Consider the following 115,343-nt stretch of genomic DNA (forward strand, 5'->3'; position numbering starts at 1 on the left):
ACGGGTTCTTATGCCTCAGTTGTAAGTGTCTACCATGTCCCCGAACAAGTGTTCACTATGTCCCCGGACCGTACATGGGAGAGGGATGGGGTGAGGGCATCAGACCGCACGAAATTACACACGAACCGGCGCCGTCGCCGCCTCCAGCCACGAACGCGCCTCGCTATTCACCCGCGGCGTCAGCGCCTCACGTACCTGCTGGTGATACGCATCCAGCCACTGCTTTTCCTGCTCGCTCAACAGCTGCAATTCCACTTGGCTTAGATCGATCGGGATCAGCGTCAGCGAGGCAAACTTGCAGAACCCCGGTCGGCTCTCCACAATTTCTACCTGGTTTTCAATACGGATACCGTGGCTATCGCCCAGATAGTATCCCGGCTCAATGGTCATGATATTGCCTGCCACCAGCGGCCACGGGTTCACCTTTTTGGCGATGCGATGCGGGTTTTCGTGGATCAGAAGCTGGTGGCCCACGCCGTGCCCGGTACCGTGATCGTAATCCAGCCCCATCTCCCACAGCGGACGACGCGCGAAAGCATCCAGCTGGTGCCCCTGCGTACCGGAAGGGAACTGCAGGGTAATCAGCGACAGAAAACCTCTCAGCACGGCGGTGTAGTGCAGACGCTGCTGCGAGGGGACATTACCCCACGCCAGCGTGCGCGTGGCATCGGTGGTGCCGTTAGCGTACTGACCGCCCGAATCGTTCAGGTAAAAATGGTTATGGCCGATGGGCTTGTTGCTGGCCTCGCTTGAATGATAGTGGCACATCGCCGCATTGCTCGAAGAGGCGGAAATGGTCGCGAAACTCTGCTCGATAAAACCGGGCTGCTGTTTGCGAAATGCCAGCTGCTGCGCCTGCACTTCCAGCTCCGTTAGCGGTTGTCCCGCCGCCGCACGCAGCGGCACTTCGCGGCTCAGCCATGCCAGGAAGTTGACCCACGCGGCGCCGTCCTGGAGATGGCACTCGCGATACCCTGCCAGCTCGACCGGGTTTTTGGTAGCCTTAATGAGGGTAATGGGATCGGTTCGCCAGACAATTTCACCGCGCGGTTCAATGGCAAAGCGCAGGGCCACCGGCGCGGAGTCGGCATCAACAATCACCCGCTTCCCTTCAGCAAGTTGCTGACAGCGCTCAATAAAGGTGTCCTGTGGCGCAATCGTGAAGGCGTTCAGAACTGCATCAGGGAGTTCTGCGAGCTTATTGTCGCTAACAAACCACTCAACGCGGCCGTCGCGACCGAGCAGGGCAAATGAGAGCGGTACCGGACTGGTGGGGATATCTGAGCCGCGCACGTTGAGCAGCCACGCAATGTTATCCGGCAGCGTAACGGCCAGGTAGTCAGCGTTGTTCGCGGCCAGCACGGCGGCAACGCGCTGACGTTTGTCTTCGCTGCTTTCACCGCTTATCGCAACCGGCATCTCACGGATAAGCCCCGCCGGTGCGGCAGGGCGATCGGTCCATAAGGCGTCAAACGGTGACGCGTTCAGCGGCACGAGCGCGCACGGTGTGGCAGACAGCTGCGTAAACTCGGTATTCGTCATCAGCATTGGGTCAAAACCAATGCGCGTGCCCGCCGCGACGTTGGCCGTCAGCCAGTCTGCCAGCGGCTCGTTGTGCAGATGGTGGATCTCAACCTCATCCATATTCACCTGAACGCGGGCCTGCACCTGATAGCGTCCGTCGACGAACAGCAGCGCTTTATTCCTCAGTACCAGCGCGACGCCAGCAGAGCCGTTAAAGCCTGTCAGCCAGGCCAGCTTTTCGTCGTTCGACGCGCAATTCTCGCTTTGCCAGGCATCGGTGCGCGGAACGATCATCCCGTCGAGGCTGTTTTCCTGAAGCCACTGACGCAGGGCAGAGAGCGGAGTAGGGGTGTGCATGGTTTTTCCTTATTGTTATTAGCGGAACGGCGGCTCGTTGAAGGTGCGCAGCTTGCGCGAATGCAGTCGGTCGCCTTCCGCCCGCAGCAGGTCGATGGCGCGAATGCCGATCTGCAAATGTTCGGAAATCGCCCCTTCATAGAAACGGTTGGCCTGACCCGGCAGCTTAATTTCGCCGTGCAGCGGCTTATCGGACACGCACAGCAGCGTGCCGTAAGGAACGCGGAAGCGATACCCCTGGGCGGCGATGGTGGCGCTCTCCATATCAATCGCCACCGCTCGGCTCAGGTTGAAGCGCAGCGCGGAGGCGGAGTAACGCAGCTCCCAGTTGCGGTCATCCGTCGTCACTACCGTACCGGTACGCAGGCGCTGTTTGACCTCTTCACCCGGCATGCCGCTGACCTCTTTGGTGGCGTCGTAGAGCGCGCGCTGTACTTCGGCGATACTCGGGATTGGGATATCCGGCGGCAGTACCGCATCCAGCACGTGGTCGTCGCGCAGATAGGCGTGGGCCAGCACGTAATCGCCAATCAGCTGGCTTTCGCGCAGGCCGCCGCAGTGGCCAATCATCAGCCACACGTCGGGGCGCAGCACCGCCAGATGGTCACAGATGGTTTTGGCGTTCGACGGGCCGACGCCGATGTTGATCAGGGTGATCCCCTGACCGTCGGCGGTGATCAGGTGCCAGGCGGGCATCTGGTGTTTTTTCCACGCCAGATCGGAGATGGCCTGCTCGGGCGCTTCGGTCTCGGCGGTGATCCAGATCCCGCCCGCGCAGGAGAGGGCGATATATGGACTGTCCGGATCAAGGATCTGGCTACAGCCCCAGCGAACGAACTCGTCCACGTAGCGGGTGTAGTTGGTAAACAGCACAAACGGCTGGAAATGCTCGGCGGGCGTGCCGGTGTAGTGGCGCAGGCGCGCCAGGGAGAAATCCACCCGACGGGCGTCAAAATGCGACAGGGGGGAAAACTCTGCCGGGTGATAAATCCCGTCAGCCGTCTCATCGCCAATCTGCGACAGCTCGGTCGTTGGGAAGTGGCGTGTCAGTCCCGCGCTCATGGAGCGGTCAAGAGTTAGCGCCGAACCGTCAATCACGTACGGGTACGGGATCTCATGCTGTGAAGGCTCCACGGCAATGTGCGCGCCGTAATCCTGGTACAGCAGCGTGAGCTGCTCTTCCAGATAGGGGCGGAACAGCGCAGGGCGGGTGACGGTGGTGCTGTAGCAGCCTGAGTGGGTAAAACGGGCGTAGGCGCGGGTTTTCGGCGTCGTGCTGGCGCTGCCGTCCCAGGTTACAGAGAGCGATGGATAAACAAAAAGGCCTTCGTTTCTGGCCTTTTGATCGGGAAGTTTCCCTGTTTCGATGTATTCGCTGATGGCGCTGCGCAGCGCGTTGACGGACTGTTCATACAGCGCGTCGAGTTTTTCCAGCGCCTGAGCCGGGGTCAGGCTGGAGCCCTTATTATTCATCTCTGTCTCCTTGTTCCACAGGTGTGCGACTCTACCCGATAGTATGTCACACGCCTGTGAAACAAAAGGGAGATCAGCGGTGGCTCGTCTCTTTCATGAACAGCGCCGTTGCCGCCGACAGCAGGCAGCCTGCCAGCAGATAAATCGCCACGCTGTGCCAGTTACCGCCGGAGAAGGTCACCAGCGCGGCGGCAATAAACGGCGTAAACCCGCCGCCGACCACGCTTGCCACCTGGTAACCCACGCCCGCGCCGCTGTAGCGGTAGCTGGCGCCGAACAGTTCAGTAAACATCGGCTGCTGCACGCAGACCACCATATCGTGAGCGATGTTGGCGAGCATAATGGCGAAGAAGACAATCCAGAACACAGACTGCGCCTCCAGCGCCATAAAGAACGGCCAGGCGCTGAGGGTGCCAATCAGCGCGCCGGTGATGTAGACGCGGCGGCGACCAAACCGGTCCGCCAGCCAGGCGAAGCAGGGGATGGTCAGGCAGCTGATCCCGCCAACCACCAGGCTGATATTCAGGAACAGTTCGCGCGGCAGGCCGAGATTCTGCGTCGAGTAGTTCAGCGCAAAGGCGGTGACGATATACATCGTCAGCAGCTCGCACAGGCGCAGGGCGATAATTTTCAGAAAAGCGCCAGGGTGCCGAATCAGGGCTTCCATCACCGGCAGCCGCTTTTTGACGGACGGCTCCTCACGCTGTTGCTGTTCGAACTCTGCCGACTCATCCATCCCGTTGCGGATCCACAGCGCGGCAATGACCAGCACGATGCTGAAGATAAAAGGGATGCGCCAGCCCCAGCTCAGAAACTGCGCGTCGGTGGTGAGCTGGCTGATTAACGATACCAGCCCGGTGGAAAGCAACAGCCCGACGCCGTACCCGACCTGCACGCCGCTGCTGTAAAACGCTTTCTTGTTTTTTGGCGCGCTCTCAACGGATAACAGCGCCGCGCCGCCCCATTCGCCGCCCACGGCGAAGCCCTGAATGGCGCGTAATGTCACCAGCAACACCGGCGCCCACCAGCCGATGGCGGAAAACGACGGGAGAATGCCAATCAGCGCGGTGGCGATCCCCATCATCCAGACGGTAAGCATCAGCATGCGCTTGCGGCCAAGCCGGTCGCCGAAGTGGCCGAAAATCACCCCGCCCAGCGGGCGAAACAGAAAGCCGACGCCGAAGGTGGCAAACGCGGCGAGCGTGCCCATCGCAGGGCTGACCTGGGGAAAAAACTCGCGGTTAAACACCAGCGCGGCGGTAATGCCGTAAAGCAGAAAATCATACCAGTCGACGACGGCACCTGCGAAGCTGCCGAGTGCAGCGCGGCGGGCGCGATTGAGCGAAGGTGTCTCCTCGTTGGGACGATCGGAGATGAGGGTGGAGTCCATAGTTATCCTGTCCGTACTGTTTTTTATTATTGGTATAAGAAAAGGTCACTCACATAGCAGCCGTCATATAAACGGAACCTATGAGACTACCGCGACAAAACGCCTGAGAAAACGTTTTTATCTTTCCGGAAGGCGCTGAATAAATAAATTTCATCTTCCCCTGCCTCGAGATAAATCAGTCTGTTTGGCTCCGGTTCGTGCTGAATGGATTACAGTAATAGATACCGCTGCGTGACTAAAGCTGAGGGAAAAACGATGCAACGTAACTTTTCGGCATTCTGGATGGTCCTGTTTTTATTCGCCGCACCGCTTCATGCCGAGCCGAAAGTCTATGGCGAACAGCGTATTAGCGGCTGGTGGAATGCGCTGACGGATGATATATCCCAGACCTGGGAACAGCCGCAACGTTACGATCTGTACCTGCCGTTTCTGAGCTGGCACGCCCGCTTTATGTACGATAAAGAAAAAACCGACAAGTACAACGAAATGCCGTGGGGCGGCGGCCTGGGCGTGTCCCGCTATAACGAAGAGGGCAACTGGAGCGCGCTTTTCGCAATGATGTTCAAGGACTCGCACAACGAATGGCAGCCCGCGATGGGCTATGGCTGGGAGAAGGGCTGGTATCTGGATAATGCCAAAGATTTCCGCCTTGGGCTCGGTGCCGCCGCAGGCATCACGGCGCGAGATGATTTTGCAAACTATGTGCCTCTGCCGTTCATCTTCCCGCTGTTTTCAGCTGGCTATAAGCGCGTTACCGTCCAGTTCACCTATATTCCTGGAACGTATAACAACGGCAACGTGCTCTTTGCCTGGCTGCGCTTAGGCTTTTAAAGGGTGATCACCTTTTTTGCCACGGCGTTAGACAATACCAGCATGGAGAAGAGAACAGAGGTGACGAACGTAAGCACAATCAGCGCCAGCTTCATGCCGAGAGAGGTCACCGGTATCAGCGCCGTCAGCAGATGAAACACCGAGTAATGCACAATATATACGCCGGTCATCGTTTTGCTGATGGCGGCCAGAATGGACTCCTTTAATTCAGCATTGCGGCGAAAGCGAACGCCGTTCGCCGCAATCACCAGGGCAATAATCAGGATGTAGATCTGCGAGCCGGTGAGAATAAAGGCGTTTCTGTCGGCCTTAAACAGGGCAAAAAAGAAGTGGCGCTCGTAAAACCAGGTGAAGAGATAGATAAACGGGATGGCGACAACCGCCGCCCGAACCACGTTTTTGCGGCTTATCCACTCGGCGACTTTTGGGTCGCAGAAGAGCTGCCCGGTCAGATAAAACAGCAGCCATGTCCACAGCCGATACTGCGGCGAAAGCGAAAGGACGTGCGTTTCAGGATAAAGCGCCGATAACAGATCGTATCCGTAGGAAAAGCACAGCAGAGCAGCAATCGCGCCGCAGAACAGCGATCTCCGCTGGCTAAGCCACTCCACCGCCGGGTGGAAGGTGTAAATCACGACAAATGCGAACACGAACCAGGGCTGAATTAAATACCCGCGCTGATAAGGCTCCCAGAGGTAGTAGATCGTTATCCAGAACAGAAAAACAATCACCAGACTTTTTATTTTCCCCAGCTGCCAGCGCGTGCCGTGCCGTGATTGCCCGTCGAGATAGCCCGACACCACAAAAAACAGCGGCGTGGCGATGGTCGAGATAAAGGTTAAAAAGCCCAGGATCCAGTGATAGTCATAGTCATAATGATCCCAGGTATTGTAGATGGTGAAGAAGGTGACCGCCGTCATACAGCCCAGCGTCTTGATAATGTTCAGCCCTGTCGCATTCATTGTTGTTTGGCTTCGTCCTTACGATGGAAACACGCATAGATCACGGGGAGTACCAGTAGCGTCAGGATTGTAGCAAACCCCAGTCCAAACATAATCACAACGGCCATGCTCTGGAAGAAAACATCCAGCAGCAGCGGTGCCAGGCCAAGTACGGTCGTGAACGCGGTGAGCAGGATAGGGCGCAGGCGCGAGGTGGCGGCATAAACGATCGCGCTGTGCTGATCCTTGTGCGTTTTCTGCTGTTCGATCTCTTCCACCAGCACGATGCCGTTGCGGATGAGCATTCCGCTCAGGCTCAGCAGCCCAATCAGCGCCATAAAGCCAAAGGGAATGCCGGTAATTAAAAATCCTGGCGTGACGCCAATCAACGCCAGCGGTACGGTTAGCCAGATCGCGACGGCATTTTTTACCGAGCTGAACATCAGCACCGTAATAACAAACATCACCAGATACCCGAGAGGTAGCGTAGTGAACAGCCCTTGCTGCGCTTCGCTGGAGTTTTCCGCGTCGCCCCCCCACTCGATGCTGTAGCCGTGTGGCAGGGGAAGGGCATCCACCAGCGGCTTCACGCGGGCGAGAATATCACCGGAGGTTTGCTGGCTCAGCGGGTCCGGATCCGTCTGAACCGTCAGTACCCGCGAGCGGTCGCGTCGAAGGATGAGCGGATCTTCCCACTCCAGCGTGAAGCGGCTAACGACGTTACTCAGCGGGATATACTGCTGTCGCGCATGGCTCCATACCAGCACGTTGTTCAGGTGGCTGGCGTCCAGCCTTTCGCTTTCCGGAGGCCTCACCACCACGGGCAGCAGGTCACTGCCTTCCCGATACAACCCCGCCCGGCTGCCGGAGAAATTCATCTCCAGCGCGTTGTCGACGTCCTGCTTATCCACGCCAAGCTCGCGTCCCAGCGCGGCGACGTACTGTGGACGGATCACTTTGCTGCGGTTTTGCCAGTCGTTTCGGACGCTCCCCGTGGCTGGGTCGCGCGCCAGGATATCGTCCACCTGGCTGGCAATCAGACGCAGCCTGTCAGGATCCGGGCCTTTAATGCGCACTTCAATGGCGCTGTCGCCGGAGGGCCCAAACATCACCCGTTTCGTGCTGGCGTTGACCTGCGGGTAGTTACGCGCGATGTACTCATCCACGTAGCGCGTCAGCGCGGAGATGCTGCGCTGGTCATCCATACGCACCATGATCTGCGCGTAGTTGCTGTATTGCCGCTGTCCGCTGTAGGTCAGAATAAAGCGCATGCTCCCCTGACCGATGGTCGAGACGGTGGTTTCCACGCCGGGCCGTCCCTTGATGGTTTTCTCAATATCGCCGGTCATTTTCTCGGTCCATTTGATATCGGTGCCGTAGGGTAACCAGAGGTCGACAAAGAAAATCGGCGTATTGGACGACGGGAAAAAGTTTTGCCGCACCGCGCCAAACCCCCAGACAGACGCGGCCAGCAGGGCGGCCATCACTACCAGCGTAGGCGCTTTATGGTGCAGCAGTGCGTTCAGCAGGTGCTGGTAGAGGCGGTAGAGACGTTTGTCGTAAGGATCTGACTCGTCAGTGGCATCCGGCGCGCTGTCGTTTTTAAACAACCACCACTTAATCAGCACCGGGGTGAGGGTGAGCGCCGAGAACCAGCTCAGCATCAGGGAAATCAGCAGCACCTGGAACAGAGATTTACAGTATTCCCCGGTGGAATCCTGCGATAGCCCGATAGGGGCAAACGCAAGGATGGCGATCACCGTCGCCCCCAGCAGCGGCAGGGCGGAGCGGCGGATGATGTTGTTTACGGCGGTTAACAGCGGGGAGCCCTGCTGCCGGGCAATCAACACCCCTTCGACAATCACGATGGCGTTATCCACCAGCATGCTGAGGGCGATAATCAGCGCCCCGAGCGAGATGCGCTGTAGCTCAATGCCACACAGATACATAATCAGCAGCGTGCCCAGCACGTTAAGGGCGAGAGAAACCGCGATGATGATCCCGCTGCGTACCCCCATAAAGATCAGCAGCACGCCGATGACAATCGCCAGCGCCATCAGGAAGTTAATAATAAAACCGTTAACAGAATGGCCCACTTCGGCTGCCTGATCGTAAAACAGATCTATCTGTATGCCTGCCGGTTTTTCCGCCGACATCTGGTTTAGCTTCGCCTCCAGCGCGTGGCCCACGTCGATCACGTTCACGCCGGGAATAAACGAGACGCCCATGGTGACGGCTTTTTTGCCGTTGGCATGGTAGATACTGGCGGGCGATTCGTTCAGCCCGCGCGACAGCGTGGCGATATCCCGCAGGCGCGTCGCCGCCCCGGTGCCGGAAGGCGTGATGATGAGATCCGCCAGTTCATTGAGATTCTCGAACTCACCGGTCGGGTGCAGACGAATGGATTCGCTGCCGGAGGTGATTTCTCCGGCGCTGGAAACGACGTTGAGCCTGCTGAGCAGGGCGGAAAGCTGGTTCAGCGTAATGCCGCGCGCGGCCATTTTGGTCAGGGAAATATCGATGTTGACCTGTTGGCTAATGGCCCCGCCGATGGCGACCTTCGCGACGCCGGGAACGAGAATCAACGCGCGGCGCAGCTGCTCTGCATATCTCACCAGTTCAGGATTACTGAATTCATCCCCGGAAATGGCGAAGAAGAAGCCGAACACGTCGCCGAAATCGTCATTCACAAAGGGCGTGACGACGCCGGGCGGGAACTGACGCGAGGCATCGCCCACTCGGCGGCGCAGCTCATCCCAAATCTGCGGCAGTTCGTTCGAGTGATAGCGTGAAGCGATGTTAACGGTGATTTGCGACAGCCCGTTTGATGAGATGGAGCTCACGTTGTCCAGATAAGGCAGCTGCTGAAGGGCATTCTCCAGCGGCAGCGTCACCTCTTCTTCAACCTGCTGAGCGGATGCGCCGGGGTAGTGGGTAACCACCACAGCGGTTTTGATGGTAAAGGCGGGATCTTCCAGCCTGCCGATATTCAACAGGGCGAAAATCCCCCCAATGCCCAGCAGCAGAATCGTTAGCCAGACGCGAACCGGGTTATTAATAAATTGACGAGTGATATCCATTACAGTCCCCGCTCACGCGTCCAGATACGCACCGGCTGGTTAGCATGGAGCTCTCCCACGCCTGCGGCCACCACGCGCTCGCCCGCCTTAAGCCCGCTGGTGATCGTCACGCCTTCGGTTATCACTTGCCCCACGCTGACCTTGCGGTCTTCAAGATGGAGCGTGTCGCCTTCTCCCGCCACAACCCAGACGTGCGGCTCATTGCGTGGGCTGTTGTCCGGGTTAAAGACGGCCTCAACCGGTACAACCAGCGTCTGAGCGCCCGCGCCAGCCGGGAGGTTGGTTAAATTGATGGTCACCGTACCGCTTACGCCACCGACGGCGGGAAAATCATCTGGTCGCGGCATGGTCAGTATCACCTGCCAGGTCAGGGTATTACTGTCGCTGCTGCCCGAGTGCTCTTTGTAGACGGCGGTAAATTCCCGATCCGGAATGGCGTTAATTCTCACTACCGGACGATACTGCGCGTTGCGGATATCAAAGGTCTTAAACAGGTTTTCAGGGATGCTGAACACCACGTCAAGCAGATCGGTGCGGGTTAACGTCGCGATGGGCTGACCGGCAGACACCACCTGATGGTTTCGGACATGTACGCTGGCCGCCGTCCCGCTGAAGGGGGCGACGAGCGTCATCTGATTCAACTCTTCTCGGGCAATCTGCAGCGCCGCATTCGCCGAATCGCGGTTCGCACGCTGCACGTCCATTTCGGCTTTCGAAATCGCCTGGCGGCCCGCCAGCGTCTGGAAGCGATCGAACTGCCTCTGGGCCAGCGTCGCCGCCGTCTGCCTGTCGTTAACCCGCTGCTGGGCTTCACGGGCGTTCAATCTTGCAAGCTGTTGGCCCTGCTTGATGGCTGCGCCCTGACGCACATCGAGCGCTTCAATTTGACCAGCGCGCTTGAAGGAAAGGTCTGTGGCATCGCCCGATTCAATGCGGGCGGGAAAAACGCGCTGCTGGGCATGACCGGGGACCGTCACCTCCGCCACTTTAACCATTCTGGGCAGGGGGGAGGCTTGTTCAGGTTTAGGATCGCACGCCGTGAGCGTTAACAAAACGAACGGTAAAAGAGAGAGGTAGCGGTTCACTGTATTCCCCTAATAAATAACTGTTTTATTTATTCCATAACCTGGACAGGGGTGACACTATTCTGCCAGAACAGTGACGACCATATAGGTAAATAAACCAATCGCCGTGCTGGCGATAATGGCAAGCGCAATAAACATACCCAGTCGGATCAGGCTTATGCCATACATACATTCCTCCATGAGCCGGAAGCGGTAACTCACTATGAGCATAGTCGGCGAAAAGATAAATGTTAAATAACCATTAGCAGTGGGGACGCGCTAAACCTGAAATTCCTGTGCTACGTTTAATATTATTCATCTCTTTTACCGTAACTGGCATTAAGGGCAACCCCCTGCATTTAATGCGTTTTTTGCTTCATTCACTCTCATGTTGGTTATAAAAAGGATGCTCGATATGTATAAAAACATTCTCGTTCCGGTGGATGTCTACGAGACAAGCCTGGCGGATAAAGCGTTGCAGCATGCACAGTTTCTGGCGCAAAGCGCATTGGGTGACATTCATTTGCTGCACGTCATGCCAAAATTTTCAGCCGAGCTGACGCGCGGTTTTATTTCAGATGCGCGAAAGATGGATGAATATATGATTAATAATTCAAAAGAAAAACTGTCTGACCTGGTCAAAAAATTGAATTTGCCAGAAGAGCGCGTTCACCTCCATGTTCGCAGCGGAAATGTTCGTGATGAGGTTATTAAGCTGGCGGATGAACTTGCTGCTGGCGCGATTATCGTCGGCTCCCGCAATCCAAATATTCAAACCCATTTGTTAGGATCGGAGGCGGCAAGTATTGTCCGTTACGCCCATGTTCCTGTTTTCGTTATTCGTTAATTTCATGAAAGCAAGGTGATTTCTGAATAGAACCTGAGGAAGTAACAATGAAAACAGGAAAACCTGAACGTCCGTATTATCAACAAACCGTTGATGAAACCCTGTCGAATATCCACTCCACTCTGGAAGGACTTAGCGGCACTGAGGCATCAGCCCGACTTCAGCAGCATGGTGAGAATGCGTTACCGCAAAAAAAGGGTAAACCCGCCTGGCTGCGCTTCCTGGCGCATTTTAACGATGTACTGATTTACGTTCTGCTGGTGGCCGCGTTGCTTAAGCTCTTTATGGGCCACTGGGTAGACATGTTTGTGATCCTCGGGGTTGCCATCATTAACGCGCTGATCGGCCATATCCAGGAGAGCAATGCTGAAAAATCGTTGCAGAGTATTCGCAATATGCTCTCCAGCGAGGCCGTGGTGGTACGACAGGGGAATCATGAAACGATACCCACTACGGCGCTGGTCCCGGGCGATATCGTGGTGATCCGCGCCGGGGATCGTATCCCTGCGGACCTGCGCGTGATTGAGGCGCATAACCTTCGCGTGGAGGAGGCCATCCTGACTGGCGAATCCACCGTTGTTGAGAAAAACAGCGATGCGTTAAGCGGGGAACTGCCCTTAGGCGATCGCTATAATCTGCTCTACTCAGGCACCACCGTCAGCTCCGGCGGCGGTAAAGGCGTGGTGGTGGCAACCGGGGGCGAGACCGAGCTTGGCCACATCAATCAGATGATGTCCGACATTGAAAAGCACCGCACGCCGCTGATGGTGCAGATGGACAAGCTCGGTAAGACCATCTTCATCACTATCCTGGTGATGATGGTAGCGCTGTTCGTCTTTAGCCTCCTGTTCCGGGATATGCCGGTTTCTGAACTGGTGCTGTCGCTTATCAGCCTCGCCGTTGCCGCCGTGCCGGAAGGCCTGCCAGCCATCATTTCCATCATCCTTTCGCTTGGCGTACAGGCCATGGCGCGTCGCAAGGCCATTATTCGCAAGTTGCCCACGGTGGAAACCCTGGGCGCAATGACGGTCATCTGCTCGGATAAAACCGGCACCCTGACGATGAATGAAATGACGGTCAAAGCGGTGATTACCGCTGACACGACCTATCGCGTGGAGGGCGACAGCTACGAACCGGTGGGGAATATTCACCCCGTAGATGACCCGACGCCCGTCAGCGTGACGCAGGGTTCCCTGCTGGAACGCTACCTGCGCACCATTGACCTCTGCAATGACAGCCAGCTGATCAAAGACGAGCAGGGGCTGTGGAAAATCACCGGAGGACCAACCGAGGGCGCCCTGAAGGTGCTGGCGGCGAAAATCCCGCTCCCACCGCTTGATACGGAAATGCGCAGTAAAATCCCGTTTGATTCGCAGTATAAATACATGTCCACGCTCTACCGACTGGGTGAAGAAGAGGCGATTTTAATCACCGGCGCGCCGGACGTCCTGTTCCGCCTCTGCCAGTACCAGCAGACGAATGACGGACTGCAGCCGTTCGATCAACCTTACTGGGAAGGGAAAATTGAAGAGTATGCCCGGGAAGGGCTGCGCATGGTGGCGGCGGCCTGGAAACCTGCCCGCGAGGGACAGCGCGAGCTGGATCACCCGGACCTCCATGATGGCGTGATCCTGCTGGGTATTGCAGGAATGATGGATCCGCCGCGTCCGGAGGCCATTACCGCGATTGCCGACTGTCTGCAGGCCGGGATTCGCGTGAAAATGATCACCGGCGACCACCCGCAAACGGCCATGAGCATCGGGCAAATGCTGGGGATTGGTAACGCCGCAAGCGCGATCACCGGACGCGAGCTGGAGGCGATGGACGACCGTCAGCTGAGCGACGCCGCGCAGCAGTACGATATTTTCGCCCGAACCAGCCCGGAGGATAAGTTCCGCCTCGTGCAGGCCCTGCAAAGTAAACAGGAAGTGGTGGGCATGACCGGGGATGGCGTAAACGATGCCCCGGCGCTCAAGCGGGCGGATGTGGGTATCGCCATGGGGATTAAGGGGACTGAGGTCACCAAGGAAGCCGCCGACATGGTGTTAACGGATGACAACTTTGCCACCATTGCCAGTGCGGTCCACGAGGGACGGCGGGTTTACGATAACCTGAAAAAAACGATTCTGTTCGTTATCCCGAGCAACATTGCGCAGGCCCTGCTGATCATCATCGCGCTGCTGGCGGGGAACCTGATTCCGCTGACGCCGGTCCTGATCCTGTGGATGAACATGGCGACGTCAGCAACCCTGTCGTTTGGCCTGGCGTTTGAAGCGGGTGAGAAGGACATCATGAATCGGCCACCGCGCAAGGCGAATCTGCATGTGATGGACGGCTACGCTATCTGGCGCGTGGTGTTTGTCGGTCTGATGATTGCCATTAGCGCCTTCGTGCTGGAAGCCTGGCTACAGCCGCGCGGCTACTCGGCGGAATTCATTCGCACCGTGCTGCTGCAAACCCTGGTGACCGCGCAGTGGTTCTACATGCTCAACTGTCGCGTTAATGACGGCTTCTCACTGAGCAAAGGTCTGCTGGCGAATAAAGGGATTTGGATCGTGAGCGGCGTACTGCTTGCGCTACAGCTTCTTATCATTTACGCCCCGTTCATGCAGATGCTGTTTGGCACCGAAGCGCTGCCGTTCCGCTACTGGGTCATTACCTTCCTGATTGGTTTTGTGATGTTCCTTATTGTCGAGGCGGAAAAAGTGCTGACGCGCAGATGGCGTAAAATCGAAGCGTAATAGCGTAAACTGAGAAAGCCTGCCTGAGTCCAGGCTTTCTCTTTTGTGAGCACAGGAAATTATGATGCGACTTACCTGGTTCGTCCTTACGCTGTGTGCCGCTGTTCCCAGTGCGTTTGCCGTAACCTATACCCTGCCGCCGGAAGGCAGTCGGCTGGTGGGAACCCCGATTACCATCACCGTTCCCGAGCGCAATACGTTACCGCTTGAGGCCTTTGCTGCACAGCACGGGCTGGGGCTCAGCAATATGCTGGAAGCGAACCCGGGCGTGGATCCTTTTTTGCCCAAATCCGGCACCCGGCTGGTCATTCCTCAGCAGCTGATTTTGCCCGACACCGTGCGCGAGGGGATTGTAGTTAACGTGGCGGAAATGCGTCTCTACTATTACCCGCCGGGCAGCAATACCGTCGAAGTATTGCCCATCGGCATTGGTCAGGCCGGTCGCGAAACTCCGCGTAACTGGGTCACGGCGGTTGAGCGCAAGCAGGAGGGCCCCACCTGGTCACCTACGCCGAACACGCGTCGTGCCTATGCGGCAGAGGGGAAAACGCTGCCCGCCTTCGTGCCCGCCGGGCCGGATAATCCGATGGGGTTGTATGCGATTTATATCGGCCGGCTATATGCCATACACGGCACAAACTCCAATTTCGGCATTGGGCTGCGGGTGAGCCAGGGTTGTATTCGTCTGCGTAACAACGACATTAAATACCTATTTGATAATGTCCCCGTTGGTACCCGCGTACAGCTTATCGATCGCCCCGTTAAGGTGACCACGGAGCCGGACGGCAGCCGGTGGGTGGAGGTTCATGAACCGCTGTCACGTAACCGGGCGGAATTTGAATCGAGCCGGAAAGTGCCTCTGCCCATCTCCGCCGCACAGCAGACACAGTTGATAAACGAGGGGGCGGGCGCTGAACTGGAACGGCGGTCGGGGATGCCGGTTAAAATCGGCATGTGAAGGCATAGTGCGGGCTGGTGCCCTCACCCAAACCCTCTCCCACGGGAGAGGGGGAACACACTAAAAACGGCAACCCAGTTGCCGTTTTGCATTTACCTTGCGCAGAAAAGCAAAAAGCCTGCTTTAAAAGCAGGCTTTTCAAATTTGGCTCCTCTGACTGGACTCGAACCAGTGACATACGGATTAACAGTCCGCCGTTCTACCGACTGAACTACAGAGGAATCGTGTGAACGGGGCGCATATTATCGACCTGCGTTCGCCTTGTCAAAGGGTGGATCAACGCCTTTTGATCGTTTGCTGACAAAATCGGCAAAATGATGTTTTTGACAGCGGAATGCACCGTAATGGTGCGGATATACCTCTAATGGGGCAGATCGTAAACTGCTGTTTCAGTAATAAATCCCCCCTCCATGATTAGGTTTCCTTATTTTCAGGCGGTTAGCGAACAATTCAGACCGCACGGTAAAAGTGGCATTCATATTGCAAAACCTGTTCAACAACGACAGCCGGTTCCGGCAATGCATTTCGAACAGGGGGCAAAATGAACTTAAGACGACTGAAATACTTCGTAAAAATCGTCGATATCGGCAGCCTGACTCAAGCGGCAGAAGTGCTGCACATCGCGCAGCCTGCGCTGAGCCAGCAGGTGGCTACTCTGGAAGGCGAGATGGATCAGCAGTTACTGATCCGCACCAAACGCGGCGTCACGCCAACGGAAGCAGGCAAGATCCTGTATACCCACGCCCGCACTATCCTGCGTCAGTGTGAACAGGCGCAGCTGGCGGTGAACAATGTGGGCCAGACCCTGAGCGGGCACGTTTCTATCGGGCTGGCGCCGGGAACGGCGGCGTCCTCTATCACTATGCCGCTTCTGCAGGCCGTGCGCGCTGAGCTTCCGGAAGTGCTGGTCTATCTGCATGAAAACAGTGGTTCTGTACTGAATGACAAGCTGCTCAACGGCCAGCTGGACATGGCGGTCCTTTACGATCGCTCCCCGGTTGCCGGGATCACCAGCCAGCCGCTGCTCAAGGAAGATCTCTACCTCGTGGGCACCCGCGACTGTCCGGGCCAGAGCGTCGATCTTACCGCCGTGGCAGAGATGAACCTCTATCTGCCGCGCGACTACAGCGCCGTGCGCGTGCGAGTGGACGAAGCGTTCTCCCTGCGCCGTCTGACGGCCAAAATCATCGGCGAAATCGACTCAATCTCCACGCTGACCGCGGCCATTGCAAGCGGAATGGGTGTCACCGTACTGCCGGAATCCGCCGCGCGCTCGCTGTGCGGTGCGGCAAACGGCTGGATGGCGCGGATCACCACGCCTTCGATGAGCCTGCCGCTGTCGCTGAACATGTCCGCTCGCGGCTCGCTGTCGCCTCAGGCGCAGGCAGTAAAAGAGATTTTGATGTCGCTGGTCAGCAAGCCATCGCTTGAGAACCGTGAACTCCAGCTCGTGAGCTGATATTCCATAAAAGCATAAGATGCTGGTTTTTATTATTTGTTCTGCAGCTCGGCTGACTCTAACAATAGAGCTATGTCAGATGCGCCGGAGTGAATCGTGAATTTCCAGCAACTTAAAATTATCCGTGAGGCGGCCAGGCGGGACTACAACCTGACCGAGGTCGCCAATATGCTTTATACCTCTCAGTCCGGCGTCAGCCGCCATATCCGCGAGCTGGAAGAGGAGCTGGGCATAGAGATCTTTATCCGCCGCGGCAAGCGGCTGCTCGGCATGACGGAGCCGGGTAAAGCATTGCTCACCATCGCGGAGCGGATCCTCAACGAGGCCAGCAACGTGCGTCGCCTGGCGGATCTTTTCACCAACGATGCCTCCGGCGTGCTCACCATCGCCACCACCCACACCCAGGCGCGCTACAGCCTGCCGCCGGTGATCAAAGCCTTCCGCGAACTTTTCCCTGACGTCCGTCTGGAGCTTATCCAGGGCACGCCGCAGGAAATTGAAGTGCTGCTGCAAAACGGTGGGGCAGATATCGGCATTGCCAGCGAGCGGTTGAGCAACGACCCGCTGCTGGTGGCCTTTCCCTGGTTCCGCTGGTACCACAGCTTATTGCTTCCGGTCGATCATCCGCTGAATCAGGTTTCACCACTGACGCTGGAAGCGATCGCGAAATGGCCGCTGATTACGTATCGCCAGGGCATAACCGGACGCTCGCGCATAGACGAGGCCTTCAACCGTAAAGGATTAACGCCGGACATCGTGCTGAGCGCGCAGGACTCTGACGTGATCAAAACCTACGTCGAGCTGGGTCTGGGCATTGGCCTGGTGGCGGAACAGTCCAGCGGAGAACGCGAAGACGGGAACCTGGTGCGCCTGGATACGCGGCATCTGTTTGACGCCAATACCGTATGGCTGGGCCTGAAGCGCGGGCAGCTGCAGCGCAACTATGTGTGGCGCTTTATCGAGCTGTGCAATGCCGGGCTGTCGGTGGACGAGATCAAACGCCAGGTAATGGAGCCGGAAGAAGTAGCGATTGATTATCAGATTTAGGTTCGGGCTTGCCAGGTAGCGCTGCCGAATCAGGGGGCAGGGATGTCGTCACTTATTGTAAGTTGTGGGGACATGCCGCTGCATCAACTCAACGATCCAGTCAATAAAAACGCGCAGTTTAGCGTTGACATGGCGGTTAGGCGGGAATGCCAGGTACAGGGGCATTGGAGCGATACGCCAGCGTTCAAATAGCGGAATCAAGGCACCGCGAGCCTGATGTGCTGCCGCCATATAGACCGGCAGCGCAATCACGCCCAATCCCGCTAGCCCAGCTTCGAGGTAAGCATTGCCATCATCCACTGCAAGCACATAGCTGCCCGTTATTTCAATGCGTTCACTCTCACAGCGCAGTACCAGAGGATCAATCTTACCGGTGCGTGAGGACAAGAATCCCACGATGCGATGGTCCGTGTTTTCCAGCTCTCGCGGATGCGCGGGGGCACCGAGGCGTTCCACATAACTCGGTGCGACGTAAACACCGATTTGCAAATCGCCGACATGGCGCGCGATCAGTGACTGGTCATTGATTTCGCCACCCCGCAGGACGCAATCCACGTTGTCGCCGATCAGATCCACCACCCGGTCACTTACGCCCATGTCAAACTGGATATCAGGGTAGCGCGCGTGAAAAGCCGGTAGCGCGGGCACCAGCACAAGGCGGGCGAGAGGAGTGGGCACATCCACCCTTAGGCGTCCCCTGGGCGTCATCGCCGCACTGGACAGGCTGTTTTCAGCATCCTCCATGTCCGCCAGCAGGCGGATAACGCGCTCGTAGTAGACCGCGCCATCGGGAGTGACGCCGAGCCTGCGGGTGGTGCGATGGAGCAGCTTGACGCGCAGGCGCGCTTCCAGCTGCTGAATAAGCTGCGTCACCGTGGTTTTGCTCATATGGAGCGTTTGGGCAGCCTTTGTGAAGCTGCCTGCCTCCACCACGCGAGCAAAGGCGCGCATCGCATCGAAACGATCCATCCCATGTCCTCTCTTTTCACCGATTGTTTGGATATTACAAACAATGATGGACAAAGTCGCTTGTTTATCCGCCCGATCTGGCGCCTGTAAAGTGTCTGTATGTTCAACGGGCAGAGTTCGCCCCATTACAAAGGTACACATATGACAATACGCGAAGCCGTTTTTCCCTTCGGGCGCCAGGCGCTCTATGAGCGCAATCGCTATTCACCCGCCATCAAATCTGATGGCTTCTTGTTTGTTTCGGGGCAGGTGGGTAGCCGGGAAGATGGTTCGCCTGAAGAGGATATAAAAGCGCAGATCCGTCTGGCGTTTGATAACCTTAATGCTGTTCTCACGGCTGCGGACTGCACGTTCGATGACGTGGTTGACGTTACCCTTTTTGTTGTCGATCCCGAGTCAAACCTCGACGCTATCTGGAGTGTCCTGCCAGAATACTGGGGGGAAGCACCTTACCCAACCTTGACCGGGATCGGCGTGACGTGGCTGTACGGATTCCAGTTTGAGATAAAGGTGATTGCCAGGCTACCCTGAGCGTTACGGATCTTTCTGACGGTCAAAAGACGAGACAGAGGAAAATTTATGAAGGCAGCGGTTTATGACGAGGAAGGCGCTCCCGGCGTCCTGCAATATGTCGATGTTCCGGATCCGGTCGCAGGGGCTGACGATGTGCTGATTTCAGTCGAGGCTATCTCAATTGAAGGGGGAGATCTGATCAACCGACGTTCAACTCCGCCGCCTTTTCCTTCATGGATCGTTGGCTACGCGGCCGCGGGGACGGTGGTTGCCGTCGGGTCGAAAGTCCGTAGCCGCAAGGTTGGAGACAGAGTGACTGCTTTTAGCATGCAGGGATCGCATGCGGAACGTTGGGCTGTGCCTGCGGAACGAACCTGGCTTATACCAGACGGAGTGGATGCAGCAGAAGCGGCGGTGGTGCCGATCTCCTTTGGAACCGCATATCACTGCCTCTTCACACGAGGCATGCTCCGGCACGGAGAAACCGTTCTGATTCAGGCAGCAGCGGGTGGCGTGGGGCTCGCGGCCGTTCAGCTTGCCTCACAAGCTGGCGCGACGGTCATCGCCGTGGCAAGCGGAACGCAGCGACAAAACCGGTTGCTGGAACTGGGGGCCGATCATGTTGTGGATCGTGTAGAGAATAACGTCGTGGAGAGTGTCCGACAGGTCACTCCTGGCACCGGTGTTAACCTCGTCATCGATCCGGTAGGGACGACGTTGCCTGCGTCGCTTTCTGCACTCGCGCCGGAAGGGCGTCTCGTTTTCGTCGGTAATGCGGGCGGTGGCAGCCTGACAGCCGACTTATGGCCGGCAATGCAGTCTAACCAGACGCTCATGGGGGTATTCATGGGCCCCCTTTTTGAAAGGCCTGAGGTTCGGGCAAGCGTGGACGAGATGTTGCAGGCTGTAGCGGCAGGGCGCATCAGGGTTGTCATTGACCGCATCTTCCCCCTGGCTAACGCCGCCGCCGCCCATGAATACGCCGAGACAGCGAAACCGCTTGGCCGTATTGTTATGAAGCCATGATGGGGGTTGACCTTAGCCTGGCCCCCACAATGCTCCCGATGCGGAAGCCGCCTCGCATTTCGTTTATCCGATCCGCCATAATTCTTTTAACCGTAAAAACAGTTTTTTATTATCAGCCTTCTTAGTGACGCAATTCGTTCCCACCAGCGCTGCCCTTCGATGGATAACGGCTCTCTGCCCACTTAATTACGAAAAGGAAATCACCATGAATCTGATGAATAACTGCACATCTCCTGGCATAAATGTTATATTAAAATATAATATTAGGAGGTGCGCTATGTATAAAACTCGCCTGAAAAAGGTCGGCGGATCCATCATGTTGGCGGTTCCTCCCGCCGTGTTGAAAACGCTGGAGCTGTCGACGGACAGCGAAGTCGGCATGACCATTAACAATGGCTGCCTGATCATTGAACCCCAAAAACGGCCTCATTATTCGCTTGAGGAGCTGCTGGCGCAGTGCGATCCGCACGCTGAAATGAGTTAAGAGGATCGAGAATGGATTGATGCGCCTGCGGTGGGAGAGGAGATTCTGTAAATGGACAGAGGGGAAATAAAAAGTTTTCACAGAAGAAACTTTGGTTTCCACAGAAGAAACTTAAATTTCCGTACAGAAAACTTTCTTCGTGAAATCTCTTTTAAATATAAAAGATTATGCCTCCTTAATACTATAATATGTTTAATAATCTTAACGGGGAGTGTGCCGGTGAAATGGCACCGTCTATTTTTCTGCTTTGTTTTTACTTGATGTTATGGACAGCAAGTGATTGTTTTATACAATCACGAAGCGCTGCTGATTTTTTAGTAAATATACAATTGTTTTTCCTCTACGTTATAGCGGCTACGCCGCAATCCTTTATGGATAAATCCATCATTAACAGGGATGAACCCTGTTTCAGCAATGTGATTGTTTTGGACAATCACGAAGTGCTGCTGCGGATATTTTTTTTCTGTAAACTTAAGAGTAAATGTTATATATCGAAAAAGGAACTGATCTTCAGTAAAAGGATTCTTTCCATATGCAATTAAATAATGGAAAATATGTTAGCCATTAAATCCCATTGGATATCAGCGTCAGGGCGTAGCCGTGCGGCAGCACATGAGCGTTAGCTCATAAGATAAATATCTTTTCAAAAAGTGAGTAATAAACAGGCAGTAAACCTGTTCTGAAGGGTAAGTTAAATTGGATTTTCTTCAACAGGAAATGGTATTTTTTATATAAGATAAGGAGGAGCATAAAATGAAAGCTATAAAAATAATAAACATCTTTAAAGCGAAAGAAAACTTTCCCTTTATGACCTGTTTGATCACCAGCATGGAGGAAAATGAAAAAGGAATAAACCTCACGCTGGAAAGTGGTGAAAGCATCTGCATTAAAGATTACGGTTATTACTTACTGCCAGAAGCTGACGGTGATTTGTACAGAGAACAAATGATAAACAGCTACAGAAGGCTATTTTCTGAACTCTGCGAGATAAGTAAAGGGACCGTAATTCATTAATGCCCTGATCTGAATACGTCATCATTGTTGGTTTTATCGTTGGTTTTTTATAACCTCATGACAAACATCGCTTTTAAGTCAAATTTCAAATCGGTTAGTATTGCATCAACTTAACCACAAATATGACAGGGAAAATGGAATGGAGCGTCAATACGACAATGAACTGACCCCGGAACTGCTGGCAAGACTGAATCACTCCTCGTTTACAGCGGAAGAGCTGGCAGAGTTGGATGATGAAGTCCGTGCGCTGGTTGCAGAGCAGGAAGCATCCCGTCGCCAGCATCCGATTATTGCCATTTACCGACCGGCTGTAGCAGGATGTCTGACCCGGAACGGTGGAACGGGTGATGAGTTTAATCCTGATTCAGAGAAAGGACGCAAAATCCGTCTGAAAAATGGAGTCTGGGCGAGTGTTCTGACTGAAAGCTGTACGGTTTCTTATCCTGACGGTAGCCACGCCCGCATTGTCAGCAGTGCGGGAAATCGTAACAGACTGAATCGGCAAGGTGTGGCTGTGGTTGGCAGCATACTAGATAATGGTGATGAAATTATCAGCACTCCACAGGGAAGTAATATAATGATCGTCCGGGAAGGTGCGATGCTGCCGGACGATTTTTTGGTTACCCCTGGAGTGTAACCAATGGGATATCGCACAGAAAATTATGGACGCGGGCAGGCTTTTGAAAATGATAAAACGACGACCGGGGCAAGATGTATTGCCTCCATTAATGACAGCGAGTTTGATCGCCGGATAGTCCGGGTGGGAGATATGACTACGCCCTGTCCAAAATGTGGAGAACCGGGACGGATTATTAATGGCGAATCGCGGGTTGAATTCTTCGGAAAAGCTGTTGCAATGGACGGCTCTGAAGTCAGTTGTGGCTGTCCTCGTGGCACAAATCGTGTAATAGCCCCGGCGGGCCAATGGATGGGGAGGGGCAGAGATCCCGTTGATATCGCAAGGGAAGAACACGCAGCCAGAGTAGTTGCAGAGAGACAAGCAGAAGAAAAGCGACTGGCTGAAGAACGTGACCGCAATCGGGTATTCGCTAAATCCTGCCTTCGGGGTGAAGGTTGTAATGATGCCGGAGTAGATCAGGAGCCTCATACCAATTTCGCTGCGATGGCATTTTATCAGGCTGTACCACCTGCCGACCCTGCATCAGATAATGATGTTGTCCAGCACGCCCAGACTGCCAAGAAGAAGAAGCCTGCTGAAGATATTCCAGAGCCAAAGAAACGAAGCGCCCTGTATAAATGGTGGTTCGGTAATCATGAGGAAGTCGAATACCAGAGGGCAATAGCCGCAGCTACGAGTGCTGCCAATGTTCAAACGGCTGTTGAAGGTGCCAGTGTCCTTGGGTTGGTAGGTGGAAGTGCTATTACGTCAGGAACATGGGCTGTTCGTGGTGCAACGGCGGTAGGTGAAATAGCGGCAGCAGGTCACGGAGCGCCATTAGCTGCATTACTGGTAGGAATGTATCCCGGTAAGCTCAATGAGGGTGAGCAGGATTTTATTGATCGCATGAGACTTGAGCAAATGCGTGAAGCACCAAGCCGTGTGCGTTACACATGGGAACAGGATGATAAAGGTAATCCTGTTCCTCATGGCTGGCACACTCCACCCGGTAAAGATATGGTGCGTGTGCGCAAAATGGAGTGGGACAGCAGTCGAAAAGTGTATACGTTCACCACAGAGGAAGATCCGCGTATCACCATTATCTGGACGCCCGACAGTTCAGGTGTCAATGTTCCTTCAAATACAGGCAACCAGAACCCAGTAAGGATACCAAATCCGGTAGTTGTCGATCCGCTGCCAGAAAATACCAGTATTGAGGCAACGACCACTCCGACCCCGGAAGAGAAGAATTTTGCGGATTATATTCTTGTTCTGCCACTGCCTAATATTCCACCAATTTATATTTATCTGAATGCTGATCATAAATATCATGTGGCTTCAAAGGGAAATCCTCCATTACCTGCCTTCCCAGAAGCTAAAACGGCTAAAAAAAGAACCCCGGTTAAGGGCGGGGGATCATTGCGTTCAAGATGGAAAGATTCTAAAGGGCGTATCTATGAATGGGATTCACAACACGGTACGGTCGAAATTTATGATCGTTCAGGGCGCAATCATTTAGGCGAGTTTGACCCAATAACAGGTGAGCAAACTAAACCAGCAGATCCGACAAGAAAGGTAGAAAAATGACAATTGTTTATACTATTGATGCTTTCGAACGTGTAGATGAACTACTCGTCTTCGAAATCGATATACCAAAAGAAAAACTCCCGGAAATAGCTAAAGTCATGGTTTGGACGGATGAAGACTATAGTGACTTTACTGCAGGGATCGGTGGATGGGATCTTACCAGCCAACAGGTCAAGGCAATTGAGAAAATCTTGGATAAAAACTTTTTCCAAGAAGATTTAGATTTTCAAATATCAGGTGGGGAACTCTGAAATAGAGTTATCCTCGCTTTAAAGCGCGTTTTCAATTACCTATCCAACATAAGCAGCACAACACACCTTGTGTGCTGCTTCGTCTTTAAGCTCCTTAACCTAGGCCTGTTTCTTTGCATTAGGGTCATTGCCCTGAGCAAGAAGCCTTTTGGCCTCATCGCGTCGCTGTCTTGCGTCAGAAAGAGAAACAGCAGGGTAAGACACCTATAGAGAAGAGTTTTTCTTCCCTTCGAAACGATAGGCCATTTGCCAGTATTTCGAACCTTTAGGGGTAACACGAATGAACATACCAAAGCCATCAGTTAGCTTGTATTCCTTCTCAAGGGGTTTTGCATTTTTTGCTTTAATATCAGTCAGTGACATGAAAACGCCCCTCGCTTGTTGGTAAAAGGGAAATTGAACCAGCATTACCAGCATTTTTACCATCAAAATGATATGGCTTCGAGTGGTTTTTAGTGAACGAGGGCGAACGACTGAGAGGGGATAACCAATTGATAGAAATGCAGAAAGCAGACGTTAGTGAACGTCTGCTTCCCTTAAATTGGCTCCTCTGACTGGACTCGAACCAGTGACATACGGATTAACAGTCCGCCGTTCTACCGACTGAACTACAGAGGAATCGTGTGAACGAGGCGCATATTATCGACCTCGGTACGCCTTGTCAAAGGGTGAAAACGCGCTTTTTGTTCGTTTGCCGACTATTTCAGCAAATCGCTGATTTTATAGCAAATTCGCGTTGAAATTACACAACGAAATGCGCCGCCCGCAGGCGGCGCGAAGGATCAGAACAGCACGGAGTAGTTCAGACCAAACGTACGTCCTCGGCCTTTGTAGGTGTACAGGCCTGGTGCACCGTAGGTTGGGCTATACAGCCCCGGCGCGCGCTGGCCCCAGGCGGTGGTGTAGTCTTTGTCCAGCAGGTTTTCCACGCTGAAGCTGACTTTCCCCACCGGCAGGGCGTAGCTACCCAGGAAATCGACCGTGTTATAGCCATCGATCTTCTTGCCGTCAGCGTCAGACACGTCAAAGGTCTGCGTGCTCTGCACGCGCAGGGTCCAGTCGCCCGGCGCCCAGTTCACCCATGCGCTGGCTTTCGACGGGCTGGCGCTGTCGACCGTCAGCTTCTCCCACTTCCCGTTTTCGCGGGTTTCAGACTTGATGGCGTTAAAGTTCGCGCCGGTGCTCCAGTCGCTGTCGGTGAAGAAATAGTCCACCTGGCCTTCAATCCCGTAGATACGACGCTTGTCGTCTTCCAGGTTGATGGTCATATCCGTCTTGTTGATGGTGATGGTTTTATCCGAGAGCGAGTAATACGCTGCGACCTGCGTGCGCAGGTTGTCACCGGTGAAGCGCCAGCCCAGCTCGTAGGCGTTGACCTTGATGCCGTCCAGCGTTGAGTCGTTGACGTTCACGCTGTTCAGCAGGCGATAGTGGCCGTTGCTGAGTTGGTAGGTGCCGGAGCCGTAGTACTTCGCCAGGTCAGGAATTTCAAAGCCCTGGGAGAAGTTAAACCACAGCTGTTGCTGTTCGGTCAGACGACCGAGGATCCCGGCGTTAAACAGGAAGTTGTTGTAATCGGTTTTCCCGCCCGGCACCGCGTCGGCGGAGGTGGCTTTCCCGGTGGCGATGGCTTGCTGCTGGGCGTAGCCAACAAAATCATCCACCTTGTTTTCGGTGTACTGGTAGCGCACGCCGCCGCTCAGGGTGATGGCGTCAATGTCGTAGCTCGCCTGCAGGAACGGGGCGAGGTTGGTGATGCTGTAGCCCGGATAACGGCCCACGTTGTAGGCGTTGTCCAGCTCCATGCCGCCGCTCGCCGCCGCTTTGCTCAGGTCAAAGAACTGCTGGTTGGCATCGAACGTTTCGTGGTCGGCATCGACACCCCAGGTCAGCGTCAAATCGTCCACCGGCTTGCTGTTCAGTGTCAGCTTGCCGCCGTAAAAATCGGTTTTCTGCTGCGACGCGCCGATGCTGCTCACCACGCCTTTGGTCAGGGTCGGGAACGGGTAGTAGGTCAGGCTCTCGTCACGGTAGTAAATCTGCGCGACCAGATCCTGGCCCCAGAAATCAGTATTGGAGTACTGCAGGTTAATCAGATGGCGCTCGGTGCCCGGCACGCGGTCAGAGTCGAGATTATCCTTGTTGTACGCGGTGGCATCGCCCGTTACCGCCGAGAAGTTCTTCCCGAGATACAGCCCATGCTTGCCGTCGGATTCGCTCTTGTAGTACTGGGTAGTGAGCTGCAACTGCTGGTGATCGTCGATGTTGAGGGTGCCTGTTCCCATCACATCAATACGGTCGGAATACTGTAGGCCGGTCTGGGTGTTGTCGATGATCACCTCGTCGCCGTTGCCGTCATACCAGCCGCCGTAGCGCTGATACGACACCGACAGACGACCGGAGGCGTTGTCGTTGCCGCCGCTGACCGCAGCCGACACGTTCTCATCGTGGTCGTTGTGGCTGTTAAACCCGCTTTTTGCTCCGGTCTGGAACTCAACTTCGGTCTCCGGCTGGCCCTTTTTGGTGACGATGTTCACCAGGCCGCCGGTGCTGCCGCCGCCGTACAGTGACGTGGCGCCGGAGATGACTTCGATGCGGTCAATGTTGAACGGGTCGATGGAGTCGAGCTGGCGGCTGTCGCTGCGGGACGAGTTCAGGCGCACGCCGTCCACCATCACCATCATGGAGCGGCCGCGCAGGTTCATGCCGTAGTTGGTACGCCCCTGGCTGCTGACATCCATACCCGGGATCAGCTGCGCCAGCACCTCTTTAATCTCTTTCCCGCCCTGAACCTGCTGCTCGATCTCAGAGCGTTCAATGACCCAGGTGGTCTGCGCCATCTCGGCCACGCTGCGGTGCGCGCGGCTGGCAGAGACCACGATATTTTCTTCCTTTTGTTCTTCCGCCCACGCAGAGGTAGAAAGCATTGCAAGCAAGCAAGGATTTAAAACCCAAAGATGAGAACGTTTCATTGTTATGTTGATCCTGATTGTGTGTGTCAGTACTCAGTGGTTTTTGCTAACGATTTAAAAACCTGGCTGCTCTCCGGACTGGTGGTGCTCCGCCAGTGGATAACGCCAGGGGTGGTGGCCAGTTCAAACGGCTCGTCGGCATGTGCGCGATTCAGAATTCGCGCCGCGCGCCAGGCCATCAGGCTGAGCTGGGGTTCGGCAATGCCGAGACGGTGCATCCCGGCGTTCACGGCGAACAGGCGGTTGCTCTGCGGACCGTCCCATTCGAGGGTGAAATCGTTGTTAATGCAGAACGCTTCGTCCGCATCCAGATGCAGGCGGTGAGACAGCGGCGCGAGGAACGCGGGCTGCACGGCGCGGTAGCCAGTGGCGAAAATCACCACGTCGCTCTCCAGCTGCTCGTGGCCGCCGTCGAGGTGATGCTGTATGCTCAGGCGCTGACCGTTTTCCTGGCGCGTCAGGGCCGTCACCGAGCGGGACGGCATCAGGTGCGCCCAGGGTTTTTCACGCAGCACTTCGAAGCGGTGGTACATGGCGCGGTAAATCGCCAGCAGTGACTCGGTGGTGATGCCGTCGGAGGTCATCTTCTGCTCGTGCAGCATCTGTCGACGCGCCTCTTCACCGAGCGTGGAGAAGCTGTCCACGTACTCCGGCGTGAAATACTCGTTAGCAAAGGCGGCTTCATCCAGTGCGTTGTAGTTATTGCGGCGCGAGACCCAATTCAGGCTCAGCGGCTGGCCCCATTCGCCGCGGAAAATATTCAGGAACAGGTCGGCGCCGCTCTGGCCGCCGCCGACAACGGTGACGCGCTTGCCGGCGAGATCCGGCGTGCGCAGCATCATCTCGCTGGCGTGGAAGCAGGTATCGTCCTGCGCCGTGACGCAGTCAGGCAGGTTGATCTGTTTGCCAATCCCCACGCAGACGTGGCGCGCCAGGAAGCGGTCGCGCTGGGTCACCACCTCAAACAGGCCACGTTGCTCATCAAAGCTCACCTGCTGCACCTGCTGGCTGAAGGCGAGGTTGGTGAGGTTGTCCGCCGCCCAGCACAGGTAGTCGGCAAACTCTTCGCGGGAAACCGTGCGCTGCTCGGTGGTCAGGAAGCGGTAGAACTTTTTGCGCTGCACCAGGTAGTTCAGAAAGCTGTGGCGGTTGGTCGGCTCCACGGCGCTGACCAGATCCTTCAGGAAGCTGGTCTGCATGTGGCAGTCCGGCACCATCATGCCCGGGTGCCATGAGAAGTGCGGTTTACGCTCAAGGAACAGCGAGCTAAAGCCGTCCAGACCTTCTGCGAGGGCGGCGACGCTGAGGTTAAACGGGCCAATACCAATGCCGATGAAATCATAGGTTTTCATTGCGCGGACTCCCGGGAGGCCAGAAAAAGAGGGTTATCAAGATCGGTAACGTAGTTCGGCAGCATGCGGCTGCCGCCGTCGTGTTCGGAGAAGGTCAGTTTGACCGGGTTAAGGATCACCCGAATAATCTGCGGCTTAAACAGATCGAATTTCGCAAAGCGCTCCGCAAGCTCCGGGTGCGCGGCCATATAGCGGTGCAGCACCCCGGCGAGGATCTGATAGAAACGCATTTCGCTGACGCCGCTTTGCAGCGTGAGGCGTGAAATAAAGCGCAGCACCGTCACAAAGTTGCCGGTTTGCAGGTCGTGGATGATGTAATCCGCGCTCAGGCGCGCCGTCACCGTTTTTACCTGCTCCGGCAGGCTCTGCGCCTGTGGGAAATCCTCCTCCACCAGGCGCATATCGCCCTGGAAATCCTTCAGCAGGATGCGCTGCGGGACGTAGTCCTTCATCACCAGCGTCACGTTCTGGCCGTGGGCAATCAGCGCCACGCCGTAGCGGCAGAGCAGGTGGTAGAACGGGATCACCGTTGCCTCGAACAGCTTTTCCAGCCACGCTTCGGCGCTTAACCCCGAGCGCGTGATCCACGCGTCGATCAGCGGACGCCCGGCGTTGTCGGTTTCCATTAGCGCCGCCATCAGCACCGCCTGTTCGCCGTCCTGCAGATAACAGGATGGGTTCTCGCGCCAGATCACGCCCAGCATCTCCTGATAGCGGTAGGGCGCTTTCGGCAGCGCCGCGTAGCCCGGATGCGACAGATACCCGGCGGCGGGTTCGCCAAGCACCTGCGCGCCAGAGCGGATCAGCGTGGCGTCAGCGGCGAACTGCTGCTGCAGCCAGCGCGAGGCCAGAGGACCGGCGGCAATGTACTTGCCCGGAATGCCGCGATAGCAGGAGGTGTTGTAGATGGTCAGCGGCAGCTTGATGTCATACGGCGCGCGACGGCTGGCGTTGGTGAGCGTGCGCAGGGACTGCTGGGCCAGGTACTCATCGCCAAACTCGCCCAGCTCAACCATTTCACCGCGCGCCAGCTGCGCAAGAAAATGAATGGCAATTTTTTGCTGCCACTGCCACGGGTGCAGCGGCACGGGCAGCCAGCCGTCGTCGAGACCCAGCGCCTGCCAGCGAGCGTCAAACCGGGCGCGCTCGGCATCGTCCATGGTGCTGGCCAGCAGAGCGTGAATGTCGCAATCGGCGTCGCTGCTCCAGACCAGATGTTCACGCTGGACGGCGACCCAGTGCAGGCGGAAGCGCCCACGGTATTCCGGCGCGTACAGGCGCAGCGCGTCCAGACCCCAGCCGCGGCGGCCTTTGTTGAAAATAAACTTCGGGTGGCCGCTCATCAGACACTGTAATTCGTCCGGGTCGAGGTGGATCAGCGCGTCCGCGTCCAGCGCTTCACGCGCCTGCAGCAGCTGCATGTCGCCGCGCAGCGTGGCGTAGAGATCTTCCATGTGCTCCGCCGTTTGCGCGTCGCTCATCTCCAGCACCGTCGCCAGCTGCAGCAGCGCGCTTTCCGCTTCCACGGCGGCGCCGCTGGCGGTGGTCAGGCTGTCCGGGTCGATATGCAGCCAGCCCCAGATCCCGCGCGCGGCGCGAAACTGCCAGCACTCGTTGCCCATGGCGATGTGCCAGCCGTCCGATGAAACCGGCTCAGCGCGCAGGGTGCGTTCGTATTCCAGCTCCGCGAGGATCTTCGCCACCATCTCGCGGTTCACTTTCTGCCAGAGCGCGTTCACAGGCCCACCTCGCTGAAGAAGCGGTGACGCTGGCTCATGATGAGGCGCGAGCGCTTGTGCGGGAAGTCGAACTCTTTCACCGTGTCGAAACCGGCGGATGCCAGATGGCGGAACAGGCGCTGGTTGTCGAAGCGCGGCTCGGCCACGATGCGCGCGGTGCGCGGTTCATCGAGATACAGATAGTGGCTCAGGCCGCGCAGCCAGCTGCGGATATACTGCGCGCCGCGCCAGTTTTCTTCGCCCACCAGCATGTGCAACCCGCGGTCAAACGGCTGCCAGCGGTAGTGGCGGCCAATGCGGTCTTCTGCCGCCCAGTAGAGTTCAAAATAGCCAAACGGCTGGTCGTCGAAGCAGCCGATAACCGGGTAGCAGTAGGTCGAGTCAAGCTGGCGGCGCAGGTAGTTTTCCTGTTCGGCCTGCGGGCCCGCCATCTCCCAGAAGGCGTTCACGCGCGGGTTATTCATCCATTGAGTGAAACGCTCGCCGTCCAGCGCCACGTCCGCCACGCGGAAGCTCAAAGTGCGCTTGATTTGCGGATCGTAACGGCGATAGACCTCGCCCTGTGGGCGACGAGGACGCAGCGGGAAGTACAGCTGACGGCTCTCATCAAACTGTATCCCGCCGCTTGCCTGCGGACGTTCGCCTTGCAGCCACAGCGGCAGCTGCCAGAAGGTTTCTCGCGCCAGATAATCCCCGTGGGCCTGGCTAAACAGCACCTGCGCCTGGGGTTCATCCTGCCAGTCCGCCCACGGCAGGGTAATGCCGGTCAGGGCCGGCGCGGCAACAAACAGCTGATCGAGGGCTTCCACCAGCCAGCCGGCCGGGATCCCGGTCAGGCGCTCCAGCACCGCGCTGCCGTCAAGACCCAGCGTCAGCGGCAGGTTTTGTTCCGTTGCGGTGCAGCGAAAGCCGTAGCCGGAATGGACGATATTCGCGATGGCCATCACGCCTTCTCCTTGTAAAACGGGTTGCTAAAGTCGAAATAGATCACCGCCGGATCGACGATGGTGTTCTCATTGCGATCGTGCAGGTAGCAGAAGAAGTTGCCTTTGCAGTTCCAGGTCGGGCTGTCGAGCACGTAGTCGAGGCAGCGGGTCTGCTTCGCCGTCGTGCGCAGCCCGGCCAGCGCGTCACGCACGCGGGACATCAGGTGCTCTTCGCTGTCGAAACCGGCGGCGGCGAGAGCGGCGGTGACCGCAAGGGTGGAGTTCAGCAGCAGGTAATAAGGGAAGTAGCGCAGCAGCTGGCTTTCACCGAAGCGGTTTTCCACGTCGGTTTCGCCCGCCTCTTTCAGCCACGCGTCGGCCCCTTCGGTCCAGGCGCTGCCCTGGCAGTCGCGGTAGATCAGCCCGACGGGGAAATCCTGCTGCATCTCAACGAGGATATTTTGCTGGTGCGCCAGCAGCACCAGACCGTAGTCCGCCTCGGCGCTGAACAGCGGAAGCAACACGCGGTCGCAGTAGGCGTCCAGCCAGCAGCGGGCGGCCTGGGCGAGCGGTAAATCCAGACGCTGGCTAAGACGGCGTACCGCTGCGGCCAGCAGGCTGTCGCCGCCGTCAGGCGCGGCCTGCGTCAGGCTGACCAGCACGTTGGTCTGGGTGTCTGGCGTATCGAACAGCAGGTTAACGCGCAGGGCCATCAGGCTCTCTTCCTGAACGACGCCGCTTTCATCACGCAGTCCCGCCCAGCCGTCTTCCTGCATCACGCGCATGGTCGGGTAGCGGGCCTGTAAATCTTTCCAGCGTTCTGTTTTCGCCAGCCGCGCCAGGCGCATACCTCGCTTAACCTCTTTGACCGACAGCGTGCGCACGGAGTTGGTCAGGCGCACGCTGAGGGAGAACTTAATCATGTCGCTGTTGGTTTCGCTGTACAACGAGCGTGAGGAGCTGGTGGGCAGCCACTGTGCGCCCGCTTCACCCAGGTCCTGTAATGAACCGTTTGCCGCCAGACGCTGACACCAGTCCTGCTCCAGCAGATAGTCGGCCTGCCACGGATGCATCGGCAGCAGCCAGCGGGTGTCGGTGAAGTGGCCGAGCAGTTCGGGCGCGCTCTGGGCGGCGAAGCGCAGCAGACGCTCGCGCAGGGAGACGTTAAGGCTGTCGCCGGCAACGAGCGTGCTCTCAACGGCAAACCAGCGCAGCGGGAAGCGGGAGCCGAAATCCGGCAGATACCGGCGCGCCTCGGTTTCGTTGAACGGCTCGTGGGATTTTGGCGCAGGATGAAACGCGTGGCCCACCAGCAGCGCCTGTTCCGCTTCGGCAAACGTCAGGGGCTTGTCGCGCAGCGTTGCCCAGCCGTGGCGCAAATCAATCGCCTGCCAGGTATGGGCATGGCTTTCCAGCGCGCGCTGTTTAAAACGCGTCAGCGTATCGGCATCCAGTGAGCCTTTTACTGAGGGTTTTTCAAGAATTAAATCAATCAGTTGAGTGAAAGTGACGGCGTCACCACTGTCGCTATCGCTCTGAATAAGCGTTGCCGGGAAACGGTACTGATGGTGCTGGGTTGGGGAGAAATAGCGTACCGGAACCCGAAGGGCCTGGGAGGAAGAGAGTGGAATATGAATGTGCGCTAACTCATCCGCTGCGGCTGCAGGGAGATAGCGCCAGTCCTTCGTTTCGCGTAACAGGGCGTTTAAAAAACACTGGGCTGCAACGTCTGTACCGGCAGAGCGGGGCAGAGCACGCATAGATGTACCTCATTCCATGACTGATAATAATTCTCGTTATGATATTCATTCTGTTTACAGTGGCAACTATTTTTGCAATATTTGTTTTCATTAACTTCATAATTTCCACACATTTATTGACACTATGTTCACATTTTCATGCGCGCTGATTCTGAAACGTTGACCGAAAATATCACCTCCAAAGCCAACTGGCCCCTGGCGCTCTGCGCGGGCCTGCTGGGCATCGGGCAAAACGGTTTGCTGGTCATGCTTCCGCAGCTGGTGACCCTGACCGGACTTTCACTCTCGGTCTGGGCCGGGCTGCTGATGTTCGGCTCCATGCTTTTCTTACCCGCGTCCCCCTGGTGGGGACGCCAGAGCGAGCGCCGCGGCTGTAAGGTCGTTATGGTGGCCTCCCTCAGCGGCTATCTCGCCAGCTTTGGCGTCATGGCGTTGGTGGTGTGGGCGATGGCGGCAGGGAGGCTGGAAAGCACCTGGGGGCTGGCGGGGCTGATCCTCTCGCGTCTGCTGTATGGCCTGACGGTGTCGGGCATGGTGCCTGCCGCGCAGACGTGGGCCATTCAGCGTGCGGGCCGGGATAAACGCATGGCGGCGCTGGCAACCATCAGTTCCGGCCTAAGCTGCGGCCGCCTGCTGGGGCCTCCGCTGGCGGCGCTGATGCTCAGCGTTAACCCGGTCGCGCCGCTCTGGCTGATGGCGATCGCGCCGTTAATCGCTCTGCTGCTGGTGCTGCGGGAGGTGGCGGATCCGCCGCTGCCGCCGGTGGCACACCAGGCGACCCGTCTGCAGATGTCCATGCTGCCGTTCCTGCTGCTGGCGATGCTGCTGGCGGCGCTGGTGAGCCTGATGCAGCTCGGCCTGTCACCGCACCTCAGCCCCTTGCTGGACGGCAACGCCCGGGATATCAGCCATCATGTTGCGCTCCTGCTGAGCCTGGCCGCGCTGGCTACGCTCGCGGCGCAGTTCCTGGTGGTTCGTCCGCAGCATTTCAGCCCGCTGACCCTGCTTTGCATGGCGGCGGTGCTGATGGTGGCTGGGCTGGCGCTAATGTGTATCGCCGAACTGGCGCTGTTCTATGTGGGGATTGCTATCACTTCGCTCGGCGCGGCAATGGCAACGCCGGGCTATCAGCTGCTGCTGAACGATCGCCTGACCACGGGGAAGGGGGCGGGCGCTATTGCGACCAGCCACACGCTGGGCTATGGCGTCAGCGCGCTGCTGGTGCCAGTTGTGACGCGCTTTTTCGGCGAACACTATTTAACGACGGCGGCCTTTGGCGTGGCGGCGCTGTTTTTAGCGCTGAGCATCGGGGTACGGTTAACCGAGCGTACCCCTGTCGAAAAAAATTAATGGACGTGGTGGGATGAAAAGCCGCCAGCGCCCTCATTTTGCCGCAGGCGCTGGAGCGGATCCTGCTGATAAAACTGGCTGAAACGCTGCCACAGCGCCGGGAAACGGGGCGCGAAGAGTTCGGGGGCGCTGAAGAAGTACTCCGAGAGCACTGCAAAGCACTCGGCGGGGTCAGTTGCCGCATAGGCATCAATGCTGGCCGCGCTTTCGCCCACCAGATCGATCTCATCCTGGATGTTATCCATTGCCGCATGCAGGTCGTGCTCCCATCCTGCGACTTCACGTAGCGGAATAAAAGGCACGCCGCTGGCGCGATCCCCGTTGCGGGTATCAAGCTTATGCGCCACCTCGTGAATAATCAGATTAAAGCCCGAGGCGTCGAACGAGTCCTGAATGTCGAGCCAGTTGAGGATAATTGGCCCCTGCTGCCAGCTTTGTCCGGACTGCACCACCCGCTGGTTGTGTACCAGCCCGATATCATCCTCCCACTCGTCATCGACGACGAACGGTGCAGGATAAATCAGCACTTCATGAAAACCATCCAGCCACTCAATGCCGAGCTCCAGCACCGGCAGGCAGAAAAGCAGGGCGATGCGGGCGTTTTTCAGCGGATCAAGCTCGAACCCCTGCAGCGGCACCAGGCGTTTTTGCTGCAAAAAACGATCCGCCATCTGAACCAGCTTCGATTGTTCATCCGGCTTAAGATTCGCCAGAACAGGGATCGCCAGCGCGTCATCCCACGGCAGCGCCATATCCCGGCCAGCCTCATTCGTTTTCCAGGGCCACTTAATCATCGCTTTGCTCGCAAACTCGTCACTTGAACACAAAGGGGAACGTTATCATTGCAACACTTACAGCCCGAATAAACTATCATTTCGTACGTAGCGGTGGGTAGCGCTTTGCAGGCATCACCTTCATTTTGTGACGTCTGTCGTAGCCTTTATCCGCAGGTGGGGTGAATAAATCAGTACGGTATTGAAAAGATGAGCGATTTCAAAGGCAACAAGCAGGACCTGCCCAGTCGGCTGTGTGTGCACTGCCAGCGGCCCATGACGTGGCGCAAAAAATGGGCGAAATGCTGGGATGAGGTCAAATACTGTTCCGAGCGTTGCCGCAGGAGCCACCGTTGACCGAGCTGCGCCTGATCCTGGGCGATCAGCTTAATCCGCATCACAGCTGGTTTGATACCTGCAGTCCGAACGTCATTTACGTGATGCTGGAGCTGCGGGCGGAAACCGCATACGTGCTGCATCATGCCCAGAAAGTTATCGCTATCTTCGCCGCCATGCGGGCGTTTGCCTCAGCGTTGAAAGAGAAGGGGCATCGGGTAAGGTATGTCCGGCTCTCTGACGGTTCAAACCGCGGCGCGCTGGAAGACAATCTCAACGCGCTTGTTACGCATTACAGCGCCGGAAGGGTGTTGTGGCAGGAGCCCGACGAATGGCGTCTTGATGCGCAGCTGCAGGCGTGGGCGAAAACAGCGTCCGTCGAAACAGCCTGCGTCAGCAGCGAGCATTTTTTCACCCCCCGGGACGCGGTAAGCGCGTTTTTTGCGTCGCGTAAAAGCTGGCGAATGGAATACTTTTATCGGGAAATGCGCCGTCGGCACGGGATTCTCTTGACCTCTGAAGGCGAGCCGGAAGGGGGGAAATGGAATTATGATGCTGAAAACCGCAGGCGCTGGTCGGGCGAGCCGTCCGCGCCGGGTGACTCGCGCCCCCGCCACGATCGTTCAGCCTTGTGGGCAGAGATCCAACGCTGCGGCGTAAAGACCTTCGGCGAACCGCAGGCAGACAATTTTCGCTGGCCGCTCAACCGTTCGGAAGCCAAAGCCAGTCTGGATGCGTTTATTTCTCACGTGCTCCCGCAGTTTGGAAACTGGCAGGATGCGATGCACGCGGAGGAACCTTTTCTTTTTCATTCGTTAATTTCTTTTGCGCTGAATACCAAAATGCTTAATCCCCGGGAAGTGGTGGCCGCCGCCCAGCAGGCTTGGCGTTCTGGCCACGCGCCGCTGCCTGCCGTTGAAGGTTTTATCCGACAAATTCTCGGCTGGCGGGAGTACGTGCGCGGGATCTACTGGTCGCAAATGCCGGGCTATCGCGAGCTGAATGCCCTGGAGCAGCACGCTCCGCTGCCGGACTGGTTCTGGACGGGCAAAACGCAGATGCGCTGCCTGGCGCATGCCGTTGGGCAATCGCTTACCGAGGCTTACGCCCACCATATCCAGCGCCTGATGGTGATCGGGAACTTTAGTCTGCTCAGCGGCCTGTCGCCGCAGGCGGTTCATGAGTGGTATCTGGGGGTCTATATTGATGCGTTTGAATGGGTGGAGCTGCCCAATACTCTCGGCATGAGCCAGTTTGGCGATGGCGGGTTACTGGCCAGTAAGCCCTATGTCTCAAGCGCATCCTACATTCATAAGATGAGTAATTACTGTCAGGGATGTCGGTACCAGCACAACCAGCGCACCGGAGAGCTGGCGTGCCCGTTCAATGCCCTCTACTGGGATTTCTTTGCGCGCAACCGGGCGCGCCTCGGTAACAATCCCCGCCTGGGCATTGTCTATAAACAGCTTGCGGATATGAAGGAAGAGGAACGGCAGGCGATTGCGGACCAGGCCGGGCGCATTCGCCTCAATCTCAACGACCTCTGACCTATTTCAACACCGCGCCGGTTGCGGAAGGTCAATAAGACGCTATTATTTTTGACTTTGTTGCTTTCCCTGACAGGACATCCAGACGCTATGCCCGTGAATTTCGACCTTAACGATCTCTATGCCTTCAGGGCGTTAGTGGAATACGGTAACTTCCGTGTCGCCGCTGAATCAATCTGCATATCCCAGTCGGCGCTGAGCCGCAGAATCGAAAAGCTGGAAGCCGCGCTGGGAACCAGGCTGTTTGACCGAACCACCCGCCGCGTCGCCCTGACGTTATACGGGCAAAACTTTGCTGAACGCTCAGCACAGCTGCTCGACAACGTAGAATCAATGCTGGCGGATGTCGATAAGGCCAGTGAAGAGAGGACGGGGCTGATTACGGTCGCCGCGGTACCTTCCGCCGCCTGTTACTTTATGCCTGATGTGATCCGTCGCTTTCAGTCCCGCTTTCCGCGCGTTCGCATTAAGCTCATCGACAGCAGCGCGGGGAATGTGATTGACGCCGTGGCCCGAAGCCAGGCGGATTTTGGCATCTGCTTTGCGGGAAACTTGCCGTCTGAAATTGAATTTTTCCCGCTGGTAGAGGATGTCTACGTTGTGGCGTGCAGAAAGGACCACCCGCTGGCGCAGAAGAGCCACCTGACCTGGCAGGCGTTTTACCAGCAGGACTATATCTCCCTTGATAAAACGTCGGGGAACCGCAACCTGCTGGATCGGATGCTGGGGGATATCATTCCCGAGCGCCCCAGCGTCTGCGAAACGCGCCACGTCACCACGATGCTCGGTATGGTAGAGGCGGGGATCGGCATTGCCGCCGTTCCCGCCATGTCAATGCCGACCTCAGAGTACACGCCGCTGACGCATCTGCCGCTGGTGGCGCCGGAAGTTAAACGTACCGTGGGGCTTATCCGGCGCCGGGGGCGCATCCAGTCTTATATCGCGGCTGAACTGGAAAAAGAGATCACCGAGCGGTATCGCCGGACGTAACGGGGATCATCCCCGTCTTCTCGATGACGGCGCGTGAGGGCGGTGAGGCGAGATAGGTCAGCAGCGCTTTCCCCTCGTCAGGATGTTCAGCGTGACGGGTGACCGCACCCGCGAAGCGCGTGATGTACTGCAGATTATCCGGGATTTTACCGATAAAGGTGACGCCCTGAACCGGCAGCAGCTCGCTCACCTGCTGGAAGCCCACGGCGTATTTCCCTTTTGCCACTTCCGAAGCAACCGGAATGCGTTCGACCATCGTTGCTTTAGCCGCCGCCTCCTTTTCAATCCCTAGTTTCTTGAACAACGTCTGGCTGACATACCTGCCGCTGGCGCTGTCTGAATAGGCGATGGAGCTGGCCTGAAGCAGCGCGTTACGTAGCGTCGCCTCGCTGCTGATATCAGGGACATCCGCCCCTTTTTTCACCACCATTCCGACGGGGGAGTCCGCAAGTTCGGTTCGCGAACCCGGCTGGGTCTGGCTGGTTTTTTCGAGCTTCGCCAGCGCATCGCCCACCATAATCACCACGTCGGCTTTCTCGCCGCGCGCGAGCCGGTTTGGGATCGCCTGCGGCGTAGCGCCCATTGACGGACCGGGAATAATCACGATGGTATCGCCGGTCTGGCGTTCATATTCCGGTGCCAGCTTTTCAAGGGCGGCTTTGAAACCGCCTGAAATCATCACTTTCACCTCCTGAGCGCAGGCATTGGCGCTCAGGAACGTCAGCATCAGCGCGGTAACGGTATAACGAGAAGTGCGAGTCATGCGGCCTCCTGCGACTTAACGGTGTTTTGCACCGAAACCGCGCGACGACGGTAAAGGTAGAGGGTTGCCAGCAGGGCACACACCGCGGCGAAGCTCATCCAGTAGCCCGGCGAGGCTTTGTCACCGGTGTATTCAATCAGCGCGGTGGACATCACCGGGGTAAAGCCGCCGAAGATCGCCGTTGCGAGGCTGTAAGCCAGCGAGAAGCCCGCCACGCGGACTTCAGCGGGCATAATTTCCGTCAGCGCCGGGATCATCGCACCGTTATACAGCCCATACAGGAAGGAGAGCCACAGCAGGACGCTCAGCATCATGGAGAAGCTTGGCGCATCAGCCAGCAGCGTCAGGGCCGGGTAGCTGGTGGCCAGCGCCAGCAGGGTCATGGCAATCAGCACCGGTTTACGCCCGAAGCGGTCCGACAGCGCGCCGCCCACCGGCAGCCAAATGAAGTTAGAGATCGCTACCAGCAGCGTGACCAGCAGGCTGTCCGAGGCGCTCAGCATCAGCACTTTTTTGCCGAAGGTTGGCGCGTAGACGGTGATCAGGTAGAACGCGGTGGTGGTCATCGCCACCATCAGCATGCCCGCGACCACCACCTGCCAGTTGCCAAGCAGCGTTTTAAAGACCTGACGCATCTCCAGATGATGGCGGCGCGCGCTGAACTCTTCCGTCTCCTCCAGCTTGCGGCGCAGGAAAAAGATAAACGGCACGATTAAACAGCCGAACAGGAACGGGATGCGCCAGCCCCATTCACGAATGGCGCTCTCTTCCATCAGCGCGTTCAGGGCAAAACCCATCGCCGCGGCGACCATAATGGCAACCTGCTGACTGCCGGACTGCCAGCTGGTATAGAACCCTTTGCGGCCCGGCGTGGCGATTTCAGCGAGATAGACCGAGACGCCTCCAAGCTCCGCACCGGCGGAAAAGCCCTGCAGCAGACGGCCCGTCAGTACCAGCAACGGTGCCCAAAGCCCGATGCTTTGATAGGACGGGATCAGCACGATCAGGAAGGTGCCTGCCGCCATGATGGAAAGCGTCACGATCAGCCCTTTGCGGCGACCGACCTTGTCAATATAAGCCCCCAGCACAATGGCCCCGACTGGACGCATCAAGAAGCCCGCGCCGAAGACGGCAAAGGTCATCATCAGCGACGCAAATTCACTGCTCGCCGGGAAGAACGTGTGGGCGATGTAGGTGGCGTAGAAGCCGAAAAGAAAGAAATCGAATTGCTCAAGAAAGTTGCCGGACGTCACGCGAAGTATCGCGCCCGCCTTAGAGCGTACGGTTGCAGGTGAGGTTGAGGAAAACATGGTTATCTCCAGTTTATTGTTGACGTTTTACGCGTCTGTTTCTGAAAACTGGATCAGTGAGGGAAAATTAATAAGCGCAAATTACACATAAGCTGATGCGTGACATGCATCAATCCTTAATGGTGTAGCTGGATAACCATAATTTACAATAAGTTAACATCTATTTAATTATATGGTTACGATAGAAGGGCGGCATTTTGCTATTACGGTTATGTGACATTGCGCATTTGTCTCTGGAGGGTTTGAACCGACGGGGCCTGCACCGCATGGATTTTTTTCTCCGGCCAGTAAAATCCCTGCGCCAGATCGGCCCCCGCCAGCGATGCCGCTCTGATGTCTCCCTGACTCTCAACCCCTTCCGCAAGGACGAACGTTCCGAAACGTCGTGCTTCAGCGATCAGGTGCGCTAAACCCGCGCTATCGTTGCGATACTGCTGGAACGCAGCGCAGTCGAGTTTCACCCCATCGAATTCCAGCCCGCTATCGGCAAGCGTACTGCCATAGTCGCTGAGATAATCATCGAGCCAGACCTCCATACCGGCATGCCGAAGACGCCGGAGATTTTTATCCAGTAATGCGAGCCTGGTCGCGTCAAGACGGGCGATTGCCATTGGGTCCTGAAGCTCAACGACCCCCGGTAAAGGGCCTTGCAGAAGCGCCGCGGTCCCCTCTTCGCTGGCGAGAATGGTTGTGGTGAGGTTAACAAAGAGCTTTACGGTGATTTTTTGACTTTCAAGCGTCTTGAGCTGCCACGTTCTCAACTGCAGGAGTTGGGCGGATGAGCACTGTTCAAACCACTCTGCAATATTGACCTCAGTGGGAGGCTCAGACAGCACTTCATATCCACAGAGTTGCCTCGTAGTGAGTGACATTATGGGCTGCAGTCGAATAGTAAAACGTTTCATGACGACGTGAGTGTGCGATTTTATAGGTGATTAATTCTATATCTCTCCCTTTATTTAATGGTGTTAATCTTTGTGAACAGTGTAAAAATAGTTTTTTATACTGGTCCGGATGCCTTTTATCGGCCCGTTTAATGTTTTTCTGCGTCCGTTTATCCCTTGTTCATCATTTGTTGTTTTTGAGTTAAGTTAGTCAGTCTGCTCAGTAGTGTAATTAAAAAAGTCAGAAAGAATTGTAAATATTTAACCGGCCATCAAAGTACAATTGCGCTATTTTTAATCGCCTTAATCACAGGAGCCAAAACGTAAGAACGGAAGGTAATATTGTGGGTATACAGGCGATCTTTTCTTATATCCGGCTGATTTTTCGACAGGTTTGTTGAGGCGAATGAGCGATGTGAGGTCTGAGCTGTATTTATGATGTGATTTTTAAGGATAAATCTCACCTAAATTTGATTTAGATCAATTTTAAACTGTATTTTCAGTTTTTTCTCACCTTAAAGATGATTCATGCGATGTATCAAAATAACCACCGCAATGTTTAACTTGTTGAATATTAATGAATTTTACTTTCAGGGTTATAGTGTTGAGTACACGTTCAGCGTTCAGATATGCCCCTTTCTTAATTTAATAATTCTGAATATTCCTGAATATTCCTGATTGCTGAAATAGAGTCGGGTAAGGCGATTAAAATTTATTAATATTTTTCAAGATTAAAATATTAAATTTTTGTTGTTTTTAGTAAATGATGCGATAACTTGTCTATGATACAGTACAAAATTCTGACTATGGGGCCTGCACTGTGTAATGTATCCTGGACTTCGCAAAAAAAATAAACTTAACAAGATGAAAATATTAAAAATGATCTGCGTCACGTGCCCAAGCGAGGTAACGCGTCAGGAGCCATTTCGCGCATGCCCGGAGGAAAACTTACTTAATAAGAGTTTATGCATATGAAATTTATAATGAATAAGCAGATAATATTTGACTCAGATATGAGTACACTGGGCCTCGAAGGTTCTCAGGATGAGTTGATTCAAATCTCGAACCCTACGAAGAGACTTTTATTGTTGCTTATTGCCCATAAGGGAGAGGCAATAAAAAGGGAAGTAATATTTAAGAAAGTCTGGGACGACTATGGCATGGTTTCCAGCAACAATAATCTTAACCAGTGCGTAAGTAAGTTACGTAAGATTATGAAGAATCTTGGCATGGATGAGGAGGTGATTGTCACCGTACCCAAAATAGGCTTTATGCTGCATCAGCACGTTGACATCGAAAAATGCTCAGAGCCGGTTGACGTCATCATGGGGGCCACTTCAGAAACCGAAACCGCTTATATTGCCAACGGACGTTTACTAAAAGGCAAAACTGCCGAAAGCAGCGCGGGCGAAGTATCACGCTGGCGTACGATGAAAACAGGAATAGTAAATCAGCTGGTGCTTTTTTTCGCTGTTGTGGCGCTGGGCGGGGCTGCAGGATTCTGGGTTGCCAGTAAGCCCGTTGAACGTAATGAGATTTACATGGGAAATGCTGGCTCCTGTAAGGTCATGATGTCTGAACAGGCGCTGGACAGTATAACCAATCCTGACGTAAAGAAGGTTGTGATGGATTTAGCGGTAAAGCTTAACCCCGTCTGTAAGAGTAATGAGTATGTCCTGATCATCAAAAGCAGTACGTTCAAAACGTATTCTTCCAATCTCTCGCGTCTCTATTTTATGCGTTGCGGCATGTTGAGTGACGGCAAAGAAGAGATATGCTGGGGGTTATTGCCACCACGTTGAGTGCATTATCCTTTATTTTCCCGGTATTCGCCGGGAATTTAATCTTCCCTCCCGATCACCGGTTTAATTCTCCCAGAGAATCAACATCCTTTTCTCATTCAAAATCTTGAGAAAAGCATAATTTCTTTTTTTTCTCCCTCGCTGGCGCATAAGTAATCACTGCAATTGTGACGCGACTGGCATAAAAAACTTAATCGCACATTAAATTACCTCATCTGTAGAGTTATAATCTTAAGATTTGCGATTTAATGGTTAATTATTTTTGTAATAGGGATTTTCGTATAGATTTGTTCCTGCAGCTCATCGGACAGGGTTTACGCGTTCGCCTTTATGTGGCGTTCAATTTCATATGACCGGTTTGTCTGTAAAAAAGGAAGTTTTCATTATCGGTTCAATTGATAAAACAGGAATAAGCGTTATGAACAAGAAAAATATTATTGCGTTAGTTCTGGGGGCGTCACTGGTCTCTGGTGGGGCTTTTGCTGCGTCTGACAACACCATCACCTTCCAGGGGGAGGTGACGGATGAAACCTGTTCAGTTGCCGTAAACGGTAACAGCGCCTCTCCGGTGGTTTTATTGCCAACGGTCAGCGCCTCCGATCTTGCCGCCAGCGGTGATACCGTGGGATCGGTCACGTTTGATATCGGGGTAAGCGGCTGCACGGGCAACGCCAGTGGGGAAACGAAAATCTCGACGGTGTTTGTCGGTAATCAGGTGACGTCTAACGGCAACCTTGGCAACACCGGCACCGCGAAGAACGTTGAAGTCCAGATCCTGGATACCGCCAATGCCGTTGTGAACCTGAGCAATGGCTTTACCGGTAATGGCGACCTCAAGCTGGCCGCGAACCAGACGGACGCCTCCGCTACCTATACCGCGCAGTATTACGCCAACGCAGCGGCGACGGCGGGTACGGTAGAGGCCACGCTGCAATATGCCGTTTCCTATCAGTAACAGGCCGCACTGGAACTAACGTGTGCACGTTTTGCAGGATGCAAACGTGCACATTCCACTCAGCGCATTGCAGTCAGGGTCTCGCCACACCAGGTTCATTCGACCCGGGAGTTGTTAATAATGATAAGCGCACATCTTCAGCGTATCGCTCAGTACCTGACTTATTTGATATGTGTACTGATGCTGGCAAACACCGCATCCGCAAGCGTCACGATACTGGGCAGCCGGATTATTTATCCTGCCGGGGCCTCGTCCGTTGACGTGCAGCTCAAGAATAATGATGACATTCCTTACGTGATTCAAACCTGGTTTGACGAAGGTAATGTTAACGCGACTCCGGCTGAGGGCGCGAAAATCCCTTTTCTGACGACCCCTCCCGTGTTTCGAATCCAGGCGAAAGCGGGACAAGTTATCCGCGTGACCCATACCGGCGCGCGCGATTTACCGCAGGATCGGGAATCCCTGTACTGGTTCAATGCGCTCCAGGTCCCACCCTCGAATCTCGAGAGTGAAAAAGGGCAGAACAGAATGCTGGTCATGCTACGTACCCGGGTAAAAGTGATTTACCGGCCAGCCGGCATTGGCTCCCCAAAAAATCAGCTGAACGGGCTGCGGGTCAACACCACTTTCGATGCGCAAAAGGGGTATGGGATTTCGATAGAGAACCCGCAGCCGTGGTATGCGTCATTAACCCTCATTGAGGCTGAGGCGGGGGGGAAAAAGCATACCCTCACAGCTGATACGGTAGCGCCTTTCGATCGTCAAACGTTTTGGTTTAACAACTGGAAAACCAAAACCGTGGGAAATGGTACGGTCAGGGTATGGCTTGTTAACGATCAGGGAGCACGGATCAATGGGCACTACCCTGTCTCGTACCCCTGAGTTTCGTCGCAATCTGCTGGCGCTGTGTATCTCGTTGAGCTGCACGGGGCTGGTGGAGGCGAAAGAATATGTTTTTGACTCTTCACTGCTGCAGGGCTCGTCCTGGGGCATGGATCTGGAGCAGTTTAACCGGCATCAGATCGCACCCGGACGTTATCTGGTGGATGTATACGTCAACAATACGCTGGTGAAAAGCGAAGAAAAGATCGTCTTCCGCGCTAAAGCAGATGGTCGCGATCCTGAACCCTGTCTGGGCAAATCGCTCATGCAGGCCGCAAAACTGAAAGCAGCAGACCGCGATGAGGGGACAGCGTGTCGCCTTTTGAGTGAGTGGGCTGAACATGCAACCTGGTTGTTTGACCAGGCCTCACTGCGCCTTCAGCTGGCTATTCCGATGACGGAACTCCAGCGTACGCCTCGCGGCTATATTCCGGTAAGTGAATGGGACGCGGGGATGGCGGCGATCTTTTTGCGGCATAACACCCGCTACACGTTCACGGAAAATACAGACACTCGCTACCGCTATCACTATTTGTGGAGCGGCATCAATGCCGGAACCAACCTTGGGCTGTGGCAGGTTCGACATCAGGGAAACCTGCGCTATGCGGACAGCAGCATAAGTGGAAGCGATTCGAGTTATAACGCCGTTCGAACCTGGGTACAGCGTCCCATCGAACCGATCGATAGCGTGCTGGCGCTGGGTGATAACTATACCGACAGCAGCCTCTTTGGCAGCCTCTCGTTCAATGGGGTGAAACTGGCAACCGATGAACGCATGTGGCCGCAGGGGAAGAGGGGCTATGCTCCGGAAGTCAGGGGCGTTGCATCCAGCAGCGCACACGTGGTGATTAAGCAGCTAAATAACGTCATTTATGAAACCAACGTTCCGCCTGGACCATTCGTTATCAATGACTTATACAACACCCGCAGTCAGGGGGATCTTGAGGTTGAGGTCATTGAGGCCAGCGGAAAAACATCCCGTTTTACCGTGCCTTATTCCGCTGTGCCTGATTCCGTGCGTCCGGGCAACTGGCAATACGGCCTCTCATTCGGACGCGTTCGTCAGTACTACAGTATTGAAAACACCTTCCTGGAAGGCGTGTTACAGCGAGGGCTGAGCAATGAAGTCACCAGCAACCTCGGCCTGCGCGTGGCAAAGGACTACACGGCTTTTCTGGCAGGGGGCGTGCTGGCGACTGAAATTGGTGCAATTGGTCTGAATGCCACCTGGTCTGATGCCCTGGTTGAAAATGATGACCGGCAGCAGGGATGGCGTGCAGAAATCAGCTACAGCAAGACGTTTACGGCAGGCACTAACCTCGTGCTTGCCGCATATCGCTATTCGACGAGTGGTTATCGCGATCTGGAGGATGTGCTGGGCGTTCGCCGCCAGCAGAAAAGCGGTACGGAGTACTATTCAGACACCCTGCATCAGCGCAATCGACTGACGGCGACGGTCAGCCAGCCGATGGGAAGCTGGGGGGTACTTAATTTGAGTGCCAGCACGGCGGATTACTATAGCAATCAGTCGCGTATGACCCAGCTGCAGCTGGGCTACAGCAATCAGTGGCGACGAATTAGCTATGGGATGAACTTAGCCAGACAACGGACGAGCTGGGACTACGGACGCTTTTATACCAGTACTCGCGAGCCGGTTGATGACAGTTCAATAGAGAAATACACCGAAAATACCGTCTCTTTCAACGTGTCGGTCCCCCTGGACTGGGGCAGCAACCTGGCGTCGGTGGCTTACAATTACAACCAGTCGCGCGCCAGCCGCTCCTCGACAGTATCGCTAACCGGCACGGCAGGGGACGGTCGTGACAGATCGTACTCCGTGTACGGCGGATATGAACGTTATCGGGATGGGAGCAGCGGTAACGCCACGACGTTTGGTGGAAACGTTCAGGAAAATACCCGCGTGGGGTCCGTACAGGCCAGCTATGACCAGGGGGATAACTACCGGCAGGCAGGGCTTGGTGCATCCGGAACACTGGTGCTACATCCGGGAGGATTAACGCTCGGGCCGTATACCAGCGACACGTTCGCACTGGTACACGCCGATGGTGCCCAGGGTGCGCGCGTGCAGAACGGACAGGGGGCGACTATTGACGCGTTTGGCTACGCCATTCTGCCGTCGCTTTCCCCTTACCGTAGCAACAACGTCAGCCTGGACTCGCGCACTATGATGGCGGATGCCGAACTGAAAGGCGGAAGTCAGCGCGTCGTGCCCTATGCGGGGGCAGTGGTCCGGGTGGACTTTGCCACGCTGAAAGGCAAAGCCGTTCTCATTACTCTTAGTACCCGTGACGGAGAACTACCGCCAATGGGGGCGGAGGTGCGGGATACCGAGGGAACATTGATTGGCATGGTGGGGCAGGGTGGCCAAATTTATGCCCGTGTCCCGGAAGCCTCCGGTGTGTTGCGCGTGAAATGGGGCAAAGAGCGCGACCAGCGCTGCCGTGTGCCGTATCAAATTACCGGGCGAAACGCAGAGCCGTTGGTTTACCTGAGCCAGATATGTGAAAAGGAAAATTAAAATGCAGGACAGGTTAAAACATTTTCTGGTGCTGGGGCTGTTTTTGCTGATAAGCCAGCCCGCGTGGGCAAACTGCATCAGGGTGACCAGCACGTCATCACTCTCCAGCATGGCCATCGCGGCAGGGTATACTGCCGCCGACTGGTCGGGTGCATGTGATACCTGCCATGGCAATATTGGGCTGCCGGCGGTAATCAACATCAACAGCGGCACTAACTTTCAGCCGTCGGGAACGTTGCTTGCCAGCGCGGTGGGCAATTTTTTAACGGCAGCGACTAATAAAACCTATGCCAGTAATCAAATTCTGTTCCGCTGCGCCCTGTCTGACGCCGGAAGTTTATATGAAATGTATGCTACCAACGGCGATAATGCCTATACCGGCATGTATGCCTCCGCTGAAATTGAGGGTGCGTATTATGATGTCGCAAAAAACGTCGCCGTAAGAATGACCAATCTCAGCACCGGGGAATATTACAGCCGCTACTGGAAGCAAAGACAAATCACCTCGGCAGACTGGTATCAGGATGGAACCTATATTTACATTCCAGCCAGCGCATTCAGCAATGTGCTGTATGAAATGTATAAGATTTCATCCACCACCTATTATCTTAACGCCAGCAATTACTATAAAGATGCCTATACCCAACCGCGAGGCTATATAGCCTTTAAAGGCCCCGGGCTGGCATCAAATTCAATCGTGGTGGGCCAGGATAGCGCGATTTATTATTATGGCTGGTATACAAACTGGCCCGGCGCATGGAGTACCTACAATGCCGTGACCTACGTCCGTGGTGCACTATGTCAGGTTAAAGACTATCCCGCCGTTGTGCTTTTACCCACCGTCAGCTCCTCCGCGTTGCAGGCCGGAGGTACAAGTCAGGCTCCGTTCTCGGTCAGCCTCGAGTGCGAGTCAGGCGCGGTTTCCGGTACCGCCACGTCCACGGCCAGCAAGGCAAACGTGGCCATGGGCTTTTTAGTCAACCAGCCCGTTGCTGTCAGTGCTGCGCAAGGGCTGGGGCTGGTGACCAGCGGTGGGGGTCTAACCTGGCTACTGGATTCGCATTACGGTAAAAGCGGCGTGGCTTCTGGCGTGGGTATAAAAATCCTTAACCGGAGTGGGACGGCAATCAATTTGTTACCCGACAGGAGCATAACCGGCACGGGAAACTCGCGCGGCTGGTATGCGTATCAGGATCTTACCAGCCTGACGTCGACGGGGGCGGTAAACACCTATACCGGTGATTTTACCGCATCATTAGAGGCCCTCAGTGGGCAAACTGTGACGCCAGGTACGGTTAATGCGCAATTACAAGTCGTTGTTAATTTCCAGTAGGCTTGCTCTGGCAGGCTTGCTGATGACGTGCCTCATCGCTGAGGCCTATGCCGTGGTTAACGTCGATCGGACTCGTGTGATTTTCAGCGCTGGCGAAATGGCCCAGTCGCTGAATCTCTCTAACGATGGTGAAACGCCAGCCATAATTCAGGTCTGGACGGACACGGGCGATCCGCTGGTGCCGCCGGACAAAGTCAGCACGCCGATTGTGTCTACTCCTCCGGTTTTCAAAATGTTGCCGAAGGAGATCCGCTCGTTGCGTTTGCTGCTTACGGCACGTCAGGGGCTGCCGAACGATCGGGAAAGCGTCTTTTGGCTGAATATTTTCCAGATCCAGCCTGAGAGTGAGCGGACCCGGCAGAACGCGCAAAAGTTAATTCTGCCGTTACGCTTAAGGATGAAGGTCTTTATTCGTCCTGCCGACATCGGCGATCCTGATGCTCTTCAGTATCAGACGCTTCAGTTCAGCGCTCAGGATACGCGGTTAATCATTACTAACCCGACGCCCTGGAATATCAGCCTCAACGTGGAGATACCCGGGCAAAGGCCGCTGACCAATATTATGGTTTCGCCACGGGCGGAAAAGGTGATTTTGCCTGATAAGCCACTCTTGCCGGGAAAAACAGTAGCCTATCGTGTGATTACCGACGACGGTAATTATCTCAGTTATCAGGCCGTTGTTCGACAATAGCATGCGGCGTTAGCATATATTGAAAAACTAAAATGAAGAAAAAGCGTTTGTATGGTGTGTATGGAGAATAAGAAAACTATTCTCCATACAGGGCAGCGACAGCAGGAGTTAATTAACAAGTTGCTGTCGCTGCTGCTGGCGTTATGGAAAATCTCAGCGCTGTGAACAGCCTTTGCACTGCTTGTTCTGGATCTGCTGGAAGAAATCGTTGCCTTTGTCATCCACCAGAATAAACGCCGGGAAGTTCTCCACCTCAATTTTCCAGATGGCTTCCATTCCCAGCTCCGGATACGCGACGCATTCCAGGCTCTTAATGCTGTTTTGCGCCAGCACCGCCGCAGGGCCGCCAATGCTGCCCAGGTAGAAGCCGCCGTGCTTATGGCAGGCGTCGGTTACCTGCTGGCTGCGGTTGCCTTTCGCGAGCATGATCATGCTCGCGCCGTGGGATTGCAGTAAGTCCACATACGAGTCCATACGTCCCGCCGTGGTCGGGCCGAGCGAGCCGGACGCGTAGCCTTCCGGCGTTTTGGCCGGGCCCGCGTAGTAAATCGGATGATCTTTGACGTACTGCGGCAGTTCTTCACCGTTGTCGAGCAGCTCTTTCAGCTTCGCGTGGGCGATATCGCGCGCCACGATAATGGTGCCGTTCAGCGACAGGCGGGTAGAGACCGGGTGCGCGGAAAGCTGCGCCAGGATCTCGTTCATCGGCTTGTTCAGGTTGATGCTCACCACGTTGCCTTCGCCATGCTGGCGCAGGGATTCAGGAATATACTGACCCGGGTTGTGCTCAAGCTTCTCAATCCAGATCCCGTCGCGGTTGATCTTCGCCTTGATGTTGCGGTCAGCGGAGCAGGAGACCCCCATGCCGATTGGGCAGGAGGCACCGTGGCGTGGCAGGCGGATCACGCGGATATCGTGGGCGAAGTATTTCCCGCCAAACTGTGCGCCGAGGCCGAGATTCTGTGCTTCCTGGAGCAGTTCCTGTTCGAGCTGAACGTCGCGGAACGCCTGGCCGTGCTCGTTGCCTTCGGTTGGCAGCGCGTCGTAGTAGCGGGTGGAGGCGAGCTTCACGGTTTTCAGCGTGGCTTCCGCTGAGGTGCCGCCGATTACAAACGCGATATGGTACGGCGGGCAGGCTGCGGTCCCCAGGGTACGCATCTTCTCAACCAGGTAGTTTTTCAGCTTCGCCGGGGTAATCAGCGCTTTGGTTTCCTGGTAGAGATAGGTTTTGTTGGCAGAGCCGCCGCCCTTCGCCATGCACAGGAATTTGTATTCGTCCCCGTCGACGCTGTAGAGGTCAATCTGTGCGGGCAGGTTAGTGCCGGTATTCACCTCTTTATACATATCCAGCGCCGCATTCTGCGAGTAGCGCAGGTTGTCTTCAATATAGGTGTTATACACGCCCTGGCTCAGGGCCGCTTCGTCACCGCCGCCGGTCCAGACGCGCTGGCCTTTCTTACCCATAATGATTGCCGTGCCGGTATCCTGGCAGGTTGGCAGCACGCCCTTGGCGGCGATTTCAGAGTTGCGCAGGAACTGCAGGGCCACGTACTTATCGTTCTCGCTGGCTTCCGGGTCGTTAAGAATGGCGGCGACCTGCTTCTGATGGGAAGGACGCAGCATAAATGCGGCGTCGTGGAAGGCCTGCTGCGCCAGCAGGGTCAGGGCTTCGGGCTCCACCTTCAGCACTTCCTGGCCGTCGAATTCGGCAACGGAGACGTGCTCGTTGGTCAGCAGGTAGTATTCGGTGTCGTTATGCGAAAGAGGGAAGGGGTTCTGATAAAAAAACGGTTTATTCGACATAGCATTGCTCCACAAAAATAAAACCGCCGGAGGAGAAGTCCGGCGGTCAGGAATCAGAACATCATGGACATCCACGGGTAGCCAATCAGCAGCAGGGCCGCCAGGAAGATGGCACCGAAGATGGTGCCGAGGCGCCAGTAGTCTTTGGTTGGCAGGTAGCCGCTACCGTAGTAAATCGGGCTTGGGCCAGTGCCGTACGGGGTGATAATCCCCATGACGCCCAGCGAGGTCACCATCAGCAGAACGAACACTTCCATATTCATGCCCGGAATGGTGGAGGCGATGGTCAGCATCGCTGGCAGCAGCGCCGTGGTGTGCGCGGTGGTGCTGGCAAACAGGTAGTGCAGCAGGTAGAACGCCAGCAGCAGGACGATGGTCGCCACGCCCGGAGAGATACCGCTCATCAGCAGACCGCCTTCTTTACCCAGCCAACTGATAAAGCCGGTAGAGGAGAGGCCATCCGCCAGCGCCACCAGGGTGGCGAACCAGACGAAGGTGTTCCACGCCGCTTTGTTGCCGGTGATATCGTTCCACTCCAGCACGCCGGTCCACAGCATCAGGCCGACGATGAGCAGGGCCGCCATCGCGGGTTCAATCCACGCGGCGGCGAAGATCCACATCAGCAGCGCGCAGCATACGAACACCAGCAGAAGGATCTCATTGCGCGACAGTTTGCCCAGTTTTTCCAGCTCGCGGGTCGCCCACAGCGGCACTTCGTTGTTCACCTTCACTTCTGGCGGGTAGAACCAGTAGGCCAGCAGCGGCATGGTCAGGATCAGCAGGATGCCCAGCGGCAGGAAGGCCAGGAACCAGGTCCCCCAGGAGATGTCGATCCCAACCGTACTTTTCACCAGCGCCAGGGCCAGCAGGTTCGGCGCAAGGGCGGAGAGGAACATTGAGCTGGTGATACAGGCCGCGGTGATCGCCACCCACATCAGGTACGAACCAATCTTACGCGCGCTTGGGTCGTTGGGTTTTGAACCGTACAGCGGCGGCAGGTTAGCGATGATCGGGTAGATGGTCCCACCGCTGCGCGCGGTGTTGGACGGAGTGAACGGTGCCAGCAGCAGGTCCGCAAACGTAATCGCGTAACCGAGCGTCAGGCTACGACGGCCAAGATACTTCACCAGAATCAGCGCCAGACGGCGGCCGAAGCGGGTTTTGTCGTAGCCCGCGGCAAACATAAAGGCACCGAAAATCAGCCAGACGGTGGAGTTACCAAACCCGCTCACTGCCCACTTAAAGGAGGCGCCCGCCAGCTTGAATTTCGGGTCAGCCAGCTGTTCAGGGCTGAACAGCACCCACTGGCTGCACAGGGCAATGGCGACGACGCCGGTCAGGCCTATCACCGCGCCCGGCAGGGGTTCGAAGATAAGACCGACGATCACGCCGACGAAGATGGCGAAGTAGTGCCACGCGTAAGGCGGCAGCCCTTCAGGAACGGGAACAAACAGCAGCAGTACGGCGACGATGACGGGCAGTGCCATCATCAGCAGACGTTTTGCGTTTCCATTTGATGCCTGGTTCGCCACAGGGGGCGTTACAGCAGTTTTTGTATTCATAGTTTCACGTCTTAAGTTGTCAAAAATTCGGTCGCACTGAAAAGTCAAAATTGCTTTCTTAAGTTTCTTTGCTTTTTTTAGTTATTAAAGGTGCGTTTTTGTATTTTCAGTAATAGCGATTTAACGCTTTTTTGTGTGCGTTAAATTAAAAAATGATGATGTTTTTATATTGCGCTTTTAAATGCCATGACTATTGATCGAGATCAAAAAAACAGAATTGCAGCGTTATTTTTATGCTTTTATTAATAACCACTCTGGCGTATGTGGTTATTATCTTTTTTGCGGGTTTATTTTATCATTTCTGTAACAATTTGAATTTTTAATAATTACTATTTGGTTGATTTTAAAGGGTGTTTTTGGTTTTTGGTGTAATGGTTTTACCATTTTTTATTTAACGTATTTTAAAATATTGTGAATGCCTGAATGACAATCGCTAACACCAATGTATTATTAGTGTTATCACAGGGATTAAATAGTTTTTTAACTAACGTAATAACCTTAGAAACTAAAAAAATCATTATATTAATATCATGACATCGGCAAAAAACGACGAAATAAAAAAATCAATCCGATAACGAATTCTCAATTTTTAAAAGTTTGGAGTTTCTATTATGAGCACTAACGAACGCATTCTTAGCCCCTTCACATTACCGAATGGCACTGAACTGAAAAACCGTTTGTTAATGGCCCCTATGACCACCTGTACCGGCTATTATGACGGCACCGTTACCAGCGAACTGGTGGAGTACTATCGGGCCCGTTCCGGCAGCATTGGCACCATCATCGTGGAGTGCTGCTTCGTCGACGATCTCGGCCTCGCCTTCCCGGGCGCAATTGGTATTGATAACGACGAGAAAATCGCCGGGCTGGCGAAAATCGCCGAGGCCATTAAATCCAAAGGCTCTAAGGCCCTGCTGCAGATCTACCACGGTGGCCGCATGGTTGATCCGAAACTGATCGGTGGCCGTACCCCGGTTGGCCCAAGCGCCGTGGCCGCGCCGCGTGACGGTGCCGCAACGCCGGTTGCCCTGACCGCCGAAGAAGTGGAAGGCATGATCGGCAAATTTGGTGAAGCCGTGCGCCGCGCCATCCAGGCCGGTTTTGACGGCGTGGAAATCCACGGGGCGAACACCTACCTGATTCAGCAGTTCTACTCTCCAAACTCTAACCAGCGCGATGACGAGTGGGGCGGCAGCCGCGACAATCGCGCGAAGTTCCCGCTGGCGGTGCTGGACATCACCCACAAAATGGTACGCCAGTACGCGGACGACGCGTTTATTATTGGCTACCGCTTCTCCCCTGAAGAGCTGGAAGTGCCGGGCATCCGCTTTGAAGACACCATGTACCTGCTGGAAAAACTGGCGGCGCGCGGCGTGGACTACCTGCACTTCTCCGTCGGCGCGACCCTGCGTCCGTCCATTGTCGACACCCAGGACCCGACGCCGCTGATCGAAAAATACTGCGCGATGCGTTCTGAAACGCTGGCGCAGGTTCCGGTGATGGGCGTGGGCGGCGTGGTGAATGCGTCAGACGTGAATGAAGCGCTGGACCACGGTTACGACCTGATTGCCGTTGGCCGCGCCACCATTGCCTACCCGGACTGGACCGACCGCATCGCGGCCGGGGAAACGCTGGAGCTGTTTATGGACAGCACCAAACGCGAGGAACTGAGCATTCCTGAACCCCTGTGGCGCTTCTCGCTGGTGGAAGCGATGATCCGCGACATGAGCATGGGCGAATCGAAATTCAAACCGGGCATGTTCACCGAGAAGGTGCAGGACGACGCGAACGAGCTGGTGATTAACGTCAGTCTGGAAACCGACTGCATTGCGGACATCGAGCTGGCCTCTGGCCCGAGCGATGACGTTGAGTTCGTCACCAGCTTTGAAGAGATCCGTACCCGCATTCTGGACGCCAATACCCCGCACGTGGATGCCATCACCGGTGCAACCAGCCAGAGTGAAGCGGTGAAGAAAGCGGTCTCTAAAGCGATGCTGAAATCCAGCAAAGCGCTGGCAGCGGAAGAGGGCGTGGACCCGAACGAAACCCGCAGCGTGGACGTGGTGGTGGTCGGCAGCGGCGGCGCCGGTCTGGCGGCGGCGATTCAGGCTCACGACGAAGGCGCGAGCGTGCTGATTGTTGAGAAGATGCCGACCATCGGCGGGAACACCATTAAAGCCTCTGCCGGTATGAATGCCGCCGAAACCCGCTTCCAGCGCGTGAAGGGCATTCAGGACAGCAAAGAGCTGTTCTACCAGGAAAGCCTGAAAGGCGGCGGCAACAAGAACAACCCTGAACTGCTGCGCCGCTTTGTCGAGAACGCGCCGCAGGCGATTGAGTGGCTGGCAACGCGCGGCATCATGCTGAACGACATCACCACCACCGGTGGGATGAGCATCGACCGTACTCACCGTCCAAAAGACGGCTCTGCGGTGGGGGGCTACCTGATCAGCGGCCTGGTGCGTAACGTCAACAAACGCAACATCGAGGTGATGCTGGATACCTCCGTCAGCGACATCATCTTCGAGAACGGTGAAGTGACCGGGGTTCGCCTGACCACTGAAGAGAACGAAACCGTCACCGTGGCAGCGAAAAGCGTGATCGTGGCGACGGGCGGCTTCAGCGCCAACAGCCAGATGGTCGTCAAATACCGTCCGGATCTGGAAGGGTTCGTCACCACCAACCACAAAGGGGCAACCGGCGGCGGCATCGCGCTGCTGGAGCGCATCGGGGCGGGCACCGTGGATATGGGCGAAATCCAAATTCACCCAACCGTTGAGCAGAACACCTCGTACCTGATTTCCGAATCCATCCGCGGGGGCGGGGCGATTCTGGTCAACCAGAAAGGGGAGCGCTTCTACAACGAAATGTCGACCCGCGATAAAGTCTCGGCGTCAATCATCGCGCTGCCGGAGAAATACGCGTACATCGTCTTTGACGAGCACGTACGTGCCAAAAACAAAGCCGCGGATGAGTATATTGCGAAAGGCTTCGTGACCTGCGCCAGCTCGCCAAAAGCGCTGGCGGATGCGCTCGGTATGGATCACCACGCTTTCCTCGCGACCCTGGAACGTTATAACGGTTTCGTTGAAAAACAGCACGATGACGATTTTGGTCGTACCACCGCGCTGCGTGCGCCTATCAACGAAGGGCCTTTCTACGCTATTCAGATTGCGCCAGGCGTGCACCACACCATGGGCGGCGTGACCATCAACACCGAAACCTGCGTGCTGGACAGCAACCACAACGTACTGCCGGGGGCGTTTGCGGCGGGTGAAGTGGTCGGGGGGATCCACGGCGGCAACCGTATCGGCGGTAACGCGGTGGCGGATATCATTATTTTTGGTACCCTTGCAGGACATCAGGCGGCGATGCGCTCAAAAAGAACGTAAGGCTCCTGTCTCCCCGGCGGCGCGGTGCCTGCCGGGGCTACATCTGAGGACACATACAATGCCTGATAGCCATCGCGTTTACAGCTACTCCGCCGTTCTGATGGGCTCGCCCATTCTCCTGAAGCTCTTCTTCCATGACGAAGCCCTCGCGTCCCGCGTTTTCCGCCTGATCAAACAGTACGAAGATCTCCTCACCGTTAACCGGGCGCATTCGCAGGTGATGGACATCAACCATGCGGCGGGCCAGCATCCGGTTGCCGTCAGTCGTCCGGTGTTTGAACTGATCCGCTGTGCCAAAGCGGCAAGCATGCTAAAAGACAGCGCGTTTAACCTGGCGATCGGCCCGCTGGTGAAGCGCTGGAAGATTGGCTTTCAGGGAGACAGCGTTCCGCCTGCCGATGACATTGCGTCCCTGCTGGCGATAACCCGGCCCGAGGAGGTCATCCTTGATGAGGCGCAGACCAGCGTGTTTCTGACCAGGTCGGGGATGGAGATTGATCTGGGGGCCATCGCTAAAGGCTATATCGCCGACCGGGTGCGGGACTACCTGCGCAAAGAGGGCGCTGAGCTGGGGCTGATCAACCTCGGCGGAAACATCCAGACGTTAGGCTCGCCGGAAGGGGGCTGGAGCGTGGGGCTAAAAAAACCGTTCGCCGGTGATGCGCTTATCGGTGCGATGACGGTGGAGAACCTCTCCGTGGTGACCTCGGGAACGTACGAGCGCTACTTCGAGCAGAACGGCAAGCGCTATCACCATATTCTCGATCCGCGCACCGGGTATCCGCTCGACAACGAGCTGGAGAGCGTCACTATCATTTCAAAAGACTCCATTGACGGCGACATCTGGACCACGCTGATGTACGGCATGGGGGTAGAAAAGGGCTGTGCCGCCCTGCGCGCGCGCCCCGATATTGAAGCTATCTTTGTGACCAAAACAAAAGAAGTGGTGATCTCCTCGATGCACCACTTCCGTTTTACCCTTCTGGACGAGAGCTACCGCGTTATTGGCAGTACTGTTTGAGCAGCCCGATCTGTTCCGGCTGTAAGCGGTAGCGATACACCGGACGCCCGGTGGCGCCGTAGTGAATGCTGGTGAACAGAATGTTGATCTGCGCAAGCCAAATCAGGTACTTACGGCAGGAGACGCGGGAGATATTGACTGCGTTAGCCAGATCGTCGGTGGAAAATTCCGTCTCCGGATGGCCATCAATCCACTGGCAAATCGTGCGCAGCGTTTGCGGCGTTAACCCCTTCGGCAATTTTTTAGTGTCCGCCAGCTCCGGCGCGCCACCGTGGATCAGCCTGTCGACGTCCGCCTGCTCGTAATACTGGTGCGAGCCCATCAGGCTGTGCTTTGCCTTCCAGCCGTTCAGCGCCTCTTCAAAGCGCGGGAACTGGAACGGCTTTATCAGATAATCCACCACGCCGTAGTGGATGGAGGTCTGGATCGTGGCGGCATCGGCGGCCGAGGAGATCATAATCACATCAATCGGGCGGCCTGACGCGCGAATATCGGGCAGCAGATCCAGCCCGTTATCCTGCTGCATGTAGACGTCCAGCAGCACCAGATCGACAGGCTGGCTGGGGTTATTGATAAAGGCCCTGGCCTGATTGAGCGTGGAGGCGACGCCGCAGCAGCTGAAGCCTTCAACACGGTTGACGTACAGACGGTTGAGGTCGGCTACCATGGCGTCATCATCGACAATTAATACATTTATCACGCGATATTCCTCTCGCTATCCCAGGGGATGTGAACAAAAAATTGGGTAAATACGCCAGGCTCAGACTCGACGGTAATATCGCCGCCCAGGTTCTGGATCTGCTGGCGAGCAAGGAACAGCCCAACGCCGCGGTTTTCACCTTTTGTTGAGAACCCCTTAGTAAAAATAGCCTCCAGCTGAGTGGGATCAATGCCGGGGCCATCATCGCTGACTTCGCAGCTGAGCCAGCCATTCTGATAATGCAGCAGCAGGCCAATCTCGCCTTCCTGCTGTCCTGCCATCGCGTCGAGCGCGTTTTCGATTAAGTTACCCAGCGCGGTGATCAGCACCGCAACCTGCTCTTCACTGCCGGTATCCGGTATCAGACTTTCATCCGCCAGCGTCAGGGTGACGCCGGCCTCTTTCGCCCGGTTGATTTTACCCAGCAGGAATCCGGCAACGACCGGGGACTTTACCTTGCTCTGGATCGTGCCAATGTCCGTCTGGTAATTATGCGCCGTCTGGATGATGTACTCCTCCAGCTTGTCGTAGCGCTTCATGTGCAGCAGGCCCAGGATCACATGCAGTTTATTCATAAACTCGTGCGTGTGGCTGCGCAGGGCGTCGACGTAGTTGACCATGCCATCGATACGCTGCATCAGCTGGCTGATTTCCGTTTTATCGCGGAAGGTGCTGATAGCCCCGATCACCCGATTCTGGCTTTTGACCGGCACCATGTTGCAGAGCAGCAGTCGTCCGTTGCAGCTGATCTCCTGATCCTGACGCGCAATCCCGGTTTTCGATACCTCACGCAGGTTTGCCAGCAGCGGCTCGCTGGTGTTTTCGGTCTGCTTGCCGGAGGGAAGAAGTAATATCTCTCTGGCAGCGTGGTTAATCATTGTTACGCGGCCGTGAATGTCGACGGCCAGCACCCCTTCGCGAAGCGACTGCAGCATCGCCTGGCGCTGTTCGAACAGGGCGGAAATTTCGTAAGGTTCAAGCCCGAACAGGATGCGTTTCAGGACCCGTACCAGACCCCATATCGCCATCGAGCTCATAAATATGCTGAATAAAATCGTCCAGAGCGCGTTGAGCCGCCCGCGGGCTATCTGGTCTTCCACCTTTTTGAGGGAAATCCCGACCACGACGACCCCGATCTGATCGTGCTGGCTGTCATAAACCGGCGTGAAAACGCGAAGCGCCTCGGCGAGGGCACCACGGTTAACTGAGACATTCTCTTTGCCTTCCAGCGCGGGTTCCAGATCGTTGCCGATAAAATGCAGGCCGATGAGCGCCTCGTTCGGGTGCGAGTAGCGAATCCCCCGCATGTCGGTCACCACGGTAAGCAGCAGATCGTTGCGTTGGGTAACGGCTTTGGCGATGGGCTGAATGATGTCGGCCTGCGGCGACTGCATCAGGCCGCGCTGGATCTCAGGGCTGTCGGCCAGCGTGCGGGCGATGCCCAGAGCGGTATCTTTTACATCATCGCGGGTCGCCCGGGTGATCTGCACGGAATAGAGCGCAAAAACTACCAGCAACACCGAGGCGATAATCGCGGACACCATCAACGTGACCAGCGTGTACAGTTTCATGGGGCGCTTGCGCGTCAGAGGGAAAGGCTGCAGATCGCTCATCAACACTCCGCGATGATTAAGAAAGGGAGTGATTATCGCTGATGATGGGCTTTTCTTAAAGCCATGTAAAAGCGTCGATTTACTCTTCTTTTCGTGACCCCACTCGCAGGTCATCTATATAAAACACTTTATAGTGTGTGGGTACTCATAATAAGGAGGCTGTTTATGAGCATTACGCTTACCGGTTCAGTCAAGGAAAGACGGCACGCCAGCACGATGAATATAGATAGATTGTCCACGCTGGACATGCTGAAGGTTATCCACGAGGAAGATGCACGCATTTCTGCTGCTATAACCCCCTGCTTAACGACAATCGCCCGCGCGGTGGATAACGCCGCCTCGGCGCTCAACCACGGCGGCCGTCTGGTGATTGTCGGCGCGGGCCCGTCAGGCTGCATCGCACAACAGGCTGCAGATGAGTATGCGCCGGGTAAAACGCCGGTAATTGCCGTGACGGCAGAAGAGGGGGATGGGAGCTACGAGCGCGGGGTGGCTGACCTGCAGGCCATTAAATTTGATGAGCACGATATGATGCTTGCCGTGACCGTCAGCGGAAAAACGCCGTGGGTCTGGGGGGCAATGCGGCATGCGTGGTCGTTGGGAGCGCCGGTTGCGGTCATCACCGGTGATGCACAAAGCGAAGCAGCACAGCTGGCAAGCATGGTAATTGCCCCAGAGCTTGGGGCTGATGTGGTTGCCGGGTATCGCAATACCAGGGCGGGGATCGCGCAAAAAATGATCCTCTCGATGATTACCACCGCGCTGGCCGTTCGCACCGGGCGCGTTTACAGCAACCTGCGCGTGGATCTTGAGGCAAGCAATACCAAATGGGCTGAACGGCAGATCGCCATTGTGATGGAAGCGGGGGGATGCACCCGGGCGCAGGCAAAAGCCGCGCTGGAGAGCTGTAACCATCACTGTAAAACAGCGGTATTAATGGTGCTGACAGGCCTTGATGCGTGGAAAGCCCATGAGCTGCTGGTGCAGAATAACGGGTTTATCCGCGTGGCGCTGCAGGAAGCGCCGTAAAATAGTGTCCCTTGAAACAAAAAAGCCCGCAAATGCGGGCTTTTGTATTTTCAGGGATCAGAACTGGTAGATCATGCCGATGCCAACAATGTCATCGGTTGCAATACCGTTGTCATTGTAGAAGGCGTCATCTTCGTCCAGCAGGTTGATTTTATAAACAACGTAGGTGGAGAAGTTCTTGTTGAAGTTGTAGGTCATGCCCAGGTCGATGTAGTTAACCAGATCCTGGTCTACATAGTCATAGCCATTGCGTGGGTGATAATCGTTACCGCCCAGATCGATGCCTTTTGAATAGACCCACGCCAGGGATGGACGCAGACCGAAGTCAAACTGGTATTGCGCTACGGCTTCAAAGTTCTGCGTTTTGTTGGCGATGCCGTCGCTGCCGTACGGCGTCATGTTGCGGGTTTCCGCGTACATCATTGCCAGATAGACGCCTTGAGCATCATATTTTGCGCCAACGGTCCATGCGTCTGCACGGTCACCGCCTGCGTATTTGCTGAAGCGGTTATAGTTGCCCGCGCCATAAGCAACCTGATCGTTGGTAGGGTCAGAGGAAGAATACGCCGCACCCAGCGTCAGACCGAAGTCGAAGTCATAGGTGGTAGACATACCGAAGCCGTCGCCGTTCTGGAAGCGTACGTCGTCGTGACCGTTTTTGGTGCCTTCCTGATCTTCGTTAGCGTTTGCACCTTCGTTAGCACCCTGATACTGCAGCGCGAAGTTCAGGCCATCAACCAGCCCGAAGAAATCATTATTACGGTAGGTCGCAACACCGTTGGTACGGCCAACCATATAGTTGTCAGTCCAGGTGTAGGAATCGCCACCAAATACCGGCAGCATATCGGTCCAGGCTTCAACGTCATACACGACGCCGTAATTACGGCCATAATCAAATGAACCGTATTCGCCATATTTCAGGCCCGCATAGGCCAGACGGTTGAAAGAGGTATCCCCGGCGTCTTCGGTATCATTTGCGTAGGTTTTATATTCCCACTGACCGTAACCGACCAGATCGCGGGTAATCTGTGTTTCGCCTTTGAAACCAATCTGCACGTAGGTTTCGTCGCCGTCGTCGCCCGCGTTGTCGGAGAAGGTATGACGCGCGTCAACCTTGCCGTACAGGTCAACTTTATTGCCGTCTTTGTTATACATTTCAGCCGCGTTTGCCGCGCCAGCCATTAATAATGCGGGTACAAGAATTGCCAGAACTTTTCTTTTCATTATATATTCCCTTTAAAGATAATTTATATGAATATATGTAATCACCCTCCGTAATTACGTGTCTGATACTATTCTATGGCTCGTAAATTTGGTTCAAAAATAAATGTAATTAAACCAGTGAAATATTACAAAATATTTCCAATGATCTCTTTATTTTTCAAATGAATTAATCGCTTGAAAGTATTGCGGGTAATTATTATTAAGTATTTCTGGGTTCTATTTTTAAATTTATTTTATTTAGCTATGTTATAATTCAGTGCCCATTTTCGTAACAGGAAAGGATGATGGAACTCATACAGTGGCAGCAGCGCTTTGAATCCTGGCTTGATGAACATCACGCGACCGACGACACCGCGCACGATATTTCACACTTCCGTCGCGTCTGGCTGACGGCGCAGAAAATCATGGTTCATCACCACGTCGACCCGCTGACGATCCTGACCGCCTGCTATTTTCACGACATCGTTAGCCTGCCGAAAAATCATCCTGAACGCAGCCAGTCGTCGCGTCTGGCTGCGCGCAGAACGCGGGACATTCTGCACCGCGATTTCCCTGACTTCCCGTCCGATCGCTATGCCGCCGTGGAGCACGCCATCGAGGCGCACAGTTTCAGCGCCGGCCTGACGCCGCACACGATTGAGGCCAAAATTGTCCAGGATGCAGATCGTCTGGAGGCGCTGGGGGCGATTGGCCTGGCGCGCGTGTTTGCCGTGTCAGGCGCGCTGGGCGTACCGCTTTTTGACGCGGACGATCCGTTTGCCGACGCGCGCCCGCTTGATGACCGGGCGTTTGCGCTCGATCATTTTCAGACCAAGCTGCTGCGCTTGCCTGATACAATGCAAACCGACGTCGGGCGCGAGCTCGCGCAGCACAACGCCGATTTTCTGATTCAGTTTATGGCGAAACTCAGTGCCGAATTACAGGGCGACTGCATCGGGCTGGATAGCCAGATTCAACACCGCTTCCGTCGCAGTTTGCGAAAGTGAACTGTGGTAATCTGTTTCCAGTCTTTATTGCCCGGTTAAAAGAATGCAGGAAAATCGATCAGTGACAGAGCCCGCGCCAGAGCAGGCTGAGAAGTCAACGGCAACGGTGCAGGCATTACTGCGCCAGCTGCTGGATATTTATGACGCTAAAACGCTGGCAAACCAGCTGGTGGCGCACGGCGAAAGCCACTGGAGCCCGGCCATCCTTAAGCGACTGCTGACCAGCGATCGGGCAGGGCGCCGCCTGAGCGAAAGCGAGTTTCGTTATCTGCAAGATCTGCTTCCGCGTCCGTCTGCCGCGCACCCGAACTATGCCTTCCGCTTTATCGATCTGTTTGCCGGCATCGGTGGCATCCGGCACGGCTTTGAAGCTATCGGCGGTCAGTGCGTGTTTACCAGCGAGTGGAACAAACATGCGGTACGCACTTATAAAGCGAACTGGTACTGCGATCCGCATGAACATCATTTCAACGCCGATATCCGCGACGTTACCCTGAGCCATAAAAGCGGCGTCACGGATGAACAAGCCGCCGAGCACATTCGCCAGACGATTCCGGCGCATGACGTGCTGCTGGCGGGCTTCCCGTGTCAGCCTTTCTCGCTGGCCGGCGTCTCCAAAAAGAATGCCCTCGGGCGTGCCCACGGTTTTGCCTGCGATACGCAGGGAACGCTGTTTTTCGATGTGGCCCGAATCATTGACGCCCGTCGCCCGGCCATATTCGTGCTGGAAAACGTCAAGAACTTAAAGAGCCATGACGGTGGAAAGACCTTCCGCATTATCATGCAAACGCTGGACGAGCTGGGCTATGACGTGGCGGATTCCGAGGACATGGGCGCGGATGACCCGAAAATTATCGACGGGAAACACTTCCTGCCCCAGCATCGCGAACGCATTGTGCTCGTCGGTTTCCGCCGCGATCTCAATCTTAAGGGGGATTTCACCCTGCGGGATATTCCCTCCTTATACCCCGAGCGTCGTCCAACTATTGCCGACCTGCTGGAGCCGGTGGTCGACGCGAAATTTATCCTTACCCCAATCCTGTGGAAATACCTCTACCGCTATGCCAAAAAGCATCAGGCCAAAGGCAACGGCTTCGGGTTTGGCATGGTGAACCCAAACGATCCGCACAGCGTGACCCGCACGCTGTCCGCTCGCTACTACAAAGACGGCGCTGAAATCCTGATCGACAGAGGCTGGGATAAAGCGCTGGGCGAGAAAGATTTCGACGATCCGCAAAACCAGCGTCACCGTCCGCGGCGCCTCACGCCGCGGGAGTGCGCCCGGCTGATGGGCTTTGAAACGCCACAGGGCTACCGTTTCCGCATTCCGGTTTCGGACACTCAGGCTTACCGTCAGTTTGGTAACTCAGTGGTGGTGCCCGCGTTCGCGGCGGTGGCAAAACTGCTGGCCCCGCGCATCAGACAGGCGGTGGCGCTCCGCCAGGGTGAGGCCGTCAATGACGGACGTTCACGATAAGGCCACGCGGAGCAAAAACATGCGTGCCATCGGCACGCGTGACACCGCGATTGAAAAGCGTCTGGCCGGGCTGCTGACGCAGGCGGGCTTCGACTTTCGCGTGCAGGATCCCGCGCTTGCGGGTCGCCCGGATTTCGTCATTGACGCGTATCGGTGCATTATCTTCACCCACGGCTGTTTCTGGCATCATCACGACTGCTACCTGTTTAAAGTCCCGGCGACGCGCACCGATTTCTGGCTGGAAAAGATTGGCAAGAACGTTGAGCGAGATGCGCGGGATCTCGCCACGCTTGTCGCGCAGGACTGGCGAGTGCTGATCGTCTGGGAGTGTGCGCTGAGAGGACGGTTAAAGCTGAACGATGCCGATCTGAGCGAACGGCTGGAAGAGTGGATCTGCGGCGGCGGCCAGGCCGCGCAGATCGACACGCAGGGGATCCACGCGCTTACGGTTTCTCCACCTCGCAAGGCGTAACCACGGGCTTTGCCGGCAGCAAATATTTGCCTAAGGTCACCAGCACGACGGCAAAAACAATCACCCCTAAAGCTAACCACTCAACCGGAGAGAGCGTTTCACCGCCAAGCCCGGTGCCGAGCAGCACGGCCACGACCGGGTTGACGTAGGCATAGCTGGTGGCAACCGCCGGTGAGACGTTACGGATCAGGAACATGTAGGCGTTGATGGCGATGATGGAGCCAAACAGCGCCAGATAGCCTACCGCCAGGAAGCCCGACAACGGCGGCAGGGTAGTCAGCTCTTCTCCCGTCAGGGCTGAGGCCAGCAGCAGCACAATCCCAGCCGCAAGCATCTCTATTGCCCCCGCCATCATGCCGGTCGGCAGTTCGATACGCGAACCGTATACGGAACCAAACGCCCAGCTCATCGAGCCGATAAGGATAATCACTGCGCCCCACGGATTCCCGCTCAGGTTACCGCCGCTGTTAAGCAGAATAATGCCGGCAAGGCCGATGCCAATCCCCAGCCACTCCAGCTTGCGGGTGCGGATGCCGAAAAGACGGCTGAAGCAGAGGGTAAACAGCGGTACGGTGGCAACGACCACGGCGGCGATCCCTGACGGTACGTTCTGGTGCTCGGCAATGGTCACAAAACCATTCCCCACCGCCAGCAGCAGCAGGCCTATCAGGGCGGCGTTAAGCATTGGGCGGAGCGGTGGAAGCTTATGCCCGCGCAGCAGCAGGAAGGCCAGTAGCAGCACACCCGCCGAGAGGAAGCGAATGCCCGCCATCATCAGCGGCGGCCAGCTTTCCACGCCGATGCGAATGACAAAATAGGTGGAACCCCAAATGATATACAGCGAAAAAAGTGCCCCGATAAGCGGAAGCAGTTGCCGGAAACGCATAATCCCTCACGACGAAATAAAAAGGTCGCTGATAGTAAACGCGAAAACTATCGCGCTGGCGAGCCCTTTAATTGTGTAGTTGATGTGAATTTTTTGTTGACGAAAGCTGCCTGTTTCCGCGATTGCGCTTTTGCTCCATACTATTCACTTAATTACCAAAAAAAGAAGGATCACCATTTTGGCAGGAAGTAGCTTATTAACATTGCTGGATGATATTGCCACCTTACTGGATGATATTTCCGTGATGGGGAAACTGGCGGCGAAGAAAACCGCAGGGGTGCTGGGGGACGATCTCTCGCTTAACGCCCAACAGGTGAGCGGGGTACGGGCTAACCGTGAGCTGCCGGTGGTGTGGGGTGTGGCAAAAGGCTCGTTTCTGAACAAAGTGATCCTGGTGCCGCTGGCGCTGCTGATCAGCGCATTCATCCCCTGGGCCATCACGCCGCTGCTGATGATTGGCGGGGCATTCTTGTGCTTCGAAGGCGTGGAGAAGGTCCTGCACTCTTTGAGCTCGCGCAAGCAGAAGGATACCCCGGAGGCGCGCCAGCAGCGCCTTGAAGCGCTTGCCGCGCAGGATCCGAAAGTTTTCGAGCGCGATAAAATCAAAGGCGCCATTCGCACCGACTTTATTCTGTCGGCTGAAATTGTCGCCATTACGCTGGGCATCGTCTCCGATGCGCCGCTGCTGAATCAGGTGTTGATCCTCTCCGGGATCGCCATTCTGGTCACGGTGGGCGTTTACGGCCTGGTCGGGCTGATCGTGAAGCTGGATGATATCGGCTACTGGCTGGAGGAGAAATCCAGCGCGGTGGCTAAAGGCATCGGCAAAGGCTTACTGACGCTGGCGCCGTGGCTGATGAAGAGCTTGTCCGTGGTGGGGACCCTGGCGATGTTCCTCGTGGGCGGCGGCATTGTGGTCCACGGCATAGCGCCGCTGCACCATGCCATCGAACATTTCGCCTCGGCGCAGGGGAGCGTGGTGGCAGCGATTCTGCCCACGCTGCTTAATCTGGTGCTGGGCTTTATCGTTGGCGCTATCGTGGTGGCGGCGGTGAAACTGATCGAAAAAATGCGCGGTACGGCGCACTAATTGTTACCCGTCGCAGGGTGCAAAAAGACCATTCCTCGTCTAAATTGAAACAGTTTCACCCTGATACAGGAGGCAGGTATGGTCTTTTTGGTCAGTGATGAAGTTAAGCCTAAGAAGGGCGGCCCGCGCATGATTGTCACCGGGTATTCCAGCGGAATGGTGGAATGTCGGTGGCATGATGGCTACAGCATTAAGCAGGAAGCCTTTCGTGAAGATGAGCTTCAGCCGGGTGACGGCCAGCGCAAGCACGATCAGGCTTAATCACATAACGCCCGGCTTTGCCGGGCGTTTTTAACTGAAGTACCGGGTGTAAGGCAGTAATCAGGGAGTGTGTGTGCAGCGCGATACCTTTGTTGTAAGACGATCTTTTCTGCAATGGCTGCATAAGCGTAGCAATCCGGGTTTGATTGTTAACCTCTGTTTTATCACTGTTCTGGTATTTTCAACCCTCCTGACCTGGCGTGAAGTGGTGGTCCTCGAAGAGGCGTATATCTCCAGCCAGCGCAACCACCTGGAAACCGTGGCCAGCTCGCTGGACAGGCAGCTGCAGTACAGCGTGGATAAAATGCTGTTATTTCGCCAGAGCATGCGCGATGCGCTACAGACGCCGCTGGCCTTCAATGTTTTGCACGATGCAGTATCGCACTTTAACGCATTACGCATGCGTCCCACCTGGCAGCTCCTCGTTGACAGAAATCGCACACTTCCGATTAACGGCGTCTCGGATGCGTTTGTTGAAAAAACGTCGATTCTGAACCGGGACGCTGAACGCATCAGCAATGAAATTTCAGCCGCGCTTGAAGTGGGTTATCTGCTCAGGCTGGCGACGTCGAGCAGGCATAGTGAATCGCGGGTGATCTACGTTTCACGCGCCGGGTTTTATCTTTCGACGGACACGCTAACAGAGGCGAGCGATATTATCCCCCGCTATTATCACCTGGTCACGCAGTCCTGGTTTACCCAGCAGTCGGAACGTAACAATCGCTCCCGCGCGGTGCGCTGGTTTATCTCCACGCCGTCATCCTGGACCGGTGACGAGCGAACGATCACTGCCAGCGTCCCCATCTATTTCAATCGCTACTGGTATGGCGTGGTGGCGATGGATTTCTCGCTGAATACGATGCAACGCCTGCTGGCAGAGGCGACGGACGACCGTACGGAGGGGGAGTATCAGCTGTACGACTCCCGGCTCAATATGATTGCCTCCTCTGAAAAGACAGATAAACAGGTGAACCATTTCGATGAACGCGAACTCGCGCAGATAGCGCAGGCGATCGAGCACGATACTGGTGGTGGCATCCGCCTCGGCAGCCGTTTCATCAGCTGGCAGCGGCTCGATCATTTTGATGGCCTGGTTTTGCGTGTCCATACTCTGCAGGAAGGGGTACAGGGCGACTTCGGCAGCATCAGTATCGTACTGGCATTACTGTGGGCACTCTTTACCGCGATGCTGCTGATTTCGTGGCTGGTGATCCGCCGGATGGTCAGCAATATGTATACGCTGCAGCACTCGCTCAAGTGGCAGGCCTGGCACGACCCGCTAACCCGCCTGAATAATCGCGGCGCGCTGTTCGAACGCGCGAAACTGCTGGCGAAGAAGTGTCATCAACAGTCGTTGCCGTTCTCGGTCATTCAGTTAGACCTCGACCATTTTAAAAGCGTCAACGATCGGTTCGGTCACCAGGCCGGTGATAAGGTGCTTTCCCACTCGGCAGGGCTGATTTCCAGCGCATTGCGTAAAAACGACGTGGCAGGACGCGTGGGCGGGGAAGAGTTTTGTATCGTCCTGCCGGGGCTCGGTCTTGAGGAGGCGAGAGGCGTCGCGGAGCGTATTCGCTGCCGAATCAACAGCAAGGAGATTCTGGTGAAGAAGAGTACGACCCTGCGCATCAGCGCGTCACTCGGCGTCAGCAGCGCCCGGGAAAACGAAAATTACGATTTCGAACAGCTGCAGTCCGTGGCGGATGCCCGGTTATATAAAGCTAAACAGGACGGACGTAACCGGGTTGTCTGGCACGATCATGACAAAAAGTGATCCAGCCCCTCCTGCCAGCCGAGCGGTCCCGCCTGCCGGGTGTGATAAACCCGGCGGGGGTTATCGTCCCGTAACGTAATACCCTGCCGGTTTATCCCCTTAATCACCACCGCGAAGTCCACGCTGTCCAGCAGCGGCGCGTCGTTCGGCCCATCGCCGAGCCCCAGGGTCGTGGGTTCAATATTTTCCCGTTCACGGTACTGCGCGATTAGCCAGTTAGCCGCAACGTCCTTACCGCAGCCGGCATCGAGAATATGCCAGAAACGGGCACCCTGCAGGCATTTCAGCCCGCGTTGCGCCAGAGACGCTTCAAACCGGGCCATGGCTTCGTCGGAATCACGCCAGATGAGCGTGACGGAGGCGTCATGCTTGCGGGCAAGCGCCGCCCGGTAGCGGGTCACCCCCGTCCATTCGCTAATGACGCGTTCGTCCACGTCGTCAAAGGTGGTGAATTTGAAGCCCGCCTGCTGGCGGATTTGCTCAATAAGCGGACGAATCTCCCGGTGCGTCATGCCGTTGATGTGGCGCTGACCCATTTCCCAGCGCACGTCAGGCTGAATCACCGCGCCGTTCTCAGCGATAAACGGTAACCCTTCCAGACCCAGATCCTGCTGAATATCCAGCATCTCTGCCGCGCTCTTGCTGCTGCAAAGAATCACCGGTACCTGGTTATCCTGCAGTTTATCCAGCCACGGCATCGCGGGCTGCCACTCATAGGTATGAATATCCAGCAGCGATCCATCCAGATCGGAAAAAATCAGCAGGGGACCCCGGAGTGAAAGCATAGTAACTCCCGAAAACGAATGAGCCTTAATCTAAGAATATTCCTAAAAAAATATCTGGGCTTAAACCGGATTGAAAAGAACTGCTCCAGCCAAACCCGCATTCGGCGTATGTTGTTGCTCATAACCAAAACGATTATGTTAAAAATATTATATTCGCCGTAAGAATATATGCTTGTCATGCAAAATCGTTGGGGATAGTGTTGTTTGTACATCAGATTTCCTGGTGTAACGAATTTTCAAGTGCTTCTTGCATAAGCAAGTTTTGATCCCGGCCATCCCCATGACCGGGATTTTTTTCATGCTAACGATTTGCTTCAGACACGCTAAAGTCATGAATATCCAGCTCGAAGGCCTCCGCCAGCTCGCGGTAGGTGTGATAATCCCTCCCGTTAACAATGACGTGGTCCGAACCATCGTTCGTGCGGCGGACTTCTGACTCACTGATCTCATTGATGGCGGCCAGCAGGGCATCGACATCCACCTCGACCTCGCGTTTGATGGTGTCGCTGTACTCTTTATCGGTCTTCATTACGGGGCTCCTCATAAAACCGTGTCCACGGTAAGTATAGACTGTGTATAAAAACGCCATTCACGCCGTGCGGCGATGTGTGTTTTTGCGTTTTGTTCTACACTGGCTCAAAACCAGAGGAGGAATGTATGAAGGTCAACGATCGGGTAACCGTTAAAACGGACGGTGGGCCGCGCCGCCCGGGGGTGGTGCTGGCAATTGAAGAGTTTAGTGAAGGCACAATGTACCTGGTCTCACTGGAAGACTACCCGCTCGGTATCTGGTTTTTTAACGAACTGGGGCATCCGGACGGCATTTTTGTTGAGAAAGCCGAGTAGTATGGCGTCGGGTGGCATTGCGCGTGCCCGACCACGTCCGCAAAAGCAAAAATCTCTGGCCAGGCCAGAGATCAAAGGTAGGGTGCAAAGGGGTTTAAGCCACTAACGCATGTTGACGAAAATCCCGTTCGTCACATTATCGGTCAGACGTACCACGTGATAGATCACTTGCTTATTATGCGTTTTAATTTTCCTTTTAATATTTCCTTTGTGTGACGAAACGGTTTTCGCTTTAATATTCATCTGGTCAGAGATCTGAATAGTTCCTTGTCCAGCCATCCACATTCGCAGCATACTTGATTCAGTCCTGCTTAATGAAAGGGTGGGTAAGTTAACCGCTCCTACATTTTTAACTTCTTTATTCAAATAATCACCCAGAATGTCATCCAGCGACTCGGGTTTAATCGACTTAGAACTGATCAATAAATTTTTACGGACCAACAAATACTCATCGAAATGGATATTCGCGATCGCCATAAAAACAATAAACAGGGTTTTTGGATGCTGATTAATGATTTGCTTAATGTGCTGACTGTTGGCTGGATCGTGAATGAAACAGTCCTCATTAATAAACACCACGCCTGGTTTGAGTTCGTCACAAGCGGCTGCGAGTTCTTCAACGGTGTGTGCATCGTTGATGTCTCTCTTTCTTACCCCTCTGCTTGCCAGGTACCCGGTTAACCCTAGCCGGGTGTAGCTGCATAAATCCATAATGATCGTTGACATGGCATACCCTCACTCAATGCGTAACGATAATTCACCATCTGCCTGAGAGCTCAAAACAGCCATACGGGATGGAAAAAAATAATAAACCTGTGAGCATGACAAAGACTTTCAGGCGGACTCACTATCCCGTAAAGTTACGTATAATTTGCCAGGAATCTTCTTAAAGTAAAGTAAATATTAAGTATTGTGAGGTGGTTAGAAACATTTAAACCGCGTCAGATATATCCTGGAAGATGTTTTTCGCGTTTTATTTTAGGAATATCCTCAGAAAGACAATAGCGATCGTGAGGACTATTATTTACGTGGCAATTCGCTGACAATATCCGCTAACAGATTGAATATCTCGCCGAATAAATGTTCACAGAAGGGGGCGATAAGTGGCATCAGTAATGACATTAATAAAATTCCGACCGTCAACGTTAGCGGAAAACCAATCACAAACACCGAGAGCTGCGGTGCCATTCTGTTCAGCAAGCCTAATGCCAGGTTGACGGTGAGCAGCAGGGTGATGATCGGCAGAGCCAGCATCAGACCGTTGAGGAAGATCAGCCCCGCCGCGCGGGTCAGCGCGAGGAAGGCATTGCTGTTGACCGGGTTATCACCGATCGGCAGCGTATGGAAAGTATCCACCAGCATGGAGATGAGCCACAGATGACCGTTGAGCGACAGAAAGAGCAGCATGGCGAGCAGATCGATGATGCGCGCCAGCACCGGCATGTTGAGATGGCTGCCGGGATCGACAAACGTGGCGAACGATAGCCCCATCTGCAGGCCAATCAACTCACCGGCCGTGCGCACGGCGGCGAAGGCGAGCTGCATGGTAAAGCCCACGGCGACGCCAATCATTACCTGTTGTAAAGCGACCCATACCGCGTTAGCCGAGAAGATGGGAATATCCACGGGTGGCAGGGAAGGGGCGACGATAATGGTGATGATAATGCCCAGCCCCACCTTAACGCGCTTGGGGATCGATTTCTCGCTGAGAATGGGGGCGGTGGAGATCAGCGCCAGAATGCGCAGCATCGGCCAGAAATAGATGCCGAGCCACTGAACCCACTGGTCGCTGGTGAAGTGCAGCATCGTCAGGTCAGCCGATGATGTACGGCAGATTGGTAAACAGGTTGCGCATATAGTCCAGCAGCAGGTTCAGCATCCACGGTCCGGCCACGATAATCGCCACAAATACGGCGATGATTTTCGGGATGAACGACAGCGTCATTTCGTTAATCTGCGTGGCAGCCTGAAGAATACTGATAATCAGGCCGGTAACCAGCGCGACAAGCAGCAGCGGCGCGGCAACGGCAATCGCGATTTTCATCGCTTCCGTGCCCATCATCATGACCGATTCGGGTGTCATTGCCGTTCCTTAACTGTAAAAACTTTGCGCCAGCGAGCTGACCAGCAGCTGCCAGCCGTCGACCAGCACAAAAAGCATGATCTTAAAGGGCAGGGCAATGGTGGCGGGCGGCACCATCATCATCCCGAGCGCCATCAGGACGCTGGCGATCACCAGGTCGATAATCAGGAACGGGATAAAGATGGTAAAGCCAATCTGGAACGCGGTTTTCAGCTCGCTGGTGACATAGGCCGGCAGCAGAATGCGCATCGGTACCGCTTCCGGGCCCTGCAGCTCGCCGGTGTTGGACAGGCGGGCGAAGAGCGCCAGGTCCGCCTCGCGCGTCTGGCGCAGCATAAATTCTCGCAGCGGCTGCGCGCCTTTTTCCAGCGCCTCCTGCATCGAAATTTTGTCTTCGCTGAACGGCTGGTAGGCGTCGGTATAAATCTTATCGATCACCGGCGACATGATGAAAAAGGTCAAAAACAGCGCCAGCCCAAGAAGCACCTGGTTTGGCGGCGCCGAAGGGGTGCCCAGCGCGTTTCGCAGCAGACCAAAAACGATGATGATGCGGGTAAAGCTGGTCATCATCAGCAGAATGGCCGGAATAAAGGTCAGCGAGGTGATGAAGACCAGCGTCTGAACCGGGAGCGACCAGCTCTGGCCGCCACCCGCAATCGGCGTGGAAACCAGACCGGGCAGCTGCGCATAAACTGCAGGAGCAAACAGGCCAACGCCCGCAAGCGTCAGGGATAACAAACGGCGCATCAGGTTCTCCCGGAACGCTTAAGCAAACTCTTCATGACGGACTGAAAATCCGCAGGGGCTTGTGCGCGCTCGTCCACCGTGACCGGGGCGGGCGGCAGTTTATGTAATACGTTGATGTTTGAGCCGGTTACGCCCAGAACCAGACGCGCATCTTCCACATCGACGATGACCACGCGTTCGCGCGGCCCAAGCGTCGTGCTGGCGCTGACCTTCAGGCCGCGGGGGCCGGCAGTTTTACCCGCCAGGCCAAAACGCTTTGCCACCCAGGCGGCGATAAGAATAAAGGCAATAATACCGAACAACGCCCCGCTCACCTGGAGCAGCGGGGAGCCGGGAACGGCGGAAGGCTGTGATATTGTTGCCTGGGTTTTCATGCTTAACGGCTCAGACGACGCATGCGTTCAGACGGGGTGATGATGTCGGTGATGCGCACGCCGTATTTATCGGCAACCACCACCACTTCACCCTGGGCAATCAGATAACCGTTGATCAGAATATCCAGCGGCTCGCCGGCCAGGCCGTCAAGGGCCACAACTGAACCCTGCGTGAGGCGCAGCAGCTCTTTAATGGTCATCCGGGTGCGTCCCAGTTCAACGGTCAGCTTAACCGGGATGTCCATAATCAGGTCGATGTCCTGCAGCGTGCCGCTGACGTCGCCGCCGCCTAACTGCTGGAATACCGCGTCCGCCGCGCTTTTTGTCGGAGTCGTTTTTTGCTCGTTTAACGCGTCAGCCCACAGATCGTCCAGTGCTCCGCTGTTTTCATCGGACGGATTGTTCATGTCACTCATTTGGGCTGTTCCTCATTCAGCGAATTCAAAATCGGGTTGATCAAGTGCTCAACGCGTAACGCATACTGACCGTTAATCGTGCCGTACTGGCTTGTAAGTACGGGGACACCATCTACGTGGGCAATAATGCGGTCGGGTTTGTCTATCGGCAAAACGTCGCCGGGTTGTAATTTCAGGATCTGGGATAACCGCATCGAAATGTCGGCAAAGTTCGCCACCAGCTCCAGCTGCGAGTGCTGCACCTGGCGCACCAGGTTTTCACGCCAGTTCTGATCTTCGTTGCGTGAGTTCTCCAGCGGCGGGTTAACCAGCAGCTCGCGCAGCGGTTCAATCATGCTGAACGGCAGGCAGATGTTGAACTCACCGGTCAGGTTACCGATCTCCACGTGGAACGGCGTATTGACGACGATATCGTTCGGGGAGGTGGTGATATTGGTAAATTTCACCTGCATCTCAGAACGGACGTACTCTACTTCCAGCGGGTTAATCGCTTTCCACGCGTCGCTGTAGGATTCCAGCGCCAGCTTCAGCATGCGGTTAATGACGCGCTGCTCGGTGTGGGTAAATTCACGACCTTCCACTTTGGTCGGAAAACGCCCGTCGCCGCCGAACAGGTTATCCACCGCGATGAACACCAGGCTTGGGGAAAACACCACCAGACCGGTGCCGCGCAGCGGCTTCAGATGAATCAGGTTAAGGTTGGTTGGCACCGGCAGGTTGCGGGCAAACTCATGATACGGCTGGATGCGGATCGCACCGACCGTGATATCCGGGCTACGACGCAGCAGGTTAAACAGCCCCATACGGAACTGACGTGCAAAACGTTCGTTAATGATCTCCAGCGCCTGCAGACGTTCACGTACCACGCGACGCTGGGTATTGGGATCGTAAGGACGAATATTATCGTCGCCGGTGAGACCCGGTTGCGGGTCGTCACTCTTATCGCTGTCGCCGTTAAGCAGCGCGTCGATTTCTGCCTGAGAAAGAATACTGTCGCCCATGTCGTTACCGCAGAATAAAGGCTGTGTACAGAACGTCAGTGACTTCCTGCTTAGGTTGACCGTTTACCAGCGGGGTGGCCAGCGTCTGCTTGATGGCGTCGACCAGCTTTTGCTTACCCACGTCGGTAGCCAGCGCGGAGGCGTCCTGACGAGAAAACAGCAGGAGAAGGCGGCTACGCACTTCCGGCAGATAATCGTTCAGGCGCGCGCGGGTTGCTTCGTCCTTCAGGCGCAGCGTAATACCGACATACAGCACGCGATCCGCATCACCGAGGTTAACGGTGAAGGTGTCCAGAGGGAAAAAGACCGGCGCCGGCGGTGGGGCAGGTTCGGCTTTGGCCGCAGCGGTTGAAGGTTCCTGCTGCATACGCCAGTAACTATAGCCCGCGGTAGCGCAGGCGGCGAGCGTGATCAACACCAGCAGCGGGATCCAGATGGAACGCTTGCTTTTTTTGGTGATAGCGGAGTCTGTCATCTGATACGAGCTTCCTGTTTCGGTACAGCTTAATAAGGTGATTATCCCGTGTCCTGCCGTCGTCAAAGCGTGGAAAAGACGGGGATAATCACGCTACCTCTGGCGTTTAGGCGAAGATGTCTACGGCACCGTTACCGCGCGCCGCGGATTGCAGGGCGGCAGGGGTCGGCAGGAGCTCATCGCTCTCTTCATTAAAACCGCCGTGCTGGCCCGGGCGTGAAGCATGGTGCTGCTGGGATGAAGACTGTTGTTGCCCGGCAAAGCTCTCGCTGCTGACGCTGCTTTGAGAAAGCTGAATGCCGTTCTCCGCCAGCGAGGTCCGCAGGACCGGCAGCGCGGCTTCCAGCGCCGCGCGCACGTGGCTGTGAGCAGAGACCATCTGCAGCTGTGCCTGGTTATCGTCCAGCTTGAGCGAGATTTGCACCTGGCCCAGATCTTCCGGGTGCAGGCGCAGCTCCGCCGTCTGCTGGCCCTGCTTAGTGAACAGGGTGATGTGCTGGCTCAGTGACTGCTGCCATTCATGTGTGCCCAGAGGCTGGCTTAGCACCGGGGCGGTGGCAACGGTTGCGGCAGGCTGGCTGGCCGCATGGCTGGAGATAATCGGCGCCAGGGTAGCGGTCGGCGAAGATGACGAAGAGGCGCTGGCGAAGTCCTGTTTCTCAGCGGCTGCGGCCACGACCGGTGTGGCTGGCGCGTTGGCGGCGAGATCCGGACCGTTGTTCTTCGCCTGGCTCTGATAGGACGCAGAAAGAGGCGCTTTATCATGGCTTCCCGCAGGCGCGTTCAGGGACGGCGGCTGTCCCGCACCGTTTTGCGAAAGCGTTGCTGAACTCAGCGCCGAGGTGGCGTGAACGCCGTCGCTACCTGCCGCACGAGAGGCGGTCGTCTGCTGGTGCGGCAGCATCGCCATCAGCGCGCTTAGCCCCGCCAGCTCTTCTTCGCTCAGCTCGGTTTTAGCGTCATCTTTACCGCTGGCCGCAGTGAGCGTCTTCAGCGCGTCGCCCTTTGACAGCGGTACCAGCCCGGAGACCAACGTTTCAAGCGGCGCGGACTCCGACGTTTCAACGCCATTCAGCGCAGGCTGACGCGAGAGCAGGTCGGCAATTTTGGCCTGCAGAGCGGTATCGCCTTTGGCATCCTGCGCGACTTTCGACAGCTTGCTGCCGGCGGCTTTCAGGTCCGCCAGGGTGAGCGGCGCATCGTTGCCCTTGCCCGTTGCATCCGTCAGGGCGCCCGCCAGCAGGGAGAGAAAGTCCTGTGCCCCCTCGGAGCCTTTCCCTGTTTGCATCCCGCCTGACGGGTCGCTGTCGCTCATCAGCAGTTGTTGCAGTGTGATCATTCCGGTTTCCTCATTGATGCGCGCTGGGCAAACTCATCCATTTTCTTCTGATCCAGGCGGTTTTCCGCCAGGGTCGAGGCTGCAATCTGCCGGTCCTGTAAGGTCTGCCAGGCCTGCAGCCGCTGTTTTTTCTCGCGCCAGAAATTCAGCGCGGTATCGACTTTTTGGGTCCACTGGTTTAGCTGCTGGCGGTGCTGCTCTATCGCCTTCTCGAGCGTCTGGATAAACTGCTGATAGTTAATCCAGCGCTGGCTGCCAATGCCCTGCGTCATATCGGTATTGAGGTTGGTGCGATATTCATGCTGATAGTCGATTAACATCTTCAACTGTTCTTCAGCCTGCTGGCACCCGCGTCGCATTGCGCCAAGCTGCAATGCGGCATCATCAACTTCTTTTTCAGCCAGATCTTTCAGCGTTGATAACGCGCTGTTTTGCGCCATGACCTTCGCCCTCCACCTGTGTTACACCTGCGGGAAAATCAGCTCCAGCGCCTGGATTGAATCTTCCCAGTCGGCACGCTCAAAAATGCCCTGTTGTAAAAACGCCTCCAGCTGCGGCCACAGGCTAATCGCCTTGTCGAGCATCGGGTCGCTGCCTTTGGCATACGCCCCCACGCTGACCAGATCGCGGTTGCGCTGGAAGCTGGAAAGCAGTTGTTTGAAGTTACGCACGCGGGCGTAGTGCTTCTCGGTAATCAATGCCGTCATCGCACGGCTGATGGACGCTTCAATATCAATCGCCGGGTAGTGCCCGGCTTCGGCCAGGCGGCGCGACAGCACGATATGGCCGTCCAGGATCGCGCGCGCGGAGTCGGCAATCGGGTCCTGCTGGTCATCGCCCTCGGTCAGCACCGTATAGAACGCGGTGATGGAGCCGCCGCCGCTGATGCCGTTCCCCGCACGCTCTACCAGCGCCGGAAGTTTGGCGAAGACCGAAGGCGGATAGCCTTTGGTGGCCGGCGGCTCGCCGATGGCCAGCGCAATTTCACGCTGCGCCATCGCGTAGCGGGTGAGGGAGTCCATGATCAGCAGCACGTGCTTGCCGCGGTCACGAAAATCTTCGGCGATACGGGTGGCGTAGGCGGCACCCTGCATACGCAGCAGCGGCGACACGTCCGCCGGCGCGGCGATCACCACCGAGCGGGCGCGGCCTTCCGCACCCAGAATGTTTTCAATAAAGTCTTTTACTTCGCGACCACGCTCGCCGATCAGCCCCACGACAATCACGTCGGCCTGGGTATAGCGCGCCATCATGCCGAGCAGGACGGATTTCCCGACGCCGGAACCGGCGAACAGGCCCATGCGCTGTCCGCGCCCTACGGTGAGCAGGGCGTTAATCGGACGCACGCCGGTATCCAGCACGTGCTCAATAGGGGTACGCTGCAGGGGGTTGAACGGCTGGGTAATCAGCGCGCCGGTTTCGGTGGTGTCCGGCGCGGGCAGGCCATCCAGCGGCTTCCCGCTTCCGTCCAGCACGCGGCCGAGCAGGGCAGGGCCAAGCGGCAGCTGTTTCCCGCTTTGCAGCCCGTCGCCGCTGATGTTTTTCGCGTAAACGCGCGCGCCGGGCAGTATGCCTTCCACCTCTTCAAGCGGCATCAGGAACAGGCGCTGGCCGTTAAACCCGACCACTTCGCTTTCCACTTCACGCGTTTCCTGCCCATCCTGACGCTCAATGACGCAGGTCGCACCCAGAGGAAGCTGCAGGCCGGTGGCCTCCAGTACCAGACCGGTGGCGCGCGTCAGTCGCCCATAACGACGAACAGATGGCAGTTGCGCCATCTTCGTCTCAAAGTTGTCGAGCGTGGTGAGCCAGCGGGTAAGGCGTGCGGTCATCAGACGACTCCCGGTGCCGCCAGGCGACACAGTTCCTGCCAGCGGGTGGCGACGCTGGCATCCAGGTCGCCTTCATCGGCAGAGACTTTGCATCCGCCGTGGTGTAAGGATGGGTCGCCGCGCAGACGCCAGCCGTGCAGGCTAAGCGTTGCGCCCAGGCTCTCTTCAACGCGCTGCAGATCGTCCGGGTGGACGCGCAGCTGCGGTTTGCCGCTGAACAGCGGTTCCTGCTGAAGCAGCCCCTGAATTTGTTTAATCAGCGCGGTGTTATCCACCACGGGCGTCTGGCCGATAACCTGACGCGCCGCCTCCAGCGCCATCTGCATCAGACGCGAGGCAATCACGCTGTCCAGCGCGTCCAGCGTGTGCTGGAACTCGCTGACCAGCTGCTGCATGCGGGCATGGATCGGCGCCTGCTGCTGGCGCGCCTGATCGATGCCGTGCTCTAACCCTTTCGCCAGGCCTTCCTGGTACCCCAGATCGTGCCCCTTCTGGCGGCCTTCGTTCAGACCGGCGTTATAGCCCTGCTCGTGCGCCTGCATTTGCAGCTGCGCCAGCATCTGCGCTTGCTGCTCCTCTTCGCTCAGCTCGGGCTGTTCAACGTCCGCGTCGGGCTCTGCGGGCGAGACCACCGCGGGCGTGAATTCAGCAAGGGGAGGGGCCAGATCGTCCGGCGTCCAGCGCTTCCACGACAGCTCATTAGACATAGGTGTCGTCTCCGCTGCCAATCACCATCTCGCCGGTTTCCGCCAGACGACGAACGATAAGCAGGATGGCTTTCTGTTCGTTTTCCACCTGAGACAGACGCACCGGGCCGCGGTTGGCAAGGTCGTCGCGCAGTATATCGGCCGCACGCTGGGACATGTTGCGCAGGAACTTCTCGCGCAGCGGCTGTTCGGCGCCTTTGAGGGCGATAAGCAGCGACTCGGAATCCACTTCCTGGAGCAGGCGCTGGATGCTGCGGTCGTCCACTTCGACGAGGTTTTCGAACAGGAACATCTCGTCGATGATTTTCTGCGCCAGCTCGCCGTCGAATTCGCGAACCGCCGAAATGACGGCTTCTTCCTGCTGCGTTTTCATCAGGTTGATAATTTCCGCCGCCGTTCTCACGCCGCCCATTTTGCTGCGCTTGAGGTTCTGACCGTCGAGCAGGTTGTTCAGCACTTCGGTCAGCTCCGCCAGCGCGGCAGGCTGGACGCCGCCGAAGGTGGCGATACGCAGCATCACGTCGTGACGCAGGCGCTCTTCGAACAGGGCCAGAATATCGGCCGCCTGACCACGTTTGAGGTGAACCAGGATGGTGGCGATAATCTGCGGGTGCTCGTCGCGAATAAGGTCGGCGGCACTCTGCGGCTCCATAAAGTTGAGCGTTTCGATACCGCTGGCGGTATCGCGGGTTTCCAGAATGTCTTCCAGCAGGCTGGCGGCACGCTCTTCGCCCAGCGCCTTGACCAGCACGGAGCGCAGGTAGTCGTTGGCGTTGACGTTCAGCGCGGCAAACTGTTCGGCTTCCTGTTCAAACTCTGACAGCACTTCGGTCAGCTGTTTGTTGGAGATTTGACGCACGTTGGCCATCGCCGCACTGAGAATTTGCACTTCTCGCTGGGAGAGGTGTTTAAACACCTCTGCCGCGCGATCTTCGCCAATGGTCATCAGCAGGATGACGCTTTTATCGGTGCCCGTAAGCGTATTACTCATGTTCGTTACCCATCCACTGGCGGATGACCAGCGCCACGACGCGCGGATCGTTATCTGACATTTCGCGAATGCGCTGGCTCATCACCTCAGCGCCCATGCGCTGGTTAGCACGACGCTGCTGCATCTGTTCATCTTTGCTGAGGCGAACTTCAACCGCTTCTTCCGTTTCCTGACGCGTATTCATCTGCTCGCGCGCCGCTTTTTCGGCTTCCGCACGGCGCTGGAGCTGAGGACGAATGCCCTTACGCCACAGCAGCCACGCGACAATCAGCACCAGCAGCCAGCGGCCTGCGGACATCAGCTGGTCGATAAACGCCTGCTGTTGCCAGAACGGCAGTTCACCGCCGGTCTCTTCAACCGAGTTAAACGGAGAGTTCACCACGTTGAGGGTATCGCCGCGCTTCTCGGAGTAGCCCATCGCTTCGCGGGTCAGGTTTTCAATCTGCTTCATCTGCTCGGCGGTTAACGGCAACGGTTTGCCGTCCGGCAGGGTTTTGTAGTTCACCACCACCGCAACGGAAAGACGCTGAATATCGCCCACGTTCAGCTTAGTGTGGCGGATCGTCCGGTCCACTTCATAGTTCGTGGTTTCGTTACGGCTGCTGGAGCGCGGACCAGCGTTATTGGTCGTTGAGGTGGTCTGCTGATTATTTTGCTGACCGTTCTGCTGGTTGGCCGGCGGCGTGGAAATCGGCGCCGCGTTTGCCGGCGCTGGCTGGTTAGAGAGCGCGCCCGGCACGCCGCCAGGGTAGGCCCCGCCGATCTGTTCGCTGGAGTTTATCTGGCGTGAACGCATGACCGCCTGAGCCGCATCGCCGTTCGGGCTGTATTGCTCTTCGGTTTGTTCTTTATTAGAGAAGTCAATCTGCGCGGTCACCTGGGCGTGCACGTTGCTGTTGCCCACCACCGGGCCGAGGATCGCTTCGATGCGGCGCTGGAGACGGCTTTCAACGTCGGCGGCGTATTTCAGCTGCGCATCGTTCAGGTCACGCCCGGCGGTATTGGATTGCGTCAGCAGGTGTCCGCTTTGATCCACCAGCGTCACGTTACCCGGCGGCAGGCCGGCGACGGCGCTGGAGACGAGATGCGTTACCGCGCTGATTTGTCCTTCGTCCAGCGCGCGGCCGGGCTCGAGGTTCACGGTAACGGAAGCTGAAGGGGATTTCTGTTCCCGAACAAATAAAGAGGGTTTAGGCATTGCCAGGTGCACGCGGGCACTCTTCACCGGGCCTAACGTTTCAATGGTGCGAGCCAGCTCGCCTTCCAGCGCACGCTGGTAGTTTACCTGCTCGCTGAACTGGCTGATGCCGAATTTTTCCTGGTCCAGCAGCTCAAAGCCGACCGCGCCGCCCTTTGGCAGGCCCTGCTGTGCCAGACGCAGACGAAGCTCGTGCACTTTATCCGCCGGTACCTCAAGCGCACCGCCATTATCGGCAAAGCGATACGGGATGTTCATCTGGGTAAGCTGGGTGACGATGGCGCCGCCATCCTGATCGGAAAGGTTGCTGTAGAGCGTGCGGTAATCAGGGCTTTTCGCCCATAAAACCATCGCTACAAGGATCGCAATTGCGGCAGCGCCTGCCACGATCAACGGGATTTTAGGATTCGCGCGAAGGCGGTTCATCCACTCGAGTGATTTATTTTGTGGCGCTGTCGATGCTGTTGCACTCATTGCGCACCTCTTAAATCCTGGTGGTTTACGTTATTCGTGTAGAGAAACAAAACTGACTCCCGGGTCGGCAAACACGACAAAAGTTCCATATTGATGGCCCTGCCATTATTTGACGATTCCGGATTTTCTATGCGTCAAATAACCTGGTTTTTTCACGCTATTTACCGCCATTATCTTATTGACAAGCTGTTAGTCTTGACCCCGTAAAAAACCATCCAGGGGAGAGTCATGGCTATACAGGGCATTGAAGGGGTCATCAGTCAGTTGCAGGCAACGGCGATGACGGCCCGTAATCAGAATGTGGCAGAACAGCAGCCGACCATCAGCTTTGCGGGGCAACTGCATGCCGCTCTTGACCGTATCAGCGATACCCAGACCGCTGCGCGTACGCAGGCGGAGAAGTTTACCCTCGGCGAGCCGGGCGTGGCGCTCAATGATGTGATGACCGATTTGCAAAAAGCCTCGGTTTCTATCCAGATGGGGATCCAGGTGCGTAACAAGCTGGTGTCGGCTTATCAGGAAGTGATGGGGATGCAGGTGTAGGTTATCTAACCTGATGCTATTTATAATTATTAATCATCCGATCCTACAGCGTGGGGAATGTATGGGGCAAACGCTCTCGATTTCTGTTTGAGAATGAGGACCTGGTCCTGGTTATTTTTAGCCATCCAGGATCCCTACACCCGGTAAACCATTTGCGCGCCGCATTGCTGCCTCTTGCGACTGGTTGAAAGACCCGACTGCGTAATGATGGCAGGCACGGGTAATCATTGTTCCCGATTGAAGGGCTATACCCAATTACTGGGTACGATTAAAAGCAGCAATTGCACACCTCCCCGATGCGTCATCGTCACGTCTCAAGACTTCAATACCGCTTTCAAAATTACAATCATTCGAATGTGATGGAACTGAAAATAATTTCACTGGCACGTGTGTGCTGAGCCCCAAGTATGGGGCTGATCGGATAATAAATGGACGAAAATTCATTCGGAAACGCATAAGTGAGTTGATATTCTATGGAAATGATGGCGTTCTATGTATCGCGGCGATAATTAGATCCATTAGAGCGGATTATTTTATCTGGTTAACGCTATCATTTTTTAGAATGACGCACATTGGGCACTGTTTAGCTATGAAACAACACGCTCTGGGTTGTTTCTGTCTATCCATGATATGATTTTCTTTGAAAGGTTAATTGATGGAATCTCAATGAGATTGAATGAAATCCATGCGATTGCAATTGAGCAGGTTGTCATAATGGCTAAGGTATAAAAACCATTCATTGAAATGCTTGGGAAATATGTGTTAGTTATTTCTATAAAAATGAAATGCCACATGTAAAGAGAAAATGAAATATTCCCGAGCATAATTAGAGGCTTGTGTTTTGCTGTCGTGAAACTTGCTTCCATTAAAGTCGTTGAGACGACAATGATAAATGCCATAGCCCCCCAGCCTAAAGGGCCGTGATCGTTGTGTTGTGTTGAAAATATTAATGCTGTAGTAACAATTATGGTTGAAATTAGCAAAATGTTTAAAACTGTTCCCCTGTATCTCGATAGCGCAGGTAAAATATTTTTATATATCAAATATGATACCATACCATATACAAAGTCAATGTATATAGGTGATGAAATAAGAGTAATAAAGTCATTTTCGATATAGTTTGTATTTACGCCATTGAGTGTTGGAGTGGCGCTCATTAATTGTGAAAATAAAACCATTGTCAAGATTATGGATGAGCATAATATAGCCCTATATTTGTGGGATATAATCATGGCTGCAAGAAAAATAATATAAAAAGAAATCTCGTAAGTTAATGTCCATGCTATTGCGAGTACATTGTATCCAAAGAAAGGAGCCCCAGCGTGATAATCGATTTGGAGAGGTGCGATTGACCATATAAACCATGCGTCTAAGCCGGTTGAGCCCTTTTTGATTGTCAAAAATATAAAGTAAATTGACACCGCCAAGATCAAAAGTGGGTAGATTCTAAAAAATCTTCTAATAAAAAACTTAAGTGGATATAAATATTCCTTTTTTTGAGTTGCAAAACAGATTATAAACCCACTAATTACAAAGAATAAATCTACACCAAAAGCTCCATTAACAAACAATAAATCCCCAAGATTTGACTGTACGTAAGTGTTGTTAACATAGCCTCTTAAATGGAACAGCACCACGAATAAAGCCGCAATTCCCCTTAAGTAATGAATACTTTTGACCATATTGATATCCTTTATATAAATAGGGATGTTTTTTACATAATACTTCAAAAGAATGGCGTTTTGGATAACGCCATTTCCGATATACCAGCAAAACTGCAAAGTGATTATTTAAATTCTAAATAATTACTAGATAGTATTTTTACTGGATCAGTAGTGTACATTCCGATATTGATTTTACTTATTTCTGATAAATCTAACTTTCCTGCATCACTATAAGTATACCAATCACTCCCTACTTTAATTGCCTTAATTATAGTATCCATGTTTATGTTATCATTATTTTTTAAAGTAACATGAGAAAAAATGGCGGTGTTATTCATCAAATAAACATTTATGTCACCCGAGATACGATATATAAGCTTATTTTTACCTGATAATTTATCAGTGTAAAAATAAATCGATTTCAATGTTATGCCTTCATTTAATTTTGCATTAACGTCTCTCTTGGGAAGTAAGTCAATGATTGAGTAATCGAAATTAATTGGCTCTTCAATGATTTTATCTACTTTAAAATAATTAAACATATATGAGTTCTTGAAAGTAGGGAAACCATCTGATTTTTTTAAAAGTCGGTTAAGGTAAAAGTCAGGTATTACGATCTCTTTTTTTCCTTCGTTGATTTGCTGTGTTAACATCGCCATGCGTATTGCATCTTGCTTTGACGCTCTTATATTAGAATAGGAAATCAGGCCGTAAGAGGGTACAAAGTAAGTCATAGCGAACACAATGACAATACTAAATATCGAGTTTTTATATATTTTTTCATTTGAAAAATTAGCAGAGTAAATTAAAAAAGAAAGGGTTATTAAAAACATAAATAAGGCACCAATACCAGATCTTTCAGGCATGTATGGTGAAGCAACAAATGCAAGGTCACACAACATCCCACCAATGAAAAATGCTAGTGCACAAATTAATGAACCCCTTGATTCTATTTTGAGTAGTCCAAATGAAAGTGCAATGAAAATGATGATTAGAAATATTGGCCATAAGCTATCCAGCGCTGCAGGAAGTCTTTCAAATAAATGTAGATCAAGTTTTTCTATTAATGTTAATGAGTGCCAATCTTTAAAATAAGACGATCTGATGGCAGAGCCTGGACTGAATAAAAGCACCGCAGAACCCAAGATAATCCCAATCAAATAGGGTGCCGACAGTTTAAAGCGGTTAAAACAAATAGAATATAAAACTGTCAGTATCGTTGCGACAATGCACGTGTTTTCGTTTGAACAACCTGCCAAAAAACCAACTAATATCCCCCCAGAATAACTAAGTAATGTATGTGGTTTTCTTTGTCGAGCGAGAATAACGAAAAATAAAGATATGTAAAATATAGGCCATAGATAGTTCGATGCGCCAACAAACCAGAAGAAAGTTTCACCAAGCGCTGGATTTGATATCCAAAGAGCTAAAAAGATAATTACTATCGAAATAGCGCTAGGTTTTGGCTTGCCATCAAATAACGCAGATGGTATCGCTGCAATAAGATAAACGCTGGCAACTAGCGCAGCAGCTGTCAAAGACTGATAGATATCATGATTGACATATTTGAGCATATATGAGCTAAATATGTTAGTAATTAGCCTTCCACTCCAGACTAAATAATGACCGATTTGCTCTTGAAGGCTGGCATGAAAATAATAATAATAATCATCTGACAATACTGGTGTGTGTAAATATGGCACCAACATAAGTAAAAAAATAATAATTAGAACTAACAGATTATTTTTGGAAATCATTTTTCTTTATTCCGTTTTAAACAATAGCGTGGTCTTTTTTTGGTTTCGATATAGATGCGCCCTATATATTCACCTAAAACACCAATGCCGATTAATTGAACGCCGCCGATAAACAGGATGGATACCAATAGGGATGTGTACCCTTTTATCGGATTGCCTATAATTAATGTTTGCAAAGTCATCCATGCGCCGTATAAGAATGAAATAGATGCAATTATGAAGCCTATATACATCCAAACCCTTAACGGGAAGGTAGAGAAACTTGTTATTCCCTCAAGTGCAAGATTCCACAGTTTCCAGCCGTTAAATTTAGTGCTGCCGGCAACGCGCTCAGCGCGTGCATACTCCACGACATCAGTACGCCCGCCAACCCAACTCAGCACGCCCTTCATGAACAAGTTGCGCTCTGGCATGAGCTGAATATTTTCCACGACCTCGCGGGACATCAGGCGGAAGTCTCCAACATTTTCTTCGATTTGCGGATTGCTGATTTTGTTATGTAGCTTATAAAACCACTCGGCGGTCTTGCGCTTCAGACGGCCATCTGTAGAGCGATCGGAGCGTTTGGCAAGCACCATATCTGCTCCGGCCTGCCACTTCTCTATCAGGTGTGGAATGACTTCAATAGGGTCCTGCAGGTCAACATCAATCGGAATAATAGCTTCTCCGCTAGCGTGATCCAGACCTGCGAACAGCGCAGGTTCTTTACCAAAGTTGCGAGTGAAGGACAGCGGAACTACAAGCGGATCGGCAAGGGCAAGTGCGTTAATAATTGATTCTGTACTATCTTTGCTGCCGTCATTAATGAACACTATCTCGACTTCATGTTGCTTAAGCTCTTCAAACTCCCGCACGGCTTTGTAGAAAATCGGAATTGCATCCTCTTCATTAAAAACTGGAACAACCAGTGAAATTTTCATTTAGCATCCCTGAATACAACGAACTTTGAATATACAAACCCGCACACCAAACTGATGGCGGAGAACACGATTAATGTGATGACAGGAGCTATGCCTGATTTGTCTGCACACCAGCCAAAAGCGGCACTCAATGTGCCCATAAAACCTACGTAAAGCATGTAGCGGATGGTTGTTGTGGAAGATTTAAAAGTGAATTTTGCATTGGCGAAGAAGCTGAACGACACAGCGACAACGAATCCGGCAAAGTTGCCAAGCGCCTGTCCTGTGTGGAATGCGTATATGCATACAGCAAAGACGACCCAATGAATTAGCGTGTTTATTACACCTATTGATGTGTATCTGGCGAATAACTTGAACATTTGAGAAATCAGTAAATTCAGAAAAGTCCGAATTGTAGCATCTGGCATTCACTTGATCGACCCTCATGTTTAACCACGCAGCATATTTATACAGTTGATTTTACAAATGATCATGCCACGCACTGCAGACATACACACCGTCTTCGTTGCGGCAGTACAGCTCACCGCTCATCTGCTTTCGTGGTCGTGAGCTGCGCCCAACCAGTCCAGCTCATTCCAATGGACAGCACGCACTCGACGATCATGAAGGTCGACCAGGCCTTTGTTGATTATGAAAAATGTTCGCTCATAACATTTATATACCGGTCTAAGACCTGTCGAACTTCGCTGGCAGCCTCTGCGCTTTAATGCCACAATATTTTTTTCTTCGAATGCAGGAAAGATGATGAAAAAAATAGCAATTGCTGGCGCGCTGCTGGCACTGACCGGGTGCGTTCAGGTCGATAACTATAATGACGTGATCAAGCATCCCGTCCCCGCGAACCTGGCGGGATACTGGCAGTCGAAAGGGCCTCAGAGCAGTCTGGTCAGCCCTGAAGCAATTGCCACGCTGGTGGTGACGGAAGAGGGTGATACGCTGGACTGCCGCCAGTGGCAGCGCGTGATTGCCGTACCGGGTAAGGTCATGCTGCGCTCAGACAGCTATTACAACGTGACCCGTAAGCTGGATATCTATCCGCTGGATCGCGACGGCGCTACGCTTGAGTATGACGGGATGGAGCTGCAAAAGGTTGCCCGCCCGACGGTGGAGTGTGCTGACTACCTGAGCAAAAACCCGCTGGAGAGTAAACTACCGTAGCCGTTTTTGTGCCGGGTAAGCGTCAGCGCCACCCGGCATTGTTTCTACAACGCATCCTCAATAACCCACACGCTGACGCTTCCCCCTTTACAGGTAAAGGTACCTTCGCCATCCGCCGCGGTGGTGACCGTTTCTTCACGATTGCCGAGGAAATCACGCCACGTTTTGTTGCCGTAGTTTTCCCCCAGGCAAATTACCTTCTCGCCGTCGTCGCCGTTCGACATCACCACCACGCAGCCGGGATCGTCTTCCGTGCCGCTGCGGCTGAAGGCGATGCAGTTTGGATGGTCAAAAAAGAGCGTCTGCACGCCGTGGGCAAAACGCTGGCGCGCGAGGATCAGCTCGTGAAGTTGCTCAATGACCGGCATATCAATATGGTACGTTTCACCGTCCCCTCCCGTATCGTCATAGCTTGCGCCGAACAGATCCGGATAGAAGACGCTCGGCACGCCGTTTTCCCGCAGCAGGATCAGCGCGTACGCCAGCGGTTTAAACCAGGCTTCGACCGGCGCTTCCAGCGCCTGCAGAGGCTGCGTGTCATGGTTCGCGACGAGGGTGACCGCATGGAACGGGTCGGCCTCCACCAGCGTGCCGGTGAAGATCTGGCTCATGTCGTAATCCCGGCCCTGACGTGACGCCTCGTGGAATTTCATCTGCAGCGGGGCATCAAACAGCATGGTTTTCCCCTCGACCTGGTCAATATAGGCCTGCAGTTTGTCAACCTCGTGGGACCAGTATTCCGCCACGATAAACAACGGCTGTTCGGCGACCTCCTGAACGTGCTCAATCCACTCTTTGTAAAACCAGGCGGGAATATGCTTGACGGCGTCCAGACGAAAACCGTCGCAGCGCGTCTGTTCCATGACCCAGCGGGCCCAGTATTTGATCTCCTCGGTGACGGCGTGATTGCGAAAGTCGATGTTTTCGCCCATCAGGTAATCGAAGTTACCCATCTCATCATCGACCTGGTCATTCCAGCCTTCGCCGGTATAGTCGTTGAGGATTTTAAAGATCCCGTCTTCATCCGGGTTTTCAATATGGTCGACGCCGCTGAAGCATTTGTAATCCCAGATGAACTGCGAATACTGCCCGGCCCGGACGGGGAAGGTATAGCGTGTCCAGGCTTCGCACTCGATGATCTCGCCATCGATTTGCGTGCGGTCCTGTTCATTCACGCGCTGAACGCGGACAGGCTCTTTCTCATCCGCCCCCATTTTGTGGTTAACCACTACGTCCAGCAGTACGGCAATGTCGTTGCTTTTGAGGGCGTCGATGGCCTCCAGCAGCTGCGCTTTATCGCCATATTTCGTGGCGATGCTGCCTTTCTGATCGAACTCGCCGAGGTCAAACAGATCGTAAGAGTCATAGCCAACCGAATACCCGCCGGAAGCCCCTTTATACGCGGGCGGCAGCCAGATCATATTGATGCCGATTTCATTAAGATTGGGGGCTAACGCTGTGACTTCTCGCCACAATTCACCGCCAGCGGGGTAATACCAGTGAAAGCATTGTAACAGGGTGGGGTTTTTCATCGTCCGTGCTCCAGAAGCCATATGGCAGACTTCTGGAGTATGGATGAAGAAATCATAATTGTGTGTCGCGGGTAACACTTTCTGGATAAAGAATATTCCCTGACAGCTTTCCATAGGTAGATGTGATGGATTGCTGTTTGCCGGTCTGATCGATGAGATTACGCAGTTCGTCCATCCGCACTTTCAGCAGCGCCTTTAACGTATTCTCATTGTCGAGGATCATCTCCAGCAGCGCACGCGCTTGCTCAACCTGAGCCGGGGGGCATGACATGATGGGCGTTTGCGAAATCCTTTCCACCAGTTGAACGTAATGCATTTCCTGCTCAATAAGCGCATCCCATTGACCAGAATGTGCGAGATTTAGCATAGCAATGCTCTGAGCATGTAACGCCTGCCAGTGGCTAAGCGCTGCGCTGGGATTATTCATCAAAATTATCCTGAAATAGAGGACGCATTGGGGCCGATTTGCTTCCACGCATCCGCAATGTTGTTTAATAAACCCTCGACTTCAACAATTGCGTCTACGTCATTACTGACGTTCGCCAGTAATAAACGTCGAACCATATATTCGTACAAGGAGGCAAGATTACTGGACAGCTCGCTCTCAACCTCCATGTTCAGTCCTGCTTTTAAACCGTTGTCGATGATGTTAATGGCTTTGGATAAAGCTTCGCCTTTTTCACGAATTTGTCCGGCTTCCATGAACAAACGCGCGCGGACGAGGGCGCTATGCGCCCCGTCGAACAACATGACAATCAGCTGGTGTGGACTGGCATTCATAACTGCGCTTTCTACTCCTATCTGCTGATAGGATTGAACACCAGAGGTCTTATACATATCCACTCCTGAAGGCTACGACTATTTTTGTGAGAACTGTTGGGTCAGATAGTTGGCCGTACTGGTCATTTTGGTGACTAATACGTCCAGGCTGGTGAACTGCGCTTTGTAACGCGCCATGGTGGCATCAATAGAGGCTTCCATAGAGTCGTAACGTTCGCCCAGGGTTTTCAGCGTTTTGTTGATACCGTCTTTTGCGTTCTGGATCACGCCCGCGCTGCCGGTGCTGGTGCTGAGCATGGTGGTCAGCGTGTTATTCATCTGGGTCGCCAGACCGGTTTTCTTTCCGTCACCGATAAAGTACTGCTGTACGGCGGTCGGGTTGTCGGTCAGCGCTTTTTTCAGCTTATCGGTATCCACTTTGAGGTTACCGACCGTACCGTCTGCACCTTTCACCGGATCCTGGGTAATCCCCAGCTGAGCCATGATCTGAACGGAGCCAGCCTGAACTTCGGTCAGCAGACCGCGCAGCTGAGACTGGATCCCGCGCACGTTTGCATCACCCACCAGCGCGCCGTTGCTGGTGGACTGACCGCCAGCACCCGCGTCGACCGCGACATATTTGGTGAGGCTGTTAATGGTGGACTGCAGCGAGTTATACGCGGTTACCCAGTCCGTTACGGCTTTTTGGTTTGCATCCGTGGCGCGCGTCACTTCCAGCATTTCATCCGCTTTACTTTCTGCCTTCACGGTGAAGGTCATCCCCGGCAGCGCATCGGAAATGGTGTTCGATTGACGCTCAATCTTGATGTCGTTCACAATGACAATCGCGTTCTGGGCCGCGGTATTTACCGCCAGCGCGCCGGTTTTGGCGGTTGAGTCGTAGCCGATTACGCTTTGCAGCTTGTCGTCCCCGGTGACGCTGATGGTCATCTCGCCATCCGTACCGGTGGTTTTCGAGGAGAGCATCAGGCGGTAATCGCCGTCTTTCGCCTTGATTACGCTGGCGGTGACGTTGCCGTTCGCTTTATTAATCGCGCTCGCGATCCCGGCAAGCGACGTATCGCCATCGGCCAGGTTCACCTCTAAAGGCGTTTTTGTCCCCGGTTGGGTAATCGTAATTTTACGCGTCGTGCCGGTCGTATCGCCCAGCAACTCCGTGTTGGTGGCATACGAACCCGTCGTGAGCGCCTGTGCTTTTGCCACCTGGTTAACATTAACCACATAAGAGCCGACGGATGCGTCTGCGGTCGTGGTTGCCGTAAAGGCCGTGTTGGTGCTGCTTACGGCGGTTGAGTTCCATGTGGTCGCTTTACCCAGCGCAGCGGTCGCAGTCTGCAGCGAGGTCATGGCACTCTGCAGCTTGCCGTACGCGCTTAACTGTGCGTTATACGTTGATTGCTGGGTAGTAATCGTCGTCAGCTTGGTTCGTTCTGCTGCATCCAACTGATTATATAATTCCCCGAGTCCTGCAGAACCTATCCCGAGGTTACTGATAGTAGCCATGCATATTTTCCTTAAATACGAAAGTAGTTCAGGACTCTTATCGGCCTCGAATAGTAAAAGTTTACGATGGTGAGAAAAAAATAATCCAAAGAATAGGCATGTCCTGGCGCGTTAAATGAAACGATTGCACTTTGGGACGATTTTTAGTGCGCCAATAACACAGATAAGTGTGTGCCTTTTTTGGCATATTCCGCGTAATAAAAAGCCGTAAATAATAACCTTATGATGAACCTTAATTGATTTTTTGAAAATAAAACCATTAATAATCATTTGGTTATAATTTTTTCGAAATTGATTCTAAAGTCTTTTCGGGACCCGTCGATAACCTTGTTGACGGTGAGAGACGCTGTGAGTGTTAGGCACCGGACCTAAAACCCAATTTTTGAAGGAAAGAAAATTATGGCAGTTATCAATACTAACCTGTTGTCCCTGACTACTCAGAACAACCTGAACAAATCTCAGTCTTCTCTGGGCACTGCTATTGAGCGTCTGTCTTCAGGTCTGCGTATCAACAGCGCGAAAGACGATGCCGCTGGCCAGGCGATTGCAAACCGCATGACCTCCCAGATCAAAGGTATGACTCAGGCAGCGCGTAACGCCAACGACGGTATCTCCATGGCGCAGACTGCTGAAGGTTCCCTGAACGAAATCAACAACAACCTGCAGCGCGTTCGTGAACTGGCTGTTCAGGCAAGCAACGGCACCAACAGCACGTCTGACCTGGCCTCTCTGCAGGATGAAGTTACCGCTCGTCTGGCTGAAATCGACCGCGTTGCAGGCAAGACTGACTTCAACGGCATCAAACTGCTGACTGGCACTGCGGGTGCAGCTGGTGATGGTAAAGTTGCGATTCAGGTTGGTGTTAACGATGGCGACACTATTACTCTGGACCTGAGCGGTGCTAAAGCTGACTCCACTACTCTGGGCGTAAATGGTCTTGACCTGAAAGCAATCAAAGCAACCGATCTGGACACCATTGACAAAGCAATCGCTAAAGTTGATACCGCTCGTTCCGGTCTGGGTGCTGTGCAGAACCGCTTCACTTCTGCAATCAACAACCTGAACAACACCTCTAACAACCTGTCTGCTGCTCAGTCCCGTATCCAGGACGCTGACTACGCAACTGAAGTTTCCAACATGTCCCGCGCGCAGATCCTGCAGCAGGCTGGTACTTCTGTTCTGTCCCAGGCAAACCAGGTTCCACAGACCGTTCTGTCTCTGCTGCGTTAATTTTACGCATCAAACCCCGCTTCGGCGGGGTTTTTTTGTCTCTGAATTTTGAGGATCCGCCCGTGAAACAGATCGTTATTACCCAGCCTAAACTGGTCGCAGATTTTTCCTGTGTCGGTGGGGAATGCCGTGAACATTGTTGTCAGGGCTGGACCATCGCGTTCGATAAATCCTCCGTCAACCGCTATCTCAACAGTAAAAACGCGGCAATTCGCCAGACGGCGAAGACGGGAATTAAAATTACCAAAAAACAGTACGGCCACTGGGGTGAGGTGATTTTCCATACGGAGAGTAAAAACTGCCCGTTTATGGATACCGATAAGCTCTGCTCAATTCATGGTGCGATGGGCGCTCAGGCCTTAAGCCCGACCTGTTCGTCGTTTCCCCGGACAAACCGGGTCTATAAAACCGAAATCGAAAAATCCCTTAACCTCTCGTGTCCGGAAGTGACCCGTCTGCTGCTGAACGATCGGGAGTCGATGGCGATGATGGAATCCATCAGCGTTCAGCAGGACGTTAATAATGCGCCAGCGATGGATTTGAAGGCTAAGGTCATCAATCTCTTCTGCCAGAACCTGTTCAGCGTTGAGGCGGTGAGCGTTGAAGAACAAGTTTATGCCGTGGTGAAATTCCTGATGGTGGCTGAAAAGCTACAAAACCTGGAAGAGAATATCAGCACGCTCGAAACGGTTTATTATTCACTGGTGAACGAGCTGGTGAGCGGTAAAATCAAGGCTGAATTGAGTGGCTTCAACCAGAACTATAGCCTTAAATTCGGATTAATTTCGCTTATTCAAAGCTTCTTTACAAAGAAAACGGCCAGCCGCGGTGGGGCAGTTTTAAACCGTTATTTCTCCCAGCTGTACCAGCAGTTCGAGGCTGTCGGTGACAGCGTGCCGGCTGAAAAGGTGATGGAAAACATCGAATCCGTCTGGCGCGATGTGGCGGGCAGTTACCTGGCGGAAAACGATCACCTGTTTAAAAACTTTTTTAAATATAAGCTCTGGCAGCAGGCATTCCCGCAGAGCAATGGCCGCAGCATGTTGAATAATCTTTATTTAATCGTTGCGGAGTTCTATTTTCTCAAATCGCTGCTTGCCGGTCAGGCCATCGCGGCGGGGAAAATTGAACAAGACAATATTATTGACGTTATTTACAGCTTCCACTCCCTGAGCCAGCATAATCAGGAAGCCGGAAAGCTCTTTTATCAACATATAGATAGCGTCAAATTGGGCGACGATCTTTCATTGTTACAACTGTTAATTTAGCCAGAAAAGTTGCCCCTGCTGCGGGCAACCTCAGAATAACCTCACTTTATCCCCCTTTTTCATCCAATTGAACGCCCTGCAGAATCGGATAATCATGCCGATAACTCAACTAACGCAGGGCTGTTTATCGTGAATTCACTCTATACCGCTGAAGGTGTAATGGATAAACACTCGCTGTGGCAGCGTTATGTCCCGCTGGTGCGTCACGAAGCATTGCGCCTCCAGGTGCGTTTGCCGGCGAGCGTGGAACTTGACGATCTGCTACAGGCGGGCGGTATCGGGTTATTGAATGCAGTTGACCGATACGACGCTCTGCAAGGAACGGCATTTACGACTTACGCAGTTCAGCGTATTCGTGGTGCGATGCTGGACGAGCTGCGCAGCCGCGACTGGGTGCCGCGCAGCGTTCGCCGCAACGCGCGCGAAGTGGCGCATGCAATGGGACAGCTGGAACAGGAACTGGGACGCAACGCAACGGAAACCGAAGTGGCGGAACGTCTTGGCATTGCTGTTGAAGAGTATCGTCAGATGTTGCTCGATACCAATAATAGCCAACTCTTCTCCTATGACGAGTGGCGCGAAGAGCATGGCGATAGCATCGAGCTGGTGACGGACGAGCACCAGCAGGAAAACCCGTTACACCATTTAATGGAAGGGAATTTACGCCAGCGCGTAATGGAAGCGATTGAAGCTCTGCCCGAGCGCGAACAGCTGGTGTTGACCCTTTATTACCAGGAAGAGCTTAATCTCAAAGAGATTGGCGCGGTTCTGGAGGTGGGGGAGTCGCGGGTTAGCCAGCTGCACAGCCAGGCCATTAAACGCTTACGAACCAAACTGGGTAAGTTATAGGTGATCCAATCACCCGAAAAATGCCGCACAACGTATTGACAACCAGGAGTTATCATGACGGTGCAGCAATCTAAAAGACGGCCTTTAAGCCGCTACCTGAAAGACTTTAAACACAGCCAGACGCATTGCGCCCACTGTAACAAATTACTCGATCGTATCACGCTGGTTCGCCGCGGCGAGATCGTGAATAAAATCGCTATCTCTCGCCTCGACACGTTAATGGATGAAGCCGCGTGGCTCGAAGAGCAAAAAGAGTGGGTGGCGCTTTGCCGTTTCTGTGGCGATCTCCACTGCAAAGAGCAAAGCGACTTCTTCGATATCATCGGCTTCAAGCAATTCCTGTTTGAACAAACGGAGATGAGCCACGGCACCGTGCGTGAATATGTGGTTCGCCTGCGCCGTCTTGGGCAGCATCTGAGCGTTAACAATATCTCTCGCGATCTGCTGAAGACCGGTTACCTGGATGAAAATCTGGAGCCGTGGCTGCCTGCAACCAGCACCAACAACTACCGTATTGCGCTGCGCAAGTATGCGCAATATAAGGTGCAAATGCCGGGTTCCGCGAAGCAGAAAGCGCTCGCCGGAACAACTTCTGATATATATTAAAAAAGAATAAGATGTAGCGCAGTCGCCTTTGACGTTGCAGGCGATTTCTCTACACTACGTAAAAATTCCACTATATCGGGGTATTTATGAAATTTGCACTTCTGGGTCGTCAGGCGCTGATGGGTGTTATGGCCGTCGCGCTGGTTGCGGGCATGAGCGTGAAAACGTTCGCCGCAGAAAACCTGCTGAATAAAGTAAAAGAGCGCGGTACGCTGCTGGTCGGGCTGGAAGGAACCTATCCTCCCTTCAGCTTCCAGGGCGATGACGGCAAGCTGACCGGTTTTGAAGTGGAATTTGCAGAAGAACTGGCGAAGCACCTCGGCGTTAAAGCCTCCCTGAAACCGACCAAATGGGACGGTATGCTGGCGTCGCTGGATTCAAAACGCATTGATGTGGTCATCAACCAGGTGACAATCTCTGACGAGCGTAAGAAGAAGTATGACTTCTCCACGCCGTACACCGTGTCCGGTATTCAGGCGCTGGTGAAGAAAGGTAACGAAGGCACCATTAAATCCGCTGCCGATCTGAAAGGCAAAAAAGTCGGTGTCGGTCTGGGAACCAACTACGAAGAGTGGCTGCGCCAGAACGTTCAGGGCGTGGATATCCGCACCTATGATGATGACCCGACGAAATATCAGGACCTGCGCGTAGGCCGTATCGACGCCATTCTGGTTGACCGTCTGGCCGCTTTGGATCTGGTGAAGAAAACCAACAATACCCTGGCAGTAGCGGGTGATGCGTTCTCTCGTCAGGAATCCGGCGTGGCCGTCCGTAAAGGCAACGAGGATCTGGTGAAAGCCATTGATTCCGCGATTGCTGACATGCAGAAAGACGGCAGCCTGAAGGCGTTGTCTGAGAAGTGGTTCGGGGCCGACGTCACCAAATAAGTCGGTGACCTGGAAAAAAGGCGCTTTTAAAAGCGCCTTTTTTATTTCTTACGCGTCTGCGTGCATAATGAAAAATATCACATTTTGTCTGAGTTACCGGAGAGTCCATGTCACTACAGAATTTAACGCGCTTTCCCCGTCTGGAGTTTATCGGTGCGCCGACGCCGCTGGAGTACCTGCCGCGATTTTCTGATTATCTGGGACGCGATATTTTTATTAAGCGCGATGACGTGACGCCGATGGCGATGGGGGGCAATAAGCTGCGCAAGCTGGAGTTTCTGGCGGCTGACGCGCTGCGCGAAGGCGCGGATACGCTTATTACTGCCGGGGCCATTCAGTCCAACCATGTTCGTCAGACGGCCGCCGTGGCGGCAAAACTCGGGCTTCACTGCGTGGCTCTGCTGGAAAACCCGATTGGCACGCGGGCGGAAAACTATCTCACCAACGGTAACCGCCTGCTTTTAGACCTGTTCAACGTGCAGGTGGAGATGGTGGATGCGTTGACCGACCCGACCGCACAGCTCGACGATCTGGCCACGCGTCTGGAAGCGCAGGGTTTCCGCCCCTACGTTATTCCCGTCGGCGGTTCGAACGCGCTGGGCGCGCTGGGCTATGTGGAAAGCGCGCTGGAAATCGCCCAGCAGTGCGAGGGCGCCGTTAGCCTCTCGTCGGTCGTTGTCGCCTCCGGAAGCGCGGGCACGCATGCCGGGCTGGCGGTGGGGCTGGAACAGCTGCTGCCGGATGTCGAGCTGATTGGCGTGACGGTTTCCCGCAGCGTCGCGGACCAGAAGCCAAAAGTAGTGGCGCTGCAACAGGCGGTGGCAGAGCAGCTGGAGCTGAAGGCCAGGGCCGAGATCCTGCTCTGGGATGACTATTTTGCGCCGGGCTACGGTACGCCCAATGAAGAGGGGATGGAAGCCGCTAAGCTGCTGGCGCGCCTTGAAGGTATACTGCTCGATCCGGTCTATACGGGTAAAGCGATGGCCGGGCTTATCGATGGCATTGCGCAGAAACGCTTTAAGGATGAAGGGCCAATTTTATTTGTGCACACCGGCGGGGCGCCCGCGCTGTTTGCTTATCATCCTCATGTCTAAAAATCAGGTCGAAAAATAATAATGCAAGAAAGTATTCAACTGGTTATTGATTCCCTGCCATTCCTGCTGAAAGGTGCGGTATTCACGCTACAGCTCAGTATCGGCGGGATGTTCTTCGGTCTTGTGCTGGGCTTTGTACTGGCCTTAATGCGCATGTCGCCCATCCTGCCGGTACGCTGGCTGGCGCGCTTTTATATTTCCGTGTTTCGCGGTACGCCGCTTATCGCTCAGCTCTTTATGATCTACTACGGTTTACCGCAGTTCGGCATCGAGCTGGATCCGATCCCGGCGGCGATGATTGGCCTGTCGCTTAACACGGCGGCCTATACCTCCGAAACCCTGCGCGCGGCGATCTCGTCGATTGATAAAGGCCAGTGGGAAGCGGCGGCCAGTATCGGGATGACGCCGTGGCAGACGCTGCGTCGCGCCATTCTGCCGCAGGCGGCGCGGGTAGCGCTTCCGCCGCTGAGCAACAGCTTCATCAGCCTGGTGAAAGATACCTCTCTGGCGGCAACCATCCAGGTGCCGGAGCTGTTCCGTCAGGCGCAGCTCATTACCTCGCGCACCCTTGAAGTTTTCACCATGTATCTGGCCGCCTCGCTGATCTACTGGGTGATGGCTACGGTGTTGTCTGCTCTGCAAAACTACTTTGAAAACCAGCTTAACCGCCAGGAGCGTGATCCAAAATGAGTGCAATTGACGTCAAAAACCTGGTGAAAAAATTCCACGGGCAAACGGTGCTCCACGGCATCGACCTGGAAGTTGAGCAGGGCGAAGTCGTGGCGATTATTGGCCCGAGCGGGTCGGGGAAAACCACGCTGCTGCGTAGTATCAACCTGCTTGAGCAGCCGGAAGGGGGCACCATTCGGGTTGGGGAGATAACGATTGATACCGGTAAATCTATCAGCCAGCAAAAAGGGTTAATTCGCCGCCTGCGTCAGCATGTTGGCTTTGTGTTCCAGAGCTTCAATCTATTCCCGCACCGCACGGTGCTGGAAAATATTATTGAAGGACCGGTCATTGTAAAAGGTGAGCCCAAAGAGGAAGCGACGGCACGCGCCCGCGAGTTGCTCGCCAAAGTCGGGCTGGCAGGGAAAGAGACCAGCTATCCGCGCCGCCTGTCGGGCGGGCAGCAGCAGCGCGTGGCCATCGCGCGCGCGCTGGCGATGCGCCCTGACGTAATCCTGTTTGATGAACCGACCTCCGCGCTCGATCCCGAACTGGTGGGTGAGGTGCTGAACACCATCCGCCAGCTGGCGCAGGAAAAACGCACGATGGTTATCGTGACCCATGAAATGAGCTTTGCGCGCGACGTGGCGGACAGAGCCATCTTTATGGACCAGGGGCGGATTGTGGAGCAGGGACCGGCGAAAAGCTTATTTGCTAACCCCCAGCAGCCGCGAACCCGTCAGTTCCTGGAAAAATTCCTTATGCAGTAGCATTTATGTACTCATTTGCTCCAGAAAGTTCTTCTGGAGCAAATTATTCTCGCTCATCGCCTTAAATGGTGTTCTTTTATTCCACCCGAACAGAATAATCCTTATCCATAGCACAGTTAATTGTGCTATTGCCGATATTTTGTAGTTAGAAATAAGTTTTATGTGTTAGGTTATATTCACCATAATAATGATTATCTTTTCAGAGGCTTCTTTTAGTAAGTATGAAGGATTCAGACTTTTTCACCTGGCGACGGGATTGCTCCCTGCGGTTTCAGGAATTGACCTGTGCTGCCGAGGTATATCATGAACTTCAGCGACAAACTCAGGCGCTGGAATTCGATTATTATGCACTCTGTGTGCGCCATCCGGTGCCGTTTACGCGGCCTAAAATTGCTGTGCATGCCACTTATCCGCAACAGTGGCTGGCGCAATATCAATCAGAGAACTATTTCACCATCGATCCGGTGCTAAAGCCGGAGAATTTCATTCAGGGGCATTTACCCTGGACGGACGAATTATTTGCGGATGCTCAGGAATTATGGCGTAGCGCGCAGGACTTCGGTCTACGTTCGGGAATAACGCAGTGTCTGATGCTGCCTAATCATGCGCTCGGCTTCCTCTCTGTTTCCCGTACTCGCGCGCAGGAAGGACCGTTTGCCGGCGAGGAAATAGAGCTGCGGCTGCAGATGCTGGTGCAAATGGCATTAACCGCGCTGTTGCGTTTTGAAGATGAGATGGTTATGCCGCCTGAGATGAAATTCAGCAAACGCGAACGAGAAATTCTGAAATGGACCGCGGAAGGGAAGACGTCGGCGGAAATAGCCATCATTCTCTCTATTTCAGAGAATACGGTTAACTTCCATCAGAAGAATATGCAGAAAAAATTTAATGCGCCAAACAAGACGCAGATTGCCTGTTATGCGGCGGCTACGGGACTGATCTGATTAGAGAGTACGTTCTGCGTGACAGACGAGTGGACGGCTGAATGCACTGCATCCAGCCGTTTTTTGTTACTGGCGGTACGCTTGTTTGATTTGCTTAACGGTGTTAGCAAATACGGCCGATTCCGCCTGGTCTTCCATCTGCGCGATTTGTTTTTCCATTTTAATGATCACACGACCAGCATCAGCCTGGCCCATCGCCTGCAGCATCAGCGTTAGCAGCGCTTTCAGGCAGTTTACTTCCTGTGCCAGTTCCTGGTTATTCTCCGCAGTGGCAAATTCAGGTGTGCTCATTTATTTTCCTCATTATTAAACGGCGCTAAAGCGCGACGACGAAAGTCAAGGCGGCGGAGTATACCACAAGCTGCAGCAAAAAATGCAGCGGTTGTTTTTCGTACTTTTACGTCAGTGTTTATTTGCGTAAACAGAGCCAGCCGGTAAACTGATGCTCTGGTACGGCTATTAATTGTTTGCGCCTGGTTTACTTGCCGTTAATTATTGTTACAAAAATTGAGAACAGTTTTTCCGCGAGGAAAGCGTGCAAGCTTTTTGTAACTTTTTGAATACAGATGCTTAAAAATAGCCGCAAAAGCTCTGATGGCAAGGGCTCTCTTTCCATGGACTGTACAGGCTAATTTCCAAAAACGAGAGCAAAATCGAATAGCCGATTTTTTAACGTTTTAATCTTGTGATGAAAACCGTTAATATAAGCCAAATTATCACTCAGTAGCGTTATCCCTATTCTGGAGACATTTCCTTTGATCAACGTCCTTCTTGTTGATGACCACGAACTGGTGCGCGCAGGGATACGACGCATTCTTGAAGATATTAAAGGTATTAAAGTTGCCGGTGAGGCGTGCTGTGGGGAAGATGCCGTAAAATGGTGCCGCACAAACTCGGCCGATGTGGTGCTGATGGATATGAATATGCCCGGTATCGGTGGCCTTGAGGCAACACGCAAAATCGCGCGTACCTTTGTTGATACAAAAGTCATCATGCTGACCGTGCATACTGAAAATCCGCTTCCCGCGAAGGTGATGCAGGCGGGGGCAGCCGGTTACCTGAGCAAAGGCGCCGCACCGCAGGAGGTCGTCAATGCTATCCGTTCTGTATTTGCCGGGCAGCGTTACATTGCCTCCGACATTGCGCAGCAGATGGCGCTGAGCCAGATCGAACCCGAGAAAACGGAATCACCGTTTGCCAGTTTGTCTGAGCGTGAATTGCAGATTATGCTGATGATCACCAAGGGTCAGAAAGTGAATGAGATCTCAGAGCAGCTGAATCTCAGCCCAAAAACGGTCAACAGCTATCGTTATCGTATGTTCAGTAAACTGAACATTCATGGTGATGTTGAACTGACTCATCTGGCCATCCGGCACGGTTTATGTAACGCGGAGACGTTGTTAAGTCAGTGAGTGATGTATTCGATTCAAAAGCATTTCTGAAAACCGTAACCAGCCAGCCAGGCGTCTATCGGATGTATGACGCTGGCGGTACGGTTATCTATGTGGGGAAGGCCAAAGATCTTAAAAAGCGTCTTTCCAGCTATTTCCGCAGTAACCTTGCCTCCCGTAAGACCGAAGCGCTGGTCTCACTCATTCAGAATATTGATGTCACCGTGACGCATACCGAGACGGAAGCGCTGCTGCTTGAGCACAACTATATTAAGCTCTACCAGCCGCGCTATAATGTGCTGCTGCGGGACGACAAATCCTATCCGTTTATCTTTCTGAGTGGTGACACCCATCCGCGCCTGGCGATGCACCGCGGCGCAAAACACGCGAAAGGCGAATATTTCGGCCCCTTCCCGAATGGCTATGCCGTGCGGGAGACGCTGGCGCTGCTGCAAAAAATCTTCCCGATCCGCCAGTGTGAAAATAGCGTCTACCGCAACCGCTCGCGCCCGTGTTTACAGTACCAGATTGGGCGTTGCCTTGGCCCCTGTGTTGCCGGGCTGGTCAGTGAAGACGAGTATGCGCAGCAGGTGGAATACGTACGCCTGTTCTTAGCTGGCAAAGACGATCAGGTTTTAACCCAGCTGATCGCCAGAATGGAAAAAGCCAGCGCCGCACTTGAGTTTGAAGAGGCTGCGCGGATCCGCGACCAGATCCAGGCGGTGCGCAGAGTCACTGAGAAACAGTTTGTCTCAAATACCGGCGACGATCTCGACGTTATTGGCGTGGCCTTCGACGCCGGCATGGCCTGCGTGCATGTGTTGTTTATTCGCCAGGGCAAAGTGCTCGGCAGCCGCAGCTATTTCCCGAAGGTGCCTGGCGGCACCGAGCTGGGTGAAGTGGTGGAAACCTTTGTTGGCCAGTTTTATCTTCAGGGCAGCCAGATGCGTACGCTGCCCTCGGAGATCCTGCTCGATTTTAGCCTCGATGATAAAACCCTGCTGGCCGATTCGCTTTCCGAACTGGCCGGGCGTCGGGTCAATGTTCAAACCAAACCGCGCGGCGACCGTGCTCGCTATCTGAAGCTGGCGCGGACCAACGCGGCGACGGCGCTCACCACTAAACTGTCCCAGCAATCGACGGTTAGCCAGCGTTTAACCGCGCTGGCGACGCTCCTGAAGTTGCCGGAAGTGAAGCGAATGGAATGTTTCGATATCAGCCATACGATGGGTGAGCAGACGGTGGCGTCCTGCGTGGTATTTGACGCCAACGGCCCGCTGCGCGCCGAGTATCGCCGCTATAACATCACCGGCATCACGCCGGGTGATGACTATGCTGCCATGAATCAGGTGCTGCGCCGTCGCTACGGTAAAGCGATTGAAGAGAGCAAGATCCCGGACGTGATTCTTATCGACGGTGGGAAAGGGCAGCTAGGTCAGGCGAAAGCGGTATTCGAGTCGCTCGACGTTGAGTGGGACAAAAACCATCCGCTGCTGTTAGGCGTGGCAAAAGGGGCCGATCGTAAGGCCGGTCTGGAAACGCTGTTTTTTGAGCCGGAAGGTGAGGGCTTCAGCCTGCCGCCGGACTCCCCGGCGCTGCACGTCATCCAGCATATTCGCGATGAGTCGCACGACCATGCCATCAGCGGCCACCGCAAAAAACGGGCGAAGGTCAAAAACACGAGCACGCTTGAGACTATTGAGGGCGTTGGGCCAAAACGCCGCCAGATGCTGCTGAAGTATATGGGCGGATTGCAAGGATTACTCAACGCCAGTATGGAGGAAATTGCAAAAGTGCCGGGTATTTCGCAAGGGCTGGCAGAAAAGATCTACTACTCGTTGAAACATTGAGGGCTCTGTAGCAACATAGAGCTAAATTTTACTGACAACAAATAGTTACCGTCACTATGCAATATAATATCCCTACGTTGCTCACTCTCTTTCGTGTTGTACTCATTCCGTTCTTTGTGCTGGCGTTTTACCTGCCGGTCGTCTGGGCACCGTTCGCCTGCGCATTGATCTTCCTTATTGCTGCGGTAACTGACTGGTTTGATGGCTATCTGGCGCGCCGCTGGAACCAGAGCACCCGTTTCGGCGCCTTTCTCGATCCGGTAGCGGATAAAGTGATGGTCGCGATCGCGATGGTGCTGGTGGCTGAGCACTATCATACCTGGTGGGTGACGCTGCCCGCTGCAACTATGATTGGCCGTGAGATCATCATCTCTGCGCTGCGTGAGTGGATGGCGGAGCTGGGGAAACGCAGCAGCGTGGCGGTATCCTGGATTGGTAAAGTAAAAACCACCGCGCAGATGGCCTCGCTGGTGTGGATGCTCTGGCGTCCGAACGCCTGGGTTGAGTGGGCGGGGATTGGCCTCCTGTGGGTGGCGGCAGTGCTGACGCTGTGGTCAATGCTGCAATATTTGAACGCTGCGCGCGGGGATTTGCTTGATCAGTGATCGTTTCGCCGTAATTTTCAGCAAACAATCCAGACAAGCAAAAAATAACGTTGACTCATCACGTCATATCAGTAGAATGCAACGCATCGAACGGCGGCACAGCAAGCCGGACGATAATGAAATCAAGTGGTTAGCAGTTAACTTGATAACATGCGGGAATAGCTCAGTTGGTAGAGCACGACCTTGCCAAGGTCGGGGTCGCGAGTTCGAGTCTCGTTTCCCGCTCCAGATTAAAGACATGCGCAATAGCGGGTGTCAGTTAGAAAAGTTTTACGGCGCGTTAGCAAAGCGGTTATGTAGCGGATTGCAAATCCGTCTAGTCCGGTTCGACTCCGGAACGCGCCTCCACTTTCTTCCCGAGCCCGGATGGTGGAATCGGTAGACACAAGGGATTTAAAATCCCTCGGCGTTCGCGCTGTGTGGGTTCAAGTCCCACTCCGGGTACCATGGGAAACAAAGAATAATCAAAGCAATAAGCAGTGTCGTGAAACCACCGAAAGGTGGTTTTTTTGTGCGCTCTAGCTTAGCGCGAAGTGATCGTATCTCATCATCACGATCGTGCTGTGCCCGGGAATTTGCTGCCATACCAGAACGTTAAGCCTAACTCTCTAATATCAAGCCCGGAAAGCAGGGCGATTTTCAGCTAACCTGCAACCAATTTTAAACAAACATTTCACTCGCCAGACACAGGTTGCCACCGCTGATAAACTGGTTGGTATCCACCCTGGAGAGCGGAAGGTTATTGTCATGCAATATGAAGAACAGCAGCTTATCAACGGCCTTTTCGAGCGTCTTAAACAGGCCGGACAACAAAACAGCCAACGGGATGCAGATGCAGAGCGTCATATCGCTGAATTTGTCAGACAGCAGCCTGCAGCCCCCTACTATATGGCGCAGTCGATTTTGATTCAGGAAGCGGCGCTGAAACGCCTGCAGGCCCGGGTTCAGGAGCTTGAAAGCGAATTAGCCGCGCAAAAAAGCAAACCCTCGACGGGCGGCAGTTTCCTCAGCGGCCTGTTTGGTGGCGGGAATAGTAACCCGCAGCCTGACAACAGCTGGAATGCCCAGCCGCAACAGCCGTCGGCGCAGGATTACTCTCGGGCGCCAGCGCCGGCTACTCGCGGCGGCGGTTTTATGGCTGGCGCGCTCCAGACAGCCGCTGGCGTGGCCGGTGGCATCGCGCTTGCTGAGATGCTTACTAGCATGTTCCATCAGTCGCGGCCGGAAGAAATCGTGAACATCATCGAAGAACCGACAATGCCCGTCGGTGGTGAACCGTTTGTCGGTAATCAATACGGCGATGTTAATAACGTCTCTGACACCCGTTTCCTCAACCAGAACGATCCGTTCGGCAGTAATAACGACGTCTGGCAGAACGACGATGTAGATGACGACTACAGCAATGACGACGATAGTTTTATTTAACGACGTTATCGTGAAACTACCGAAATGAAGTGAACCCCGAAAGTTGGGTATCCAACGATTAGGGGTTTTGCGTTTCTGAATCAAAAATACCTTGAGGCTAAGACTGAAGGCTCATAAATCACATTCTTTTTACTATTTTTCTTACTAACAAACCTGTAAGAATTGCCGGAAGCAATCCAAACAAAGAGGCGATATCGACTAACGTATCCTCCAGTTCTTCTATCCCGTATGTGCCGAAATGATCCATCATTGCATAAGCCCATTCGGCAGGTATCAAAATAAAAAGCCAGCGCGTGTATAAAAGAAAACTGATAAGACCGATTGCAAGGCTGAAGGTGATTTCTATAAAAGTCCTCATGTTACTGTTATTGTCCCGTAAGCTTTAAAGCTCGTGCAAGGTACTGGCATCATAGTTGTTTTCATAATAGCTTCGTACAAGTAATCAAAGTCACTCAGATGAAGAAGGGTTATACAGCCTTCGCTTAACCCTCTTGGTCCTATCGGATGGAGGCGGAAATGGCCACGCCGGACACCTTCAACAAATACTTGATCATCTATCTGCCAGTCATCTTTGTATAAGGCAAACCATTTTGAGCGATCGGTGCCATAAATATTTTTCAGGGCAAAATCACTAAGTCCTCCGAGCCTGCCTCCGCTCTGTCGGTTCACGATGAAGTAACGTCCAGGCGGGATCGGCCCGATTTCTGGTTTGCTTGCCATAGTCGGATTGTTTCTGCCATAGAGTTGGCCTGAGAATGCCGGAAAGTTTCCTACCCCCGGAACGGTAAGAATAGATGACGGTAAGCCATTCAATGCATAGCGCGCAATAATCATGCTGTAACCCGAATATTCCAGCCGTCAGTAAACTGGATATTCCCGTCACAGTGCTTCCATGTGATTCTCTCATAACGCAGTTCTATCGCCTGAAGGTGATTGTGTTTTTCCATTGAGGGATTTTTTACGTTATGCATTACAGGCGTTATCCCTACGATTTTCACATTTTCTAATAGCATATTGAAATACTCAACTTCCTGCCCTGCATCGTTGATACGGTACCATTTGATTTCAGCTGACTTTAGGGTCTGGCCAGTTGCTACAGCCCGGTAAAGGTAAGGAGAGGATGAATCAAACTCTTTTTCGATTGTTAGTGGGGAGTGGACGCGGGTACCGGTTAGTTTCCCCGTATTGCCATCGGTTGGAATGTGTAAACCATGGCCAAACGATAAAACCTCAATGCTACCTTCACGGTGCTGAACATCTACAGAACCTGTAATATTCGCCCCTCCATCATCTTTGAGCCATAAATATGCGGGTATAGCCATTCTGAACGCTCCTTTTCAGTGAGTTTGACGTTATTGTCAGAGACTAATAAAACAACAAATCCAGGCCCTTTCAAGGCATTGCGTGCTATACTTTTCGTGAATATCTCATTGTTATTTATATGAAAATAGTTCTAATGGTTCCTTAGGTATCAAATCACACCCCACCCAAATACGCCTTCCTCACCTCCTGATTTCCCAGCAGCTCCTCGCCGCTGCCGCTCAACCGGATCTGCCCGTTAACCATCACATATCCGCGGTCGGAAAGCTTCAACGCATGGTGCGCGTTCTGCTCCACCAGAAAAATGGTCATGCCGTTGCGGGCCAGCTCGCGCAGCGTCTGGAAGATCTGTTTCACCACTATCGGCGCTAAGCCCAGGCTCGGTTCATCCAGCAACAGCAGCCTGGGACGGCTCATCAGCGCCCGGGCGATCGCCAGCATCTGCTGTTCCCCGCCGGACATGGTCATCGCGCGCTGCTTGCGCCTCTCCTTGAGGCGAGGGAACAGGTCGAACATGGTTTGCATATCTTCAGCCGCAAACCGGTTGCCGATGGGGATGGTTCCCATCAGCAGGTTCTCTTCGACGGTCATATCCGGGAAGACACGCCGGCCTTCAGGCGCCTGCGCAATGCCGCCGGAGGCGACGTAGTGGGTGGATTGATGGCTGATGTCGTCACCACTGAACAGAATCTGCCCGCTCCGGATGCGCGGCTGGCCAAAGATAGACATCAGCAATGTCGATTTACCCGCGCCGTTCGCGCCAATCAGCGCCACGGTCTCACCTTTATTGACCTCCAGGGAGACCTGCTTCAGCGCCTGAATGGCACCGTAGAACACATCCACCTCGCGAAATGCCAGCAGCGGTTCGGTCATAGGGACACCTCGCTTTCGTCCGTACCCAGGTAGGCAGCAATCACTTTTTCATCATGCTGGATCTGTTCGGGTTTCCCTCTGGCAATAACATCGCCGTGGTCGAGCACGATAATGTCGTCCGAAATCTCCATCACCATCCCCATATCATGCTCAATGAGTAAGACCGTGATGTCATGACGATCGCGCAGGAAACGAATAATGCTGCTCAGCTTATGCGTTTCGACCGGGTTAAGCCCGGCGGCGGGCTCATCCAGACAGATCATCTCGGGCCCGGTACACATTGCCCGCGCGATCTCCAGACGCCGCTGCTGCCCGTACGACATCTCTCCCGCCAGGCGATTGGCGCACTCCACCAGGTCCACCACCTCCAGCCAGTAGAAGGCCCTGTCCAGGGCATCGCTTTCCGCCCGCCGATATGCCGGCGTGTTTAAGATCCCGGCGAGCAGATTGCGGTTAACGCGCATATGCTGCGCGACCAGCAGGTTTTCCACGACAGACATCTCGCGAAAAAGGCGGATGTTCTGAAAGGTGCGCGCCAGCCCGGCGCGGTTTACCAGGTGCGTTCCGCCAAACATTTTGTAGAACAGGCGCTGCCCGAACTGCGCGGGGTTAATCCAGTCGCCCGGCTGGAATTTTTGTCCGAGGACCTGAATAACGTTGGTCGTTTTAGTGCGGGTAGAAAATAAAATATTGCCGCCGGAGGCCTTATAGAAACCCGTCAGGCAGTTAAACACGGTTGTTTTTCCCGCTCCGTTTGGCCCGATAAGGGCGGTAATGGAGCTGCGCTGCACGTCCAGATTAACGTCGTTAAGCGCCTTAATCCCACCGAAGTGCATCATCAAATGTTCCACGCGCAATATCGTCCCGTTCATGGCGCCACGCCCTTACGCACGGCAAACCCGCTGCGGTTAATGCGGATCAGGCCGCGTGGACGCCAGATCATCATCACCACCATCAGCATGCCAAACAGCAGGACGCGGTACTCCGCAAAACTGCGCAGCAGCTCCGGCGTTACCGTCAGCACGAAGGCGGCCAGCACCACGCCAAGGGTAGAGCCCATGCCGCCCAGCACCACGATGGCGAGGATCAGCGCGGATTCAAAGAAGGTAAAGGAGGTCGGATTCACAAACCCCTGATAGGTTGCGAAGAACACCCCAGCAATCCCCGCGGTCGACGCGCCCAGCGTAAAGGCGGAGAGCTTCACCAGGACGTGATTCAACCCCATCGAGCGGCAGGCAATTTCGTCTTCTCGCAGGGCTTCCCACGCCCGGCCAATCGGCATCCGCGTCAGGCGGTGTTTGACGTAGAGCACCAGCATCACAACCAGAAACAGTACCGCGTAGATAAAAATAAACTTCATGTTCGGGTTGTAGGTCAGATGGAAAAACTCGTGAAAAGGCACGCCGCCTTCTTTCGCGCGTCGTCCAAATTCCAGGCCGAAAAAGGTGGGGGGAGGGGCTGACACGCCGTTTGGCCCCCCCGTGAAGGTCAGCCAGTTGTTCAGGATCAGGCGAATGATCTCCCCGAACCCGAGGGTGACGATCGCCAGATAGTCGCCGTGCATGCGCAGTACCGGAAAGCCGAGCAGGGCACCGGCGGCGGCGGCCATGATTGCCGCTAGCGGCAGCATGCTCCAGAAGCCTAACCCCAGATACTGATACCCCAGCGCCAGACCGTACGCGCCAATCGCGTAGAAGGCGACGTACCCCAGGTCCAGCAGGCCGGCCAGCCCCACGACGATGTTCAGCCCCAGACCGAGAAGCACGTAGATCAGCCCGAGAATGGCGACGGTCAGCACATACTTGGTGGCGACAAACGGGAAGCAAACCGCAAGCGCAATCACCAGAGGAATAATCCAGCGCATGCGGCTTTTGTAGTCCGGAGACCTAACATAGACGCCCGCGTTATCGGCTTCGAAGCGCGCCTGGAAACGAGCGCCCGCGGCGGTACCCAAAAAAGCGCTCAAGAGAAAACGCCCCAGCATTACAATGCCGACCATCCAGGCCAGCCGTTGTCCGGCAAAGTTAAAGCTGTACCCGTCCAGCACCACGCCAGCAATCGGGCCGAAGATAATCAGCGCAATCAGCCCGGAAAAAATCGCGTCCAGAACGCAGCGCTTTAGAGAAAAACCGTGCGATGTCATCATTCTCTTCCTCACACTTTGGCCACAACCGGGCGCCCGAGCAGACCCTGGGGCCGGAAAATCAGGATCATGACCAGCAGGCCAAACGAGAAGACATCTTTATAGTCCGAGTTCACCATGCCCGAGAACTGGGCTTCTGCGACGCCAAGGATTAGGCCACCGAGCATGGCGCCGGGCAGGGAACCGATACCGCCGAGCACCGCCGCCGTAAAGGCCTTAATGCCAATCACAAACCCGACGTAGAAATCAAAGGTGCCGTAATTCATGGTGATGAGTACGCCCGCCAGGCCGGCCATCGCCGCGCCGATAACAAAGACCAGGGAGATAATCCGGTCGGTGTTGATCCCCAGAATAGAGGCCATTTTGCGATCCTGCTGTACCGCGCGGCACATCCGCCCCAGCCGGGTATGGTTGATTATCCACGTAAGCAACAGCATGCCGGCAAACGAGGCGAGCAGAATAAACACTTTGGTGTAGGTTATCTGCACGAACCCGTCGCCAAGATGCAGTCGAATCACGCCGTCGAGCATGGTCGGCACCCCTTGCTGGCGCGGGCCCTGGCTCAGCTGGGCGTAGTTTTGCAGGATAAGCGACATCCCGATGGCGGAGATAAGCGGCGCCAGGCGCGTGGAGTTGCGCAGCGGCCTGTAGGCGATACGCTCGATAGTCCAGCCGTACACGCCAGTTACCGCGATGGTGAATACCAGCGTACCCAGAATCAGCAGGGGGAAGGACTCAAGTCCGAAGAAAGAGAGCAGCGCCAGACCAATGGCGCAGAGATAGGCGGAAATCATATACACTTCGCCGTGGGCGAAATTGATCATCCCGATAATGCCGTACACCATGGTGTAGCCGATGGCGATCAGGCCGTAGACGGAGCCCAGCGTTAAGCCATTGACTAACTGCTGCAGGAAGAATGTACTCATCTTAGCGCGCTCGTTTTATAGGCTGCGCGAGGCGCGCAGCCTGATGTTTATTACGCGCCGGCGGGGCAAGCCCGCCGACGTTGAGCGTGACTCCGTCCCGTTACTGCACTTCCTTATATTTTCCCTTGTCGTCCCACTGGTAAACCACGTAGTCAGACACTTTCAGGTCGCCTTTGCTGTCCCAGGCTTTTTTGCCCATCACCGTGTCGACGGAATTGGCTTTCAGCCACTCGCTGGCTTTCGCGGAATCCTTGCCGCCGGTGGCCTTGAAGGCTGCGGCAATGGCCTGTACGGAGGCATAGGAGTAGAGGGTATAACCTTCCGGCTCGAATTTACCGGCGCGGAATTTGTCGATAACCGCTTTACCGTCCGGGATCAGGCGCGGATCTTTACCAAAGGTCATGTAAATGCCGTTGGTATATTGCGGGCCGCCCGCTGCCGTCACCATCTCTTCGTTGACAATGCAGTCGCCGGAGAAGAATTTCGCCTGCACCCCCTGTTCACGCATCTGGCGAACCAGCGGGCCAGCTTCCGGGTGACAGCCACCGAAGAACACCACGTCCGGTTTTTGCGCGCCGATCTTCGTCACCAGCGCGTTAAAGTCTTTTTCACCGCGGGATAAACCTTCATACATCACATCCTTGACCCCGCGCTTCGCCAGCGCCGCTTTGGTGGCGTCTGCCAGCCCTTGTCCATAGGTGTCTTTATCGTGAATGATGACCACGCGTTTGGCTTTTAGCTTGTCGATGATGAAGTCGCTGGCGACCTGACCCTGCTGGTCGTCGCGGCCGCACATGCGGAACATGTCGCTCATGCCGCGTTCGGTGATCTGCGGGTTAGTTGAGCCGGGAGTAATAGCGATGATGCCCGCGTCGCTATACACCTCGGAGGCGGGCATGGTGGAAGAGGAGCAGAAATGGCCGACCACGGCGTTGACCTTATCCTGGTCGACTAAGCGGTTGGCGACGGCCACCGCCTGCTTAGGCTCGCAGGCGTCATCCCCCTGAACCAGTTTGATCTTCTCACCGTTAATACCGCCTGCGGCGTTAATGTCTTCGGCGGCCTGCGTTGCGCCGTGCCAGTACTGATCGCCGTAGGTGGCATTAGGGCCCGTGAACGGTCCGGCGACACCGATCACGATATCTGCCCGGGCGGAAAATGCCGTTACCAGACAACCGGCCAGCACAAGAGAAACAGGCGTTTTGATAAATTTCAGCGACATTATTATGTTCCTTAGCAAAGAGGTTTTTGCACCACGGCGTAAGCCTGAACGCCCAGGGCGCAGCCAATCCAAAAACACGAGCAAGAACAAAATGCACTAAACGAACGGCATCCTGCGTGATACGGCGAGGTTTCCATGCGCAGCGTCGCGCGAAGAACAGCAAGCAAAAACGTTGCCAGAATGGTTAACCCCTTGACGAGGTTATGACATGTTTGAGTATAGAGCGTCGCTTTATCCCGCCCTGAGCCAGGAGAAGAATTTACAGCGGAGATCACACATCGTTAACAATAAAGCCCATAAGTTGTGCAACGGTCACGATTTGCACACTTTTGCAGCAATAAAGACCTAAACTTCAGCCAGGGCAGGCGTGCGATCTGTGGTAGGATCCTTTCCTTTTTTATCAGGAGTGTCCGCGATGACGGAAGGTCCATTAAATGAAAGCGAAATGGCGTGGCTGGAAGAGACATTAATGTCTTACGGTCATGACGATGCGTCCGTGATTGACGTGTCCGAACTGGACGGCATGCTTACTGCAGTGCTTTCCGGCCCTGTTGTCGTTGAGCCAGATGCCTGGCTGGTGGCGGTGTGGGGCGGGGAGAAGTACATCCCGCGCTGGAAAAACGATCGCGAGATGAACCGTTTTATCGATCTCTGCTTTAAGCATATGAACGACATTGCCGAGCGCCTGAGTGAATATCCGGATCAGTTTGAGCCGCTGTTCGGCTATAACGACGTTGACGGTGAGAGTTACACCGTGGTCGAAGAGTGGTGCTATGGCTATATGCGTGGCGTGGCGCTGACGGACTGGTCAGCCTTGCCGGAAGCCCTGAAGGCCGATCTCGACGTGATTGCCCTGCACGGAACGGAAGAGAACAGCGAGAAGCTGGATGAACTGTCCGAAGAGGAGTATATCGCCAGCATCGAGAGCATCCAGCCTGCGGCCCTGCGCTTATACAACTACTGGGTGGAGAACCCGCAGCAGCCGGAAGCGAAGAAGCCTGTCGTGAACGGCACGAAAGTGGGGCGTAACGATCCGTGTCCTTGCGGCAGCGGGAAGAAGTTTAAGAGCTGCTGCCTGCACTGATAAAAAAAGGGGCTGATGATAGCCCCTTTTATCTTTAACCCACTTCCGGCAGCATCCCGGCGGCAATCAACACCTGCACCAGAATAATCATTACCCCGCAGCCAAACACAACGCACAGCAGCGGTTTTCCTCCCGCGACGCGATATCCTTGCTGAGGATGCTGCTGACGGCTTTTCCACGCCAGCAGGGAAGGGAGCAGCAGGGCCAGGACAGAGAGCGCCACCCCCGCGTAGCCCAGCGCCATCACAAACCCGCGAGGGTAAAACAGCGCAAACGCCAGCGGCGGCAGGAAGGTAATGGCTCCGGTCTGTAACCGCCCGGCGGCAGTATTGCGACGCTGGAACAGGTCGGCCAGGTAATCGAACAGGCCGAGCGCTACGCCCAGGAACGAGGTCGCGAGCGCCAGGTCGGCAAACAGGTGAACCGCCAGCTCCACGTGCGGCGAGGTGACCACCTCGCGCAGCGACAACAGAAAACCGTTCAGGCCAGCGTGCTGCGCCATCAGCCCGACGAAGGTTGAAGAGTCAATGCTACCCAGCGTCACCAGCTGCCAGAAAATGTAGGCGATCAGCGGAATGGCGCTGCCGATAACAAACACACGACGCAGCTTGCGGACATCACCGTTCATATAGCTGACGATGCTCGGCACGCTGCCGTGGAAGCCAAACGAGGTGAAAATGACCGGGATGGCGGAAAGCGCCAGCCCTTGCTCCAGCGGCAGCGTCAGCAGGTTCACCTTGTGCACGTGTGGTGCCAGCAGCGCCAGCATGACAACCAGAAACAGAATTTTGGCGCTGAACAGAAAACGGTTAAAGAGATCGACCAGCGATGTGCCCACGCAGACCACGCCGCCGCCAATAAGCGCAAAGAAGATAGCCCCCGTTGCAGGGGTAATGTCAGAGCCAAACCAGTCGTTGACGCTGGAGGCGATTAGCTCCCCGGCACCGCTGATATACGCGGCCGTGAGGGCATACATCAGGAACATCATGCTAAAGCCGGTGATCCACTGGCCGTAGCGTCCCAGGTAGCGCGCCGCCAGCGAACCCAGCCCGGTATCGGCGGGCACATGCTGGTAAACCTCAAGCAGCAGCAGTGCGGTATAGCACATTAATGCCCAGAGCGTGCCAAGCAGCAGCAGGGTCATCCCAAATCCCACTCCCGCGGCAGCCAGAGGCATTGCCAGCATTCCTGCGCCAATCGTCGTTCCGGCGACGATAAAAATACTTCCCAGGGTTCTGTTCTTCACGCTTTCCTCTACAACGACGCTTAACCGCAACAAAATCTGCGGCGCAGAGTAAGGCAAAAGCGGTAATTCGTCAAACCACCGTTACAAGACGTGTAATGAAAGGTTTACGTACTGCGCTACTGCCCATCCTGAGTGGCGCGACGGTCAGGCGTGACGTAAATAAGGCGTACGGGGAATAAAATGCGTGTTTTAATGCACGGGAAAGGTAAATTAACGCGGCGCCGGAAACCGGCACCGCGCTGATATTAATTCTGCGTATCGAGAGTCGACAGTTCTTTATCAATAAAGTAAAGTCCTTCGCCGGATTTACCTACCAGGGATAATTTATCCAGCACGGATTTAAACAGCTTCTCTTCTTCGTGTTGTTCCGCAACGTACCACTGCAGGAAATTAAAGGTTGGATAATCCTGGCCGATCATTGCCGCATGAACCAGTTCGTTAATTTTCTGGGTGATCAGTTGTTCGTGCTCGTAGGTGGCGCGGAACAGTTCGTCGAGAGAATTATATTCAGCAAAAGGCGATGCCACGTTCTCGATGCGCGGCAGGCTGCCCGTATCGGTCAGATAATCAAACAGGCGCTGCATGTGGGTCATCTCTTCCTGGGCGTGACGACGCAGAAACGCGGCCGCACCTTCAAAGCTGTGATAGCTGCACCAGGCGCTCATCTGCTGGTAGAGAAGGGATGAATAGAGCTCAAGGTTCATTTGTGCATTGAGCTTGTCGATCATTTCAGTTTTCAGCATGGTGGCGCTCCGGATTATTATTACGGGTTCATAATGAGCGACACTATAATTTGTTATTTAATTATTTGCAAAACGTAAAATTAAATATTTGTTCGTTTAAAATACGAATGGGAATAAAACGCATTGGCGATATTTATTTTATTAATGCGAATTATTTTTGTTCTTAGTTAAATAAAGCGCCAGCAAACGCTGGCAGCTTTGATTAATACCAGGGATTATTTGCCTTAGGGTTAACGGCATACCCCATGCACTTATACTGGATAGTAACGCTCTCGTTCAGGCATAAAGAGCCGCTTGTCAGGGTACAGGTTTTGACCGGTTGCCCGTAGGCAGAGGCGGTGGCATAGCCCATGTTCTGACAGGCTTTTACCGCGGTACCGTTATTAACATATTCATCGGACCAGGCGTTTTGCAGCACGGCCTGGCCATAGTCGAGGCGGACAATGCCGTTCGGCGCGTCGAGGCTGCTGATTTCCGCCTGGCGTTTAACGCTGCATCCCGCGAGCAGCAGGACTGTAGCGGCTACGATGGCTCTTTTCATGGTTCGCTCTGAGTGGATGGAAATACGTTATCGTACCCGCAGATGCCCGCTGCAATGCCAGGAATAGCCGGACGATCTACCCTCACTCTTTGCAACGGACGACGTAGATCCTCCCCTTCACAAAATTGTGAGCGTGCATTGGATTTTTAAAACTCCATTTCAT

106 protein-coding genes, 5 tRNA genes and 2 pseudogenes are annotated in these 115,343 nt (G+C 54.6%); 52 read left to right on the top strand and 61 right to left on the bottom strand.

Translation table 11 applies throughout. The features are described from left to right. Positions 1-114: 114 nt before the first annotated feature. From IM294_RS15005 to shiA, 3 genes are all read right to left on the bottom strand, one after another. Positions 115-1,881 carry an aminopeptidase P family protein gene (locus tag IM294_RS15005; protein ID WP_126818836.1) on the bottom strand — a complete coding sequence of 589 codons (1,767 nt, stop codon included), beginning with the start codon at positions 1,879-1,881 and terminating at the stop codon, positions 115-117. Between the two features lie 18 nt (positions 1,882-1,899). After that, a complete protein-coding gene (locus IM294_RS15010) occupies positions 1,900-3,354 on the bottom strand; it encodes an AMP nucleosidase (protein ID WP_041909184.1) in 1,455 nt (484 codons plus the stop codon). A gap of 73 nt (positions 3,355-3,427) precedes the next feature. After that, entirely contained in the window at positions 3,428-4,744 is a 1,317-nt protein-coding gene (shiA, locus tag IM294_RS15015; protein WP_126818835.1) for a shikimate transporter, read from the bottom strand. 255 nt (positions 4,745-4,999) lie between these two features. On the opposite strand from shiA, the gene pagP reads away from it, so the two are divergent. Further along, on the top strand, positions 5,000-5,575 hold the full coding sequence (gene pagP / locus IM294_RS15020; RefSeq protein WP_193360360.1) for a lipid IV(A) palmitoyltransferase PagP: 576 nt from the start codon (positions 5,000-5,002) through the stop codon (positions 5,573-5,575). Here pagP and IM294_RS15025 read toward each other — a convergent pair. From IM294_RS15025 to IM294_RS15035, 3 genes are read right to left on the bottom strand one after another with little or no spacing between them, the layout of a single operon-like run. After that, positions 5,572-6,537: an acyltransferase gene (locus IM294_RS15025; protein WP_045629806.1), complete on the bottom strand. Its 966-nt coding sequence runs from the start codon at positions 6,535-6,537 to the stop codon at positions 5,572-5,574. The two genes, pagP and IM294_RS15025, sit on opposite strands and share 4 nt — an antisense overlap. Next, positions 6,534-9,596 carry an efflux RND transporter permease subunit gene (locus tag IM294_RS15030; RefSeq protein ID WP_126818833.1) on the bottom strand — a complete coding sequence of 1,021 codons (3,063 nt, stop codon included), beginning with the start codon at positions 9,594-9,596 and terminating at the stop codon, positions 6,534-6,536. Before IM294_RS15030 ends, IM294_RS15025 begins: the two co-directional genes overlap by 4 nt. Then, positions 9,596-10,681, bottom strand: coding sequence for an efflux RND transporter periplasmic adaptor subunit (locus tag IM294_RS15035; protein WP_063437792.1), 1,086 nt, complete (start codon positions 10,679-10,681; stop codon positions 9,596-9,598). The genes IM294_RS15030 and IM294_RS15035 overlap by 1 nt, the downstream gene beginning before the upstream one ends. Before the next feature lie 394 nt (positions 10,682-11,075). Between IM294_RS15035 and IM294_RS15040 the strand changes: the two genes are divergently transcribed. The 3 genes from IM294_RS15040 to ldtA all read left to right on the top strand — a co-directional run bounded on the left by IM294_RS15040 (position 11,076) and on the right by ldtA (position 15,206). Further along, positions 11,076-11,507, top strand: coding sequence for a universal stress protein (locus IM294_RS15040; protein ID WP_028013745.1), 432 nt, complete (start codon positions 11,076-11,078; stop codon positions 11,505-11,507). A 47-nt stretch (positions 11,508-11,554) separates the two neighbouring features. Continuing rightward, complete coding sequence (locus IM294_RS15045; protein WP_048959409.1) at positions 11,555-14,248, top strand: cation-transporting P-type ATPase; 2,694 nt, start codon at positions 11,555-11,557, stop codon at positions 14,246-14,248. Positions 14,249-14,309: 61 nt separating this feature from the next. Then, positions 14,310-15,206, top strand: coding sequence for a L,D-transpeptidase (gene ldtA / locus IM294_RS15050; protein ID WP_045260382.1), 897 nt, complete (start codon positions 14,310-14,312; stop codon positions 15,204-15,206). Between the two features lie 145 nt (positions 15,207-15,351). Here the strand turns inward: ldtA and IM294_RS15055 are convergent. Beyond that, a tRNA-Asn gene (locus IM294_RS15055) sits at positions 15,352-15,427 on the bottom strand. A 320-nt stretch (positions 15,428-15,747) separates the two neighbouring features. On the opposite strand from IM294_RS15055, the gene nac reads away from it, so the two are divergent. After that, positions 15,748-16,665 carry a nitrogen assimilation transcriptional regulator NAC gene (nac, locus tag IM294_RS15060; protein WP_028013742.1) on the top strand — a complete coding sequence of 306 codons (918 nt, stop codon included), beginning with the start codon at positions 15,748-15,750 and terminating at the stop codon, positions 16,663-16,665. 96 nt (positions 16,666-16,761) lie between these two features. Beyond that, complete coding sequence (gene cbl, locus IM294_RS15065) at positions 16,762-17,712, top strand: HTH-type transcriptional regulator Cbl (protein WP_126818422.1); 951 nt, start codon at positions 16,762-16,764, stop codon at positions 17,710-17,712. A 48-nt stretch (positions 17,713-17,760) separates the two neighbouring features. On the opposite strand, the gene IM294_RS15070 is transcribed toward cbl, so the two are convergent. Continuing rightward, positions 17,761-18,681: a LysR family transcriptional regulator gene (locus tag IM294_RS15070; RefSeq protein ID WP_126818423.1), complete on the bottom strand. Its 921-nt coding sequence runs from the start codon at positions 18,679-18,681 to the stop codon at positions 17,761-17,763. A gap of 141 nt (positions 18,682-18,822) precedes the next feature. Here IM294_RS15070 and IM294_RS15075 point away from each other — a divergent pair, with 141 nt between their 5' ends. From IM294_RS15075 to IM294_RS15105, 7 genes are all read left to right on the top strand, one after another. Further along, on the top strand, positions 18,823-19,212 hold the full coding sequence (locus IM294_RS15075) for a RidA family protein (protein WP_126818424.1): 390 nt from the start codon (positions 18,823-18,825) through the stop codon (positions 19,210-19,212). Positions 19,213-19,260: 48 nt separating this feature from the next. Next, a complete protein-coding gene (locus IM294_RS15080) occupies positions 19,261-20,220 on the top strand; it encodes a zinc-binding alcohol dehydrogenase family protein (protein WP_126818425.1) in 960 nt (319 codons plus the stop codon). 277 nt (positions 20,221-20,497) lie between these two features. Then, positions 20,498-20,704 carry a hypothetical protein gene (locus IM294_RS15085; protein ID WP_063154982.1) on the top strand — a complete coding sequence of 69 codons (207 nt, stop codon included), beginning with the start codon at positions 20,498-20,500 and terminating at the stop codon, positions 20,702-20,704. A gap of 753 nt (positions 20,705-21,457) precedes the next feature. Beyond that, the gene (locus IM294_RS15090; protein ID WP_126818426.1) at positions 21,458-21,718 is read left to right on the top strand and encodes a hypothetical protein; all 261 of its coding nucleotides are present in this window, start codon (positions 21,458-21,460) and stop codon (positions 21,716-21,718) included. A gap of 139 nt (positions 21,719-21,857) precedes the next feature. Next, positions 21,858-22,355, top strand: a complete 498-nt coding sequence (locus IM294_RS15095; RefSeq protein WP_126818427.1) for a hypothetical protein — start codon at positions 21,858-21,860, stop codon at positions 22,353-22,355. Positions 22,356-22,358: 3 nt separating this feature from the next. Beyond that, entirely contained in the window at positions 22,359-23,924 is a 1,566-nt protein-coding gene (locus IM294_RS15100) for a colicin E3/pyocin S6 family cytotoxin (protein ID WP_193360361.1), read from the top strand. Beyond that, complete coding sequence (locus tag IM294_RS15105) at positions 23,921-24,175, top strand: pyocin S6 family toxin immunity protein (protein WP_063154979.1); 255 nt, start codon at positions 23,921-23,923, stop codon at positions 24,173-24,175. The genes IM294_RS15100 and IM294_RS15105 overlap by 4 nt, the downstream gene beginning before the upstream one ends. Before the next feature lie 99 nt (positions 24,176-24,274). Here IM294_RS15105 and IM294_RS15110 read toward each other — a convergent pair. From IM294_RS15110 to IM294_RS15140, 7 genes and pseudogenes are all read right to left on the bottom strand, one after another. Further along, positions 24,275-24,601, bottom strand: a pseudogene (locus IM294_RS15110) (Arm DNA-binding domain-containing protein). 116 nt (positions 24,602-24,717) lie between these two features. Next, a tRNA-Asn gene (locus IM294_RS15115) sits at positions 24,718-24,793 on the bottom strand. Between the two features lie 164 nt (positions 24,794-24,957). Beyond that, positions 24,958-27,147: a TonB-dependent siderophore receptor gene (locus IM294_RS15120; protein WP_028013734.1), complete on the bottom strand. Its 2,190-nt coding sequence runs from the start codon at positions 27,145-27,147 to the stop codon at positions 24,958-24,960. Between the two features lie 26 nt (positions 27,148-27,173). Then, positions 27,174-28,499, bottom strand: coding sequence for a lysine N(6)-hydroxylase/L-ornithine N(5)-oxygenase family protein (locus tag IM294_RS15125; protein WP_126818429.1), 1,326 nt, complete (start codon positions 28,497-28,499; stop codon positions 27,174-27,176). Further along, positions 28,496-30,238: an IucA/IucC family siderophore biosynthesis protein gene (gene iucC, locus IM294_RS15130; protein WP_126818430.1), complete on the bottom strand. Its 1,743-nt coding sequence runs from the start codon at positions 30,236-30,238 to the stop codon at positions 28,496-28,498. Before iucC ends, IM294_RS15125 begins: the two co-directional genes overlap by 4 nt. Continuing rightward, positions 30,235-31,182, bottom strand: coding sequence for a GNAT family N-acetyltransferase (locus IM294_RS15135; protein ID WP_126818431.1), 948 nt, complete (start codon positions 31,180-31,182; stop codon positions 30,235-30,237). Before IM294_RS15135 ends, iucC begins: the two co-directional genes overlap by 4 nt. Continuing rightward, the gene (locus IM294_RS15140; protein WP_126818432.1) at positions 31,182-32,924 is read right to left on the bottom strand and encodes an IucA/IucC family siderophore biosynthesis protein; all 1,743 of its coding nucleotides are present in this window, start codon (positions 32,922-32,924) and stop codon (positions 31,182-31,184) included. The genes IM294_RS15135 and IM294_RS15140 overlap by 1 nt, the downstream gene beginning before the upstream one ends. Positions 32,925-33,062: 138 nt before the next feature. On the opposite strand from IM294_RS15140, the gene IM294_RS15145 reads away from it, so the two are divergent. Next, positions 33,063-34,274 carry an MFS transporter gene (locus tag IM294_RS15145; RefSeq protein WP_126818433.1) on the top strand — a complete coding sequence of 404 codons (1,212 nt, stop codon included), beginning with the start codon at positions 33,063-33,065 and terminating at the stop codon, positions 34,272-34,274. Here IM294_RS15145 and mtfA read toward each other — a convergent pair. Next, on the bottom strand, positions 34,271-35,068 hold the full coding sequence (gene mtfA / locus IM294_RS15150; RefSeq protein WP_126818434.1) for a DgsA anti-repressor MtfA: 798 nt from the start codon (positions 35,066-35,068) through the stop codon (positions 34,271-34,273). The two genes, IM294_RS15145 and mtfA, sit on opposite strands and share 4 nt — an antisense overlap. Positions 35,069-35,257: 189 nt before the next feature. On the opposite strand from mtfA, the gene IM294_RS15155 reads away from it, so the two are divergent. The 3 genes from IM294_RS15155 to IM294_RS15165 all read left to right on the top strand — a co-directional run bounded on the left by IM294_RS15155 (position 35,258) and on the right by IM294_RS15165 (position 37,920). After that, complete coding sequence (locus IM294_RS15155) at positions 35,258-35,404, top strand: DUF2256 domain-containing protein (RefSeq protein ID WP_072001212.1); 147 nt, start codon at positions 35,258-35,260, stop codon at positions 35,402-35,404. Then, on the top strand, positions 35,401-36,930 hold the full coding sequence (locus IM294_RS15160; protein WP_126818435.1) for a cryptochrome/photolyase family protein: 1,530 nt from the start codon (positions 35,401-35,403) through the stop codon (positions 36,928-36,930). Before IM294_RS15155 ends, IM294_RS15160 begins: the two co-directional genes overlap by 4 nt. A 90-nt stretch (positions 36,931-37,020) precedes the next feature. Beyond that, positions 37,021-37,920 carry a LysR family transcriptional regulator gene (locus IM294_RS15165; RefSeq protein ID WP_028013727.1) on the top strand — a complete coding sequence of 300 codons (900 nt, stop codon included), beginning with the start codon at positions 37,021-37,023 and terminating at the stop codon, positions 37,918-37,920. On the opposite strand, the gene IM294_RS15170 is transcribed toward IM294_RS15165, so the two are convergent. From IM294_RS15170 to IM294_RS15180, 3 genes are all read right to left on the bottom strand, one after another. Beyond that, complete coding sequence (locus IM294_RS15170; RefSeq protein ID WP_049000091.1) at positions 37,895-38,683, bottom strand: substrate-binding domain-containing protein; 789 nt, start codon at positions 38,681-38,683, stop codon at positions 37,895-37,897. The genes IM294_RS15165 and IM294_RS15170 overlap by 26 nt on opposite strands. Continuing rightward, complete coding sequence (locus tag IM294_RS15175) at positions 38,680-39,993, bottom strand: MFS transporter (RefSeq protein ID WP_100170017.1); 1,314 nt, start codon at positions 39,991-39,993, stop codon at positions 38,680-38,682. Before IM294_RS15175 ends, IM294_RS15170 begins: the two co-directional genes overlap by 4 nt. A gap of 209 nt (positions 39,994-40,202) precedes the next feature. Next, positions 40,203-40,898 (bottom strand): EAL domain-containing protein, encoded by a 696-nt coding sequence (locus IM294_RS15180; protein ID WP_126818436.1) that lies wholly within the window; start codon positions 40,896-40,898, stop codon positions 40,203-40,205. 962 nt (positions 40,899-41,860) lie between these two features. Between IM294_RS15180 and IM294_RS15185 the strand changes: the two genes are divergently transcribed. The 6 genes from IM294_RS15185 to IM294_RS15210 all read left to right on the top strand — a co-directional run bounded on the left by IM294_RS15185 (position 41,861) and on the right by IM294_RS15210 (position 49,079). Next, a complete protein-coding gene (locus IM294_RS15185) occupies positions 41,861-42,679 on the top strand; it encodes a winged helix-turn-helix domain-containing protein (RefSeq protein WP_185860363.1) in 819 nt (272 codons plus the stop codon). Positions 42,680-43,097: 418 nt separating this feature from the next. Further along, a complete protein-coding gene (locus IM294_RS15190) occupies positions 43,098-43,634 on the top strand; it encodes a fimbrial protein (protein ID WP_047367856.1) in 537 nt (178 codons plus the stop codon). A gap of 120 nt (positions 43,635-43,754) precedes the next feature. Further along, positions 43,755-44,516: a fimbria/pilus periplasmic chaperone gene (locus IM294_RS15195; protein ID WP_049136347.1), complete on the top strand. Its 762-nt coding sequence runs from the start codon at positions 43,755-43,757 to the stop codon at positions 44,514-44,516. Continuing rightward, positions 44,500-47,055 carry a fimbrial outer membrane usher protein gene (locus tag IM294_RS15200; protein WP_370552622.1) on the top strand — a complete coding sequence of 852 codons (2,556 nt, stop codon included), beginning with the start codon at positions 44,500-44,502 and terminating at the stop codon, positions 47,053-47,055. The genes IM294_RS15195 and IM294_RS15200 overlap by 17 nt, the downstream gene beginning before the upstream one ends. Position 47,056: 1 nt before the next feature. Then, entirely contained in the window at positions 47,057-48,388 is a 1,332-nt protein-coding gene (gene stbD, locus IM294_RS15205) for a fimbrial usher protein StbD (protein ID WP_126818439.1), read from the top strand. Between the two features lie 22 nt (positions 48,389-48,410). Next, complete coding sequence (locus IM294_RS15210; RefSeq protein ID WP_232928062.1) at positions 48,411-49,079, top strand: fimbria/pilus periplasmic chaperone; 669 nt, start codon at positions 48,411-48,413, stop codon at positions 49,077-49,079. Between the two features lie 153 nt (positions 49,080-49,232). On the opposite strand, the gene fumA is transcribed toward IM294_RS15210, so the two are convergent. Continuing rightward, a complete protein-coding gene (gene fumA, locus IM294_RS15215) occupies positions 49,233-50,882 on the bottom strand; it encodes a class I fumarate hydratase FumA (RefSeq protein WP_126818441.1) in 1,650 nt (549 codons plus the stop codon). 53 nt (positions 50,883-50,935) lie between these two features. Then, the gene (locus IM294_RS15220; RefSeq protein WP_023325580.1) at positions 50,936-52,444 is read right to left on the bottom strand and encodes an anion permease; all 1,509 of its coding nucleotides are present in this window, start codon (positions 52,442-52,444) and stop codon (positions 50,936-50,938) included. 611 nt (positions 52,445-53,055) lie between these two features. On the opposite strand from IM294_RS15220, the gene IM294_RS15225 reads away from it, so the two are divergent. Both IM294_RS15225 and IM294_RS15230 read left to right on the top strand, forming a co-directional pair. Further along, positions 53,056-55,836, top strand: a complete 2,781-nt coding sequence (locus tag IM294_RS15225) for a flavocytochrome c (RefSeq protein WP_126818442.1) — start codon at positions 53,056-53,058, stop codon at positions 55,834-55,836. A gap of 58 nt (positions 55,837-55,894) precedes the next feature. Continuing rightward, positions 55,895-56,857: an FAD:protein FMN transferase gene (locus IM294_RS15230; RefSeq protein ID WP_047367849.1), complete on the top strand. Its 963-nt coding sequence runs from the start codon at positions 55,895-55,897 to the stop codon at positions 56,855-56,857. On the opposite strand, the gene dcuR is transcribed toward IM294_RS15230, so the two are convergent. Then, the gene (gene dcuR, locus IM294_RS15235; protein WP_028013719.1) at positions 56,838-57,557 is read right to left on the bottom strand and encodes a two-component system response regulator DcuR; all 720 of its coding nucleotides are present in this window, start codon (positions 57,555-57,557) and stop codon (positions 56,838-56,840) included. The genes IM294_RS15230 and dcuR overlap by 20 nt on opposite strands. Then, entirely contained in the window at positions 57,554-59,170 is a 1,617-nt protein-coding gene (locus IM294_RS15240) for a sensor histidine kinase (RefSeq protein ID WP_063154964.1), read from the bottom strand. Before IM294_RS15240 ends, dcuR begins: the two co-directional genes overlap by 4 nt. 165 nt (positions 59,171-59,335) lie before the next feature. Here IM294_RS15240 and IM294_RS15245 point away from each other — a divergent pair, with 165 nt between their 5' ends. After that, the gene (locus tag IM294_RS15245) at positions 59,336-60,199 is read left to right on the top strand and encodes an N-acetylmuramic acid 6-phosphate etherase (RefSeq protein ID WP_126818443.1); all 864 of its coding nucleotides are present in this window, start codon (positions 59,336-59,338) and stop codon (positions 60,197-60,199) included. A 57-nt stretch (positions 60,200-60,256) separates the two neighbouring features. Here IM294_RS15245 and ompC read toward each other — a convergent pair whose 3' ends face one another. Next, a complete protein-coding gene (gene ompC / locus IM294_RS15250) occupies positions 60,257-61,423 on the bottom strand; it encodes a porin OmpC (RefSeq protein WP_193360362.1) in 1,167 nt (388 codons plus the stop codon). Between the two features lie 284 nt (positions 61,424-61,707). On the opposite strand from ompC, the gene IM294_RS15255 reads away from it, so the two are divergent. The 3 genes from IM294_RS15255 (at position 61,708) to IM294_RS15265 (ending at position 64,358) form a co-directional block, all read left to right on the top strand. Beyond that, a complete protein-coding gene (locus tag IM294_RS15255) occupies positions 61,708-62,409 on the top strand; it encodes a phosphohydrolase (RefSeq protein WP_126818497.1) in 702 nt (233 codons plus the stop codon). A 61-nt stretch (positions 62,410-62,470) separates the two neighbouring features. After that, positions 62,471-63,886: a DNA cytosine methyltransferase gene (locus IM294_RS15260; protein ID WP_041909349.1), complete on the top strand. Its 1,416-nt coding sequence runs from the start codon at positions 62,471-62,473 to the stop codon at positions 63,884-63,886. Continuing rightward, a complete protein-coding gene (locus tag IM294_RS15265) occupies positions 63,867-64,358 on the top strand; it encodes a very short patch repair endonuclease (protein WP_063942268.1) in 492 nt (163 codons plus the stop codon). Before IM294_RS15260 ends, IM294_RS15265 begins: the two co-directional genes overlap by 20 nt. On the opposite strand, the gene yedA is transcribed toward IM294_RS15265, so the two are convergent. After that, complete coding sequence (gene yedA, locus IM294_RS15270) at positions 64,330-65,244, bottom strand: drug/metabolite exporter YedA (protein ID WP_028013712.1); 915 nt, start codon at positions 65,242-65,244, stop codon at positions 64,330-64,332. The two genes, IM294_RS15265 and yedA, sit on opposite strands and share 29 nt — an antisense overlap. 175 nt (positions 65,245-65,419) lie before the next feature. Here yedA and IM294_RS15275 point away from each other — a divergent pair, with 175 nt between their 5' ends. The 3 genes from IM294_RS15275 to dgcQ all read left to right on the top strand — a co-directional run bounded on the left by IM294_RS15275 (position 65,420) and on the right by dgcQ (position 68,369). After that, complete coding sequence (locus IM294_RS15275; RefSeq protein WP_169804339.1) at positions 65,420-66,334, top strand: DUF808 domain-containing protein; 915 nt, start codon at positions 65,420-65,422, stop codon at positions 66,332-66,334. Between the two features lie 78 nt (positions 66,335-66,412). Further along, entirely contained in the window at positions 66,413-66,595 is a 183-nt protein-coding gene (locus IM294_RS15280; protein WP_028013710.1) for a YodC family protein, read from the top strand. A gap of 73 nt (positions 66,596-66,668) precedes the next feature. Beyond that, positions 66,669-68,369: a cellulose biosynthesis regulator diguanylate cyclase DgcQ gene (gene dgcQ, locus IM294_RS15285; protein ID WP_126818444.1), complete on the top strand. Its 1,701-nt coding sequence runs from the start codon at positions 66,669-66,671 to the stop codon at positions 68,367-68,369. Here dgcQ and IM294_RS15290 read toward each other — a convergent pair. Further along, entirely contained in the window at positions 68,354-69,154 is an 801-nt protein-coding gene (locus IM294_RS15290; RefSeq protein WP_126818445.1) for a mannosyl-3-phosphoglycerate phosphatase-related protein, read from the bottom strand. The genes dgcQ and IM294_RS15290 overlap by 16 nt on opposite strands. Positions 69,155-69,455: 301 nt before the next feature. Beyond that, positions 69,456-69,683 carry a YodD family peroxide/acid resistance protein gene (gene yodD, locus IM294_RS15295; protein ID WP_028013707.1) on the bottom strand — a complete coding sequence of 76 codons (228 nt, stop codon included), beginning with the start codon at positions 69,681-69,683 and terminating at the stop codon, positions 69,456-69,458. A 128-nt stretch (positions 69,684-69,811) separates the two neighbouring features. Here yodD and dsrB point away from each other — a divergent pair, with 128 nt between their 5' ends. After that, positions 69,812-70,000: a protein DsrB gene (gene dsrB, locus IM294_RS15300; RefSeq protein ID WP_013097741.1), complete on the top strand. Its 189-nt coding sequence runs from the start codon at positions 69,812-69,814 to the stop codon at positions 69,998-70,000. Between the two features lie 102 nt (positions 70,001-70,102). Here the strand turns inward: dsrB and rcsA are convergent, their stop codons facing one another. The 14 genes and pseudogenes from rcsA to fliF form a co-directional block, all read right to left on the bottom strand. Next, positions 70,103-70,726, bottom strand: a complete 624-nt coding sequence (gene rcsA, locus IM294_RS15305; RefSeq protein ID WP_013097740.1) for a transcriptional regulator RcsA — start codon at positions 70,724-70,726, stop codon at positions 70,103-70,105. 287 nt (positions 70,727-71,013) lie between these two features. After that, positions 71,014-71,806 (bottom strand): annotated as a pseudogene (gene fliR, locus IM294_RS15310) (flagellar biosynthetic protein FliR); the annotation flags it as partial. Between the two features lie 7 nt (positions 71,807-71,813). Further along, positions 71,814-72,083, bottom strand: coding sequence for a flagellar biosynthesis protein FliQ (fliQ, locus tag IM294_RS15315; protein WP_008500315.1), 270 nt, complete (start codon positions 72,081-72,083; stop codon positions 71,814-71,816). 9 nt (positions 72,084-72,092) lie between these two features. After that, positions 72,093-72,830: a flagellar type III secretion system pore protein FliP gene (gene fliP, locus IM294_RS15320; RefSeq protein WP_028013705.1), complete on the bottom strand. Its 738-nt coding sequence runs from the start codon at positions 72,828-72,830 to the stop codon at positions 72,093-72,095. Then, on the bottom strand, positions 72,830-73,204 hold the full coding sequence (gene fliO, locus IM294_RS15325) for a flagellar biosynthetic protein FliO (protein WP_126818447.1): 375 nt from the start codon (positions 73,202-73,204) through the stop codon (positions 72,830-72,832). The genes fliP and fliO overlap by 1 nt, the downstream gene beginning before the upstream one ends. Before the next feature lie 2 nt (positions 73,205-73,206). After that, complete coding sequence (gene fliN / locus IM294_RS15330; protein WP_003859592.1) at positions 73,207-73,620, bottom strand: flagellar motor switch protein FliN; 414 nt, start codon at positions 73,618-73,620, stop codon at positions 73,207-73,209. Beyond that, positions 73,617-74,621 carry a flagellar motor switch protein FliM gene (gene fliM, locus IM294_RS15335; protein ID WP_028013703.1) on the bottom strand — a complete coding sequence of 335 codons (1,005 nt, stop codon included), beginning with the start codon at positions 74,619-74,621 and terminating at the stop codon, positions 73,617-73,619. Before fliM ends, fliN begins: the two co-directional genes overlap by 4 nt. 4 nt (positions 74,622-74,625) lie before the next feature. Beyond that, on the bottom strand, positions 74,626-75,096 hold the full coding sequence (gene fliL, locus IM294_RS15340) for a flagellar basal body-associated protein FliL (protein ID WP_021241388.1): 471 nt from the start codon (positions 75,094-75,096) through the stop codon (positions 74,626-74,628). Between the two features lie 106 nt (positions 75,097-75,202). Continuing rightward, positions 75,203-76,435, bottom strand: coding sequence for a flagellar hook length control protein FliK (gene fliK, locus IM294_RS15345; protein ID WP_126818448.1), 1,233 nt, complete (start codon positions 76,433-76,435; stop codon positions 75,203-75,205). Then, positions 76,432-76,875 (bottom strand): flagellar export protein FliJ, encoded by a 444-nt coding sequence (fliJ, locus tag IM294_RS15350; RefSeq protein ID WP_006811155.1) that lies wholly within the window; start codon positions 76,873-76,875, stop codon positions 76,432-76,434. The genes fliK and fliJ overlap by 4 nt, the downstream gene beginning before the upstream one ends. 21 nt (positions 76,876-76,896) lie before the next feature. Then, on the bottom strand, positions 76,897-78,267 hold the full coding sequence (gene fliI, locus IM294_RS15355; protein ID WP_023330814.1) for a flagellar protein export ATPase FliI: 1,371 nt from the start codon (positions 78,265-78,267) through the stop codon (positions 76,897-76,899). Further along, positions 78,267-78,974 (bottom strand): flagellar assembly protein FliH, encoded by a 708-nt coding sequence (fliH, locus tag IM294_RS15360; RefSeq protein ID WP_045260350.1) that lies wholly within the window; start codon positions 78,972-78,974, stop codon positions 78,267-78,269. The genes fliI and fliH overlap by 1 nt, the downstream gene beginning before the upstream one ends. Beyond that, a complete protein-coding gene (gene fliG, locus IM294_RS15365; protein WP_014832476.1) occupies positions 78,967-79,965 on the bottom strand; it encodes a flagellar motor switch protein FliG in 999 nt (332 codons plus the stop codon). The genes fliH and fliG overlap by 8 nt, the downstream gene beginning before the upstream one ends. Beyond that, positions 79,958-81,637: a flagellar basal-body MS-ring/collar protein FliF gene (gene fliF / locus IM294_RS15370; protein ID WP_126818449.1), complete on the bottom strand. Its 1,680-nt coding sequence runs from the start codon at positions 81,635-81,637 to the stop codon at positions 79,958-79,960. Before fliF ends, fliG begins: the two co-directional genes overlap by 8 nt. Before the next feature lie 228 nt (positions 81,638-81,865). Between fliF and fliE the strand changes: the two genes are divergently transcribed. Then, on the top strand, positions 81,866-82,180 hold the full coding sequence (fliE, locus tag IM294_RS15375; protein ID WP_028013699.1) for a flagellar hook-basal body complex protein FliE: 315 nt from the start codon (positions 81,866-81,868) through the stop codon (positions 82,178-82,180). Positions 82,181-82,767: 587 nt separating this feature from the next. On the opposite strand, the gene IM294_RS15380 is transcribed toward fliE, so the two are convergent. The 4 genes from IM294_RS15380 to IM294_RS15395 all read right to left on the bottom strand — a co-directional run bounded on the left by IM294_RS15380 (position 82,768) and on the right by IM294_RS15395 (position 86,880). Next, on the bottom strand, positions 82,768-83,862 hold the full coding sequence (locus IM294_RS15380; RefSeq protein ID WP_047367840.1) for an acyltransferase: 1,095 nt from the start codon (positions 83,860-83,862) through the stop codon (positions 82,768-82,770). A 104-nt stretch (positions 83,863-83,966) separates the two neighbouring features. Continuing rightward, positions 83,967-85,601, bottom strand: coding sequence for a DUF6056 family protein (locus IM294_RS15385; protein ID WP_028013697.1), 1,635 nt, complete (start codon positions 85,599-85,601; stop codon positions 83,967-83,969). Further along, on the bottom strand, positions 85,598-86,521 hold the full coding sequence (locus tag IM294_RS15390; RefSeq protein WP_028013696.1) for a glycosyltransferase family 2 protein: 924 nt from the start codon (positions 86,519-86,521) through the stop codon (positions 85,598-85,600). Before IM294_RS15390 ends, IM294_RS15385 begins: the two co-directional genes overlap by 4 nt. Next, positions 86,518-86,880 carry a GtrA family protein gene (locus tag IM294_RS15395; RefSeq protein WP_028013695.1) on the bottom strand — a complete coding sequence of 121 codons (363 nt, stop codon included), beginning with the start codon at positions 86,878-86,880 and terminating at the stop codon, positions 86,518-86,520. The genes IM294_RS15390 and IM294_RS15395 overlap by 4 nt, the downstream gene beginning before the upstream one ends. 385 nt (positions 86,881-87,265) lie before the next feature. On the opposite strand from IM294_RS15395, the gene yedD reads away from it, so the two are divergent. Then, entirely contained in the window at positions 87,266-87,679 is a 414-nt protein-coding gene (gene yedD, locus IM294_RS15400) for a lipoprotein YedD (RefSeq protein WP_028013694.1), read from the top strand. Positions 87,680-87,723: 44 nt separating this feature from the next. Here the strand turns inward: yedD and amyA are convergent, their stop codons facing one another. The 4 genes from amyA to fliD are packed head-to-tail and all read right to left on the bottom strand — an operon-like array spanning position 87,724 to position 91,494. Then, a complete protein-coding gene (amyA, locus tag IM294_RS15405; protein ID WP_126818450.1) occupies positions 87,724-89,211 on the bottom strand; it encodes an alpha-amylase in 1,488 nt (495 codons plus the stop codon). Positions 89,212-89,263: 52 nt separating this feature from the next. After that, positions 89,264-89,638 (bottom strand): flagella biosynthesis regulatory protein FliT, encoded by a 375-nt coding sequence (fliT, locus tag IM294_RS15410; protein ID WP_045260347.1) that lies wholly within the window; start codon positions 89,636-89,638, stop codon positions 89,264-89,266. A gap of 5 nt (positions 89,639-89,643) precedes the next feature. Beyond that, complete coding sequence (fliS, locus tag IM294_RS15415) at positions 89,644-90,048, bottom strand: flagellar export chaperone FliS (protein WP_045260346.1); 405 nt, start codon at positions 90,046-90,048, stop codon at positions 89,644-89,646. Positions 90,049-90,069: 21 nt separating this feature from the next. Beyond that, positions 90,070-91,494: a flagellar filament capping protein FliD gene (fliD, locus tag IM294_RS15420; protein WP_126818451.1), complete on the bottom strand. Its 1,425-nt coding sequence runs from the start codon at positions 91,492-91,494 to the stop codon at positions 90,070-90,072. Positions 91,495-91,893: 399 nt separating this feature from the next. On the opposite strand from fliD, the gene IM294_RS15425 reads away from it, so the two are divergent. The 9 genes from IM294_RS15425 (at position 91,894) to sdiA (ending at position 99,811) form a co-directional block, all read left to right on the top strand. Then, complete coding sequence (locus tag IM294_RS15425; RefSeq protein WP_126818452.1) at positions 91,894-92,724, top strand: flagellin; 831 nt, start codon at positions 91,894-91,896, stop codon at positions 92,722-92,724. A 62-nt stretch (positions 92,725-92,786) separates the two neighbouring features. Then, a complete protein-coding gene (gene fliB, locus IM294_RS15430) occupies positions 92,787-93,992 on the top strand; it encodes a flagellin lysine-N-methylase (RefSeq protein WP_126818453.1) in 1,206 nt (401 codons plus the stop codon). A gap of 129 nt (positions 93,993-94,121) precedes the next feature. Further along, positions 94,122-94,841 (top strand): RNA polymerase sigma factor FliA, encoded by a 720-nt coding sequence (locus IM294_RS15435; protein WP_014170714.1) that lies wholly within the window; start codon positions 94,122-94,124, stop codon positions 94,839-94,841. Positions 94,842-94,895: 54 nt separating this feature from the next. Next, positions 94,896-95,447 carry a flagella biosynthesis regulatory protein FliZ gene (fliZ, locus tag IM294_RS15440; protein WP_045631537.1) on the top strand — a complete coding sequence of 184 codons (552 nt, stop codon included), beginning with the start codon at positions 94,896-94,898 and terminating at the stop codon, positions 95,445-95,447. Between the two features lie 86 nt (positions 95,448-95,533). Further along, entirely contained in the window at positions 95,534-96,334 is an 801-nt protein-coding gene (gene tcyJ, locus IM294_RS15445; RefSeq protein WP_126818454.1) for a cystine ABC transporter substrate-binding protein, read from the top strand. 107 nt (positions 96,335-96,441) lie between these two features. Then, entirely contained in the window at positions 96,442-97,428 is a 987-nt protein-coding gene (gene dcyD / locus IM294_RS15450) for a D-cysteine desulfhydrase (RefSeq protein ID WP_126818455.1), read from the top strand. A 21-nt stretch (positions 97,429-97,449) separates the two neighbouring features. Further along, complete coding sequence (gene tcyL / locus IM294_RS15455; RefSeq protein ID WP_028013677.1) at positions 97,450-98,118, top strand: cystine ABC transporter permease; 669 nt, start codon at positions 97,450-97,452, stop codon at positions 98,116-98,118. Then, on the top strand, positions 98,115-98,867 hold the full coding sequence (gene tcyN, locus IM294_RS15460) for an L-cystine ABC transporter ATP-binding protein TcyN (protein WP_041909387.1): 753 nt from the start codon (positions 98,115-98,117) through the stop codon (positions 98,865-98,867). Before tcyL ends, tcyN begins: the two co-directional genes overlap by 4 nt. Positions 98,868-99,088: 221 nt before the next feature. Continuing rightward, complete coding sequence (gene sdiA / locus IM294_RS15465; RefSeq protein WP_063942277.1) at positions 99,089-99,811, top strand: transcriptional regulator SdiA; 723 nt, start codon at positions 99,089-99,091, stop codon at positions 99,809-99,811. Positions 99,812-99,877: 66 nt separating this feature from the next. Here the strand turns inward: sdiA and IM294_RS15470 are convergent, their stop codons facing one another. Continuing rightward, the gene (locus IM294_RS15470; protein WP_014832453.1) at positions 99,878-100,102 is read right to left on the bottom strand and encodes a DUF2594 family protein; all 225 of its coding nucleotides are present in this window, start codon (positions 100,100-100,102) and stop codon (positions 99,878-99,880) included. 464 nt (positions 100,103-100,566) lie between these two features. On the opposite strand from IM294_RS15470, the gene uvrY reads away from it, so the two are divergent. The 7 genes from uvrY to IM294_RS15505 all read left to right on the top strand — a co-directional run bounded on the left by uvrY (position 100,567) and on the right by IM294_RS15505 (position 105,082). Further along, positions 100,567-101,223 carry a UvrY/SirA/GacA family response regulator transcription factor gene (gene uvrY / locus IM294_RS15475; RefSeq protein ID WP_013096026.1) on the top strand — a complete coding sequence of 219 codons (657 nt, stop codon included), beginning with the start codon at positions 100,567-100,569 and terminating at the stop codon, positions 101,221-101,223. Next, positions 101,220-103,052: an excinuclease ABC subunit UvrC gene (gene uvrC, locus IM294_RS15480; RefSeq protein WP_041909391.1), complete on the top strand. Its 1,833-nt coding sequence runs from the start codon at positions 101,220-101,222 to the stop codon at positions 103,050-103,052. Before uvrY ends, uvrC begins: the two co-directional genes overlap by 4 nt. A 56-nt stretch (positions 103,053-103,108) precedes the next feature. Further along, a complete protein-coding gene (gene pgsA, locus IM294_RS15485; RefSeq protein WP_041909393.1) occupies positions 103,109-103,657 on the top strand; it encodes a CDP-diacylglycerol--glycerol-3-phosphate 3-phosphatidyltransferase in 549 nt (182 codons plus the stop codon). 152 nt (positions 103,658-103,809) lie between these two features. Continuing rightward, positions 103,810-103,885: transfer RNA gene (locus IM294_RS15490), tRNA-Gly, on the top strand. A gap of 46 nt (positions 103,886-103,931) precedes the next feature. After that, a tRNA-Cys gene (locus tag IM294_RS15495) sits at positions 103,932-104,005 on the top strand. 12 nt (positions 104,006-104,017) lie between these two features. Further along, a tRNA-Leu gene (locus IM294_RS15500) sits at positions 104,018-104,104 on the top strand. A 300-nt stretch (positions 104,105-104,404) separates the two neighbouring features. Continuing rightward, entirely contained in the window at positions 104,405-105,082 is a 678-nt protein-coding gene (locus tag IM294_RS15505; protein ID WP_047367834.1) for a DUF2076 domain-containing protein, read from the top strand. A 118-nt stretch (positions 105,083-105,200) separates the two neighbouring features. Here the strand turns inward: IM294_RS15505 and IM294_RS15510 are convergent, their stop codons facing one another. The 8 genes from IM294_RS15510 to IM294_RS15545 all read right to left on the bottom strand — a co-directional run bounded on the left by IM294_RS15510 (position 105,201) and on the right by IM294_RS15545 (position 111,566). After that, positions 105,201-105,440, bottom strand: a complete 240-nt coding sequence (locus IM294_RS15510) for a hypothetical protein (protein ID WP_041909397.1) — start codon at positions 105,438-105,440, stop codon at positions 105,201-105,203. Next, on the bottom strand, positions 105,437-105,916 hold the full coding sequence (locus tag IM294_RS15515) for a DUF2778 domain-containing protein (RefSeq protein ID WP_047367833.1): 480 nt from the start codon (positions 105,914-105,916) through the stop codon (positions 105,437-105,439). The genes IM294_RS15510 and IM294_RS15515 overlap by 4 nt, the downstream gene beginning before the upstream one ends. Then, positions 105,913-106,404, bottom strand: coding sequence for an Hcp family type VI secretion system effector (locus IM294_RS15520; protein WP_126818456.1), 492 nt, complete (start codon positions 106,402-106,404; stop codon positions 105,913-105,915). The genes IM294_RS15515 and IM294_RS15520 overlap by 4 nt, the downstream gene beginning before the upstream one ends. A 154-nt stretch (positions 106,405-106,558) precedes the next feature. Then, a complete protein-coding gene (locus tag IM294_RS15525; protein WP_126818457.1) occupies positions 106,559-107,275 on the bottom strand; it encodes an ABC transporter ATP-binding protein in 717 nt (238 codons plus the stop codon). After that, positions 107,272-108,147, bottom strand: coding sequence for an ATP-binding cassette domain-containing protein (locus IM294_RS15530; RefSeq protein WP_126818458.1), 876 nt, complete (start codon positions 108,145-108,147; stop codon positions 107,272-107,274). Before IM294_RS15530 ends, IM294_RS15525 begins: the two co-directional genes overlap by 4 nt. Beyond that, on the bottom strand, positions 108,144-109,418 hold the full coding sequence (gene livM / locus IM294_RS15535; RefSeq protein ID WP_049001199.1) for a high-affinity branched-chain amino acid ABC transporter permease LivM: 1,275 nt from the start codon (positions 109,416-109,418) through the stop codon (positions 108,144-108,146). Before livM ends, IM294_RS15530 begins: the two co-directional genes overlap by 4 nt. 11 nt (positions 109,419-109,429) lie before the next feature. Beyond that, complete coding sequence (locus IM294_RS15540) at positions 109,430-110,344, bottom strand: branched-chain amino acid ABC transporter permease (protein WP_048959822.1); 915 nt, start codon at positions 110,342-110,344, stop codon at positions 109,430-109,432. Between the two features lie 100 nt (positions 110,345-110,444). After that, positions 110,445-111,566, bottom strand: coding sequence for a branched-chain amino acid ABC transporter substrate-binding protein (locus IM294_RS15545; RefSeq protein WP_028013667.1), 1,122 nt, complete (start codon positions 111,564-111,566; stop codon positions 110,445-110,447). 415 nt (positions 111,567-111,981) lie between these two features. Between IM294_RS15545 and IM294_RS15550 the strand changes: the two genes are divergently transcribed. After that, positions 111,982-112,650, top strand: a complete 669-nt coding sequence (locus tag IM294_RS15550) for a YecA family protein (RefSeq protein WP_028013666.1) — start codon at positions 111,982-111,984, stop codon at positions 112,648-112,650. A gap of 34 nt (positions 112,651-112,684) precedes the next feature. Here IM294_RS15550 and tyrP read toward each other — a convergent pair whose 3' ends face one another. The 3 genes from tyrP to yecR form a co-directional block, all read right to left on the bottom strand. Next, positions 112,685-113,896, bottom strand: coding sequence for a tyrosine transporter TyrP (tyrP, locus tag IM294_RS15555; protein WP_041909407.1), 1,212 nt, complete (start codon positions 113,894-113,896; stop codon positions 112,685-112,687). A gap of 245 nt (positions 113,897-114,141) precedes the next feature. Next, positions 114,142-114,639, bottom strand: coding sequence for a non-heme ferritin (gene ftnA, locus IM294_RS15560; RefSeq protein WP_028013664.1), 498 nt, complete (start codon positions 114,637-114,639; stop codon positions 114,142-114,144). A 202-nt stretch (positions 114,640-114,841) separates the two neighbouring features. Next, a complete protein-coding gene (gene yecR / locus IM294_RS15565; protein ID WP_041909409.1) occupies positions 114,842-115,180 on the bottom strand; it encodes a YecR family lipoprotein in 339 nt (112 codons plus the stop codon). Positions 115,181-115,343: the final 163 nt, after the last annotated feature.

Source organism: Enterobacter cloacae complex sp. P43RS, from assembly GCF_014930585.1.
In the GTDB taxonomy this organism is placed as follows: domain Bacteria; phylum Pseudomonadota; class Gammaproteobacteria; order Enterobacterales; family Enterobacteriaceae; genus Enterobacter; species Enterobacter bugandensis.

What these genes read in the sequence shown, in the direction of transcription:
- yodD (WP_028013707.1), bottom strand. Translation starts at nt 69,683, where the DNA reads ATGAAGACCGATAAAGAGTACAGCGACACCATCAAACGCGAGGTCGAG.
- yecR (WP_041909409.1), bottom strand. Translation starts at nt 115,180, where the DNA reads ATGAAAAGAGCCATCGTAGCCGCTACAGTCCTGCTGCTCGCGGGATGC.
- IM294_RS15085 (WP_063154982.1), top strand. Translation starts at nt 20,498, where the DNA reads ATGTATAAAACTCGCCTGAAAAAGGTCGGCGGATCCATCATGTTGGCG.
- fliP (WP_028013705.1), bottom strand. Translation starts at nt 72,830, where the DNA reads ATGCGCCGTTTGTTATCCCTGACGCTTGCGGGCGTTGGCCTGTTTGCT.
- fliO (WP_126818447.1), bottom strand. Translation starts at nt 73,204, where the DNA reads ATGAAAACCCAGGCAACAATATCACAGCCTTCCGCCGTTCCCGGCTCC.
- fliQ (WP_008500315.1), bottom strand. Translation starts at nt 72,083, where the DNA reads ATGACACCCGAATCGGTCATGATGATGGGCACGGAAGCGATGAAAATC.
- shiA (WP_126818835.1), bottom strand. Translation starts at nt 4,744, where the DNA reads ATGGACTCCACCCTCATCTCCGATCGTCCCAACGAGGAGACACCTTCG.
- fliF (WP_126818449.1), bottom strand. Translation starts at nt 81,637, where the DNA reads ATGAGTGCAACAGCATCGACAGCGCCACAAAATAAATCACTCGAGTGG.
- fumA (WP_126818441.1), bottom strand. Translation starts at nt 50,882, where the DNA reads ATGTCGAATAAACCGTTTTTTTATCAGAACCCCTTCCCTCTTTCGCAT.
- yedA (WP_028013712.1), bottom strand. Translation starts at nt 65,244, where the DNA reads ATGCGTTTCCGGCAACTGCTTCCGCTTATCGGGGCACTTTTTTCGCTG.
- IM294_RS15145 (WP_126818433.1), top strand. Translation starts at nt 33,063, where the DNA reads ATGCGCGCTGATTCTGAAACGTTGACCGAAAATATCACCTCCAAAGCC.
- IM294_RS15510 (WP_041909397.1), bottom strand. Translation starts at nt 105,440, where the DNA reads ATGAGGACTTTTATAGAAATCACCTTCAGCCTTGCAATCGGTCTTATC.
- fliT (WP_045260347.1), bottom strand. Translation starts at nt 89,638, where the DNA reads ATGAATAATCCCAGCGCAGCGCTTAGCCACTGGCAGGCGTTACATGCT.
- livM (WP_049001199.1), bottom strand. Translation starts at nt 109,418, where the DNA reads ATGACATCGCACGGTTTTTCTCTAAAGCGCTGCGTTCTGGACGCGATT.
- IM294_RS15380 (WP_047367840.1), bottom strand. Translation starts at nt 83,862, where the DNA reads ATGGTCAAAAGTATTCATTACTTAAGGGGAATTGCGGCTTTATTCGTG.
- IM294_RS15515 (WP_047367833.1), bottom strand. Translation starts at nt 105,916, where the DNA reads ATGATTATTGCGCGCTATGCATTGAATGGCTTACCGTCATCTATTCTT.
- fliG (WP_014832476.1), bottom strand. Translation starts at nt 79,965, where the DNA reads ATGAGTAATACGCTTACGGGCACCGATAAAAGCGTCATCCTGCTGATG.
- IM294_RS15425 (WP_126818452.1), top strand. Translation starts at nt 91,894, where the DNA reads ATGGCAGTTATCAATACTAACCTGTTGTCCCTGACTACTCAGAACAAC.
- IM294_RS15230 (WP_047367849.1), top strand. Translation starts at nt 55,895, where the DNA reads ATGCCTGATAGCCATCGCGTTTACAGCTACTCCGCCGTTCTGATGGGC.
- fliM (WP_028013703.1), bottom strand. Translation starts at nt 74,621, where the DNA reads ATGGGCGACAGTATTCTTTCTCAGGCAGAAATCGACGCGCTGCTTAAC.
- pgsA (WP_041909393.1), top strand. Translation starts at nt 103,109, where the DNA reads ATGCAATATAATATCCCTACGTTGCTCACTCTCTTTCGTGTTGTACTC.
- IM294_RS15245 (WP_126818443.1), top strand. Translation starts at nt 59,336, where the DNA reads ATGAGCATTACGCTTACCGGTTCAGTCAAGGAAAGACGGCACGCCAGC.
- IM294_RS15385 (WP_028013697.1), bottom strand. Translation starts at nt 85,601, where the DNA reads ATGATTTCCAAAAATAATCTGTTAGTTCTAATTATTATTTTTTTACTT.
- fliE (WP_028013699.1), top strand. Translation starts at nt 81,866, where the DNA reads ATGGCTATACAGGGCATTGAAGGGGTCATCAGTCAGTTGCAGGCAACG.
- ftnA (WP_028013664.1), bottom strand. Translation starts at nt 114,639, where the DNA reads ATGCTGAAAACTGAAATGATCGACAAGCTCAATGCACAAATGAACCTT.
- IM294_RS15030 (WP_126818833.1), bottom strand. Translation starts at nt 9,596, where the DNA reads ATGGATATCACTCGTCAATTTATTAATAACCCGGTTCGCGTCTGGCTA.
- IM294_RS15470 (WP_014832453.1), bottom strand. Translation starts at nt 100,102, where the DNA reads ATGAGCACACCTGAATTTGCCACTGCGGAGAATAACCAGGAACTGGCA.
- IM294_RS15005 (WP_126818836.1), bottom strand. Translation starts at nt 1,881, where the DNA reads ATGCACACCCCTACTCCGCTCTCTGCCCTGCGTCAGTGGCTTCAGGAA.
- IM294_RS15080 (WP_126818425.1), top strand. Translation starts at nt 19,261, where the DNA reads ATGAAGGCAGCGGTTTATGACGAGGAAGGCGCTCCCGGCGTCCTGCAA.
- fliJ (WP_006811155.1), bottom strand. Translation starts at nt 76,875, where the DNA reads ATGGCGCAAAACAGCGCGTTATCAACGCTGAAAGATCTGGCTGAAAAA.
- IM294_RS15165 (WP_028013727.1), top strand. Translation starts at nt 37,021, where the DNA reads ATGCCCGTGAATTTCGACCTTAACGATCTCTATGCCTTCAGGGCGTTA.
- IM294_RS15140 (WP_126818432.1), bottom strand. Translation starts at nt 32,924, where the DNA reads ATGCGTGCTCTGCCCCGCTCTGCCGGTACAGACGTTGCAGCCCAGTGT.
- IM294_RS15010 (WP_041909184.1), bottom strand. Translation starts at nt 3,354, where the DNA reads ATGAATAATAAGGGCTCCAGCCTGACCCCGGCTCAGGCGCTGGAAAAA.
- IM294_RS15265 (WP_063942268.1), top strand. Translation starts at nt 63,867, where the DNA reads ATGACGGACGTTCACGATAAGGCCACGCGGAGCAAAAACATGCGTGCC.
- fliS (WP_045260346.1), bottom strand. Translation starts at nt 90,048, where the DNA reads ATGTATAAGACCTCTGGTGTTCAATCCTATCAGCAGATAGGAGTAGAA.
- IM294_RS15220 (WP_023325580.1), bottom strand. Translation starts at nt 52,444, where the DNA reads ATGAATACAAAAACTGCTGTAACGCCCCCTGTGGCGAACCAGGCATCA.
- IM294_RS15135 (WP_126818431.1), bottom strand. Translation starts at nt 31,182, where the DNA reads ATGGCCATCGCGAATATCGTCCATTCCGGCTACGGCTTTCGCTGCACC.
- IM294_RS15505 (WP_047367834.1), top strand. Translation starts at nt 104,405, where the DNA reads ATGCAATATGAAGAACAGCAGCTTATCAACGGCCTTTTCGAGCGTCTT.
- rcsA (WP_013097740.1), bottom strand. Translation starts at nt 70,726, where the DNA reads ATGTCAACGATCATTATGGATTTATGCAGCTACACCCGGCTAGGGTTA.
- fliN (WP_003859592.1), bottom strand. Translation starts at nt 73,620, where the DNA reads ATGAGTGACATGAACAATCCGTCCGATGAAAACAGCGGAGCACTGGAC.
- tcyL (WP_028013677.1), top strand. Translation starts at nt 97,450, where the DNA reads ATGCAAGAAAGTATTCAACTGGTTATTGATTCCCTGCCATTCCTGCTG.
- stbD (WP_126818439.1), top strand. Translation starts at nt 47,057, where the DNA reads ATGCAGGACAGGTTAAAACATTTTCTGGTGCTGGGGCTGTTTTTGCTG.
- IM294_RS15105 (WP_063154979.1), top strand. Translation starts at nt 23,921, where the DNA reads ATGACAATTGTTTATACTATTGATGCTTTCGAACGTGTAGATGAACTA.
- IM294_RS15040 (WP_028013745.1), top strand. Translation starts at nt 11,076, where the DNA reads ATGTATAAAAACATTCTCGTTCCGGTGGATGTCTACGAGACAAGCCTG.
- IM294_RS15550 (WP_028013666.1), top strand. Translation starts at nt 111,982, where the DNA reads ATGACGGAAGGTCCATTAAATGAAAGCGAAATGGCGTGGCTGGAAGAG.
- IM294_RS15255 (WP_126818497.1), top strand. Translation starts at nt 61,708, where the DNA reads ATGGAACTCATACAGTGGCAGCAGCGCTTTGAATCCTGGCTTGATGAA.
- IM294_RS15530 (WP_126818458.1), bottom strand. Translation starts at nt 108,147, where the DNA reads ATGAACGGGACGATATTGCGCGTGGAACATTTGATGATGCACTTCGGT.
- IM294_RS15520 (WP_126818456.1), bottom strand. Translation starts at nt 106,404, where the DNA reads ATGGCTATACCCGCATATTTATGGCTCAAAGATGATGGAGGGGCGAAT.
- yedD (WP_028013694.1), top strand. Translation starts at nt 87,266, where the DNA reads ATGAAAAAAATAGCAATTGCTGGCGCGCTGCTGGCACTGACCGGGTGC.
- IM294_RS15090 (WP_126818426.1), top strand. Translation starts at nt 21,458, where the DNA reads ATGAAAGCTATAAAAATAATAAACATCTTTAAAGCGAAAGAAAACTTT.
- sdiA (WP_063942277.1), top strand. Translation starts at nt 99,089, where the DNA reads ATGAAGGATTCAGACTTTTTCACCTGGCGACGGGATTGCTCCCTGCGG.
- dcyD (WP_126818455.1), top strand. Translation starts at nt 96,442, where the DNA reads ATGTCACTACAGAATTTAACGCGCTTTCCCCGTCTGGAGTTTATCGGT.
- IM294_RS15120 (WP_028013734.1), bottom strand. Translation starts at nt 27,147, where the DNA reads ATGAAACGTTCTCATCTTTGGGTTTTAAATCCTTGCTTGCTTGCAATG.
- IM294_RS15195 (WP_049136347.1), top strand. Translation starts at nt 43,755, where the DNA reads ATGATAAGCGCACATCTTCAGCGTATCGCTCAGTACCTGACTTATTTG.
- IM294_RS15545 (WP_028013667.1), bottom strand. Translation starts at nt 111,566, where the DNA reads ATGTCGCTGAAATTTATCAAAACGCCTGTTTCTCTTGTGCTGGCCGGT.
- fliH (WP_045260350.1), bottom strand. Translation starts at nt 78,974, where the DNA reads ATGTCTAATGAGCTGTCGTGGAAGCGCTGGACGCCGGACGATCTGGCC.
- fliK (WP_126818448.1), bottom strand. Translation starts at nt 76,435, where the DNA reads ATGATCACACTGCAACAACTGCTGATGAGCGACAGCGACCCGTCAGGC.
- IM294_RS15155 (WP_072001212.1), top strand. Translation starts at nt 35,258, where the DNA reads ATGAGCGATTTCAAAGGCAACAAGCAGGACCTGCCCAGTCGGCTGTGT.
- pagP (WP_193360360.1), top strand. Translation starts at nt 5,000, where the DNA reads ATGCAACGTAACTTTTCGGCATTCTGGATGGTCCTGTTTTTATTCGCC.
- amyA (WP_126818450.1), bottom strand. Translation starts at nt 89,211, where the DNA reads ATGAAAAACCCCACCCTGTTACAATGCTTTCACTGGTATTACCCCGCT.
- IM294_RS15070 (WP_126818423.1), bottom strand. Translation starts at nt 18,681, where the DNA reads ATGGATCGTTTCGATGCGATGCGCGCCTTTGCTCGCGTGGTGGAGGCA.
- IM294_RS15025 (WP_045629806.1), bottom strand. Translation starts at nt 6,537, where the DNA reads ATGAATGCGACAGGGCTGAACATTATCAAGACGCTGGGCTGTATGACG.
- IM294_RS15095 (WP_126818427.1), top strand. Translation starts at nt 21,858, where the DNA reads ATGGAGCGTCAATACGACAATGAACTGACCCCGGAACTGCTGGCAAGA.
- dsrB (WP_013097741.1), top strand. Translation starts at nt 69,812, where the DNA reads ATGAAGGTCAACGATCGGGTAACCGTTAAAACGGACGGTGGGCCGCGC.
- ompC (WP_193360362.1), bottom strand. Translation starts at nt 61,423, where the DNA reads ATGAAAAGAAAAGTTCTGGCAATTCTTGTACCCGCATTATTAATGGCT.
- IM294_RS15525 (WP_126818457.1), bottom strand. Translation starts at nt 107,275, where the DNA reads ATGACCGAACCGCTGCTGGCATTTCGCGAGGTGGATGTGTTCTACGGT.
- IM294_RS15290 (WP_126818445.1), bottom strand. Translation starts at nt 69,154, where the DNA reads ATGCTTTCACTCCGGGGTCCCCTGCTGATTTTTTCCGATCTGGATGGA.
- nac (WP_028013742.1), top strand. Translation starts at nt 15,748, where the DNA reads ATGAACTTAAGACGACTGAAATACTTCGTAAAAATCGTCGATATCGGC.
- IM294_RS15075 (WP_126818424.1), top strand. Translation starts at nt 18,823, where the DNA reads ATGACAATACGCGAAGCCGTTTTTCCCTTCGGGCGCCAGGCGCTCTAT.
- IM294_RS15395 (WP_028013695.1), bottom strand. Translation starts at nt 86,880, where the DNA reads ATGTTCAAGTTATTCGCCAGATACACATCAATAGGTGTAATAAACACG.
- mtfA (WP_126818434.1), bottom strand. Translation starts at nt 35,068, where the DNA reads ATGATTAAGTGGCCCTGGAAAACGAATGAGGCTGGCCGGGATATGGCG.
- IM294_RS15540 (WP_048959822.1), bottom strand. Translation starts at nt 110,344, where the DNA reads ATGAGTACATTCTTCCTGCAGCAGTTAGTCAATGGCTTAACGCTGGGC.
- IM294_RS15045 (WP_048959409.1), top strand. Translation starts at nt 11,555, where the DNA reads ATGAAAACAGGAAAACCTGAACGTCCGTATTATCAACAAACCGTTGAT.
- IM294_RS15125 (WP_126818429.1), bottom strand. Translation starts at nt 28,499, where the DNA reads ATGAAAACCTATGATTTCATCGGCATTGGTATTGGCCCGTTTAACCTC.
- IM294_RS15240 (WP_063154964.1), bottom strand. Translation starts at nt 59,170, where the DNA reads ATGAGCGATCTGCAGCCTTTCCCTCTGACGCGCAAGCGCCCCATGAAA.
- IM294_RS15185 (WP_185860363.1), top strand. Translation starts at nt 41,861, where the DNA reads ATGAATAAGCAGATAATATTTGACTCAGATATGAGTACACTGGGCCTC.
- tcyJ (WP_126818454.1), top strand. Translation starts at nt 95,534, where the DNA reads ATGAAATTTGCACTTCTGGGTCGTCAGGCGCTGATGGGTGTTATGGCC.
- fliZ (WP_045631537.1), top strand. Translation starts at nt 94,896, where the DNA reads ATGACGGTGCAGCAATCTAAAAGACGGCCTTTAAGCCGCTACCTGAAA.
- IM294_RS15190 (WP_047367856.1), top strand. Translation starts at nt 43,098, where the DNA reads ATGAACAAGAAAAATATTATTGCGTTAGTTCTGGGGGCGTCACTGGTC.
- IM294_RS15100 (WP_193360361.1), top strand. Translation starts at nt 22,359, where the DNA reads ATGGGATATCGCACAGAAAATTATGGACGCGGGCAGGCTTTTGAAAAT.
- IM294_RS15280 (WP_028013710.1), top strand. Translation starts at nt 66,413, where the DNA reads ATGGTCTTTTTGGTCAGTGATGAAGTTAAGCCTAAGAAGGGCGGCCCG.
- IM294_RS15175 (WP_100170017.1), bottom strand. Translation starts at nt 39,993, where the DNA reads ATGTTTTCCTCAACCTCACCTGCAACCGTACGCTCTAAGGCGGGCGCG.
- tcyN (WP_041909387.1), top strand. Translation starts at nt 98,115, where the DNA reads ATGAGTGCAATTGACGTCAAAAACCTGGTGAAAAAATTCCACGGGCAA.
- IM294_RS15210 (WP_232928062.1), top strand. Translation starts at nt 48,411, where the DNA reads ATGACGTGCCTCATCGCTGAGGCCTATGCCGTGGTTAACGTCGATCGG.
- IM294_RS15180 (WP_126818436.1), bottom strand. Translation starts at nt 40,898, where the DNA reads ATGAAACGTTTTACTATTCGACTGCAGCCCATAATGTCACTCACTACG.
- IM294_RS15225 (WP_126818442.1), top strand. Translation starts at nt 53,056, where the DNA reads ATGAGCACTAACGAACGCATTCTTAGCCCCTTCACATTACCGAATGGC.
- fliL (WP_021241388.1), bottom strand. Translation starts at nt 75,096, where the DNA reads ATGACAGACTCCGCTATCACCAAAAAAAGCAAGCGTTCCATCTGGATC.
- IM294_RS15170 (WP_049000091.1), bottom strand. Translation starts at nt 38,683, where the DNA reads ATGACTCGCACTTCTCGTTATACCGTTACCGCGCTGATGCTGACGTTC.
- ldtA (WP_045260382.1), top strand. Translation starts at nt 14,310, where the DNA reads ATGATGCGACTTACCTGGTTCGTCCTTACGCTGTGTGCCGCTGTTCCC.
- fliD (WP_126818451.1), bottom strand. Translation starts at nt 91,494, where the DNA reads ATGGCTACTATCAGTAACCTCGGGATAGGTTCTGCAGGACTCGGGGAA.
- fliI (WP_023330814.1), bottom strand. Translation starts at nt 78,267, where the DNA reads ATGACCGCACGCCTTACCCGCTGGCTCACCACGCTCGACAACTTTGAG.
- IM294_RS15390 (WP_028013696.1), bottom strand. Translation starts at nt 86,521, where the DNA reads ATGAAAATTTCACTGGTTGTTCCAGTTTTTAATGAAGAGGATGCAATT.